The 115343-nt window shown below is 64.5% G+C and carries 100 protein-coding genes and 2 riboswitches; of the genes, 25 read left to right on the top strand and 75 right to left on the bottom strand.

Annotation, left to right across the window (positions count from 1 at the left end):
- Positions 1 to 98 precede the first annotated feature (98 nt).
- On the top strand, positions 99 to 1934 hold the full coding sequence (locus GT590_RS12245; protein WP_009304810.1) for an oleate hydratase: 1836 nt from the start codon (positions 99 to 101) through the stop codon (positions 1932 to 1934).
- 54 nt (positions 1935 to 1988) lie between these two features.
- Here the strand turns inward: GT590_RS12245 and ychF are convergent, their stop codons facing one another.
- Both ychF and GT590_RS12235 read right to left on the bottom strand, forming a co-directional pair.
- Positions 1989 to 3053: a redox-regulated ATPase YchF gene (gene ychF, locus GT590_RS12240; protein WP_009304811.1), complete on the bottom strand. Its 1065-nt coding sequence runs from the start codon at positions 3051 to 3053 to the stop codon at positions 1989 to 1991.
- Between the two features lie 1088 nt (positions 3054 to 4141).
- Positions 4142 to 5524: a sodium-dependent transporter gene (locus GT590_RS12235; protein WP_009304812.1), complete on the bottom strand. Its 1383-nt coding sequence runs from the start codon at positions 5522 to 5524 to the stop codon at positions 4142 to 4144.
- A 514-nt stretch (positions 5525 to 6038) separates the two neighbouring features.
- Between GT590_RS12235 and asnB the strand changes: the two genes are divergently transcribed.
- On the top strand, positions 6039 to 7988 hold the full coding sequence (gene asnB, locus GT590_RS12230; RefSeq protein ID WP_161171132.1) for an asparagine synthase (glutamine-hydrolyzing): 1950 nt from the start codon (positions 6039 to 6041) through the stop codon (positions 7986 to 7988).
- A gap of 35 nt (positions 7989 to 8023) precedes the next feature.
- Here asnB and GT590_RS12225 read toward each other — a convergent pair whose 3' ends face one another.
- From GT590_RS12225 to GT590_RS12085, 29 genes are all read right to left on the bottom strand, one after another.
- Positions 8024 to 8812 (bottom strand): hypothetical protein, encoded by a 789-nt coding sequence (locus GT590_RS12225; RefSeq protein ID WP_114557479.1) that lies wholly within the window; start codon positions 8810 to 8812, stop codon positions 8024 to 8026.
- A gap of 41 nt (positions 8813 to 8853) precedes the next feature.
- On the bottom strand, positions 8854 to 9696 hold the full coding sequence (gene truA, locus GT590_RS12220) for a tRNA pseudouridine(38-40) synthase TruA (protein ID WP_035577328.1): 843 nt from the start codon (positions 9694 to 9696) through the stop codon (positions 8854 to 8856).
- A gap of 195 nt (positions 9697 to 9891) precedes the next feature.
- On the bottom strand, positions 9892 to 13353 hold the full coding sequence (gene dnaE / locus GT590_RS12215; protein ID WP_009304816.1) for a DNA polymerase III subunit alpha: 3462 nt from the start codon (positions 13351 to 13353) through the stop codon (positions 9892 to 9894).
- 160 nt (positions 13354 to 13513) lie between these two features.
- Positions 13514 to 13984 carry a hypothetical protein gene (locus GT590_RS12210; protein WP_009304817.1) on the bottom strand — a complete coding sequence of 157 codons (471 nt, stop codon included), beginning with the start codon at positions 13982 to 13984 and terminating at the stop codon, positions 13514 to 13516.
- 645 nt (positions 13985 to 14629) lie between these two features.
- Entirely contained in the window at positions 14630 to 16843 is a 2214-nt protein-coding gene (locus GT590_RS12205; RefSeq protein ID WP_050784804.1) for an EAL domain-containing protein, read from the bottom strand.
- A 254-nt stretch (positions 16844 to 17097) separates the two neighbouring features.
- Positions 17098 to 17508 (bottom strand): ATP synthase F1 subunit epsilon, encoded by a 411-nt coding sequence (gene atpC / locus GT590_RS12200; RefSeq protein ID WP_009304819.1) that lies wholly within the window; start codon positions 17506 to 17508, stop codon positions 17098 to 17100.
- Positions 17508 to 18947, bottom strand: a complete 1440-nt coding sequence (gene atpD / locus GT590_RS12195; RefSeq protein WP_343085337.1) for a F0F1 ATP synthase subunit beta — start codon at positions 18945 to 18947, stop codon at positions 17508 to 17510. The genes atpC and atpD overlap by 1 nt, the downstream gene beginning before the upstream one ends.
- A gap of 12 nt (positions 18948 to 18959) precedes the next feature.
- Positions 18960 to 19868, bottom strand: coding sequence for an ATP synthase F1 subunit gamma (gene atpG / locus GT590_RS12190; protein WP_009304821.1), 909 nt, complete (start codon positions 19866 to 19868; stop codon positions 18960 to 18962).
- A gap of 12 nt (positions 19869 to 19880) precedes the next feature.
- On the bottom strand, positions 19881 to 21455 hold the full coding sequence (atpA, locus tag GT590_RS12185; RefSeq protein WP_156996442.1) for a F0F1 ATP synthase subunit alpha: 1575 nt from the start codon (positions 21453 to 21455) through the stop codon (positions 19881 to 19883).
- Positions 21449 to 22027 carry an ATP synthase F1 subunit delta gene (gene atpH, locus GT590_RS12180; RefSeq protein ID WP_009304823.1) on the bottom strand — a complete coding sequence of 193 codons (579 nt, stop codon included), beginning with the start codon at positions 22025 to 22027 and terminating at the stop codon, positions 21449 to 21451. The genes atpA and atpH overlap by 7 nt, the downstream gene beginning before the upstream one ends.
- Entirely contained in the window at positions 22017 to 22637 is a 621-nt protein-coding gene (gene atpF, locus GT590_RS12175; RefSeq protein WP_009304824.1) for a F0F1 ATP synthase subunit B, read from the bottom strand. The genes atpH and atpF overlap by 11 nt, the downstream gene beginning before the upstream one ends.
- A 54-nt stretch (positions 22638 to 22691) precedes the next feature.
- Entirely contained in the window at positions 22692 to 22910 is a 219-nt protein-coding gene (gene atpE / locus GT590_RS12170) for an ATP synthase F0 subunit C (RefSeq protein WP_009304825.1), read from the bottom strand.
- A 148-nt stretch (positions 22911 to 23058) separates the two neighbouring features.
- Positions 23059 to 23844: a F0F1 ATP synthase subunit A gene (atpB, locus tag GT590_RS12165; protein WP_009304826.1), complete on the bottom strand. Its 786-nt coding sequence runs from the start codon at positions 23842 to 23844 to the stop codon at positions 23059 to 23061.
- A gap of 19 nt (positions 23845 to 23863) precedes the next feature.
- Positions 23864 to 24145 carry a hypothetical protein gene (locus GT590_RS12160; protein WP_009304827.1) on the bottom strand — a complete coding sequence of 94 codons (282 nt, stop codon included), beginning with the start codon at positions 24143 to 24145 and terminating at the stop codon, positions 23864 to 23866.
- 355 nt (positions 24146 to 24500) lie between these two features.
- Positions 24501 to 24959 carry a cytidine/deoxycytidylate deaminase family protein gene (locus tag GT590_RS12155; protein WP_009304828.1) on the bottom strand — a complete coding sequence of 153 codons (459 nt, stop codon included), beginning with the start codon at positions 24957 to 24959 and terminating at the stop codon, positions 24501 to 24503.
- Between the two features lie 34 nt (positions 24960 to 24993).
- Complete coding sequence (upp, locus tag GT590_RS12150) at positions 24994 to 25629, bottom strand: uracil phosphoribosyltransferase (protein WP_009304829.1); 636 nt, start codon at positions 25627 to 25629, stop codon at positions 24994 to 24996.
- Between the two features lie 36 nt (positions 25630 to 25665).
- The gene (gene glyA, locus GT590_RS12145; protein ID WP_114557480.1) at positions 25666 to 26922 is read right to left on the bottom strand and encodes a serine hydroxymethyltransferase; all 1257 of its coding nucleotides are present in this window, start codon (positions 26920 to 26922) and stop codon (positions 25666 to 25668) included.
- A gap of 73 nt (positions 26923 to 26995) precedes the next feature.
- Positions 26996 to 27436, bottom strand: a complete 441-nt coding sequence (gene rpiB, locus GT590_RS12140; protein ID WP_015760362.1) for a ribose 5-phosphate isomerase B — start codon at positions 27434 to 27436, stop codon at positions 26996 to 26998.
- Between the two features lie 108 nt (positions 27437 to 27544).
- Positions 27545 to 29047, bottom strand: coding sequence for a glycerol kinase GlpK (gene glpK, locus GT590_RS12135; RefSeq protein WP_114557481.1), 1503 nt, complete (start codon positions 29045 to 29047; stop codon positions 27545 to 27547).
- Complete coding sequence (locus tag GT590_RS12130; RefSeq protein ID WP_114557482.1) at positions 29029 to 30003, bottom strand: alpha/beta hydrolase; 975 nt, start codon at positions 30001 to 30003, stop codon at positions 29029 to 29031. Before GT590_RS12130 ends, glpK begins: the two co-directional genes overlap by 19 nt.
- A gap of 472 nt (positions 30004 to 30475) precedes the next feature.
- Complete coding sequence (locus tag GT590_RS12125) at positions 30476 to 31084, bottom strand: L-threonylcarbamoyladenylate synthase (RefSeq protein ID WP_157003600.1); 609 nt, start codon at positions 31082 to 31084, stop codon at positions 30476 to 30478.
- A 75-nt stretch (positions 31085 to 31159) separates the two neighbouring features.
- The gene (locus GT590_RS12120) at positions 31160 to 31867 is read right to left on the bottom strand and encodes an ECF transporter S component (protein WP_161171131.1); all 708 of its coding nucleotides are present in this window, start codon (positions 31865 to 31867) and stop codon (positions 31160 to 31162) included.
- Positions 31864 to 33324: an ABC transporter ATP-binding protein gene (locus GT590_RS12115; protein ID WP_161171130.1), complete on the bottom strand. Its 1461-nt coding sequence runs from the start codon at positions 33322 to 33324 to the stop codon at positions 31864 to 31866. Before GT590_RS12115 ends, GT590_RS12120 begins: the two co-directional genes overlap by 4 nt.
- Positions 33312 to 34187, bottom strand: coding sequence for an energy-coupling factor transporter transmembrane component T (locus tag GT590_RS12110; protein ID WP_117752727.1), 876 nt, complete (start codon positions 34185 to 34187; stop codon positions 33312 to 33314). The genes GT590_RS12115 and GT590_RS12110 overlap by 13 nt, the downstream gene beginning before the upstream one ends.
- A 140-nt stretch (positions 34188 to 34327) precedes the next feature.
- The gene (locus GT590_RS12105) at positions 34328 to 35221 is read right to left on the bottom strand and encodes a DUF4430 domain-containing protein (RefSeq protein WP_139912122.1); all 894 of its coding nucleotides are present in this window, start codon (positions 35219 to 35221) and stop codon (positions 34328 to 34330) included.
- A 12-nt stretch (positions 35222 to 35233) separates the two neighbouring features.
- The gene (locus GT590_RS14830; RefSeq protein ID WP_161171129.1) at positions 35234 to 37273 is read right to left on the bottom strand and encodes a prenyltransferase/squalene oxidase repeat-containing protein; all 2040 of its coding nucleotides are present in this window, start codon (positions 37271 to 37273) and stop codon (positions 35234 to 35236) included.
- Between the two features lie 135 nt (positions 37274 to 37408).
- Positions 37409 to 37553: riboswitch (adenosylcobalamin (AdoCbl) riboswitch) on the bottom strand.
- 99 nt (positions 37554 to 37652) lie between these two features.
- Complete coding sequence (locus tag GT590_RS12095) at positions 37653 to 38846, bottom strand: ABC transporter permease (protein ID WP_009304842.1); 1194 nt, start codon at positions 38844 to 38846, stop codon at positions 37653 to 37655.
- Positions 38843 to 39559, bottom strand: a complete 717-nt coding sequence (locus GT590_RS12090) for an ABC transporter ATP-binding protein (RefSeq protein WP_114557944.1) — start codon at positions 39557 to 39559, stop codon at positions 38843 to 38845. Before GT590_RS12090 ends, GT590_RS12095 begins: the two co-directional genes overlap by 4 nt.
- 4 nt (positions 39560 to 39563) lie before the next feature.
- Positions 39564 to 41042, bottom strand: coding sequence for an efflux RND transporter periplasmic adaptor subunit (locus GT590_RS12085; RefSeq protein WP_114557945.1), 1479 nt, complete (start codon positions 41040 to 41042; stop codon positions 39564 to 39566).
- A 216-nt stretch (positions 41043 to 41258) separates the two neighbouring features.
- On the opposite strand from GT590_RS12085, the gene GT590_RS12080 reads away from it, so the two are divergent.
- Positions 41259 to 41657, top strand: coding sequence for an MGMT family protein (locus GT590_RS12080; protein WP_114551472.1), 399 nt, complete (start codon positions 41259 to 41261; stop codon positions 41655 to 41657).
- On the top strand, positions 41654 to 42178 hold the full coding sequence (locus tag GT590_RS12075) for a cob(I)yrinic acid a,c-diamide adenosyltransferase (RefSeq protein ID WP_229068673.1): 525 nt from the start codon (positions 41654 to 41656) through the stop codon (positions 42176 to 42178). The genes GT590_RS12080 and GT590_RS12075 overlap by 4 nt, the downstream gene beginning before the upstream one ends.
- On the opposite strand, the gene GT590_RS12070 is transcribed toward GT590_RS12075, so the two are convergent.
- From GT590_RS12070 to GT590_RS12040, 7 genes are all read right to left on the bottom strand, one after another.
- Complete coding sequence (locus tag GT590_RS12070) at positions 42175 to 42663, bottom strand: hypothetical protein (RefSeq protein WP_114551471.1); 489 nt, start codon at positions 42661 to 42663, stop codon at positions 42175 to 42177. The two genes, GT590_RS12075 and GT590_RS12070, sit on opposite strands and share 4 nt — an antisense overlap.
- Positions 42664 to 42668: 5 nt before the next feature.
- On the bottom strand, positions 42669 to 43013 hold the full coding sequence (locus GT590_RS12065; RefSeq protein WP_229068675.1) for a hypothetical protein: 345 nt from the start codon (positions 43011 to 43013) through the stop codon (positions 42669 to 42671).
- Positions 43014 to 43210: 197 nt separating this feature from the next.
- Entirely contained in the window at positions 43211 to 44917 is a 1707-nt protein-coding gene (locus GT590_RS12060) for an NAD(P)/FAD-dependent oxidoreductase (protein ID WP_114551470.1), read from the bottom strand.
- Entirely contained in the window at positions 44910 to 46262 is a 1353-nt protein-coding gene (locus GT590_RS12055; protein WP_240129891.1) for an NAD(P)/FAD-dependent oxidoreductase, read from the bottom strand. The genes GT590_RS12060 and GT590_RS12055 overlap by 8 nt, the downstream gene beginning before the upstream one ends.
- A 465-nt stretch (positions 46263 to 46727) precedes the next feature.
- Positions 46728 to 48143, bottom strand: coding sequence for a sodium:alanine symporter family protein (locus GT590_RS12050; RefSeq protein WP_114551484.1), 1416 nt, complete (start codon positions 48141 to 48143; stop codon positions 46728 to 46730).
- Between the two features lie 249 nt (positions 48144 to 48392).
- Positions 48393 to 49841: a sodium:alanine symporter family protein gene (locus GT590_RS12045; protein WP_021410375.1), complete on the bottom strand. Its 1449-nt coding sequence runs from the start codon at positions 49839 to 49841 to the stop codon at positions 48393 to 48395.
- 104 nt (positions 49842 to 49945) lie between these two features.
- Entirely contained in the window at positions 49946 to 50443 is a 498-nt protein-coding gene (locus GT590_RS12040; RefSeq protein ID WP_009304861.1) for an L-2-amino-thiazoline-4-carboxylic acid hydrolase, read from the bottom strand.
- A gap of 197 nt (positions 50444 to 50640) precedes the next feature.
- Positions 50641 to 50817: riboswitch (FMN riboswitch) on the top strand.
- Positions 50818 to 50955: 138 nt separating this feature from the next.
- On the opposite strand from GT590_RS12040, the gene GT590_RS12035 reads away from it, so the two are divergent.
- Genes GT590_RS12035 through GT590_RS12015 form a run of 5 tightly spaced genes read left to right on the top strand, consistent with a single transcriptional unit; the run spans position 50956 to position 54693 of the window.
- Positions 50956 to 51561: an ECF transporter S component gene (locus GT590_RS12035; protein WP_009304862.1), complete on the top strand. Its 606-nt coding sequence runs from the start codon at positions 50956 to 50958 to the stop codon at positions 51559 to 51561.
- 4 nt (positions 51562 to 51565) lie between these two features.
- Entirely contained in the window at positions 51566 to 52387 is an 822-nt protein-coding gene (locus GT590_RS12030; RefSeq protein ID WP_009304863.1) for an energy-coupling factor transporter ATPase, read from the top strand.
- Positions 52363 to 53442: an energy-coupling factor transporter ATPase gene (locus GT590_RS12025; RefSeq protein ID WP_021410378.1), complete on the top strand. Its 1080-nt coding sequence runs from the start codon at positions 52363 to 52365 to the stop codon at positions 53440 to 53442. The genes GT590_RS12030 and GT590_RS12025 overlap by 25 nt, the downstream gene beginning before the upstream one ends.
- On the top strand, positions 53435 to 54229 hold the full coding sequence (locus GT590_RS12020) for an energy-coupling factor transporter transmembrane protein EcfT (protein ID WP_009608820.1): 795 nt from the start codon (positions 53435 to 53437) through the stop codon (positions 54227 to 54229). Before GT590_RS12025 ends, GT590_RS12020 begins: the two co-directional genes overlap by 8 nt.
- A gap of 44 nt (positions 54230 to 54273) precedes the next feature.
- Positions 54274 to 54693 (top strand): pyridoxamine 5'-phosphate oxidase family protein, encoded by a 420-nt coding sequence (locus tag GT590_RS12015; protein ID WP_021410376.1) that lies wholly within the window; start codon positions 54274 to 54276, stop codon positions 54691 to 54693.
- 4 nt (positions 54694 to 54697) lie between these two features.
- Here the strand turns inward: GT590_RS12015 and GT590_RS12010 are convergent, their stop codons facing one another.
- Positions 54698 to 54916, bottom strand: a complete 219-nt coding sequence (locus GT590_RS12010; protein WP_035577304.1) for a helix-turn-helix domain-containing protein — start codon at positions 54914 to 54916, stop codon at positions 54698 to 54700.
- Positions 54917 to 55051: 135 nt separating this feature from the next.
- On the opposite strand from GT590_RS12010, the gene GT590_RS12005 reads away from it, so the two are divergent.
- Complete coding sequence (locus GT590_RS12005; RefSeq protein WP_021410579.1) at positions 55052 to 55246, top strand: hypothetical protein; 195 nt, start codon at positions 55052 to 55054, stop codon at positions 55244 to 55246.
- 13 nt (positions 55247 to 55259) lie between these two features.
- Here the strand turns inward: GT590_RS12005 and GT590_RS12000 are convergent, their stop codons facing one another.
- On the bottom strand, positions 55260 to 55583 hold the full coding sequence (locus GT590_RS12000) for a DUF1292 domain-containing protein (RefSeq protein ID WP_009608865.1): 324 nt from the start codon (positions 55581 to 55583) through the stop codon (positions 55260 to 55262).
- 670 nt (positions 55584 to 56253) lie between these two features.
- Between GT590_RS12000 and GT590_RS11995 the strand changes: the two genes are divergently transcribed.
- Positions 56254 to 57225, top strand: coding sequence for a hypothetical protein (locus tag GT590_RS11995; protein WP_021410585.1), 972 nt, complete (start codon positions 56254 to 56256; stop codon positions 57223 to 57225).
- Positions 57226 to 57322: 97 nt separating this feature from the next.
- On the opposite strand, the gene GT590_RS11990 is transcribed toward GT590_RS11995, so the two are convergent.
- The 3 genes from GT590_RS11990 to GT590_RS14605 form a co-directional block, all read right to left on the bottom strand.
- On the bottom strand, positions 57323 to 57637 hold the full coding sequence (locus GT590_RS11990; protein ID WP_021410598.1) for a cytochrome c3 family protein: 315 nt from the start codon (positions 57635 to 57637) through the stop codon (positions 57323 to 57325).
- A gap of 139 nt (positions 57638 to 57776) precedes the next feature.
- Positions 57777 to 59546 (bottom strand): FAD-binding protein, encoded by a 1770-nt coding sequence (locus GT590_RS11985; RefSeq protein ID WP_021410589.1) that lies wholly within the window; start codon positions 59544 to 59546, stop codon positions 57777 to 57779.
- A gap of 368 nt (positions 59547 to 59914) precedes the next feature.
- Positions 59915 to 60088, bottom strand: a complete 174-nt coding sequence (locus GT590_RS14605; protein WP_229068553.1) for a hypothetical protein — start codon at positions 60086 to 60088, stop codon at positions 59915 to 59917.
- Between GT590_RS14605 and GT590_RS11980 the strand changes: the two genes are divergently transcribed.
- Positions 60075 to 61214 carry a LuxR C-terminal-related transcriptional regulator gene (locus GT590_RS11980; RefSeq protein ID WP_238329097.1) on the top strand — a complete coding sequence of 380 codons (1140 nt, stop codon included), beginning with the start codon at positions 60075 to 60077 and terminating at the stop codon, positions 61212 to 61214. The genes GT590_RS14605 and GT590_RS11980 overlap by 14 nt on opposite strands.
- A 39-nt stretch (positions 61215 to 61253) precedes the next feature.
- Here the strand turns inward: GT590_RS11980 and secD are convergent, their stop codons facing one another.
- Together secD and GT590_RS11970 are read right to left on the bottom strand one after the other, a co-directional pair.
- Entirely contained in the window at positions 61254 to 63950 is a 2697-nt protein-coding gene (gene secD / locus GT590_RS11975) for a protein translocase subunit SecD (protein WP_114557947.1), read from the bottom strand.
- A gap of 201 nt (positions 63951 to 64151) precedes the next feature.
- The gene (locus GT590_RS11970) at positions 64152 to 64694 is read right to left on the bottom strand and encodes a MarR family winged helix-turn-helix transcriptional regulator (RefSeq protein WP_139912133.1); all 543 of its coding nucleotides are present in this window, start codon (positions 64692 to 64694) and stop codon (positions 64152 to 64154) included.
- A gap of 177 nt (positions 64695 to 64871) precedes the next feature.
- On the opposite strand from GT590_RS11970, the gene GT590_RS11965 reads away from it, so the two are divergent.
- From GT590_RS11965 to GT590_RS11955, 3 genes are all read left to right on the top strand, one after another.
- Positions 64872 to 67124, top strand: a complete 2253-nt coding sequence (locus GT590_RS11965) for a Txe/YoeB family addiction module toxin (RefSeq protein WP_114557949.1) — start codon at positions 64872 to 64874, stop codon at positions 67122 to 67124.
- A gap of 92 nt (positions 67125 to 67216) precedes the next feature.
- Positions 67217 to 68038 carry a hypothetical protein gene (locus GT590_RS11960; RefSeq protein ID WP_114557950.1) on the top strand — a complete coding sequence of 274 codons (822 nt, stop codon included), beginning with the start codon at positions 67217 to 67219 and terminating at the stop codon, positions 68036 to 68038.
- Between the two features lie 64 nt (positions 68039 to 68102).
- Positions 68103 to 68750, top strand: a complete 648-nt coding sequence (locus GT590_RS11955) for a putative ABC transporter permease (RefSeq protein ID WP_324249793.1) — start codon at positions 68103 to 68105, stop codon at positions 68748 to 68750.
- Between the two features lie 53 nt (positions 68751 to 68803).
- Here GT590_RS11955 and tgt read toward each other — a convergent pair whose 3' ends face one another.
- Together tgt and GT590_RS11945 are read right to left on the bottom strand one after the other, a co-directional pair.
- Positions 68804 to 69949 carry a tRNA guanosine(34) transglycosylase Tgt gene (gene tgt / locus GT590_RS11950; RefSeq protein ID WP_114557952.1) on the bottom strand — a complete coding sequence of 382 codons (1146 nt, stop codon included), beginning with the start codon at positions 69947 to 69949 and terminating at the stop codon, positions 68804 to 68806.
- 2 nt (positions 69950 to 69951) lie between these two features.
- Complete coding sequence (locus GT590_RS11945) at positions 69952 to 70761, bottom strand: HAD family hydrolase (RefSeq protein ID WP_114557953.1); 810 nt, start codon at positions 70759 to 70761, stop codon at positions 69952 to 69954.
- 79 nt (positions 70762 to 70840) lie between these two features.
- On the opposite strand from GT590_RS11945, the gene GT590_RS11940 reads away from it, so the two are divergent.
- The 4 genes from GT590_RS11940 to queA all read left to right on the top strand — a co-directional run bounded on the left by GT590_RS11940 (position 70841) and on the right by queA (position 73533).
- Positions 70841 to 71641 carry an epoxyqueuosine reductase QueH gene (locus GT590_RS11940; RefSeq protein WP_229068551.1) on the top strand — a complete coding sequence of 267 codons (801 nt, stop codon included), beginning with the start codon at positions 70841 to 70843 and terminating at the stop codon, positions 71639 to 71641.
- Positions 71642 to 71715: 74 nt separating this feature from the next.
- Positions 71716 to 71949 (top strand): antitoxin, encoded by a 234-nt coding sequence (locus GT590_RS11935; RefSeq protein ID WP_114557954.1) that lies wholly within the window; start codon positions 71716 to 71718, stop codon positions 71947 to 71949.
- A 9-nt stretch (positions 71950 to 71958) separates the two neighbouring features.
- Entirely contained in the window at positions 71959 to 72372 is a 414-nt protein-coding gene (locus GT590_RS11930; RefSeq protein ID WP_035586258.1) for a type II toxin-antitoxin system VapC family toxin, read from the top strand.
- 75 nt (positions 72373 to 72447) lie between these two features.
- Positions 72448 to 73533: a tRNA preQ1(34) S-adenosylmethionine ribosyltransferase-isomerase QueA gene (gene queA / locus GT590_RS11925; protein ID WP_114557955.1), complete on the top strand. Its 1086-nt coding sequence runs from the start codon at positions 72448 to 72450 to the stop codon at positions 73531 to 73533.
- A 72-nt stretch (positions 73534 to 73605) separates the two neighbouring features.
- On the opposite strand, the gene GT590_RS11920 is transcribed toward queA, so the two are convergent.
- The 12 genes from GT590_RS11920 to GT590_RS11865 form a co-directional block, all read right to left on the bottom strand.
- Positions 73606 to 74361: a hypothetical protein gene (locus tag GT590_RS11920; protein ID WP_114557956.1), complete on the bottom strand. Its 756-nt coding sequence runs from the start codon at positions 74359 to 74361 to the stop codon at positions 73606 to 73608.
- Positions 74358 to 75071, bottom strand: a complete 714-nt coding sequence (locus GT590_RS11915) for a hypothetical protein (protein ID WP_114557957.1) — start codon at positions 75069 to 75071, stop codon at positions 74358 to 74360. The genes GT590_RS11920 and GT590_RS11915 overlap by 4 nt, the downstream gene beginning before the upstream one ends.
- Positions 75071 to 80578, bottom strand: a complete 5508-nt coding sequence (locus tag GT590_RS11910) for an InlB B-repeat-containing protein (RefSeq protein ID WP_161171128.1) — start codon at positions 80576 to 80578, stop codon at positions 75071 to 75073. The genes GT590_RS11915 and GT590_RS11910 overlap by 1 nt, the downstream gene beginning before the upstream one ends.
- Positions 80575 to 81276 carry a hypothetical protein gene (locus tag GT590_RS11905; protein ID WP_009608818.1) on the bottom strand — a complete coding sequence of 234 codons (702 nt, stop codon included), beginning with the start codon at positions 81274 to 81276 and terminating at the stop codon, positions 80575 to 80577. The genes GT590_RS11910 and GT590_RS11905 overlap by 4 nt, the downstream gene beginning before the upstream one ends.
- 119 nt (positions 81277 to 81395) lie before the next feature.
- The gene (locus GT590_RS11900) at positions 81396 to 82091 is read right to left on the bottom strand and encodes a SipW-dependent-type signal peptide-containing protein (protein WP_114533170.1); all 696 of its coding nucleotides are present in this window, start codon (positions 82089 to 82091) and stop codon (positions 81396 to 81398) included.
- A gap of 66 nt (positions 82092 to 82157) precedes the next feature.
- On the bottom strand, positions 82158 to 82673 hold the full coding sequence (locus GT590_RS11895; protein ID WP_081956906.1) for a signal peptidase I: 516 nt from the start codon (positions 82671 to 82673) through the stop codon (positions 82158 to 82160).
- Between the two features lie 997 nt (positions 82674 to 83670).
- Positions 83671 to 83874, bottom strand: coding sequence for a cold-shock protein (locus GT590_RS11890; RefSeq protein WP_009304886.1), 204 nt, complete (start codon positions 83872 to 83874; stop codon positions 83671 to 83673).
- Positions 83875 to 84047: 173 nt separating this feature from the next.
- On the bottom strand, positions 84048 to 84548 hold the full coding sequence (locus GT590_RS11885) for a hypothetical protein (protein WP_161171127.1): 501 nt from the start codon (positions 84546 to 84548) through the stop codon (positions 84048 to 84050).
- A gap of 43 nt (positions 84549 to 84591) precedes the next feature.
- Complete coding sequence (gene ruvB, locus GT590_RS11880; RefSeq protein WP_114557960.1) at positions 84592 to 85683, bottom strand: Holliday junction branch migration DNA helicase RuvB; 1092 nt, start codon at positions 85681 to 85683, stop codon at positions 84592 to 84594.
- 171 nt (positions 85684 to 85854) lie between these two features.
- Positions 85855 to 86472 (bottom strand): Holliday junction branch migration protein RuvA, encoded by a 618-nt coding sequence (ruvA, locus tag GT590_RS11875; protein ID WP_009608888.1) that lies wholly within the window; start codon positions 86470 to 86472, stop codon positions 85855 to 85857.
- Positions 86469 to 87032: a crossover junction endodeoxyribonuclease RuvC gene (gene ruvC / locus GT590_RS11870; protein WP_035586126.1), complete on the bottom strand. Its 564-nt coding sequence runs from the start codon at positions 87030 to 87032 to the stop codon at positions 86469 to 86471. The genes ruvA and ruvC overlap by 4 nt, the downstream gene beginning before the upstream one ends.
- Before the next feature lie 150 nt (positions 87033 to 87182).
- Positions 87183 to 88097: a LuxR C-terminal-related transcriptional regulator gene (locus tag GT590_RS11865; RefSeq protein WP_009608815.1), complete on the bottom strand. Its 915-nt coding sequence runs from the start codon at positions 88095 to 88097 to the stop codon at positions 87183 to 87185.
- Positions 88098 to 88353: 256 nt separating this feature from the next.
- On the opposite strand from GT590_RS11865, the gene GT590_RS11860 reads away from it, so the two are divergent.
- On the top strand, positions 88354 to 90195 hold the full coding sequence (locus tag GT590_RS11860; RefSeq protein WP_114549840.1) for an amidohydrolase: 1842 nt from the start codon (positions 88354 to 88356) through the stop codon (positions 90193 to 90195).
- A 120-nt stretch (positions 90196 to 90315) separates the two neighbouring features.
- Here the strand turns inward: GT590_RS11860 and GT590_RS11855 are convergent, their stop codons facing one another.
- From GT590_RS11855 to GT590_RS11845, 3 genes are all read right to left on the bottom strand, one after another.
- Positions 90316 to 92394 carry a sulfatase-like hydrolase/transferase gene (locus GT590_RS11855; protein WP_161171126.1) on the bottom strand — a complete coding sequence of 693 codons (2079 nt, stop codon included), beginning with the start codon at positions 92392 to 92394 and terminating at the stop codon, positions 90316 to 90318.
- Entirely contained in the window at positions 92384 to 94375 is a 1992-nt protein-coding gene (locus GT590_RS11850) for a YidC/Oxa1 family membrane protein insertase (RefSeq protein ID WP_009304892.1), read from the bottom strand. Before GT590_RS11850 ends, GT590_RS11855 begins: the two co-directional genes overlap by 11 nt.
- Positions 94376 to 94695: 320 nt before the next feature.
- Entirely contained in the window at positions 94696 to 95496 is an 801-nt protein-coding gene (locus tag GT590_RS11845; RefSeq protein ID WP_009304893.1) for a YebC/PmpR family DNA-binding transcriptional regulator, read from the bottom strand.
- Positions 95497 to 95733: 237 nt separating this feature from the next.
- Here GT590_RS11845 and bfr point away from each other — a divergent pair, with 237 nt between their 5' ends.
- Positions 95734 to 96198 (top strand): bacterioferritin, encoded by a 465-nt coding sequence (gene bfr, locus GT590_RS11840; protein WP_009304894.1) that lies wholly within the window; start codon positions 95734 to 95736, stop codon positions 96196 to 96198.
- Between the two features lie 174 nt (positions 96199 to 96372).
- A complete protein-coding gene (locus GT590_RS11835) occupies positions 96373 to 97548 on the top strand; it encodes a phosphoglycerate dehydrogenase (RefSeq protein WP_021410594.1) in 1176 nt (391 codons plus the stop codon).
- Between the two features lie 121 nt (positions 97549 to 97669).
- Here GT590_RS11835 and rplW read toward each other — a convergent pair whose 3' ends face one another.
- From rplW to GT590_RS11795, 8 genes are all read right to left on the bottom strand, one after another.
- Positions 97670 to 97951 carry a 50S ribosomal protein L23 gene (gene rplW / locus GT590_RS11830; RefSeq protein WP_009304896.1) on the bottom strand — a complete coding sequence of 94 codons (282 nt, stop codon included), beginning with the start codon at positions 97949 to 97951 and terminating at the stop codon, positions 97670 to 97672.
- Complete coding sequence (gene rplD, locus GT590_RS11825; protein WP_161171125.1) at positions 97951 to 98574, bottom strand: 50S ribosomal protein L4; 624 nt, start codon at positions 98572 to 98574, stop codon at positions 97951 to 97953. Before rplD ends, rplW begins: the two co-directional genes overlap by 1 nt.
- A 30-nt stretch (positions 98575 to 98604) precedes the next feature.
- Positions 98605 to 99225, bottom strand: coding sequence for a 50S ribosomal protein L3 (rplC, locus tag GT590_RS11820; protein ID WP_009304898.1), 621 nt, complete (start codon positions 99223 to 99225; stop codon positions 98605 to 98607).
- A gap of 15 nt (positions 99226 to 99240) precedes the next feature.
- A complete protein-coding gene (gene rpsJ, locus GT590_RS11815) occupies positions 99241 to 99549 on the bottom strand; it encodes a 30S ribosomal protein S10 (RefSeq protein ID WP_009304899.1) in 309 nt (102 codons plus the stop codon).
- Between the two features lie 33 nt (positions 99550 to 99582).
- Positions 99583 to 101700 carry an elongation factor G gene (gene fusA / locus GT590_RS11810; protein WP_009304900.1) on the bottom strand — a complete coding sequence of 706 codons (2118 nt, stop codon included), beginning with the start codon at positions 101698 to 101700 and terminating at the stop codon, positions 99583 to 99585.
- A 15-nt stretch (positions 101701 to 101715) separates the two neighbouring features.
- Positions 101716 to 102186: a 30S ribosomal protein S7 gene (gene rpsG, locus GT590_RS11805; RefSeq protein WP_009304901.1), complete on the bottom strand. Its 471-nt coding sequence runs from the start codon at positions 102184 to 102186 to the stop codon at positions 101716 to 101718.
- A gap of 116 nt (positions 102187 to 102302) precedes the next feature.
- On the bottom strand, positions 102303 to 102674 hold the full coding sequence (gene rpsL / locus GT590_RS11800; protein ID WP_009304902.1) for a 30S ribosomal protein S12: 372 nt from the start codon (positions 102672 to 102674) through the stop codon (positions 102303 to 102305).
- A 639-nt stretch (positions 102675 to 103313) separates the two neighbouring features.
- Entirely contained in the window at positions 103314 to 104426 is a 1113-nt protein-coding gene (locus GT590_RS11795; protein ID WP_015760306.1) for a M20/M25/M40 family metallo-hydrolase, read from the bottom strand.
- 163 nt (positions 104427 to 104589) lie between these two features.
- On the opposite strand from GT590_RS11795, the gene GT590_RS11790 reads away from it, so the two are divergent.
- Positions 104590 to 105165 (top strand): nitroreductase family protein, encoded by a 576-nt coding sequence (locus tag GT590_RS11790; protein WP_009304904.1) that lies wholly within the window; start codon positions 104590 to 104592, stop codon positions 105163 to 105165.
- A 36-nt stretch (positions 105166 to 105201) separates the two neighbouring features.
- On the opposite strand, the gene GT590_RS11785 is transcribed toward GT590_RS11790, so the two are convergent.
- Positions 105202 to 105498, bottom strand: coding sequence for a hypothetical protein (locus GT590_RS11785; RefSeq protein WP_009304905.1), 297 nt, complete (start codon positions 105496 to 105498; stop codon positions 105202 to 105204).
- Positions 105499 to 105666: 168 nt separating this feature from the next.
- Here GT590_RS11785 and GT590_RS11780 point away from each other — a divergent pair, with 168 nt between their 5' ends.
- Positions 105667 to 106539, top strand: a complete 873-nt coding sequence (locus tag GT590_RS11780; RefSeq protein WP_015760305.1) for a LysR family transcriptional regulator — start codon at positions 105667 to 105669, stop codon at positions 106537 to 106539.
- On the opposite strand, the gene GT590_RS11775 is transcribed toward GT590_RS11780, so the two are convergent.
- Positions 106528 to 107895 carry a putative manganese-dependent inorganic diphosphatase gene (locus GT590_RS11775; protein ID WP_015760304.1) on the bottom strand — a complete coding sequence of 456 codons (1368 nt, stop codon included), beginning with the start codon at positions 107893 to 107895 and terminating at the stop codon, positions 106528 to 106530. The two genes, GT590_RS11780 and GT590_RS11775, sit on opposite strands and share 12 nt — an antisense overlap.
- Positions 107896 to 108173: 278 nt before the next feature.
- On the opposite strand from GT590_RS11775, the gene sdaAA reads away from it, so the two are divergent.
- The gene (gene sdaAA, locus GT590_RS11770; protein ID WP_015760303.1) at positions 108174 to 109784 is read left to right on the top strand and encodes an L-serine ammonia-lyase, iron-sulfur-dependent, subunit alpha; all 1611 of its coding nucleotides are present in this window, start codon (positions 108174 to 108176) and stop codon (positions 109782 to 109784) included.
- A 77-nt stretch (positions 109785 to 109861) separates the two neighbouring features.
- Here sdaAA and GT590_RS11765 read toward each other — a convergent pair whose 3' ends face one another.
- The 3 genes from GT590_RS11765 to GT590_RS11755 all read right to left on the bottom strand — a co-directional run bounded on the left by GT590_RS11765 (position 109862) and on the right by GT590_RS11755 (position 115211).
- Positions 109862 to 110716, bottom strand: a complete 855-nt coding sequence (locus tag GT590_RS11765; protein ID WP_015760302.1) for a DegV family protein — start codon at positions 110714 to 110716, stop codon at positions 109862 to 109864.
- A gap of 182 nt (positions 110717 to 110898) precedes the next feature.
- Positions 110899 to 113340 carry an ATP-dependent helicase gene (locus GT590_RS11760; RefSeq protein WP_015760301.1) on the bottom strand — a complete coding sequence of 814 codons (2442 nt, stop codon included), beginning with the start codon at positions 113338 to 113340 and terminating at the stop codon, positions 110899 to 110901.
- 107 nt (positions 113341 to 113447) lie between these two features.
- On the bottom strand, positions 113448 to 115211 hold the full coding sequence (locus GT590_RS11755) for a Na/Pi cotransporter family protein (protein WP_015760300.1): 1764 nt from the start codon (positions 115209 to 115211) through the stop codon (positions 113448 to 113450).
- Positions 115212 to 115343 lie beyond the last annotated feature (132 nt).

The following is a 115343-nucleotide window of genomic DNA, read 5'->3' as shown; positions in this document are numbered from 1 at the left end:
CCAAACGAAACCGCATCAGGTCGGTACGCCCTCTTCGCCCTCGGACGCCCCGCATCACAATGGGGGCCGTACCCCCACGTCGAGAGATTGGAGAGCCTGTGTACTATTCCAGCGGAAACTACGAAGCATTCGCCCGCCCGGCAAAGCCGGAGGGCATCGAGGACAAGTCGGCCTACATCGTCGGCACCGGGCTGGCGGGCTTGTCAGCCGCGTGCTACCTGATCAGGGATGCTCAGATGGACGGCTCGCGCGTGCACCTGTTCGAACGCGACGCCGAACCAGGCGGCGCCTGCGACGGGTGGGAGTATCCCCAGCTCGGCTTCACTATGCGCGGCGGTCGCGAGATGGACAACCACTTCGAAGTGATGTGGGACCTGTTCCGATCCATCCCCTCCATCGAGGACGAGAACATGAGCATCCTCGATTACTACTATCAGTTGAACAAGCGCGATCCCAATTATTCCCTGTGCCGCGCAACGGTCAACCGGGGTGAAGACGCCGGCCTCGACAATACATTCAACCTGTCCGACAAGGCGTGCATGGAGATCATGAACCTGTTCTTCACCCCCGAAGAGCAACTCGACGACAAGCCCATAACCGACTATTTTTCCGACGATGTGCTCGATTCCAACTTCTGGCTGTACTGGCGCACCATGTTCGCCTTCGAGAACTGGCACAGCGCGCTCGAGATGAAGCGCTACATCCAGCGTTTCGTCCACCACGTCGGCGGGCTCCCCGACTTCAGCGCACTGCGCTTCACCCGGTACAACCAGTTCGAATCCCTCATCCTGCCCATGGTGAACTACCTGAAAGGCCAGGGCGTGCAGATCCATCTGAACACCGAGGTCGTCGACATCACGTTCTCCAGCACCCCGGAGCGCAAAGTAGCCACCGAGGTGCAGACGATATGCGAAGGGGCCGACAAGACGTTTCACCTCACCGACGACGACCTGCTGTTCATCACCAACGGCAGCTGCGTCGCCAATTCGTCCTTCGGATCGCAAGACGAGCCGGCCCAGTTCAACGCCGTGCTGGAAAAAGGAACCGGGTTCGACCTGTGGCGACGTATCGCACGGCAGGATTCCGCATTCGGGAATCCGGAAAAATTCATCGGCGATCCGGAGAAATCCAACTGGATGAGCGCCACCGTCACGACGCTCGATGAGAAGATCGTTCCCTATATCGAGAGCATTTGCCGTCGCGATCCGTTCTCGGGCGGCGTCGTAACCGGCGGCATCGTTACCGTAAAAGATTCGAACTGGCTTTTAAGCTGGACGTTCAACAGGCAACCCCAGTTCAGAGCCCAGCCCGACGATCAGCTGTGCGGCTGGATATACGGCCTGTTCACCGATGTGCCCGGCAACTACGTGAAGAAAACCCTGCGCGAATGCACCGGCAAGGAAATATGCATGGAGTGGCTGTACCACCTGGGCGTTCCCGAATCGCAGATCGAGGAGCTCGCCGAGAACAGCGCCAACACGGTTCCGTGCATGATGCCCTACATCACGGCATTCTTCATGCCGCGCGCCGCAGGCGACCGACCCGACGTCGTACCTGAAGGCGCGGTGAACTTCGCGTTCATCGGCCAATTCGCGGAAACACCACGCGACACCATTTTCACCACCGAGTATTCCATGCGCACCGGCATGGAAGCCGTCTACACGCTGTGCAACGTCGACCGCGGCGTGCCCGAAGTATGGGGCAGCGCGTTCGACATCCGCGATTTGCTGAACGCCACCACGTTGATCAGGGACGGCAAGCCCATCACCGACATGGAGATGAATCCCCTCGAAAAGCTCGCCCTGCACGAGGGAATCGAGAAGATCAAGGGAACCGACCTCTACGGTCTGCTGGTCGAGTTCGGCGTGATTCCGTCCGATCGCGGCGACGCGCCCGCGCCCGCCACCGGAGCCGTATACCCCGGCATGCATTAGACGTTTCCGTTAAAAACCGAACCCCCTGTTCAAAGGGGGTTCGGAACGAATTCCTTACACGTTGAACTTGAAGTGCATGACGTCGCCGTCCTGGACGACGTACTCCTTGCCTTCCTGACGAAGCTTGCCGGCATCGCGGCAGCCCTTCTCGCCGCCCAGCCCCACGTAGTCTTCGTACGAGGCCGTCTCCGCCTTGATGAAGCCGCGCTCGAAATCGGTGTGGATGACGCCCGCCGCCTGCGGAGCCTTCGCACCGACGGGGATGGTCCAAGCGCGCGTTTCCTGTTCGCCGGTGGTGAAGTACGACTGCAGCCCCAGAAGTTTATACGCCTCGCGCACCAGGCGCGCCAGGCCGCTCTCTTCGAGACCCATGGCCTCCAGGTACTCCTTCGCCTCGGCAGGATCGAGCTCGGCCAGGTCGGCCTCCACCTTCGCGCTGATGGGCACGGGGCGGCAGCCGTCGATCTCGGGCAGATCGGCGTCCAGTTGGTCCTCGTCCACGTTGGCGATGTACAGCATGGGCTTCATCGTCAGCAGGTGCAGATCGTAAATGGCAGCCTGCTCGTCCTCGTCCAGCCCCAACGTGCGGGCGCGGTGCCCCTCGTCCAGGCCCGCGAGCACCTTCTTCGCCACCTCGACCTTCTTGGCGCCGTCCCTGTCGCGCTTCGCCTCTTTTTCCAAGCGCGGCAGGGCCTTCTCGATGGTGGCCATGTCGGCCAGCATGAGCTCGGTCTTGATGGTGTCCACGTCGCTGCTCGGGTCCACCCGGCCCGCCACGTGCACCACGTCGGGGTCGCCGAAGAAGCGCACGACTTCGCAGATGGCGTCCGTCTCGCGGATGTTCGCGAGGAACTGATTGCCCAGGCCCTCGCCCTGGCTGGCGCCGGCCACGAGGCCCGCGATGTCCACGAACTCGATGGTGGCGGGCACGATGCGCGTGGGATGGTCGATGTTCGCCAGCGCGTCCAGGCGCGCGTCGGGCACGGGCACCACGCCCACGTTGGGCTCGATGGTGGCGAACGGGTAGTTGGCCGCGAGGCCGCCCTTGTTCGTGAGGGCCGTGAACAGCGTGGACTTGCCGACGTTCGGCAGACCGACGATACCGATGGATAGCGACATGGAACTTCCTTCTCATACGATGCAGATGTGTCGTCCCATGATAGCAAACTACCTGCGCCCTGCGCGGCCTCCCCTCGCATTCTCCGACGCTTCGGTATCTTTTTCATGCGGAGCACTCGAAGCGCGCCGTCTTGACCGACAGCATGCCGCCCTACGTGCACGGCGGCATACGTCAGCACCCGTCAATGCCGATTTGACGGCGAAATCCCCGCTCTGTGGCAGCAATCGGGCGGTTTGGTAATCCTATCGATTCGCTTTTATTTACGCTTCGAACATCCGACCTGGGAAAACCCCTTCGATCGCGCTCTGCGGGTCCGAGATGCCGCGACCGAGCCCTCGTCGAGATTACCAAACCGTTCGATTTCCGCCGTTCGACTTCGCTTCCGCCGTCATGCCATCTATCGGCGCAAAACCGTTCAGCGCGTCCGTTGCACGGTTTTGCCCGCGATGTTGCACTTCGAGCGCCCTTGGATGCCTCCGCGCCCCAAGACGCGCAACCCGCGACGTTACGCCAGGTCGCGCGAGGTTGGGAGCCGGACAGTCCGAACCGAACGCAACATCCCTGCGAAAACCGATCGCTGCCGCCGTAACGCCGCTTGCAGCGGGATCGCGCCCGAACGAAAACCGGATCCGGTATGCGGCAAAATCAACGGTTTGGCACTACTCGGCATCCCTCGACGCATCTTCCCGAAGGATGCCGAAGCGAAACCCCAGGTCGCATTTCGCCGCCCCCTCGGAATGCCACGCCCGAACGATCCGGCTGTGCCAAACCGTTGAATTTGCAGCACATGACCTTGCAAAAACGCGAAACCGGGCGGCGCGGGGGCCAGGCGTGCAAGGCGCGGACAAGCGAGGTAAGGCGGCCGGAGCTCGGCCAGGCGGAACGGGTTGGTCGAGGCGCGGCCAGGCGGGACGACGCGACCGACGCCTGGTTAGACGAGGCGGCGCGGCCAGGCGAGACGGGGCGGCCGGAGCGGCACAACCGGAACGCACACGAAGCACGAGCCCCATCCGCGCCGCTCGCGCCCGAAACGAAACGGAGCGCCCCGAAGGGCGCTCCGCGCGAATGCCTCGTATGCGCCTGAACGCTAGAAGCTGATGAGCCCGAACGTCTGCGCGACGAACGCAACGAGGATGACCACCACGAGCACCGGCGCCACGTACTTGATGATGACGGTCCAGGCTTTCTCCACCTTGAACTCGCTGGAGATCTTCACCTCGTCGACAATGGCCTTCGGCTTGATGATCCAACCGACGAAGATGCAGGTGAGCAGCGCGACGATAGGCATGATCACCGAGTTGGAGATGAAGTCGAAGAAGTCCAGCAGCGTGGTGCCCTCGCCCATCGGCTCGATGAACGACAAGCCGTTGTAGCCCAGGTTCACGAAGATGCCGGCCACCGCGACCACGCCGATGACGGCGCACAGCGCCTTTTTGCGCGACCAGCCCGCACCGTCCTGCACGATGGAGGTGCAGGTTTCGGTCAGCGAAATGGCGCTGGTCAAAGCTGCGAACAGTACCAGCAGGAAGAACAGGAAGCCCACGACGGTGGCCGCGCCGCCCATGTCGGCGAACACGGTGGGCAGGATGACGAACATGAGCGACGGACCGGAGTTGGCCGCCACGGCCTCGCCCGAGCCCATGGCCACGAACGCGGCCGGCACGATCATGAGGCCGGCGAGGAACGACACGCCGATGTCGAAGCCGCCGATGCGGGCGACGCTCTGCGTGAGGCTGGACTTCTTGTCCAGGTAGGAGCCGTACGTGATCATGATGCCCATGGCCAGCGACAGGCTGTAGAACATCTGCCCGAGCGCGCCGATGACCAGCTCCGGTGAGAACTTGCTGAAGTCGGGCGTGAGGTAGTACAGGGCACCGTCGACGGCGCCGGGCATGGTCAGCGTGTACAGCGCGATGCCTACGGCCATGATGATGAGCGCCGGCATCATGACGAGGTTCGCCTTCTCGATGCCTCCCTTCACGCCCAGCGACACCACGATGAACACGACGGCCATGAACAGGAGCATCCATAAGAAGCTCTCGGTGTTGCTCGAGATGAAGCCCGTGAAGAAGTCGCCGCCGTCGGCCAGCGCCTCCGGGCCGTTGATCAGGTAGGCGGCCGCGTACTTCGTCACCCATCCGCCGATGATGCAGTAGTACGGCGTGATGATGAAGGGCACGGTGGATGCCAGGATGCCGATGAAGGCGTACTTCTTGCCGAACTGCTTGAACGCGCCGATGGCCGACTGCCCCGTCTTGCGACCGAGCGCCGTCTCAAGCAGCAGCAACGATACGCCGAACGTGAACACGAGCACCAGGTAGGTAAGCAAAAACGTGCCGCCGCCGTACTTGGCGGCCAGATAGGGGAAGCGCCACATGTTCCCCAAGCCCACAGCGGATGCCGCCGCAGCCAGAATGAACGCCCACTTGCCCGACCAGGCCGAGCGCGCGTGCGCATGCGTTGAAGCCATCGAAAACCTCCGTTAACGTTCAGTTGGTATTCCCCGGAAAATCCGCTCGCGGAACGCGTCCGCAAAGGATCGGATACGGGCGCCCATCCACGTCGTGCACCTGCGCCGCGATCCAGATGCATCATTATACCGGGAAAACCCTGGTCGCCAACAACGTTTTGCCGAAAGATCCGTTTTGCCAGCAACCGACGCCCGAAGAGGTGCTACGGAAGCGTCCTCCGACGCGCGCACCGCCGCGCGGGAACTGCTTCGCATTCGGACGCCGGTCTCGCCGCTGCCGCACCGAAAGAACGTCCCGGGTCTGCGAACGTGCGCGGCGCTGCATCTTCGCCCGTAAAACACGCCACAGCGCACGAGGCGTGTTTTACGGGCGAAGATGCGTTCCTACGGTGACTACTCGCTGTCAGCTCCCTCCAAATCTGCGGTTTTGGCGAGGGGGCGGGCAGGGCGCTTGGGGGTTGCGGGGCGCTTGGGCTATCATGGTGCGCAGACCAAACGAGAAGGAGAATCATTCATGTGCGGTATCTGCGGATTCACCGGCGCGACCGAAGCCGACGCGCCCACGTTGAAGGCCATGTGCGACATCATGGCGCACCGCGGCCCCGACGGCGAGGGCCAGTACCTTGCCGACGGCGTGGCGCTGGGGCATCGGCGCCTGTCGCTCATCGACCTCGAGAACGGCAGCCAGCCCATGGTGCGCGCCACGGGCGCGCATGACTCCATCGTGACGTCGCCGGCTACGGAAGGCTCCGCCCCCGGATCGTTCACCATCGGCGACTACGCCATCGTGTTCAACGGCGAGATCTACAACTACCGCGACCTGCGAGACGAGCTGGCCGCGGACGGCTGGACGTTCAAGACCGAGTCCGACACCGAGACGCTGCTGGTGTCGTACCTGGCCTGGGGCAAGCTGCTGCTGGACAAGGTGCGCGGCATGTTCGCGTTCGCCATCTGGGACAAGCAGCGCGGCGAGCTGTTCTGCGCGCGCGACTTCTTCGGCATCAAACCGTTTTACTACACCGTGCAGAACGGCGAGGCCGGCCCGCAGTTCATCTTCGCCTCCGAGATCAAATGCATCCTGGAGCACCCCGCCTACGAGCGCGAGCTCAACGAGGAGGCGCTGGAGCAGTACCTGTGCTTCCAGTTCTCGGCGCTGCCCGAGACGTTCTTCAAGGGCATCTACAAGCTGGAGCCCGCGCACTGCATGACCGTGCGCGCCGACGGCACGACGGAAACCGAGCGCTACTGGCGCCCCACGTACGACTTCGACCAGAACCGCAGCCGCGAGGACACCGTGAAGGCCATCGACGCCGCCATGCGCGAAAGCGTGCGCTACCACAACGTGGCCGACGTGGAGGTGGGCTCGTTCTTGTCGTCCGGCATCGATTCCAGCTACATGGCCGCATGCCTGGCGAAGGAGAACCCCGACATCAAGACGTTCACCGTGGGCTTCGCCGAGTACGAAGGCGAGCGCGACGAGATTGCCTGGGCGCGCGAGCTGGCCGACGAGCTGCACATCGAGAACAACTCCAAGCACATCGGCGAAGAGGAGTACTGGGAAAGCCTGCCCCGCGTGCAGTGGCACATGGACGAGCCGTCCGCCGACCCGAGCGCCGTGGCGCTGTACTTCGTCGACCAGGAGGCTGCGAAGAAGGTGAAGGCCGTGCTGTCCGGCGAGGGCGCCGACGAGTTCTTCGGCGGTTACCGCATCTACCAGACGCCGTTCGCCAACGCGAAGCTGTCCTGGGTGCCGAAGGGCCTGCTGCGCGGCGCGTCGAAGGCGGCTCACGCGCTGGGCGTGCGCGGCGCGAACTACCTGGAGCGCGCCAGCGAGACCCCCGAGGACTGGTACTACACCAACGCCAACGGCGTGGCGTTCAGCCCCGAGGAGCGCGCCCGCCTGCTGAAGCGCCCCGTACAGGCGTGCTCGCCGCAAGAGCTGATCGCGCCCGCGTACGCGGAGGTGTCCGACCTCGACGAGACGACCCGCATGCAGTACGTCGACCTCTTCTTCTGGCTGGTAGGCGACATCCTGCTGAAAACCGACAAGATGTCGATGGCCCACTCGCTGGAAAGCCGCGTGCCGTTCCTCGACAAGGAGGTGTTCAACGTCTCGCGCACCATCCCCACCCCGTTCAAGGCGAACGGCGAGCAGACGAAGATCGCCCTGCGCGAGGCGGCCGAGCGCGCCATCCCGAAAGACTGGGCGCAGAAGGAGAAGCTGGGCTTTCCCGTGCCCATGGTGGACTGGCTGCGCCAGGACCGCTACTACAACCAGGTCAAGGAATGGTTCACCGGCGACATCGCGCAACAGTTCTTCAACACCGACGAGCTGGTGCGCCTGCTCGACGAGCACAGGTACAAGATCGACCGCTCGCGCAAGATCTGGATCGTCTACATGTTCCTCATGTGGTACAAGATCTACTTCGTGGACAAGACCGTCCCCAAGAAACCGGCGGCGTAAACGAACGAAGGGCCCTACGGGGCCCTTCGCGTTCGCTAGGCGAGCTTCGACGAGTCAACGGCCACGAGGTGGCCGTGCTCGTCCTCGAAGACGCACAGACCGCCGTCGCGGCTTTCGTACAGGTTGCGAAAACGCGCGAAACGGCGCTGCCGAGGCGGCTTCTCTTTGGGCGCAGCCACGGACTCCGGCTTCGGCTCCGGCTCTGGTCGCGGCTCCTGCTGCGGCTGCGTCGAGGAGGGTTCTTCCGGCTTCGTCGCCTCGACCTGCGCGGCAGGCTCGGCAACGGGCGCAGGATCGACGGGCTCGGGATCGACGGGCAAAGGAGCGGACGGCGAATCGACGCGCGCTACGGCCTCGGCCGCCTCGATGAAGTCGCTTTCGTCGGGATCGTTCTTCGCCACGAGATCGCATTCCGCCTGCACGCCGGCAACCTGGAAATCGGCTTCGCTCGGCTCTTCCACGAAAACCTCCGGCTCGATCGACGGAGCCTCGACGATCGGAGGGCGCCGCCCTTCTCGATCCCCCCGCTCCTCAATGGCGGCCTCGGCAAGCCCGCCCTCCATCACCTCGATGCCCGACGCCATCACACGCGAAGGCGCGGGCGCGGGATCGATGCCCAACCGCGTGTACAGCGAGCGGTTCGTTTGGGCGATGGACACGAGCTCGCGCGCGAGCGCGATGCGCTCGGCCTCTTCGACGCCTTCTTGGAGCTGATTGCCTATTTCGAGCACGCGCGTCCACGAGACGGCGTCCATATCCTCTTTGAGCGATACGATCTTTTCCGCCTCGCGCGCCACGCGCTTTGCCGTTGATGTGCTGAACATGATACGCCGCCTTCGGTTTATCGGAGGCCTATTGTAGCACGTCAGTAGATGACTCGCCAGAATACAAGCCCTTGAGCTGGGGCGTTCTCCCCCGCAACCCGACGATCGCACGCCTCCAGCACCTCGCCCACCCAATCGGCGTCGCGCTGGCCCTTCCCCACCATCACTAGCGTGCCCACGATGGTGCGCACCATGGAGTGCAGAAACGCGTTGCCCACCACCTTGATGGACATGAGGTTCTCGCCCATCACCGTCTCGGGATGGAAGGAAATCTCGCGCACGTTGCGGTGCGTGGGCTTGCCTTCCGCCGAGGCGGCCATGCAGAAGCTCTTGAAATCGTGCTCGCCCAGCAGATACTGCGCACCTGCTTCCATGGCCGTGATATCGAGGCCGCCGGGGACGAACCACGAGAAGTCCTTCATGAAGATGGGGCACGTGCTGTCCACGCACAGGTGGTAGTGATACTCGCGCGCCTGCGCGTCGAAGCGCGCCGAGAAGCCCAGCTTCTTCGGTTCGACCTCGCGCACGGTGATGGCGTCATGCGTGAGCGCGTTGAGAGAACGGCGCAAGCTGGGCAGCGAGCGTCCTGCGATGTCGCGGTCGTCCACGTCGAAGCTGACCACCTGGCCGAGCGCATGCACGCCCGCATCGGTCCGTCCCGCGCACGTGGTTTCCACGTCGCGGCGGAACAGCATGCGCAGGGCATCCTCGAGGTCGCCCTGCACGGTGGTCTGACCCGGCTGACGAGCGAAGCCGCTGAACGGCGCGCCGTTGTACGACAAGGTCAACGCCAGGGTGTGGTCGCGCACGGGTTTATCAGCTGCCGCAGCGGCCGCTGCTTCGCGCTTACGCGCGGTGTTTGGGGTGATGGTTTGCGTATTCATAGCCGACATCATAAACGAACACGCCCCCTCTGCGAAGAGGGGGCGCTATCCGCTTGCCAAATTGTTTAAAAGCGCCGCGAAGCTACGTCGTATCGCGCGTTGCCCACCAAGCGAGTTCCGCACGAGCCGAAGGCCCCTGCGGGGCCTTCGAGCGAGCAGGACTGTTTGAGCGACTGGGCAATGCGCGATACGACGCTACGAAGCCCTCCACACCTGCGAGCCGAACAGATCCTGGATCTCGGAACGCATGACGGGGCTGCGGGAATCCACTGACACGGGCAGTTCGGCGCGGAACTTGCGGCCATCGCTCTGCTGCACGAGCAGAACCACGCCGTCGCGCCCCGGATACGACTTCAAGATGCGGTTGAGCCGCAGCGACTTCGACTGGTCGAAGTCCGAGGACGCAACTTTCAGCTCGAGGTGCGACGGACGCGCATCGGCCTCGTTCAGCTCGATGACCTCCACCTCGAACGCCATGATCTGATTGCCGCGGTCGTTCGCCTCGAACTTGCCCTTCACCTTCACGATGGCGTCTTCCTGGATGGCCTCGGCGTTGTCGTCGTACTTGAAGCAGATGCACTCCACATGACCCGTCGTGTCCTCCAAGGTGAACGTGGCCATCTTCGTGCCGCGCTTCGTCAGCTTCGTCACCACGTTCGAGATCATGCCCACGAACACCGCGGACTTGATCTCCTTCGTGCGCTCGGCCAAGTCTCCCAGCGAGAACTTGGTCATACGCGCGATGGTGCCCTCGTACGGGCGCAGCGGGTGGTCCGAGACGTAGATCTTCATGATCTCCTTCTCGAACGTCAACAGCTGGCGCTTCGGCCACTCCACGCCGTCCGGTTCCGGAACCTCCTCCTCGAAGCCCGAATCGGGATCGTCGCCGAACAGGTCGAACATCGACACCTGACCGCTCTCACGATCCTTCTGGCGCTTCGAGGCGCTTTCCAGCAGCGGCGTCTCGTCAACGAAGTACATGAGCTGCTTGCGCGTGTAGCCCGTCGAGTCGAACGCCCCGCCCTTGATGAGCGCTTCCAGCGTCTTGCGGTTGTAGCATTTCGCGTCCAGGCGGTTCACGAAGTCGTGCAGCGACGTGAACGGCCCGTTCGCCTCGCGCTCCTCGATGATGGCCTCGGCCACGTTCGCGCCCACGCCGCGCACGCCCACCAGGCCGAAGCGCACGCCCTCGTCGGTGGGCGTGAACTCGGCGTTGGACGAGTTGATGTCCGGCGGCAACACGGGAATGCCCGAGTGGTTGCAGCTTGCGATGTAGCGGATCAAACGGTCGGTGTTGCCCATGTAGGACGACAGCACGGCCGCCATGAAGTCGTTCGGGTAGTGCGCCTTCAGGTACGCCGTGCGCATGACCAGGATGGCATAGGCGGCCGAGTGCGATTTGTTGAACGCGTACTTAGCGAATTTCTCCGCGTCTTCCCAGATCTGCTTCGCGATTTCCAGCGGATAGCCGTTCTCCACCGCGCCGGTGTTCCAGTCTTCCTGCAACGCGCGCATGACGTCGAGCTTCTTCTTGCCCATAGCCTTGCGCAGCTTGTCGGCCTTGCCCGCCGAGAAGCCGCTCATAGCCATGGATATCTGCATGATCTGCTCTTGGTAGACCATGGTGCCGTACGTCTCCTCCAGGATGGGGCGGAGGCGCTCGTCGTAGTAGTGGATGGAGGTCTTGCCGCTGGCCACCTTGATGTAGTCCTCGACCATGCCGGATTCCAGCGGGCCCGGACGGTTGAGCGCGATCGAGGCGACGATGTCGGAGAAGCGCGTGGGAGGCAGGCGCGCGAACAGGCTGACGTACAACGCGCCCTCCACCTGGAACAGGCCGTCCATATTGCCGGACTGCATGAGCTTGAAGGCGCCCTCGTCGTCGATGGGGATGTCCTCGGGAATCACCTTCGTGCCGAAGCGCTGCTCGATATTGCGGCACGCGATGGTGAGCACGTCGAGCGTGCGCAGGCCGAGGAAGTCCATTTTCAGCAGACCTAGCTCGGGCGTGTAATGGCCGTCGTACTGGGTGATGATGCCGCCGCCCTTGGTGTCGCGCTTCATGGGCACGTGATCGGCCATGGGGTCGCGGCAGATGATGGTGGCGCACGCGTGCACGCCCTCGCCGCGCACGTGGCCTTCGATGGACAGCGCGGCGTCGATGACGGCCTTCACGTCCTCTTCGGTCTCGTAGGCCTTCTTGAGGTCGGGGTTCGTGGCCAGCGCCTTGTCGATGGTGATGCCCAGCTCGTCGCCGATCATCTTCGTGATCTTGTCGCCGGTGCTGTACGGGTAGTCCAGCACGCGCGCGGCGTCGCGCACGGCGTTCTTGGCCTGCAGGGTGCCGAACGTGATGACCTGCGACACGTGATCCTCGCCGTACACGTCCTTGATGTGGTTGATCACTTCTTCGCGACGGCCCTGCTCGAAGTCGACGTCAATATCGGGCATCTCCACGCGCTCGGGCGACAGGAATCGCTCGAACAGCAGGCCGTTGGACAGCGGGTCAAGCGCGGTGATGTCCATGGCGTACGCCACGATGGCGCCTGCGGCCGAACCGCGGCCCGGACCCACGCCGATGCCCTGGCTGCGCGCCCATTCGATGTACTCCTGCACGATGAGGAAGTACGCCGGGAAGCCCTGCTGGATGATGATGCCCATCTCGTAGTCGGCGCGCTCCTGCGCCTCCTGAGGAACAGGATTGCCGTAGTGCTTGACCAAGCCCTCCTGCACGCGCTTGCGGAAGTAGCTTTCCTCGGTCTCGCCCTCGGGCAACGGGAAACGCGGAAGGATAGAGTCGCGCTCCAGCACCACGTTCACCTTCTCGGCCACTTCCACCGTGGTGTCGCAGGCCTCGGGGAAGTCCTTGAGGGCCTCGCGCATCTCCTCCTCGGTCTTCATGTAGAACTGGTCGTTCTCGAAGCGCATGCGGTTGGCGTCGTTGAACGCCGCGCCCGTGCCGATGCACAGCATGTAGTCCTGGGCGCGCGCGTCCTCGCGCGTGAGATAGTGGAAGTCGTTCGTGGCGATGGTCTTGAGGCCGGCGGCCTTGGCCACGTCGGTCAGCATGTGGTTGAGCTCGGTCTGTGTGAACCCGGCATCGGTGCGGATGCCCTGGTTCTGCAGCTCGATGTAGAAATCGCCCGGTTCGAAGCAGCTGGCGAACTTCTTGGCCCATTCGACCGCCTCGTCTACCTGGCGGTTGTCGAGCAGCTTCGGAATGATGCCGGCGATGCAAGCCGACGAGCCGATGATGCCCTTCCCGTACTTCTGCAGCATGCTGAAGGTGGTGCGCGGCTTATAGTAGAAGTTGTCCACGTGCGACTCGCTGACCAGCTTCACCAGGTTGTGGTAGCCCTCGTTCGTCTTGGCCAGCAGCAGCAGGTGGTACAGCTTCGGCTTCGTGTCCTTGCGCAGCTCTTCGTCGGTGGTGAAGTACACCTCGCAGCCGTAGATGGGCTTCACGCGCTTGCCCGTCTCGGCTTCCACCTTGTCGCACATCTCGCACAGCTGCGGAACGCCCGACATCACGCCGTGATCGGAGATGGCCACCGCGGGCATGTCGAGGTCGGCGGCTCTCTTCACCATGTCGTAGATATGAGTGTGGCCGTCGAGCAGGGAATATTCGGTATGGTTGTGCAGGTGGACGAATGCCATATCTTGTGCCTCTTGTCAGTCATGGATGCGCGTCGTGGTATCGATGACATTCTAACAGCATTCGTCGTAAAGCGCCGTCTTCAAACAGCGAACAAACGATGGTTTTTGCGCGAACGCCGCCCGCAGCAGCAGGCGGCGTTCGCAGCGCTCGATCCGCCGCTTACGAGACGCCCGATATGACGCCGCCGCGTATCTGGCAGCCGACGAGCTTGGACTCGCAGTACACGCTCTCGACGTTGAGCGCCCGCCTGACCTTCTCGATAAGGTCGAGGATGGCCTGCTCGTCGCCGTGGGTGCTGTCGAACACGAGCGTGTCGTTCTGCACGACGGTCCCGTCCTCTTTGGCGAAGCCTCCTTCGGCCTCGTACACGGTATAGCCCGACCCCGCCTCGATGAACAGCGGGATGGCGATATCCTTCGCCTCCTCCATGGTGAGCTCCTGCTTGCCGGTGTCTTTGTCGGTGAGGCCGAAGTACAGGCAGTACACCACTTCCTGCCGATCGGTCACGCCGTTGACGAGCGGCTGCGCAGCATCGTCGGACGCCTTCGAAGCGCAGCCCGCGCACAGCACGGCGGCAAGTGTGCCGGCGCACAGGCACGCGCCCAGCTTCTTCCACGTTCTTGCGTTCATACGAACCCCTTTCGTTTAGGATTCGATCTATTGTAGGACGCACCGCTTCGCTCGCGCGCACCGAGTCGTGCCAAAATCGCGCATAACCTGCCCGATTTCGCACGACTCGCCGAGCGCTCGCGCATCCTTCCCCACCTTGGGCGCAAATCGACTCCCATGACAATATCCGGCGGGATCGGACCCTCGGAAGGCGCAGGGGGATTTCGCCACCAGGGATTTTGCATGCCTTCGCGGCGGTAGGCTTCAAAGGAATTGTCATAGGCATCGATTCGCGCCCAAACCGAAAGACTGCGGGAGCCCGACAGACTCCCGCAGGGCGCCGGTAGAGGCTCGACGGCGGAAACGGCGTCGAGGTAAAAATCGAACGGTTTGGTAATCCCACTGATTCGCTTTGTTTTACGGTTCGAGTATCCGACCTGGGGAAACGTTCCCAATCGCACTCGGCGGACTCGAAGCGCCGCAGCCGGGCTCCGCCAGGATTACCAAACCGTTCGATTTTTACCTCGACGCGTGCATTTCGCCGTCAAGCCGGTGTCGGCGGGTGCTGGGGTCGTTCGAGCCCTTAGCCTCGAGCAGACGACAGAAATCCCCGATTGCGCGAAGATCGACGCGCGCCGCCCTCGCATCGCGGCTCCGCAGGGTTCCCTATTCCCCTTCGCCCTCCGTCAGATAGCGCTCGGCTTCGTCCAGATCGATGTACATGCCCTGGGTGACGGGCCGCCCGTCGATGCCCGGAAGATTGCATTGCCGATACAGCACGCGTGCGACGGAGCCGTCGCGCCTGATGAAACGATAGGAGAACGGCTCCGACTCGCCGGTCTCTATCATCTCGACGCTCTTCTTGTACAGATGGTCGAGATCGTCGGGATGCACGATCATTCGAAGGTTGGCTCCAACCTCTCCGTAAAACTGCTCCTTCGTGTAGCCGAGGATGTCGAACATAGCTTGATTCATATAAGTTATCAGCATGTCGCCCGACAAATCGTAGCGAATGATGCCCACGGGCACGACCCCGTAGAATTGATCGAGCGCGGGGCCTTCGTCCAACCGCTCCATATCCATTGCCGCCATCTGCAAGGATCTATGCGAATGCCCCGAACGGTTGACTCGGTCGATCTTCATCTTGGTCAGAAGGACGCCGGCATCAGTTGCCAAACACGACGCACCGAAGTAGAAGACGCCCTGGTAGTCCACGTCTCCGGTGAACACCGCTTCGCCGCTCACCGCGACGAGGTCGCCGGACAGCTCGTTCACCGTGATGGCCTTGTACGCGATGGAGAGCTCCCGGCCGCTCATCGCGCGCTCGAGATGCGCGCGCACCGCGTCGATGCCCGAGAAGCAGCCCTCCTCGAACCGATCCTGCCACTGCACGTCGTCGAAGCAGCAGTCTGCGAACGCATCGAGATCCTGCCTTACGAAGGCATGATCGAACAAGCGCACGATGAACGACCGCGCATCCTCTTTGCGCAGCGGCGAGCGCTTCTGGGGCTCGTGCGCCAGGGCGCGTTCCAGCAAGCCGCCGAACGAAGCCTCGTCGACCGGGCGGCTGAAGAAGAAGCCTTGGGCAATGTCGCACCCGATGCCTTTCACGAACTCGACCTGCTCGGCGGTTTCGATGCCCTCGCAAACCACGACCAGACCCAGCACCTTGGCGATGTTCGCCATCGAGTACACCACGGTCGCGTTGCGGAAGTCGGAAAGGTCGCGCTGGAAGAACAGCTGGTCGATCTTCACTTCGTCGATGGGCAGGTTCTGCAGCATGCCCAGCGACGAGTACCCGCTGCCGAAATCATCCATGGCCACGCTGAAACCGTGCTCGTGCAGCCGCTTCACTTGGCCGATCACGGTGTCGAAATCCTCGACGAACGCGCTTTCCGTGATTTCCGCGCACAGATACGACGGAGGGACGGCGTAGCGGTCGACGATGCCTTTCAACGTGTCGGCGAACGAGTCGTCCAAGAAATGCAAGCGCGAGAAGTTGCAGTTCAGCGGCACGATGACCGCGCCCTTGTCGAGACGGTCGCGCAGGAAGCGGCAGCACTGCTCGAATATGGCCAGATCGAGGTCGACGATGGCGCCGCTGCGCTCGAGCGGCGGGATGAACACGGCGGGGCTGACCAGGCCGCGCGACGGATGCCGCCAGCGCGCGAGCGCTTCGGCCCCCACGATCCGGCCGTTCGAGGGCCTGAACAGGGGCTGGAAGAAGGCTTCGAACTCCCCGCGTTCGAGCGCATCGCCGATCTCGACGGACAGCTCCATCGAAAGCCGCATATCCTCCCGCAGACGCGCGAATTCCGCATCGTCGGTCTCGAACGCGTAGCGGCGGCTCCGGCCGAGCTGCTTCGCCTTGCGCAGCGCCACCTCGGCTTGATGGATGAGGGCCGCCGGCGTCAAGGCAGCTTCCCCGTCCCACGACACGACGCCCGCGCCGGCGGTCAGGCTGACGGACGTGGATTCCCCGGAAGGCCCTTCCCCGTCGATGGTCAGGCGCACGGAGAGCAGATCGCTCGTGAGGCCGTCCAGGACGTCCCGGTCGGCGCCGTCGACGATGGCGAGGTACTCCTCGCTGCCCACGCGTCCCACCATCTCGACGCCGGTCGAGAGGCTCGTCTGCAGATAGCGTCCGAACCGGGCTATGATCGCGTCGCCCACCGCATAGCCGTACGCGTCGTTGAACGACCTGAAATTGTCGATATCGATGACGATGAGGCTGAACGGACGACCCTTCTGGGCAAGGCACCGCTCGATACGACGCTCCAAGCTCGTACGATCCGGCAGCCCCGTCAGCGCGTCATAGCCGTCTTCCTCGCCCTCGATCTGCACGCATCCGGAGGATTCAAAGGACTTCCGACGACTCACGAGCGCTCTCCTTCATCTTTGCGCCGCAGCCCGTCGGCGCACAACGATTTCCCCCTTATCATACCACTCTCGAATCCGAACCTCTCGCATTGTCCGAGACCATCCCTCTTCGGGACGCCAACGCCTCGAAAACATAGCCGGAAAAAAGGAAGAGCCCCGTGCGGGGGCTCTTCCACATCTTGCTCGTCAACCGCAGCGCATCGGCCGTTGCGTTGCCAAGCGACCGAAGCCGCGCGTCTTCGAACGCGTCCGCCTTAAGCCGCTTTGGCGACCCTCAGCTGAACGTCGCACCACGCCTTATCGGCTGCGAGCGTCGTCTTGCGAGCCTCCTCTTCGGAGAGTCCGGACAGCTGCTCCTCGATGCCGGCCAGCTGCTCGCGCACCTGCTCGACATCGATGTCGGCCGCAGGCAGCGCACGATCGGCCAAGATGATGACCTTGTCGTCCGTCACCTCGACGTAACCGCCCTGCAAAGCGTAATGCACGGTCTCGGAGGCGCCGACCGCCTTCACGCGCGCCTCGCCGTCAGCAAGCACCGACACGAGCGGAGCATGGCCTTTCAGAAAGCCCATCTCGCCTTCGACGCCGGGCACGACGACGAGCTCGACCTCATCAGAGACCAGCTTCGCCACCGGCGTCACGATGTCGCATATGAACCCAGCCATTACGAGGCCTTCTTCATCTCTTCGTACGCAGCGTACACGTCTTCGATGGAGCCCTTCATGCGGAAGCACTGCTCGGGGATCTCGTCGCACTCGCCGTCGAGGATGGCGGCGAAGGAGCGGATGGTGTCCTCAAGCTTCACGTACTTGCCCGGCAGGCCCGTGAACTGCTCGGCCACGTGGAAGCACTGGCCGAAGAACTGCTGCGCCTTGCGGGCACGGTTCACGATCTTCTTCTGATCCTCGGACAGCTCGTCCATGCCGAGGATGGCGATGATGTCCTGAAGGTCCTTGTAGTTCTGCAGCAGCTCCTGGATGCCCACGGCCACGCGATAGTGCTCCTCGCCGACGATCTGCGGGTCGAGCGCGCGGGAGGTGGACTCCAGCGGGTCGACTGCCGGGTAGATGCCCAGCTCGGAGATCGAACGGGACAGAACCGTCTTCGCGTCGAGGTGCGTGAACGTCGTGGCCGGCGCAGGGTCGGTCAGGTCGTCGGCGGGCACGTACACGGCCTGCACGGACGTGATGGAGCCGGTGGACGTCGACGTGATGCGCTCCTGCAAGTCGCCCATCTCGGTTGCCAGCGTCGGCTGGTAACCCACGGCAGAGGGCATGCGGCCCAGCAGAGCGGACACCTCGGAGCCGGCCTGCGTGAAGCGGAAGATGTTGTCCACGAACAGAAGCACGTCCTGGCCCTGATCGCGGAAGTACTCCGCCTCGGTGAGGCCCGCGAGACCCACGCGCAGACGCGCTCCCGGAGGCTCGTTCATCTGACCGTACACGAGGCAGGTCTTGTTGATGACGCCCGAGTCGCTCATCTCCAGGTAGAGGTCGGTACCCTCGCGGGTACGCTCGCCCACGCCCGTGAACACCGACGTGCCGCCGTGCTCCTGGGCCAGGTTGTTGATGAGCTCCTGGATGATAACCGTCTTGCCCACGCCGGCGCCGCCGAACAGACCCGTCTTGCCGCCCTTGACGAAGGGCTCGACGAGGTCGATGGCCTTGATGCCGGTCTCGAAGATCTCGGTGGTAGTGGACAGCTCGTCGTAGTCCGGAGCCGGACGGTGGATGGGCATGTAGCCCTTCACCTCGGGCATCGGCTTCTCGTCGACGGGCTCGCCCATGACGTTCCAGATGCGGCCCAGGGTCTCGGGACCCACGGGCATCATGATCGGGTTGCCCGTGTCGACGACCTCGAGGCCGCGGACGAGACCGTCCGTCGAGCTCATGGCCACCGAGCGGACAAGGTTGCCCGGCAGGTGCGTCTCGACCTCGAGCACGAGGTGCAAGTCGCCCGCCAGGGTCTTGGCATCAACCGTCAGCGCGTTGTAAATCGCCGGCAGCTGATCAGGGGGAAATTCGACGTCAACGACAGGGCCGACGATACGCACGATGCGACCGGTAGCGCCCTTGCTGGCCTCGAGCTCCTCCTTCGTAAGCATTTGTTCAGCCATTTAATCCTCCAAAGCCGCTGCGCCACCGACGATCTCGGAAATCTCCGTCGTGATAGCGCCCTGGCGTACGCGGTTATACAATCTAGTCAACGTTTCGAGCACTTCGGTAGCGTTGTCCGTAGCCGACATCATGGCGTTGCGGCGCGCGCCCTGCTCGGCAGCGGCCGAGTCGATGAGCGCATGGTACAGCGTCGTGCGCACATACGCCGGCAGCAAGCGGTCGAGTACGGCCTCGGCGCTGGGCTCGAAGATCACGTCGCCCTCGAGCTTCGCCTCGCCCGCTTCCTGTTGCACGCCTTCGGCGGCCAGCTCGGCATCGAGCGCAGCCGTGTCCACGGGCAGCACGAGCTCCGTGCGCAGCACCTGCTCGGCAGCGTTCTTCGAGTGGTTGTACACGACAAACACCTCGTCGATCGTGCCGTTCTCGTATCCGTCGATGGCGTACGCCGCGACGGACGCGGCCTCCTCCACCGTCGGATCGGCAGAAAGGTCCGTGAACCCGAGCACCGGCTCCACCTTGCGGTAGGTGAAGTACCCGACGGCCTTCTTACCGCAGGCGACGACCTGGACGGACGCGCCTGCGGCCTGCTTTTCCTTCATGAGACGCTCGACGTGCCGCAGCACGTTGCTGTTGAAACCGCCGGCAAGGCCGCGGTCCGACACAACCACGACGAACAGCACGTTCTTCACTTCGTCGTGCTTGCGCAACAGCGCGTTATCGGAGCCACCTACACGCTTGGCAACGTTGGCCAACATTTCGACCATGGATTCGGAGTACGGCGTCGCAGCCGCCACGCGCTCTCCAGCGCGGCGGATCTTCGCGGCCGCCACCATCTCCATGGTGCGCGTGATCTGCTTCGTCGAAGAGACGGAGCCGATACGCCTTTCTATGTCGTGAAGGTTGGGCATAGTCTACCTGCCTTAAGAAGCCGAGGGCGAGAACTGCAGCTTGAAAGCTTCAATAGCGGCGTTCAGGTCGGTTTCGATTTCATCGGTAAACTTCTGCGCCTTCTCGAGGGCCTCGACGATCTCCGGCTTGGAAGCGTGGATGAAGTCGAGGAACTCGCCGCGGAAGCGGACGACGTCGGACACCGGGATGTCGTCGAGGTAGCCATGAGCACCTGCGTAGATGGACATAGCCTGGTCCATGACGGGCATCGGCACGTAACGACCCTGCTTCAGCAGCTCGGTCATGTGGGCGCCGCGGTTCAGCTGGTCCTGGGTCGACTTGTCCAAGTCGCTGCCGAACTGCGTGAACGCCTGCAGCTCGCGATAGGACGCGAGATCGAGGCGCAGCGTGCCGGCAACCTGCTTCATGGCCTTGACCTGCGCGGAGCCGCCGACGCGCGACACCGAGATGCCGACGTTGACCGCAGGGCGCTGACCCTGGAAGAACAGGTCGGTGGACAGGAAGATCTGGCCGTCCGTGATGGAGATGACGTTGGTCGGGATGTAGGCGGACACGTCGCCGGCCTGCGTCTCGATCATGGGCAGCGCCGTGAGCGAGCCCGCGCCGTACTCGTCGGACATCTTGACCGCGCGTTCCAGCAAGCGGGAGTGCAGGTAGAAGATGTCGCCCGGGTACGCTTCGCGTCCCGGCGGGCGGCGCAGCGTCAGCGACATCTGGCGGTACGCCACGGCCTGCTTGGACAGGTCGTCGTAGATGCACAGCACGTGGCGGCCCGGGTTGTCGGCCGTGGCCGGCTGGCCGTTCTCGCCGTTGTACATGAAGTACTCGCCGATGGCGGCGCCCGCCATGGGGGCGATGTACTGCAGCGGAGCGGAGTCGGACGCGGAGGCGTTCACGATGATCGTGTACTCCATCGCGCCGTGCTTCTCCAGCGTCTCCACCAGGCCGGCGACCGTGGACGCCTTCTGGCCGATGGCGACGTAGATGCAGATCATGTCCTTGCCCTTTTGGTTGATGATGGCATCAACCGCAATGGACGTCTTGCCGGTCTGGCGGTCGCCGATGATCAGCTCGCGCTGGCCGCGGCCGATGGGGATCATCGAGTCGATGGCCAGGATGCCGGTCTGCATCGGCTCCTCGACGGGCTGGCGCTGGATGACGCCGGGGGCCTTGAACTCCACCGGGCGCATGCCTTCGGCCTTGATGGGGCCCTTGCCGTCGATCGGCATGCCGAGCGGGTTCACCACGCGGCCGAGCATCTCTTTGCCCGAGGGGATCTCCACGATACGACCGGTGGTCTTCACCTGGTCGTTTTCCTTGATTGCGGTGACGTCACCAAGCAGCACGGCGCCGACTTCGTCCTCTTCGAGGTTCTGGGCCATACCGTAGACGGTCTGGCCGTTGGAACCCACGAACTCGAGGAGCTCGCCCGCCATGGCGTCCTTGAGGCCGTCGACGCGCGCGATACCGTCGCCGATCTGGATGACGGTTCCGACTTCGCGAGATTCGACGCTCGTATTGAGCGCATCGAGCTGCTTGCGCAGTGCCTCGTCAATAGACTGTGCGGTGATTTCAGTCACTAGCATTCACCTCCATCTGTTGATAGTTTGAGCACGTTGCGAGCGCTTTCCAACTGCGACAGGACGCTGGCGTCGATTCGCTTGCCGTTGGCACTCATCAATATGCCGCCGAGCAGGGACTTGTCGATATGCTCGCGCAACACGACGTTCGTTCCCAGGTCGGCCTCAGCTTTCTTCGTAATGACCTCGCGCAGACGATCGTCCAGTTCGACGACGGTCGTGACGTCGACGACGGTGACGTTCAGCTTGCGTTCGAGCTGTTCTCCATAGCTGGCCCATACGCGCGACAGCAACGCGAAGTCCTCGCGCTCGGCCATGACGGCCAGAACGTCGACGAGGACGGGATTGCTGGATGCGAACAGGTTGCGCACCAGCTGACCCCTCTGCTCGGGCGTATAGGAGCTGTCCTCCAAGGCGTCGGAGAGATCCATGTTCGAACGCGCGATGCGCAGGATGCGCTCGGCCTGGTCGCGGACCTCGAGCACGGCGTCTTGACCGCCTGCTTCGTATGCGCCGTCCAGAAGCACGGACGCATACGTCGCGACCTTCTCCTTGAGAATTTGGCGGTTAGTTGGCATTGAAACTGCCCGCCTCGTTCACGTAGCGCTCGATGATCTTGCGGTGCTCGGCATCGTTGAGATCCTCGCCGATCAGGCGAGACGCAACGGAGACGGACAGGTCGGCAACCGAGCCCTGCAGCTCGGAGATGGCGGCCTTCTTCTCCGCTTCGATGGCGTTGTGCGCCTTCTCGATCATCGCGGTGGCCTCGGACTGCGCCTTATCGGTGATGTCGGCCTTCACGGCCTCGCCCGTCTTCTTCGCGTCTGCGACGATCTGGGCGGCCTGGGCTTTGGCATCCTCCAGCTGGCGTTTGTATTCCTCAAGCACGCGCTCGCTTTCGACGCGAGCCTGCTCGGACTTCTCAAGGGAATCCTTGATGGTCATCTCGCGCTTCTCCAGCATGGCCTCGAACTTCGGCCAACCGAACTTGGCCAGAACGATCCAGAGCAGGATGAAGATCACGAGCATGGGGATGAACTCCGCCATGTCGGGCAAGATGGCGCTCAGGCCGCCCGATGACTCTTCTTCAGCCGCGAACGCGAGCGCAGGGAAAGCAAACGTCATGCCGGCGCCGGCAAGCGCGGCAAGCCCGATGCGGGCCGATGTTTCTTTCGCTTTAGCTTTCACGTACGTTACCTCCTATGTAAGCCTTATACGGCACGGTATCCGAATGAGGCTTAGTTACACGATGAAGGTAAGCACGAAGCCGATGAGGCCCAGAGCCTCGGCGAGAGCAGCACCGATGATGAAGTTCGTGAACAGACGACCCTGCAGTTCGGGCTGGCGAGCGGTGGCGACGCAGCAGCCGTAGCAGGCGATGCCGATGCCCAGGCCGGGGCCGATGGTCGACAGGCCGTAGCCCACGAGCTTCAGAGCCGCAAGAGCGAGTGTAATTTCCACAGTTTCCTCCTTTTACCGTTCTCGGGCTTCTCCCGAGAACCATGGACACCTTCTATGTCAACCAGCCGTGGAATAGCCGGTCAAACACCAAACGTTGCCGCGCGCAGGCGCGTGCGCCCTCCCCTTTCGGAAAGGATGCGGGGTCGACCTAGTGGTCGGACGTGGCCAGACCGATGTACACCGCGCTGAGGATGGTGAACACGTAGGCCTGCAGGAACGCAACCAGCACCTCGAGAGCGTACATGGCGAACAGGAACAGCATCCACGCGATGGAGATGCTTCCCACGCCGACGCCCGCGCCCTGGATGGCGGAGCCGATGAACACGCTGGTGAGCAGCGCGAAAATGCCGAGCACCATATGGCCGGCGAACATGTTTCCGTAGAGTCGAACGGCCAGCGTGAGCACGCGCAGCACGGTGGAGAACAGCTCGAGGAACCACACGATGGGAACCATGACCAGCGGCAGGCCCGACGGCGCGAACGACTTGAGGTAGCCGCCCAGACCCTTGGCCTTGATGCCCCAGAAGATGAAGTAGATGAACGAGATGGCCGCGAGCGCCCAGGTGATGCTGATGGACCCCGTGGGGGTCTTGCAGCCGGGGATGAGACCCACGAAGTTGCTGATCAGGATGAAGAAGAACAGCGTGGCCAAGAACGGCAGGTGCTTCTTGTAGCCGTGGCCGATGGCGCTTTCGCCCATGTCCTTCTTCACGAACTCGTAGCCGTACTCCACCATGTTGGTGAACTTGTTCGTGGGGATGATCGTGAGGCGCTTGCTGGCCGCAAGCACGACGACGAGCGTGATGAGGAAGCAGATGAGCATCCACAGCACGTACTGCGTCATGCCGAACGATCCCGACCCGAACACGAAGGCGGAATCGAAAGAATGCTGCAGGTGAGGTACCTGTTCCGCTAGGGATTCAAGAGGATTCACGTGTCTTTACCTTTCCATCTTACTTCCGCACTAGATTGCTGACGCCGAACCCGATAGCCGCGACGGAAAGAGCCACGACCTCGGCAAGAACGAAGGGCAGGACGAACTCGCGCGCGAGGAGCGCGCAGGCGATGGCGGTTACGAAGAGCACAGCGACCGAGAGCAGCACACCTAGAAGAAGGGCACCGGCGTGCCCCAGGTTGCTGGTGTCGGTCACTCGTCTCGTCATACGCAAGCCGGCGAACAGCGGAGCGAACCCCGCAGCGCCCGCGAGCGCCCCCAGAACGATTGCTACTGCCATGTCCCACTTTCTTCTTGACCGTCGAGCGCACAAGTACGCATCCTACCAAGCCGACTCGTATGATAACGGAACTTCACGTTCGGCTGACGGCAGGGTTACAAAAACTTACAAAATTTGGGTGAGTGGAAGAATAAACCGGCCAAAAAACTGCATAAAGCGCGGGGGAACGGTAAGCGAAACCGTATATTCTCCAAGCGGAAAAGGACAGGAATGAGACAGGTGGCGGGGCTAGTGGCTCATTTTACGTCAGGAGGGCGTGTCAGGGGGACGGGTGATTTGACACACCCGAACCCAGGTATGTCAAATCACCCGTCCCCCTGACACGCCTGTCCCCTATCCCATTCCCCTATCTCGTTTACAGGTCGAACACGCGCAGCTTCATGCCGGCTTCCTCGAGCATGGACATGGCCAGCTCGTCCGGGTACGGGTTCTGGTAGACGATCTCGTCGATGCCGGCGTTGATGAGCATCTTGGCGCACACGATGCACGGCTGCGTGTTGACGTAGATGGACGCCCCCGTGATGTTGATGCCGTAGCGCGCCGCCTGGATGATGGCGTTCTGCTCGGCATGCAGGCCGCGGCAGATCTCGTGGCGCTGGCCGCTGGGCACGCCGAGCTGCTGACGCAGGCAGCCGGTCTCGGCGCAATGGCGCATGCCGGTAGGCACGCCGTTGTAGCCGGTGGCCAGTATGCGGCGGTCCTTCACGATGACGGCCCCTACGGCGCGGCGCATGCACGTGGTGCGCGTGGCGACCTCGTTCGCCAGCGTCATGAAGTACTCGTCCCAGCTGGGGCGATGGTCGAGTGGTTCCATCGCTGCTCCTCCCCTCAAGCCTGCGGCTTTTCTGTTACTTGGTGCCGAAAATCCTGTCGCCGGCGTCGCCGAGGCCGGGGACTATGTAGGCATGTTCGTTCAGGCATTCGTCGATGGCGCAGGTGTAGATCTGCACGTCCGGGTCGGCGGACAGCACGGCCTCGATGCCGACGGGCGCCGCCACGAGCACGACGAGCTTGATGTTCTTCACGCCGAGCTTTCGCAGATAGTGGATGGCCGCCGTGGCCGAACCGCCCGTGGCCAGCATCGGGTCCACCACCAGCACGTCGCGCTGGGAGATGCTGTCGGGGAGCTTCGCGTAGTACTCGTGCGGCTCATGGGTTTCGGGGTCGCGGTACATGCCGAGGTGTCCGACGAACGTGGAGGGCATGAGCTCCTGCAGCCCCTCAACCATGCCGAGGCCCGCGCGCAGGATGGGGACGATGACCATCTTCTTGCCGGCCACCTGCTTGCACGCAGCCTTGCAGATGGGCGTTTCAACCTCGACGTCCTCAAGCGCCAGATCGCGCGTGGCCTCGTAGCCCTCGAACATGGCAAGCTCGCGCACGAGGGCGCGGAAGTCCTTCGACGACGTGTTCTTGTTGCGCAGCTTGGACAGCTTGTGCTGGACCATCGGGTGGTCGACGACGGTGACGCGGTCGTAGTGCATGGGATAAGCCTTCTTTCTTGCGATCCGGTTCGGGAACTAGTAATCGAGCTCGGGATACAAAGGGTGCGCGGCCAGGAGGGCGTCCACCTTCGCGCGCACGTCGGCGAGCTTCGCCTCGCTCTCGGCGTTGAACACCGTGGCGGCGATGAGTTGGCCCACCTCGTAGAAGTCGTCGGCCGTGAAGCCGCGCGTGGTGGCCGCAGCGCTGCCCACGCGGATGCCGCTCGTGACGAACGGGCTGCGCGGCTCGTTGGGGATGGAGTTCTTGTTCACCGTGAGGCCCACGCTCTCCAACAGCTTTTCGGCATCCTTGCCGGTGACGTCGGCCGGCGTGAGGTCCACGAGGCACAGGTGGTTGTCGGTGCCGCCGGACACGAGGCGCAGGCCTCCGTCCATCATGCCCTGCCCCAGCGTGCGCGCGTTCTCCACCACGTGGTCGATGTACTCTTTGTAGGCAGGTTGCGCCGCCTCGCCGAACGCCACGGCCTTGCCGGCGATGACGTGCATGAGCGGGCCGCCCTGCGAGCCGGGGAACACGGCCTTGTCGATGCGCTTGGCGATGTCCTCGTCGTTGGACAGGATGAAGCCGCCGCGCGGGCCGCGCAGGGTCTTGTGGCTGGTGGACGTCACCACGTCGGCGTGCGGCACGGGGCTGGGGTGCGCGCCTGCGGCCACGAGGCCGGCGATGTGGGCCATGTCCACCATGAAGTACGCGCCCACCTCGCGCGCGATGGCGGCCATGCGCTCGAAGTCGATGATGCGCGGATAGGCGCTGGCGCCGCCCACGATGAGCTTGGGGCGCACTTCCTTGGCGATACGCTCCACCTCGTCGTAGTCGATGGTCTCGGTCTGGGCGTCCACGCCGTAGCTGGCGAAGTCGTAGTGGCGGCCGCTGAAGTTCACCGGCGAGCCGTGCGTGAGATGGCCGCCCTCGGCCAGGCTCATGCCCAGCACCGTGTCGCCCAGCTCGATGAGCGCCTCGTACGCGCCCAGGTTCGCGTTCGCGCCGCAGTGGGGCTGCACGTTGGCGAAGTTCGAGCCGAACAGCTGGCAGGCGCGCTCGCGCGCGAGGTCCTCCACGAGGTCGACCTTCTCGCAGCCGCCGTAGTAGCGCTTGCGGGGGTAGCCCTCGGCGTACTTGTTCGTGAGCACGCTGCCCACGGCCTCCATGACGGCAGGCGACGTGAAGTTCTCCGAGGCGATGAGCTCCACGGAATCGCGCTCGCGCGCAAGCTCCTGGCGCATGGCATCGGCGACGGCGGGATCGGTCTGGGATACGTACTGGAGGGCCATGGTGTTCCTTTCGATGAGGGCGAGGCGAAGCGATCATGCTAGCACAGCGCGATCCGCGCTGCGCGCGTGCGGGCTATTCGTTTTCGAGAGCGGCGATCTTCTCGACGCGACCTGCATGACGACCGCCGCCGAAGGAGGTGGAGACGAAAGCGTCGAGGATCTCGCGGTTCACGGACTCGTCGACGAAGCGACCCGAGACGGCTACGACGTTCGCGTCGTTGTGCTCGCGCGCGAGGGCGGCGAACAGCGGGCTGGTGACGTTGGCGGCGCGGATCCCGTCGATCTTGTTGGCGGCCACGGCCATGCCGATGCCCGTGCCGCACACGAGCACGCCGCGCTCGGCCATGCCGTCGACCACATCGTGCGCCACGCGCGCCGCATAATCGGGATAGTCGACGCGGTCGTCGCAGTCTGGGCCGCGGTCGATCACGTCGTGGCCCTTGGAGGCCAGGTAGCCGACCAGCGCCTGCTTCTGCTCGAAGCCCGCATGGTCGCTTGCAATGCTGATCTTCATGTGAGGTTCCCTTCCTCTTCTCTTTCGTCACGTGACGGCTGGCGCCGCACGGGATCCTTCCCTAAAGGACTGGCTTTGCGTCGCAACTTCGCTCCTTCGGCGCTCCACTCAGGATGACAGGGCGTCCGACATCGTGCGCTTCACGGCGCGAGCCCAGCCTTCCAGCAGCTTCGCGTGGCGCTCGTCCTCCATGCCCGGCTCGTACACGTCGTCCGAAGAGCGCAGGGCACACAGGGCTTCCGCGTCCTTCCAGAACCCGGTGGCGAGCCCTGCGAGGAACGCGGCGCCGAGCGCGGTCGTCTCGGCATTCTGCGGGCGGCGCAGCGGCGTGCGCAAGATATCGCTTTGGAACTGCATGAGAAAATCGTTCGCGGACGCGCCGCCGTCCACGTTGAGCACGCTCAAGCGCACCCCCGCGTCGGCCTCCATGGCCACCGCGAGGTCGTGCACCTGGTAGGCCAGCGATTCCAGCGCGGCGCGCACGATGTGAGCCCGGCCGGTTCCGCGCGTGAGCCCGTAGATGGCGCCGCGCGCATCGGCGTCCCAATAGGGTGCGCCCAAGCCGGTGAACGCGGGCACCACGTACACGCCGTCGGTGCTGTTCACGCTGCGGGCGATGGCCGAAGTCTCGGCTACGTCGTCGATGATGCCCATGTCGTCGCGCAGCCACTGCATGAGCGCGCCGGCCATGAACACGCTGCCCTCGAGCGCGTACTCGGGGCCGGCACCCGGACCCGAGGCGGCGATGGTGGTGATGAGGTTGTTCGTGGAGCGGCACGCTTCGCCGCCGGTGTGCATGAGCAGGAAGCAGCCGGTGCCGTACGTGTTCTTCGCCTGGCCCGGCTGGAAGCAGCACTGTCCGAACAGGGCCGCCTGCTGGTCGCCCGCCACGCCGCAGATGGGCACGTTCGGCACGATGCCCGCGGAAGCCGTGCGGCCGAACTCCCCCGACGAAGGGAGCACCTCGGGAAGCAGGGACTCCGGGATGTCGAACAGGTCGAGCAGCCACGGATCCCAGCGCAGCTCGTGGATGTTGTACAGCATGGTGCGGCTGGCGTTCGTCACGTCGGTGGCGTGTACCTTGCCCTGGGTGAGCGTCCAGATGAGCCACGTGTCGACGGTGCCGAAGGCCAGCTTGCCGGCTTCGGCGTCTTCGCGCGCGCCTTCCACGTGGTCGAGGATCCACTTGATCTTGCTGGCGGAGAAGTAGGCGTCGGGCACGAGGCCCGTCTTGTCGGCGATGATGCGCGCCGTCTGCGGGTCGGCCGTCAGCTCGTCGATGATGGGGGCCGTGCGGCGGCACTGCCACACGATGGCGTTCATCACGGGCTCCCCCGTTTCGCGGTTCCACACCACGGTGGTCTCGCGCTGGTTCGTGATGCCGATGCTGTCGATGTCCTTTGCGCCCAGGTTGTGCGCCACCAGAAGCTCGGTAAGCGCGCCCAGCTGCGACGACAGGATGTCGCGCGGGTCGTGCTCCACCCAGCCGGGCTGGGGGTAGACTTGCGGGAACGGGTTCTGCACCGCATCGACGACGCATCCGTTCGCGTCGACGAGCATGGCGCGCGACGAGGTGGTACCCTGGTCGAGCGCTACGACGTACTTTGGCATGCATGCTCCTCAATCCAACCGACCACCTCAGTATAAACCTGAGCCCGCCCCGGTTCGTTGAGGATTTCGTGGCGCATGCCCTCGTACAGCTTCACCTCCACATCCTGCACACCGGCGCGGCGCAACAGGTTGGCCGCCGCACGCACGCCCTTGCCGCACGCGCCCACCGGGTCCTCGGCGCCGGCGACGAACAGCACGGGCAATCCCTTCGGCACCTTCGCCGCGCACGACGGCGACACCACCTCGCCCGTGAGGTCGGTGAGCGTGGCGTAGCCGCCGACGGAGAACATGGCGCCGCACAGCTCGTCGGCGATGTAGGCGTCCACGACGGCCGGATCGGTGCAGACCCAGTCGTGCGGCGTGCGCGGGTTCTCGATCTGCTTGGCGAACGCGCCCACGCCCATGTTGTCCAAAAGCTTGCTGCGGTAGTCGGCGCCCTTCGTCTTCGCGAGGAAGCGCGCCAGCGCGTTGCCCGCCTTCGACAGGACGAGGGGCTGTTGGCCCGTGCCGCAGATGACGGCCGCCGCCACGTCCTCGCCGTGGCGCGCCAGGTAGGCGCGCGTGACGAAGCTTCCCATGGAATGGCCGAACATGATGTAAGGGGTTTGGCGGGAGTAGCGGGCGGTGACGGTCTTGCGCAGTTCGTGGACGTCCTCGATGAGCGTCTCCTTGCCGTCAACGGGCAGGCAGCCAAGCTCGTCTGCGCTGGCCACGCTCTTGCCGTGGCCGATGTGATCGGCGGCGCACACCACGAAGCCCTGTTCCACGAGGAAGCGCGCGAACTCGTCGTAGCGGCCCACATGCTCCACCATGCCGTGGACGATCTGAATGACGCCGCGCGGCGCGACACGACGGCTGCCCCTCGTGCGCTCGGGCTCCCACACGAGGCCTTTGATGGTGGACGTTCCGTCATGAGACAAAAAGCCGATCGGCGCGACTGCGACCGTTGTATCCATATTGATCCCCTCCCCAGGAGTTTTGCCCTATTATACCCGCACGCGAACCGCAAGCGCGGAAGCGTTACGCGAATGACGATGCGCGCACTCGGACGCACGGACGGGACCGCTCAGCACGTCATGGCGGCCGTGGCAAAAGGAGACGTCCTGAGCGGAAAGCGCGGGCCGCGCCGAGAGGACTCCTTGCAGGGGCTCGTGATGCCGAAAACGCTCCGTGTCGGTAAAAACGGGGCGGTTTGGTAATCTCCAATGCGCCCTGCGCCACCGATTCGCGAGCATGAGTTCGGACGACTCGGCATCTTCCCAGGTGAGAGAATGAAGTCAGCTATCCCACTATTTGTATATGATTACCAAACCGCCGCGTTTTCGCCGGAAGACCTCGATTCAGACGTCATCCGAAATGCGGCAAGCTCGCGAAGAGCCCTTCCGAAAAACAAGGGCGCGCGCAACCGCCGAACGATCGATCCGCGCGTTAGGCCAGCGCCCGGATATGCGCTTCGGTGACGGCGCCCGCGCGCACGATGCGCGGAGGGTCGACGGTGCAGTCGACGACCGTGGAGGCGATGCCGCTTTTGTCGCCGTCGCGGTCATCAGCCATGACCACGCCGACGCGAGCGGCGAGGCGGGGGTCGAGGGCGTCGAAGGAGCCGGGCGCTTGCAGACCCGAGATGTTCGCGGACGTGGTGGCCAGCGGGCAGCCGACCGCCTCGATGAGCTCAAGGGCCGTATCGTTGTCGGGCATGCGCAGGCCGATGGAGCCCGCCGCCGAGCGGAAAGCGGCGGGCACGGCGTCGCTCGCTTCCACGATGAGCGTAAGAGGTCCCGGCCAGTACGCTCGTGCCAGACGTCGGGCCAGGTCGGGCACATGCGCTCCGTAGCGGTCGAGGTCGTCGGCGCCGCCCACGAGCCAGGAGACGGGCTTGCCGCGGTCGCGCTCCTTCAGATCGTAGAGCGCCTCGGGGCTCGCCGCCGCCTCGACGGAAACGCCCAGGCCGTACACCGTCTCGGTGGGAAAGATGACCGCCTCGCCGCGCTTGAGGGCGGCGACGGCTTCGAGCTTCGAGCTGGACAGTGGCGGCATGGGAGCTCCCTTCTTCGATGATCGGGAGGCATTGTAGCACGCGCCCGGCCGCCTCGCCGCAATCGGCGGCATCCGTCAGATCAGCGCGTACTTCCTCTTGATGCGCTCGAGCTTTTTCCGCCAGGGAACGTAGAGCGCCGCGAGGAACACGACGGTGGCCACGCCATGCGTCGCGTCGAACGGCAGCGCGGCGCCGAACGCGACGAGCGCGGCCGGCCAGGAGAACGGCTGCACGAAGCCGATGACGTACCACCCGTTCAGCAGCAGGCCGTACAGCAGGGCCGACAGGAACCCGTAAGCGTACAGCACGGGCAGCCGGTCGAGCCAGCCACGGTCGGCCAGGACGCCGGCCAGGTAGCCTACGAGGCCCCAAGCGTACATCTGCCACGGCGTCCACGGCCCTTGGCCGAAGAAGAAGTTGGACACGAGCGCCGCGAGCGCGCCCACCAGAAAGCCGCTGCGGCGGCCGAACACGGCTCCCGCGAGGATGCAGATGGCCGACACCGGCTTGAAGTCGGGAACGGGAGCGAACAGCATGCGACCCGCCGCCGCAAGAGCCGCCAACACCACGGTCGGCATGATCTGGCGCAACGCCGGGCGCGAGGCCTCGAAGCTGGCGAAGAACACGCCCACCGCCGCGAAGGCCACGACCACGGTGAGCAGCGCGCCCTGCTCCACCTGGAAGTACGCGCACACGCCCAGCACGAGAGGCACGGCGGCGAGCGCCGGCACCTCGAGCAGCGCGAGGAGGCGCGCCGCCGCGCGGGAAGACGGGCGCGTCACGAGCGTTCCTCGCGCCACAGCCGGGAGAACGCATCCTCGGTCGGGCGGTAGAACAGGTTGCCCGCGAAGAACGCGGCGGCCGGCTCGGTGCACACGGCCTCCCCGTCGAACAGCATGGTGGCGGCATCGGCGACGAGCGCGGCGAACGTCAGGTCGTGCGTGGCGAGGACGACGGTCGCCCCGGCCTGCGCGAGATCGCGCAGGGTGCGGGCGACCAGCAGCTTCGACGGCGCGTCGAGCCCCTTCGTCGGCTCGTCGAGCAGCAGCAGGTCGGGATCGGTCAGCAGCAGCTTCGCGAACGCGAGCAACTGCTGCTGGCCGCCCGACAGATCATAAGGATGGTTGGAGGCGCGCGCGTCCAGGCCGAAACGCGCAAGAGCGCCATCGATCGCGGCGTCGTCGTAGCCGCAGTTCGCCTGCCACTCGCGCAGCTCGTCGGCCACCGTATCGCATACGAAGAGGGCCTTCGGATCCTGCGGGAGCAGCGCCTGGCGCGCGGCCAGGCGGTTCTCAACGCGGCCGCGCTCCGGCTTGACGACCCCGGCGATGGCGCGCAGCAGAGTGGACTTGCCGCAACCGTTGCCGCCTACGACGGCGTGGATGCTGCCGGCAGCGACGCGCAGGTCGCAGCCGCGCAGAACCCAGTCGGCATCGCGCGCGTAGCGCAGATGGATGTCGCGCAACGAGACGGCGTATGCGGCTTCATCATCCTGAGCGGAGGCGGGCGCCACCGGGACGGATTCGGAACGACGGAGGGCCGACACCCCGGCGCGCGGTTCGGGATGGCGGATCAGCGTGCCCTCTCGCAGCTCCACCATGTCCGTCGCGTACTCGGCCATCGCCTCGGGGGCGTGGGTGGCCACGACGACGGTGATGCCCAGCTCGCGGTTCACGCGAAACAGAGCGTGCAGGAAGTTCTTCTCGGCCACGGGATCGAGCTGGGCGGTGGGCTCGTCAAGCAGCAGCAGGCGCGGCTGCATCGCCAGCGTGCCGGCCAACGTGGTCATCTGCTTCTGGCCGCCCGACAGCTCGGCGACGGAGCGGCGGAACCACGGCTCGATGCCGAAGAAGTGAGCGACCTCGGCCACGCGGCGGCGCATCTCGTCCTGCTCCACGCCGAGGTTCTCCAGCCCGAACGCCAGCTCGTGCCACACGCTGTCGCACACGATCTGGTTCTCGGGACTCTGCGCTACGTAACCCACCGTCGCGGCGGCCTCGCGCGCATCCAGCTTTTCCACGGATCGTCCGAACACCTGCAGCGAGCCCGCGCGCTCCCCTGCTGGCGCGATGGCCGGCTTGCAGCTACCGAGCAGCGTGGTCTTGCCGCTGCCCGTGGCGCCCACCAAAAGCTGGAACGCGCCCTCCTCCACCGCCCAATCGAGCGGGCCGATGCCGGCCGTCGACTCAGGGTAGCGAAACGAGAAACCGCGCGCCTCGATCGCCTTCACGCTCGCCATCTCAGATGCTCCTTCGCGGTGATCGCAAGCGGCAGGCACGCGAACAGCGCGTACGGCAGATAGTTCCACCAAGGCGCGAGCCCGCCGATCGTCGGATAGAAACGGAATTGCGCGCATGCCGCCCAGGCGGCGGCTGCGGCCAGCAACGCGAGCGCGCCGCCGAAGACGAGCGCCGCAGCGTCGAAGCGACGGAACCGGTAGCGCGCGTACGTGGTGCGCCGCGCGGCGGCCCCCCAGCCGCGCGCCTTCATGGCGCCGGCCGTCTCGAGCGAGTCTTCCATGCCCCAGCCCATGAGCACCGAAGTCCTCCGCAGGTAGCCGCGCATGACAGCGAGCTTCCCTGCGGGCTCCTCGGCAGGGCGCGCCGCCGTGCACGCGCGCTCCACGTCGGCGATGCCGTTGCCGCGCCGCACGAACTGCGGCACGAGGCGCGCCGTCATCGACAGCATGAGGCCTATCGTGGGCGCGACGCCGCCGAACAGCGTCATGACCTTGTCGGACGTGAGCACCTGGGAGGCGTTCGAGAACAGCACGATCACGCTGATCAGCATGACGCCCATGCATGCGCCGTACACGAAGCTCTCCAGGTAGAACGCGCGCAGCCCGAGGCGGAACAGCTCGGTGGAGCCGGACGCCGAGAACAGCGGGTTCGCCAGCGCGACGACGGCGACGAGGGGCAGCTGCCAGAGAAGCGAGCGACCCGTCGCCCGCCAACCGCGCAGCACCGCGCTGTAGGAGAGCACGCTTGCAAGCGAGATGGCCAAGTAGACCGGCTGCATCGCCGTCATGCTGAGCGCGAACATGACGGCGAAGTAGCCGAACGCCACGACGGGATGGAACAGGTCGAACGCCGTGCGCTTCATACGAGGCGCGCCCCTAGGCGTGCACCGTTTGGAAGATCGAGATCACCACGAGCACGGCGAAGAAGATCGCCAATGCAGCCATGATCTTGGCCACTTTCAGATTGCTGAACACGGCGCCTCGCTTTCCTCGACCCGCACATCTACAGGTCGTTGCCCAAATCGCAGGTGTATATCCACGTAATGTTTTCTCCACCGCTTAGGATATACGAACCGCACCCGTATCCGGGCGACGATCCGTTGACGAAATACAGCCAGCCGCTGCCGGGACCGCAAGCGAATTCCGCAAGGCCGCCGATGGAGCTGACGTAGCCGCTCGACCCGCCCACCGACGCTCCGGTAGCGCAGAGGGCATCGTAGACGGATGCGCCCTGGTTGAGGGTGACCGTGCCGCCGCCCAAGGATGAGGGGTAGCCATTGGACGCGGCGCGGGAGCTGTCGATGTATACCGTCACCGTAACGGTGCTGGGAGCCGAGGGAGCCGGGGCCGGCTCGGGCGCAGGCGCCGGAGCCGGTGCAGCAGCGCCCTCCGACGCGGAAAGCTCAGTGCCCGATGGCGCCTCGCCGGCCGTCGAAGCGACCGAGCCGTCGGCATCCGCCGCGTTCTCGCCATCGACGGCGGCACCCGCTTCCCCGTCAGTGCCCTCCGAAGCCTCTTCGGCGGCATCCTTGCGATCGGCCTCGTCGTCCTTCGACGCGTCGTCCCTGTTAGAGGGCGCATCCGTGACGACGCTGGGCATCGGCACCGGATCGGACGGCGCAGGGTCGCCGAGCCATCCGGTGGCGAAGCCCATGCTCGCCACGACGGCGCACAGGGCCACCGCAGCGGCAACGACGCCGGTGGCGAGCAGCGCCTTGCGAGGTCGGCGAGACGAGGGCGCGGACGCCGCCGTTGCGGATGCCCCGCCCACCGAGGCCCCCTCCTCGCCGCGAGGCGCGGAGGGGGCGATGCGGTTGTCGGGCGCTTCGGCCCGCTCACACGGCTCGAGCGTTTCGACGCCCGAGCAGCCGGTCTTCTCGTTCGAATCTTCGCTCATGCCGCCGTGATCCTATCGACGCAACGAGAGCTCGTCGGAAACGCGCATGCGCCGCGTGGCGGCGATACCCGCCGCGAGCGCGCCGAGCGCGAGCACCGCGGTACCGGCCGCGAACGGCGCAGAGCCGTCTCCGGTTTTGGCAAGCGCCTTCTTGTCGACCACAGGCTTGTCAGCAGGAGCGGGAGCGCTCTCCTCTTCCTGCTTCTCGGCGGGCAGCCCCGCCTGGCCGAGCTTAGCCTGCGTGTAGATGTTGTACGCGGCACCGGTGTTCTTGAGACCCTGGTAAGCCACCAGCGCCCGGAAGCCCTGCTCAGTTGCGAGATCGTTCGCCGCACCGTTGTAGATGAACCCGGACAAATCGGATGTGGCCTGCGAAAGCAGCGCGCTCAACGGCGTCGCGCCGCTTTCAGTGACCATGGACGCCGCCGGATCCGCACCCAAGGCGCACAGGGCGACCACGACACAGGACGTCGAGCTGACGTTGATGGGACCATCGACAGCGTCCCCGGATGCACGGAAACCGCCGTCCTCGTGCTGCATCGCGCGCAGCGCCTCGAGTCCTTTGTCGACTGCCGCTTTAACGGAGGCGTCGGAAACGCGAGAGGCAAGGGCGGTTATCACCATGGCCGTCGTATCGGGGTCGTCACCCTCGGCGGCCCCTTTCCAGGTCCAGCCTCCGGAAGCTTGCTGCGCGCTCAGAAGCTTGGCTACGAGTTCAGCTTCGGTTTCAAGGGCGTTCGCGGGCACGTCGTACGCGCCGCTTTCATAGGAGAGCAGAGCAAATGCCTGGCCGTTCACGTAGGTCGTCGAAATATCGGACGTTGCCATCGTCTGCACAAGCGCTGCCGCTTCCTCCGTTTTGCCGACGGCCGTGAGCGCCAAAATGAAGCGCTGCAAGTTGGTGGTTTCCGGGGAACCGTTCACAGCTTTCGCATTCGCCACGAGAGTCGTCACGTCGATTGAAGACGCACGTCCGGCAGCTGCGAGTTCAAGGGCTTTCCATTCCTCGGACGTGCCCGCATAGGAACCGGCAATGGTGCCGAACAGCGTGTTGTACGCAGCACTGTCTACTAAGACGGCCTCGTTGGTCGGCTCATCAGGTTCGGGCTCGGGCTTGGGATCAGGCTTGATCGCCCCCGCCAAAGGGTCGTTAACGGTGTAGATCGCGAGTTGGGGGATTTCCTCGTCGTAGGCGAACGTCGCGTCGGACGTGTAGATGTACTGGTAGCGGCCGTTCTCCTGCAGCTTCGCCGTCAGCTGGGCGCTGGCGTAGTTCGCGCTGTCGCCGTCGAACATCGTCGCCCAGTAGGCCCACGATCCGTTGGGCTGCTCGACCGACTTGTTGCCTCGGAACGTCGGGGAACCGTAGGAGTCGAAGTACGCCTTGTCGTTCCCCTCGGTCTCCTCCGCGCTGGCCGCGGCGGTGAAGCCCGCCTTCGCCAGCAGGTCGGCAACCGTGTCGTCGGAGGTCATGCCGTCGACGCGGGCGTTGTACAGGACGCCATCCGCAGGGTCGGACGTGTCCACGATGGTGAGCTGCACTGGAAATCCGGAAACCTCGTCGTAGGCGAACGTCGCGTCGGACGTGTAGATGTACTGGTAGCGGCCGTTCTCCTGCAGCTTCGCCGTCAGCTGGGCGCTGGCGTAGTTCGCGCTGTCGCCGTCGAACATCGTCGCCCAGTAGGCCCACGACCCGTTGGGCTGCTCGACCGACTTGTTGCCTCGGAACGTCGGGGAACCGTAGGAGTCGAAGTACGCCTTGTCGTTCCCCTCGGTCTCCTCCGCGCTGGCCGCGGCGGTGAAGCCCGCCTTCGCCAGCAGGTCGGCAACCGTGTCGTCGGAGGTCATGCCGTCGACGCGGGCGTTGTACAGGACGCCATCCGCAGGGTCGGACGTGTCCACGATGGTGAGCGCCACCGAGAACGCCCCCGCACCCTCGCCTTCTTCGGCCCAGGCTGCGCCGGGCATGAGGCCCAGGCAGAGTGCGGCGGCCAGCAGGAGGGCCCAGGCCCGCTGCATGATTCCCGCACGTTTGATCGTTTGTTCCTTCACCGTCTTCCTTCTCCTTTCATCGGTCGCTTCGCAGAAGAGAGACAGCAAAACAAAAGGCTGCGCGACCCCGTGTTTGGCGGGGGCCGCGCAGCCCGTATTCGCTACGCAGACAAGCCGAGGGCGCTCGGGCCCGACGGGTAGCGCTCGCGGTAACTCGCCGCTTGCGCACACACGCTTCTCGGTCGGTATTCTGGCTGATCGGCAAGACCGAAACACAGTGGCGGTACCGTGCGGGATTCTCACCCGGCTTCCCACGATCCGAGACGTCTTCTTCATGCTTGATGCATTCTACCATCTCTTAGGTCGGCGAACGACGCGAAAGGGGCGGCAACCTCCGAGCTTGCCGCCCGCCGGCCGCCTGGCGGCCGGCGGCGTGCGCTTACTGGTAGCGCAGGGACTCCACCGGGTCGAGCTTGGCGGCGCGGCGAGCCGGGTAGTAGCCGAACACGACGCCGATAAGCACGCACACGGCCACGGCGCCGAACACCACGCCCGGCGCGAGCACCGGCGTGACGGTCATGCCCGCCTGCACCGCCCCGATCACCTGGCCCAGCCCGAACGCCGCCAGGAAGCCGAATAGGATGCCGAACGCGCCGCCCGCCACGCACAGCATGATAGCCTCGAGCAAGAACTGCTTCGTGATGTCGCGACGACGCGCCCCGAGCGACTTGCGCAGGCCGATCTCGCGGATGCGCTCGGTGACGTTGGTCAGCATCATGTTCATGATGCCGATGCCGCCCACGAACAGCGAGATGGACGCGACCGAGCCCATGAGCAGCGAGAACGACGTCATCATCGTTTCCATCTGCTTGATGACGGCGTCGAGCGACGACACGTACACGTTCTCGGGCTCCAGATTGAAGTACTGCGCCACAAAGGTCTGCGTCGTCTCGACGAGCCGATCCATGTCGGTGCCCTCGCGCGCGAAGCCGACGATCTGTTGGATGCCGCTCGCATTGCCGATGCGCGTCTCCACCGTGGTGTAAGGCGCGTAGAACGTCCCTCCGCCGCCCATGAAGGACGAGGTTTCCAACACGCCGATCACCGTGTAGTCGTCGTTGCCCAGGCGCACCGTCTTCCCCACCGCCTCGGTGTCGGGGACGCCGAGCATCTGCACGGTCATCTCACCGCCGCCCATCACCACGAGGCGCGCGGCGTTCTGCTCCTCGCTCTCGGTGAAGAAGCGGCCCTCCTTAAGCTTCGTCCCGTTCGCCGTGAAGTAATCGGGACGCGCGCCGATGACCGTGGCGTGGTTTTTCTGGCCGTCGGCCATCGTGATCTCGGCCGATGCGTACGAGGCACCTGTGATGACCTCGTATTCCGGCATCCCCTGCTCCAGCTTGTCCAGGTCGTCGAACGTGATGCCCTGCGGCGAGTAGGCGCTGATGGACACCTGGCGCGCTTGGGACAGCCCCATCTCGCCCATGAGCATGTTCTGCACGCCCGCGATGAGCGAGGTCATGGCGATGACGGCCGCGATGCCGATGACGATACCGAGTATGGTGAGGAACGAACGGCCCTTGTTCGCGGACAGCGCGTGCCAGGTCTCGTAGAACAGATCGCCTATCTTCATGGGCGCGCCCCTTCCCGACCGGCGGCGCACGGCTGCGGGCCCTCGTACAGTCGCCCGTCGCGGATGTGCACCACGCGGTCGGCGTGGGCAGCCACGTCGGGCTCGTGCGTGATGAGTACGATGGTCTTGCCCGCGTCGCGCAGGCGCTTGAACGTGTTCAGCACCATGTCGCCCGTGGCCGTGTCGAGGTTGCCGGTGGGCTCGTCGGCCAGGATGAGCGCCGGATCGTTCACGAGGGCGCGGGCGATAGCGACGCGCTGCATCTGGCCGCCCGACAGCTCGTTGCTGCGATGGTCGTACAGCCGCTCGTCCAGCGACACGCTGCGTAGCGCCGCGTGCGCCCGCAGCTCGCGCTCCTTGCGCGGGCAGGCCGTGTAGATGAGCGGCAGCACCACGTTGCGCAGCACGGTGGCGCGCGGAAGCAGGTTGAACGACTGGAACACGAAACCCAGGCGCGTGGCGCGGATCTCGGCCAGCTCGTCCTCGCGATAGTCGGCAACGTCGATACCCTCCAGCAGGTAACGGCCGCGCGTGGGCGTGTCGAGGCAGCCAAGCAGGTTCATGAGCGTCGACTTGCCCGATCCCGAGGGTCCCATGATGGCTAGGAACTCGCCTTGCGCCACCGACAGCGTCACGCCGCGCAGGGCATGGGTGTAGCCTGAAGCGCTCTCGTAGATGCGATGCAGGTCGACGGCTTCCACGACGTATCCCATAGCGCTACCCCACCGCAACGGCGGCGGAATCGGCCGAGGCAGCGCCATCGACCGCCATGCCCATGCCGTCCGGCGCGCCGCCCATGCCGCCGCTCACGACCACTTCGTCGCCGGCTTTCAACCGGCCCTTCACGACGGACGTAAGACCGTCGGACGCGACCACCTCGACTTCGCGCATCTCCGTTCCCTGCGTCTCAGGATCGGTGAGCACCATGACGAAACTGCCGTCCGCACCATCGGACTGCACGGCCGAGATGGGCACCTTGAGCGCGTTCTCGATGGTGGTCGTGGTGATGGTGGCCTTGGCGGTCATGCCGGGCTTGAGGCGCGGGTCGGGCTCGGCGATGAGCAGCTTCACCGCGTACGTGACCGCGCCGCCCATGCCGCCGTACATGGCACCACCTGCCGCGTCGCCGGAGCCGGCCGATGTGGTGGCGATGCTGACCACAGTGGCGGGCAGCGTGAGGTCGGGGGCCGCGGTGAACGCGACCTCGGCGGTTTGGTCGGCGGTGATCTTGAGGATGTCGATCTCGTTCACGTTGATGGAGACGGTCATCTGCGACAGATCGGCGATCTGCACCGGCGAGGCGGCTGCATTCGCCGTCGCGCCCAGCGCCTTGCCGGGCTCGATGTTAACCGCGACGACGCTTCCCGCGATGGACGCCGTGACGGTGCGCTTGGCGGCGCGCGCGACGGCCTCGTCATAGGCGCTCTGGGCGTTCTGCAGCGCCAGGTTCGCGCTGCTGAGCGCCAGCTCGGCGTTGCGAATGGCGGAATCGGCGCCGGCCTCGTCGAAGGAGGCGCCCGACGCGTCGGAAGCCGGTGTTGCCGCGCCCGCTTCCTTGGCGGCTGCGGCGGCGGCCTGCGCCTGCTCCTGAGCCCGAGCCGCCTCCTGTTGGCCGGCGGACTTGGCATGGTAGGCATCGTTCACAGCGTTCTGAGCTTGGGCGACGCCGTTTTTGGCCTCTTCGATGCCCTGGGCAGCCTGCTTCACGGCCTTGTCCAGATCGTCGTTGACCACCGTGAACAGCGTCTGGCCCTCGGCCACCGCATCGCCTTCGGCTACCAGCACCTCGCCCACGATACCGTCAACCTCGGACGTGGCGCTCACCGAGGCGACGGGCTGCAGGTTGCCGGAAGCCGACACCGTTTCGACGAACGTGCCCTGCTCGACGAAGGCCGTCTGCGGCGCCATATTCTCCAGCGCCTTGGCCGCCTGATCGGCGGAATACCAGGCGAACGCGCCGCCCGCCACGGCGAGCACCGCCACCGCGGACACGATGCCCACGACGATCTTGCGTTTGCGCTGCTTCTTGCGCTTCGCCTTGAGATCGTTGAACGCCCGCATGTCGGCGAGCGCCTCGGCGTCGACGAGATCGGTTGGCCTTGGAAAGCTCCCAATTGCATCGAAGGCGCTCGACTGAGCGCTCAAAGGCTCGGCGCCATCCGAGCCCCCCGGACGACGGTTGCTGATCGGACCCATCTACTACCTCCCGTGCGAAAGAAGCGGGGGCGGTTCTCGAGGAACAGCCGTGCCTCAATCATAAGGGGGATCGTAGGAAAAGGGAACCCGCAATCGTCTGTTCGTTTCGTGCTCGCGCCAGACAAGCGTCAACGGCGGCGCGCAAGGCTCACGCGCCGTACAAGGTTGCCGTATACTGAAGCGAAACCACGGGCGGAAGCGAGGAGCGAAGAAGGCATGGGAGATTTCTCCGACAGGGTGTTCAAGGTGGTGCGGCGCATACCGCGCGGGAAGGTGGCCACGTACGGGCAAGTGGGGCGGCTCATCGGAGCGCCGCGGTCGGCGCGCTACGTGGGATATGCGCTGCGCGCGAACCCCGAGCCGGGCGCCGAGGTCAACAGCATCCCCTGCCACCGCGTGGTGTTCAAGGACGGGGGCCTGTGCAAGGGGTTCGCCTTCGGAGGCCCCGAGGTTCAGCGCGAGATGCTGGAAGCGGAAGGGGTCGCGTTCGCCGACGATGCGCACGTGGACATGGGCGCCTGCCTGTGGGACGGCCGCATGGACGACGCCGACGACCCGACGCTGCCCATGGCGCCGCCCGAGGACTTCGATTGGGAACGGGAGCTGGGAGCATGACGATGGAGCAGGGATACGTGCAGGTGTACACCGGCGACGGCAAGGGCAAGACCACGGCTGCCGTCGGATTGGCGATGCGGGCCGCTGCTGCTAACCTGCGCGTGTGCTTCTGCCAGTTCATGAAGTGCGGCCCCACCGGCGAACTCGACGCGTTTCGCCTGTTCGGCGATCTCATTGCGTGCGAACAGTTCGGAACGGGCGACGAGTTGAGCGCACCCGATGCGACGGCGGACGCGCAGGCGGCGAAGCGGGGCCTGGCCGTCGCGCGCAACATGATGCTGAGCGGCGCGTACGACGTGGTGGTGCTCGACGAGGCGAACGTCGCCGACAGCCTGGGCTATTTCGGGCCCGACGCGCTGGTGGACCTCGTGCTCGAACGGCCCGAGAACGTTGAGCTCGTCGTCACGGGCCGCGGAGCAAGCGACACGCTCACAGCCGTCGCCGACCTCGTCACCGAGATGCGCGAAGTGAAGCACTACTACGAGGAGGGCGTCCTCGCCCGCCGCGGCATCGAGTTCTAGCAGCGAAGGTCGAGCAACGAGCAATTGCGCGCATGGTTGAAGTTTATGCAAGCCGGATTGATCATCTGAGCTGCGCAAGCTAACGACCCATCCGCAGTAACAAGCACCTGGTCCGCATCGACAAGCGCCAACAGCGCGCAGTCGGCGACGCCGAGAAAAGAATACTCGCTTCGTCGAATCGCGATCAAGCTTTCGACGTAACGCTCTTCGATCCGCTTGAGATGCCCCGATTCGAGCAGCGCCGCCAAGGCTCGGGCCTCCGGTTCGTTCCTGCCGTGGCCGTTGCGCCCGCACAATAGGTTCGAACACTCAGTAACCACATTGGGCGTGACAAGGAGTTCTTTGAAACCGGAAAGCATCTTGCACAGCATGCGAAAATCATCTGCACGATAATCTTTCACGAACTTTTTCCGTCCAAGACTTCGTTGATCGCAGGAACCGGCAAGAAGCAAGAGCAGTATATTGGCGTCCAGTATCGCTTTCATATCGACTACTCGTACGAAATGACGCTGCCATCCTCATTGGATATCGTCACCGTTTTGAACGTTCGAGCCCCTTGGAGAGGCGTGCGCTCCCAAACCGACGACAACGGAGGGATGGCGTCGATCCCGCCGCGATCGAAGTCCCGAACGAAGCCGACTCCTATCTCCCAATGGTTACGCGCATCATCGAAACGCGTTGATTCGATTGCGAATCCCGACTTGGAAAGAAACTCCGACAGACTCTTCGGGTTCATAACGGTCTCGATATCCGCCGTGTAAGCCGCTGCCTTCTTCGCAGCCTCTTTCACATCCATCGCTTGCCCCTCTCGATCCAAAAGAACACTCGATCCCATGACGGCCTCCCTCACTATAGCATCCTCAGCGCACCTGCTCCACGTTCTTAGTATAGAGGGCCCGTCTCACGTTTCGATGGCGCAGATCTAGCGAAAAGCACCACGGAACCTTATGCGGATCCGACGCGAATCCAACGCGGTTTCCACGAAAGCAGCCTTCGTTTCCAACGCGGATTCGACAGGATTCCAACGCGGATCTAGCGCGATTCGAACGCGTCCGCGAGGACGCGGGCCACGCGCAGGCCGTCGCAGGCGGCGCTCATGATGCCGCCGGCATAGCCCGCGCCCTCGCCGCAGGGGTAGAGGCCGCTTTCGGGCGCGTCGTCGGGCGCGCCTTCCACCCGCGCTTGCAGCGCGTCGTCGCGCACGATGCGCACGGGGCTCGAGCTGCGCGTCTCCACGCCGGTCATCACCGCGTCCTCGTCCGCGAACCCGTGCAGCCGACGATCGAGCAGGGGCAGGGCTTCGGCGATGGCGTCGGCCGCGAATCCAGGCAGGCACTGTCGCAGGTCGCACCAGGCCACACCGCGCGCGTACGTCGGCCGTACCTTCGCGCTCGCGCCGCCGGCGCGTCCGGCCAGGAAATCCCCCACCGTCTGCGCCGGAGCCTGGTACGCGGCGCCGCCTGCGACGATGACCGCGCGATACGCCGCCTGCTCCATGCGCCGCTGCAGCTCGACGCCCGCCAGAGGATGGTCGCTCCCGAAGTCCTCAGGTCCCACGCCCACGAGCAGCGCCGCGTTCGCGTTCGATCCGTCGCGCGCGAAACGGCTCATGCCGTTCACCACGACGCCGCCCTCCTCGCTGGCGGCGCACACCACCTCGCCGCCGGGGCACATGCAGAACGTGTAGACGCCGCGCCCGCTCGGCAGGTGCGCGGACAGCTTGTAGTCGGCGGCCCCCAGCGCCGGATGCGCGGCGGCGTCGCCGTACTGCGCCCGGTTCACCGCCTCCTGGGAATGCTCGATGCGCACGCCCACCGAGAACGGCTTCTGCTCCATCGTCACGCCCGCCGCGTGCACGGCCTCAAACGTATCGCGCGCCGAATGCCCGCAGGCCAGAACCACGCGCCGCGCCGCCATCCGCTCCGCCGCGCCCGTGCGCCCGTCGAGCACGTCGACGTCCGCCACCGCGCCGCCCGCGAAACGCACGCCCGCAAACTGCACATGGAAGCGCACCTCGCCGCCCGCGTCCCCGATCTGGCGGCGCATCGTGCGCACCACGTCCACCAGCAGATCGGTGCCGATATGCGGCTTCGCCTGCCAAAGGATCTCCTCGGGCGCGCCGGCGTCCACGAACCAGCGCAGCACGTGGCGCGCCATCGGGTTCTTGATGTTCGTGGTCAGCTTTCCGTCCGAGAACGTGCCCGCGCCGCCCTCGCCGAACTGGATGTTCGTCTGCGGGTTCAGGTCACCGCCCGTCGCGAACGCATCCACCGCGGCCAGGCGCTCGTCCACGTCGCCGCCGCGCTCGAGCACGAGCGGCCGCAGCCCGGCCCGCGCCAGGTAGAGCGCGCAGAACAGCCCGGCAGGCCCCGCGCCCACCACGATCGGGCGCGGCTCGCCGGCTTTCGCGGCCTTCGCAGCTAGCGAGGGAACGTCGAGCGGCTCGTACGGCTCGTGGCGTTTCACGTGCGTTCCCACGATCGCCCCAGCGCCGCCGCGCGCGATGGCGGCCGCAAGCGCTCGCTCTTCGGTGGCCTCGTCGAGCGGCTCCACGCCGAGCGTCGCCACGAAATGGACGTCGCGCTTCTTGCGCGCGTCCACGCTGCGCTTCGTGATGCGCACCGTGCGCACGTCGCCTTCCGCCACCCCCAGCGCCGCGGCCGCCGCCGCGCGCACGAGCGCCCCGCCCTCGGGCAGCCCCGCGTCAAGCGGCAACTTCACGTTCGAAACCTCAAGCATGATCGACCACCTCCTTCATCAGGCGCTCGGCGGCAGCGCGACCCGCCAGCATGCCGCTAGCCCACGCCCAATGCAGGTTGTAGCCGCCGCAGGGCGCGTCCACGTCCAGCGCCTCGCCCACCACGTGCAGGCCCGGCATCGTGCGCGATGCGCACGAGCGCGGATCGAACGCCTCCACCGCGAATCCGCCGCGCCGCACCTGGCACTGTCGCGGCTCGCCGACGCCTCGGACCTCGAGCGCGAGTCCTTTGAGCGCTGCCGTGAGCGGCGCGGCATCGCGCTTCCCGAACGACCCTTCGGCGCGCAGCCCGGCCGCCTTCAGCACGCCACGACCCACCGCCGGCAGCACCATGCCGCGCAGCACGTCGTCGCCCGTGCACGATCCAGCGCGCGCGAACAGGCGCGATCGGCGCTCCAGCAGCAGCTGCTCGAGCATCGGTGCGTCCATCCGCGGCAGCAGGTCGATGCGCAGCATGTCGCCCGCCTCGGCGAACCTCGACAGGTTGAACACCGCGATGCCCGACACGCCGTAGTCACGGAACAGCACCTCGCCCTCCTCGCGCGCCTTGGCATCGCCGTCGGGCGACATGAGCGAGATCGCGCAGCGCACGCGGATGTTGTTGAGCGCCTTCACCAGGCGGGAGTCGGTGCGCAGCGGCCCCAGCACCGGGCGCGGCTCCGTCGCCTCGAAGCCCTCGGGCAGCAAGCCGCGCGCCGTGCGACCTCCCGTGGCCACGATGACCGTCTCCGCATGGCGCACCGCTCCGCCGGCGAAACGAACATGAAAGCGATCGCCCGCATGGGACGGCGGATCGATGCGCACCGCCTCGCAGCCGCACAGCTCGCGAACGCCCGCGTCCCGCGCGCCCGCGCGCAGCACGTCCAGCACGCTGGCAGCCTTGTTCGCCAGCGGGTACAGACGGCCTTCGCCCTCTTCGCGCCACACGAGCCCCAAGCCTGCGAAGAACGCGTGCACCGGATCGGGGCAGACGGCATCGGAGGAAAGGGCCGCGTCCGTTGAGCGGACGGCTTTCTCGCGTCCGGGCTCTTCGCATCCGTCCGCATGCCCGCCCTGAGCGCGCAGCTGGGCCAGCGCCGCGCCGACGAATCCGGCGTTTCGGTAGAGCCCCGCATCGACACGGGCGTTCGAGAAGTTGCACCGCCCGTTTCCCGTGGCCAAGATGGAGCGGCCCACGCGCTCGTCGGCCTCGCACACCGTCACCTCGACGGCGTGCGCACCGCCGTCCGCGCCCACGCGCACGCCGTGAGCACGCAGCGCGTCGGTCGCAGCCACCGCCGCCGCGAGACCCGCCGCGCCGCCGCCTATGATCATCAGTTTCTTCATGTCCGCCATGATACCGCATCGCATGCGCGTTGGGAGCAAATCGAGGGCCATGGCAATCGGAACGGCCTCGCCCGCCCTGAAATGTCAGATCGAGAAAATCCCACCTGGGGTTTTCTCGGAAGAACGGAGGATGAGCGCGCGTTTCAGGCCGCAGAATTGTCATGGCATTCGATTTGCGCTCACGACATCCGCAGCCCCCTTCGCCCTTCTATGCCGTAGGCGAAGGCCGATTCTGCGATCTCGCGCGCACGCGCATGGCACAAAGCGAACGCTAGGCTTCATTCTGTGCCAACGACAGGCCGGCCAGACCGCACGCTGGAAGAGCCCCGAACGCCGGACAGGCCACACGCCGGTATCGCCCCGAACGCGGCCAGACCACACGCCGGTATCGCGCCTCGAACGCGAAAGGGCCCCGGCATCTTTCGACACCGGGGCCCTCGCCGTCGCGCTATCCGCGCGCAGGCGCTACTTCGATTCCAACACCGGAATGGGCGTCTCGTCCGTCTCCTCGAGGTTCTTGTCCCACACGTAGTGCTTCGTCTCGCGCGCGATCAAGCCCGACAGCAGCAGCACCACGATGATGTTCGGAACGGCCATCAGGGCGTTCGTGATGTCCGAGATGGTCCACACCAAATCGCCGATGCCGATGGCGCCCAAGAACGCCACGACGACGTACAGCACCTGGTAGGGACGGATGGCGCGCTTGCCGAACAGGTACGTGACGCAGCGGTTGCCGTAGTACGACCAGCCCAGGATGGTGGTGTAGGCGAACAGGATCATGCCGATGACCAGAATGGGCGTGCCGATGTAGGGAATGGAGGCGAACGCCGCGCTGGTGAGGTCGGCGCCGGCCGAGATCTGGCCGCTCTCCATGATGCCGGGGTTCGCGATCATCGTGGACACCAGCACGATGCCCGTGAGCGCGCAGATGACCACGGTGTCCCAGAACGTGCCCGTCATGGACACGAGCGCCTGGCGCGCCGGGTTGCGCGTGGAAGCCGCGGACGCCACGATGGGCGCCGAGCCCAGGCCCGACTCGTTGGAGAACAGGCCGCGCGCGCAGCCGAACTGAAGCGCCATCATGAGGCCGGAGCCCACGGCGCCGCCGAACGCGGCCCTCGGCGTGAAGGCGCACTCGAAGATCAGGCAGATGGCAGGCCACACGAACTCCCAGTTCATGCCGATGATGACGATGCAGCCCCACGCGTAGGCGATGGCCATGAACGGCACGAGCTTCTCGCACACCTTCGAGATGATCTTGATGCCTCCGAAGATGACCAGGGACACCATGATAACGATGGCCAGGCCGATGCCCCAGGTGGGCACGCCGGGCGCGTTCGACGTGATGATGCCGGTCATGGCACTGGACTGCACCGCCGAGCCGATGCCGAACGAGGCGACGGCCGCGAACAGCGCGAACGCGCCCGCTCCCAAGAGGCCCCACCACGGCGCCTTGCCGTCCTTCTCGAACGCGCGGCGCCACGCGTACATCGCGCCGCCCAGCATGTTGCCGTTGTGATCCTTTACGCGGTACTTCACGGCGGCGAACGTTTCGGAGTACTTCGTGGCCATGCCGAACACGCCGGTCAGCCACATCCACAGCACCGCGCCCGGGCCGCCGGCCAAAATGGCGGTGCCCACGCCCACGATGTTGCCGGTGCCGATGGTGGCCGACAGCGCCGTGGTCAGCGCGCCGAACTGGCTGATGTCACCCGGCGCGTCCGGATCCTTCGTCACCGACAGCTTGATAGCCGTGGGCAGCTTGCGCTGGATGAACCCGGTGCGAAACGTCAGGAACAGGTGCGATCCCAGCAAAAGCACGATCATCGGCGGACCCCACACGAAGGCGTCGATGTCGCCGATGAACTGGATGATATCCATGCACATCCCCTCTCTTCTCTTGTACAACGAATCCCCTTGCGAGAGAAAGAGCCTGCGCCGAAGCAGATTCCGGACGCCTCCGGCACACGACGAAGCCGTTTCGGCAGAGGTACTTTCGCACGCTAAAGTAGTCGGATTATAGCGACGCGGCGCTTTACGGTTCGTCAACAAAGGGAAAATCGTCCGCGAGCGGCATCGATAGGCATGCAAAACGACCGCCCCCGAGAAGATCGGCGAGGAAGGACCCGGCTACTTCCCTTCCAGCTGCGGGATGGGCGCGTCATCGGGCTCGTCAAGGTTGCCGTCGTAGACATAGTGGCGCGTCTCGCGCGCGATCATGCCGCTGAGCAGCAGCACGACCACGATGTTGGGAATGGCCATCAGCGCGTTGCCGATGTCCGAGATCGTCCACACTATGTCGCCCACGCCGATGGCGCCGAGGAAAGCCACGGCCACGTAGACCACCTGGTAGGGGCGGATGGCGTAGCGGCCGAACAGATACGTGATGCACCGGTTTCCATAGTACGACCAGCCCAGGATGGTGGTGTAGCTGAACGCCACCATGCCCAGCACCAGGATGGGCGTGCCGATGTAGGGGATCTTCGAGAACGCCTCGCTGGCCAGCATCGCGCCGGAGTAGACGGTGGGATTCGCCAGGATGTCGGAGGCGATATCGGGGTTCGCCAGCATCGTGGACACCAGCACGATGCCCGTGAGCGCGCAGATGACCACGGTGGACCAGAAGGTGCCGGTCATCGCCACAAGCGCCTGCTGCGCCGGGTTGCGCGTGGAAGCCGCGGACGCCACGATGGGCGCCGAGCCCAGACCCGACTCGTTGGAGAACAATCCGCGCGCGCAGCCGAACTGCAGCGCCATCATGATGCCGGAGCCCACGGCGCCACCGAACGCGGCCTTCGAAGTGAACGCGCATTCCAGGATAAGGCCCAGCGCGTCGCCGACCAGCGCCCAATTGAACGCGAGGATGACGAGGCAGCCGCCCGCATAGGCCACGGCCATGATGGGGACGAGGCGCTCGCACACCTTCGAGATGGACTGCACGCCGCCGAAGATGACCACCGACACCAGCACCACGATGATCACGCCGACGATCCACGCGGGCACGTCCACGTTCGAGGTGATGATGCCGGACATGGCCGACGCCTGCACGGCCGAACCGGTTCCAATGGCCGCGATGGCCGCGAACGCGGCGAACGCCACAGCGCCGAGCTTCGCCCACCAGGGGGTATGCCCGCCGGGGCTGGGATCGCGCTTGCCCTCGGCGTTGCGCCTGAACGCGCGCTCCCAAATGTACATGGCACCGCCCAGCATGGCGCCGTTGTGGTCGCGCACGCGGTACTTCACGGCCGCGTACACCTCGGCGTACTTCGTCGCGATGCCGAACACGCCGGTGATCCACATCCAGAACACCGCGCCCGGCCCGCCCGCGAGAATGGCCGTGGCCACGCCCACGATGGAGCCGGTGCCGATGGTGGCCGCCAGCGCCGTGGCCAGCGCGCCGAAGTGGCTGATGTCGCCTTTGCCCTCCGGGTCGCTCGATAGCGACAGCTTGATGGCCTGCGGCAGCTTGCGCTGGATGAACCCCGTCTTGAAGGTGAAGAACAGATGCGACCCCAGCAGAAGCGCGATCATCGCGGGGCCCCATACGAATGCGTCGATGGTGTTGAGTAGCTCGAACATAATTCCGCTATTCTACCCCGGAGTTCGCCCGATCAGGAAAAACAACGCCTGCCGTCCACAAACGGTTACCCTCTCGCGCGCGACGACGCTTTTGACGGCTCGCTTCAGCGATGGTAGATGAGGTGGCAGACGTCGTCGCCGCGGGCGATGGTCTTGGGGAGGTCGAGCTCGCAGCCGTAGGCCTCGCCGATGCCGCGGTCGCCGCACATGGCCCAGTCGCAAAGGTTGGAAATCTCCTCGTCGGTGCAGCCCTGCTTCTGCCACGCCTTCACGAGCGGACAGTAGTGGAACTCCAGCTCGAAGCGGTCGTCCTGCACGTCTTTGACGTCCATCTCGAACACCATCTGCGCCGGCTTGCCGAACAGGCCTTTCTTGAGGCTTTTCAGGCTGTTCGTGCCGCCGCCTTTCGCCACCAGCTCGGCGCCCTGGAACAGCCCGCAGCGTTTCACCGCCGCCGGAGCGAACGCGGCCGGGTCGGCGCCCGCCTTCGCCGCCTCGTCGGTGAGCAGGTACAGCCACAGCGCTCGATGCTCCAACAGCTCGCGAATGGCTTTGATGAGCGGGTTCTTGATGCGCGGCTCGTTGACCACTTTGCTTGCCATGACGTCTCCCCTTTCCGGCGCTTCCCTCTTCGTCGCAACGATTATACGGCATGCGAGGAGTTCGCACGAGGCGCGCGGGCGCGAAGCTCCGCCTCGGCACTTTCGGCCGCCCAACCCACAAAACCTGCGCATTGTCCCCCTGCTTTGCGCTGCACGGTTGCCATACGGCAACAAGGCGGCTACAATGCAGCGCATGGATTCTGTTTCAGGGCGAGGTGCAATTCCTCACTGGCGGTAATCCGGCCGTCGGCGAAACGCCGAGCGAGCCGGGAGTCCGCGACCCTGCGAACGCCTCCCGATAGGGAACGCGGTTGCAGGCTGATTCCGGTGCGATTCCGGAACCAACGGTATAGTCCGGATGGAAGAGGCAGAGATCCGCGTCGCCCGCGCCCCGCGTGCATCGGCGCGGACCCCAAGAAGCCTGTATGGAAGGAATTCATACGGGCTCGTTTTCTCTTTAGGCCGGAAAACCTGACCCGAACGTCACGGCCTGCAAAGAGAAAGGGGTTGCCATGACCGGCAACGCACCGGGCACGAACGCCCAGGACACGTACGAATTCACCAACACCAACAAGTGGGACACCCGCCAGCTCGTCACCATGGCGCTCATGTGCGCGATCGGCGTGCTGCTGTCGTTCGTGGAATTCCCGCTGCTACCAGGCGTCACATGGCTCAAATACGACGCCTCGGCCATGCCCGCCATGGTGTGCGGCTTCGCCTTCGGGCCCGCCGCCGGCCTCGCGGTGGGCATCGTGGGGGCCGTCATCCACGGCATCCTCATGGCGGATTTCTCGGGCGCCATCATGAACATCCTCGTGGTCACCGGCTTCATCCTGCCCGCCGCGCTCGTGTACCGCCGCTCGCGCACGTTCAAAAGCGGCGTCGTCGGCCTCGTGCTGAGCGCCGTCGCCGCCACCGTCATGGCCATCCTAGGCAACCTCGTGATCACGCCGATGTGGCTGGGCGTGCCGCTGGACGCGGTGGTGGCCATGATCCTGCCCATCCTCACGCCGTTCAACCTCGCGAAGGCGGGCATCAACGCGGTGCTCACACTCATCGTGTACAAGAGCATCTCCAATCTGATCACGCCCAAGAAGAAGCAGGTGAAGGGACGCTAGCCGCATGATCGAGTTCAAGGGAACAGGCTTCACGTACGACGGCGAGCGCTTCGTGCTGGACGGCGTGGACGCACGCATCGAGCGGGGCGAATTCGTGTGCATCCTGGGCGGCAACGGATCGGGCAAGTCGACGCTGGCCAAGCACGTCAACGCGCTGCTCGTGCCGGACGAGGGCAGCGTCACCGTGCTCGACCGCGACACGCGCGACGAGCGCTCCACCTACTTCATCCGCAGCAACGCCGGCATGGTGTTCCAGAACCCCGACGACCAGCTGGTGGCAAGCCTCATCGAAAACGACGTGGCCTTCGGCCCCGAGAACCTGGGCGTGCCCACCGACCAGCTGCGCCAGCGCGTGGCCGACGCGCTGGCCGACGTGGGGCTGCAGGGCTTCGACAAGCGCGAGACCGCGGCGCTGTCGGGCGGGCAGAAGCAACGCGTGGCCATCGCCGGCGTGCTGGCCATGGAGCCCGCCATCCTCATCCTGGACGAGGCCACGGCCATGCTGGACCCGCGCGGGCGCAAGGGTCTCATGCGCGTGTGCCGCGAGCTGCATGACCGCGGCATGACCGTGGTCATGATCACGCACTTCATGGAGGAGGCCGCGCAGGCCGACCGCGTCATCGTGCTGGAAGACGGCCACGTAGCCTGCGACGGCGCGCCTCAGGACGTGCTCGTACAGGCCGAGCTGCTGGAACGGCTGAACCTCGACCTGCCGTTCGCCGCCGAGCTTTCGCTGGAGCTGCAGCGGCGCGGCGTGCCCGTGGGCATGCACATCGAGACGACCACGTTGAAGGAGGAGCTGTGCCGATTGCTTTCGAAGGCGTAAGCTACTCGTACGCCGACCCCGCCCGCCAGGAGAAGCGGAAGTCGCGCGTGAAGCGCCGCCGCGAGGCGGGCGTGATCGAAGATCCCCCTTCTCTTGAACACGGAAAACCCGCCTGGGGCGCCGACCCCGACGCCGTCTGGGCGCTGCGCGACATCACGTTCGAGCTGGACGACGGCGAGTTCCTCGGCATCGCCGGGCATACGGGAAGCGGCAAGAGCACCCTCATCCAGCACATGAACGGCCTCGTGCATCCTACGCGCGGGCGCGTGCTGCTGGACGGGCAGGATCTGGCCGACAAGCGCGCGGCGCAGGCCTGCCGCGGCAAGGTGGGGCTCGTGTTCCAGTATCCCGAGTACCAGCTGTTCGCCGCCACCGTGCGCGAGGACGTGGCGTTCGGCCCCCGCAACCTGGGGCTTCCCGCCGACGAGGTTGATCGCCGCGTGGAAGCCGCTCTGGAAAGCGTGCGCCTCGACATCGCCGAGCTGGGCGACAAGAGCCCCTTCGAGCTGTCGGGCGGCCAGCAGCGCCGCGTGGCGTTCGCGGGCGTGCTGGCCATGGAGCCGCGCGTCCTCGTGCTGGACGAGCCGGTGGCCGGGCTCGACCCCGTGGCGCGCGAGGAGTTCCTCGACCTCATCGCCCAGCTGCATGCGGGCGGGCTGACCGTGGTCATGGTGTCGCACAGCATGGACGACCTCGCCCGCCTGTCCGACCGCGTGCTCGTGCTGAACGAGGGCCGGCAGTTCGCGTTCGGCTCGCCGGCCGAGGTGTTCGCGCACGGCGACGAGCTGCGCGCCATCGGCCTGGACGTCCCCGCCCCCCAGAAGCTCGCATCCGAGCTGCGCGAAGCCGGCGTGAACCTGCCCCGCGACCTCTACGACGTCGAAACCCTCGCCAACGACCTCGCAGCCGCCTTCAATTCCCAAGCGGAGACGGACACCGGCAAGGGCGGTTCCGTTCGGAGCGGCGAAGCGAAGGCTGCGCAGCTTCTGAGCGAAGCCGCTCCGGACGGAACCGCCCGCCCCGCAGGTGGGCGTTCGGAGCGTCATCATGCCTGACATCGCCGTCATCGGACGCTACTGGCCGGGCACGAGCCCGCTGCACCGCATGGACGCGCGCGCGAAGCTGCTGCTGGCGCTCGCGCTGATGGCCGTGGTGTTCGTCGCGCAGTCGTTTTGGGGGCTGGCGGTATGCGCAGCTTTCGTGTTCGGATTCTTCAAGCTGGCGGGCATTCCGTTGCGCTCGGCGTTCAAGTCCATCGCGCCGCTCGCGTTCATCGTGGTGGTCACCGCGCTGCTCAACGTGTTCTTCGTGCAGGGCGGCGCCGTGTTGTTCGAGTGGTGGATCATCCGCATCAGCGAGGCGGGCCTGTGGCAGGCGGCCTTCATCGCCTGCCGTTTGCTGCTGCTCTTGCTGGGCATGAGCCTGCTCACCTTGACCACCGCAACGCTCGACATAACCGACGCGTTCGAGTACCTGCTGCGCCCCTTTCGCCGCATCGGCGTGCCGGCGCACGAGCTTTCCATGATGATGGGAATCGCGTTGCGCTTCCTTCCCCAGTTCACCTTCGAGCTGCAAACCGTGTACCGCGCGCAGATCAGCCGCGGCGCCACTTTCTCGAAGGGACGCCTGCGCATGCTGGCATCGCTCATGGTGCCGCTGTTCACCAGCGCGTTCCGCCATGCGGAAACGCTGTCGTCGGCCATGGACGCGCGCTGCTATCACGGCGGCATCGGCCGCACGCGCCTGCATCCGCTAACGTTCACGCGCCTCGATCGCAACGGCACCCTCGTCATCGTCGCGATGCTGGCCTGCGTGATCGCAACCAATTTCATCCCTTGGTAAGATCGACCCGAAACCGCCCCATCTCCCAACCGAAAGGAACTCCCATGAACGGAACGAACACCATCGTCGACTACCTGACCAGCGTCCCGGCCTGGTACCTGGCAACGTGCGAGGGCGACCAGCCGCACGTGCGCCCCTTCAGCTTCGCCGCCGTGCAGGACGGGCGCATCTGGTTCTGCACCGCCACCACGAAAGACGTGTACCGCGAGCTGGAGGCCAACCCGAAGTTCGAGCTGACCGCCTGGAAGCCGGGCAGCGGCTGGGTTATCATGCGAGGCAAGGCCGTCCTCAAGGACGAGGCGAACGAGGACGTGCGTCGCGCGGGATACGAGCATATGACGGGGCTCGGCGAAAGCTACGAGGGACCGGGCGACGAAACGCTCACGTTCTTCACCGTGAGCGAACCCGAGGCATGGCTGTGCGACATCGACGGCAGCTGGAATCCCGTCGATCTCGAACGCTAGGGGTTCACAGCCCGTCGAAGAGCCGACCGACGGTAGTGTCGAGGCCTCCCGCGATGCGTTCGAGCATGTCGACCGTGGGGTTCGCCTTCCCGCTTTCGATATCGATGAGGTACTTGCGGCTAACGCCCACCATGAGGGCAAAGGAAGTTTGCGACACGTTAGCTTCCGAGCGGAGCCTCGCGATATTGGTTCCGAGCTGAGTTTTTAGTGAAGTGTTCTCCATGCCGGTTAAAGGCTAGTCCCGGCGGGAGGAAAAGTCGTAAACTATAGTTTACAGACCGTCAATAAAACAAGAGGTTTGTGCTATGAGTTTATCGAGAGGGTCATTGCTTGAGAGCAAGATCGCCGGAGGTCGCACATGAGCGGAACCGAGTACGAAGAACTGATGGACACGATCAGACGAACGGCGGCGCGCATTTTCGAATACGCCGAGACAGAAGAGGAAGTATGCCGCCTGGAGCAGGCGATCAACCACGAGATCATGTACGTGGCAGCCATCGCCCAATCCGAGCGGGTCAAGCCCCCCAGCGGCTGGGACCCGCTCGGCCGATAGCGATGCGCGCAGCCTACGCCGAGAAATCGTAGAGGTCCTTCGTGGCGGTGCGGAAGTCCTCGTAGACTTCGGCCGCCACGGCTTCATCCTCGACGATCTCGAAAGCCGAAGGCTGGCCGTCTTCGTCGAGCTCGGTCACTTCAAGCAGCACCACTTCTCCGGACGAGCCCACGGGCTCGTCCTCTGTTACCGGGAAGAAGAAGCCGTAGCTGCGATCGTTATGCAAGATGAGGCCGAGAAACTCGAGCTCCGTCCGATCACCGCTCTCATCCTCGAACACGAGGGTGATGCCCTCCTCGGTCGGCGGGCAGAAATTGGGGGCGCTTCCTTCGCGCATCGTGTGCTCCTTACCTCTCGCATGGTCGTTGGCGTTAGGGTACCACAAGCGCCACGCCGCGCGTATCCAAAGAACCCGACGACAGAGAAGCGTTAGACCCGCCCTGCCGGCCTCGCGCACGGGACGAGCGCCGGAAAGCCGAGACCCGCGAGACGGCCCAACCGCCTGCAATCCCGACACCGCCCCGCACCGCGGCAGGCCCCTGCATCCAGCGACAAGCTGCCCGATCCCTCCATGCGCTACGTAGGTCACCCAGCTCTCCGCCCGTTACGCAGGTGGCTCATCCTCCTCTTATTCGTTACGCAGGTCACCCATCCCCCTGTCTCTGCTTCCTCTTTATATAACCGTAATCATCATGGACAAAAATACGATCCTTTCAGTACTTTCAATGCGAGCATCTGGAAGACGAGCTTACTCCACCTGGGCTTATAGACGATCTTTGCTGCACAGTGCCCCTCATCAAGGCGAAAAAACACTGAATGGAGGTGGTTTTTGTCCATGATCGTTTTCATGATAGTATATGAACATGGCAATCGTCCTCTCACATACCACCGCAGCCGAATGCTGGCTTTCGGGACGTTTCGATGTCTCGCTCGGCGGGCCTTCGATCGCCCGTTGGCATCGACCGGCCGGATCGACCCAGGTCGAAACCGTTGCCACCAGGTTCGCGATGGATCGCCTCGACATCGCATACGCAGAGATGTTCGCATTCGGCGGCTCTCGAACGAGCGACGCCTTCGCATGCAGGGCGAGCGCGCGCGACGTCCAAGCGCTGCGATCGGACGTACTCGCTTTCGCATCCGATCCCGTGCACGTGCTCGTGCCCGGCAGAAGCGCCGCGCATGCCATGCGCGGCGCTACGTGCCACGTGCGCTCCGCCGCATTGCCCAACGGATCCCTCGTGCGCGCGCTTGGCAATCTGCTGATCTGCTCCCCTGAGCTGTGCTTCCTGCAGATGGCATCCACCATGCCGTTTCACCGGCTGGTGAAGCTGGGATTCGAACTGTGCGCGCTGTACACGCTTCAACCGGACGGCGCGGCGGGATACGGACGACCCTTCCCTCCAACCACCGTTCGAGCGATGGAACGCTACCTGGAACGATGCACGGGAATGCATGGAGCTGCAACAGCGCGCAAGGCGCTGCGCCACGTCGCGGTCGCTTCCGGCTCGCCCATGGAAACGGCGCTCGCCATTGTTCTGTGCCTCCCCCTGCGCCTTGGAGGCTACGGGCTGCCGCTTCCGCGCATGAACTATCGCATCGAGGCTCGACGCAGCGATCAGAGCACGTCGGACAAGCGCTACTACCTGTGCGACTTGTTCTGGCCCGAGGCGAACGTCGCCATCGAGTATGACAGCGACCTGGAGCACACCGGCCCCGCCCGAATCGCCGAAGACGCTCAGAGGCGTAACGACCTGACCTCGCTGGGTATCACGACGATCACCGCCACGCGCGGACAGGTCATGGATGCCGAGAAGCTCAGCCGCATCGCTCATCAGGTTGGAGCAATGCTGAACGTGCGCATCAGGGACGAACGAGGATGGAATCCTCGCGAACGGGCACAGCTCCTCCGCTCGCTCGTCACCGAGCACGACCTGAAAGCAAGCTGGACGAAAGCACGCCGCATCTCCGTTTCGAACTAAGCCCTTCATGCAAAAGAGCGGCCCCGGGGATCCGGGGCCGCTACTCGCGCCAGGCGCTTAGGGAGGGAAAAGGCGCCCGCGCTTCGGAGAGGGAGAATTACTTCGTCAGGCTGTGAAGGGGGCCGGAACCACGCTCGGCACTCTGCCAGCCTTCGGGCAACGGCGCGTCATGGCACTCGTTGCAGGTCAGGGTCGAAGTGCCCTCTACCGAGTGGCAGGTGATGCAATCGCCGGCGGCGAGGTGCGCCTTGTGGGGGTTGAACCCCTCGATGCCAGCATAATCGTCGTTCGCGGCGTTGATGGTCTCGCGAGAATGGCAGCTCAGACACAGCTTGTTGGGATACTCGTCGACATCGTCGAGCTGACCAGCGATATGAACGGCCTTCAACGAACCCGTCGGATACGATGTCACATCGGCGCCTCCCTCCGCGTCGCTCGAAGACTGAGAGGGCGCACACCCTCCGAGAGCCGTCGCCAACGCAACCATGGCCAACACAGCGCACAACTTCGTCGCTAAGCTCTTACTCTTCACGTCAAGCACCTCGACTCTCCTAGATGTTCGCATGGATGTAGTCCAGGCCGAGTATGTCTTTGACGGCGAGCCAGGCGAAGCACTGCCCATGGCCGATGCCGGATCCCATGACGTTCGGCGGATACACGTTGCCGTAGAACGAGCCAGCCGTGTTGCCTGCAGCGTACAGGCCGGGGATGGGTCGCCCTTCCTTGTCGAGGACGCGGCAGCGCTCGTCGTTCTTCAAGCCGCCGCGCGTCGAGGTCATCGACGAGCAGTGCTTGGAAGCGTAGAACGGCGGGGTGTCGATGGCGTTCATCCACAGCGGGTCCTTGTAGAAGTCGAGGTCCTCGCCCGCCTCGCACAGCTCGTTGTAGCGCTCGAACGTGGCCATGAAGATGTCCTTGTCGAAGCCGCAATGCTCGCACAGCTCCTCGATGGTATCGAACTTGAACGTGATGCCGTTCTCCACGTTCTTGTCCACTTCCTCCTGGGTGTTGGAGGCGGTATAGTCCTCCACCATGTACCCGCCCTCGGGGAACTTCTCCTTCCAAGCGCTGTCCCAGATGCTCCACGCGCAGCCGTCGGGCGTGCAGGTGAGCTTCGGGATGGAAGGCGACTGGAACGGCAGGTTCTCGGCCATGAGGCGACGGCCCGCGCCGTCCACCATCAGCACCGGCAGGTTGGCGACGCCGGCGTAGAAGTGCGTGCCGTCGAACGTGGTGGGCAGCGTGCCGTCCATCATGACGGCCGCGAACGGCCACAGATCGCCGCAGGCGAACTCGTCCATGTCGGCGCCGATCCAGATGCCCATCTTCTGGCCGTCGCCCGTGTCGTTCGTATTGATGTTGTAGCGGACGATCTTGCTGAGCGATACGTTGTAGTGCGCCATCATCTCGCGATCGGCAGCCATGTCGCCCGTGGTCAGCAGCACGCCCTTCGCAGCGTTGTACCGCACGTACTCGTCGGACTCGTTCTTGGCGATGACCCCCGTGCATCGGCCGCTCTCGTCGCGCACGAGCTGCACCGCAGGAGAATCGTAGTGGAACGTGGCGCCCTTCTCGGTGGCATAGGCCTCCATCACGCCGGTCCAGTCGACGGGGTTGCCCGTGGCGAAGAAGCCTCCGTCTTCCTGCGCGAAGAAGATCATCTGAGCGAAAGCCTGCCACAGGGGGCTTGCGCCCGGCATGCCCACGCCGTCGTTCGTGATCTTGTAGTCGAGCGAAGCGGCCGGAATCAGCTGGTAGCCCTTTTCGTTGAATATCTTCTCGAGCCAGTTGACGTAAGGGCCCGAGTTGTCGAACCACAGCCCGTAGGACGACATCCTGCCCTGCACGCCGTTGGTGATAGCCCACGTGGACGTCACGAACTCCTTGCGGTCGGTGGTCAGGCCCAGCTTGGTCTGCACGTCAGAGTTGAATCCGGCGGTGCACAGGCGGAACAGACCGTACGTGCTGCCCTTCTCCACCACGTGCACGTTCGCGCCGTTCTCCGCCGCCAGCATGGCCGCGGGCAGGCCGCAGATGCCCGCGCCGCAGATGACGATGTCGCACTCGACGGTTTCGACGATGTCGCTGTCGGGAATGGGGTCGGGCGGCGTGAGGAACGACGGCTGGCCCGACGCCGCAGGCGCCTTCGCAGCCGAGTCCGGGGCAGATGCCACTTCTTCGGCAGGTGTTTTGGTCTCGGCATCCGATGAGCCGCTGCATCCGGCAAGTCCGAGCGCTGCGCCTGCGCCTACCATCGCAGCGCCGGTGAGGAATCCGCGTCGGGATATGCCCTGATCCAGTATGCGTGCTTGTTCTTGCATGATGTCCCCTTTCTTTAGTCTCCTTGAGACCGACCCGCTTGCCCGAAGCGTTCGGCCTGGCAAAAACTTACTCGTCCATCGGCGGGTTAAGAAATCGGTAATCTTGCAATACAAGGGGCATTTCGATGACCGCAGTCGATAACCCTCGATAACCCTCGAAAGGGTTAGTGCTTTAGCCCTGGCTGATTCATCCGAGATGGGGTACTGTCTTAAGATAGCTTCTGGAGGGGAGTGGACATGGGGAATGAACGGGGCTCGGACGCTGTCGCAAAGTTGCGAAGCGCCCTTGCAAACACGCGAGAGAAAATCGTGTCGGACGGGCTGTTCGTCGGCACGTCCTGCGCCATTGCGCTCGTGTCGTACACACACTACACCCCGGTGCTAGCCCACACCTCGCCCGAAGCGCTGTCGTTCTCCGACGTTGCATGCTTGTTCGGCGCGTTGACCTCGCTCGTGTTGCTCGCATTCTCGAGGCACGACCGACCCGTGTTCGCCCAGCCGACGGTCATCTGGATTTCCAGCGCCTGCGTGCTGGTCAGCATTCTCGCGTTCGCCTTGTTCCCTGCATTGGCATATATGTCTCCCCTTCTCGTCTCATTGGTAGGAGGCGGCTTATTCGGTGTCTACCTTTCCGTCATGGCCGTGTGCTGGCTGTGGGTGTACGCTCATCACAGCGCGGCTGTCGTCATCTGGAACATCGCGTTCTCCGCCCTTGTCGGCGCGATCATGCTGTGGTTCATCGTAGGAATGGACACGCCGCGCGTGGCATGCAGCCTCGCAGCCTTGCTGTGCATTGGCGCCTACTCGCTGACGAAGCGCATGCGCCTTCTGCAAGGATCTCTCCTTGATCAATCTTCCCTCGATTCGGACAGACACACGCCCGCCCACATCATCGTCGCCACGTTCCTGTTCAGCTACGCCTTCATGGTGTCGCTTTCCTTCGCCGGGCTCGAACACTTTTCCCTGGCATTCTCAGCGATCGTCATCCTCATACCTTTCTTGCTAGTCAGCGTGCTGATGATTTCTTTCAAGCGACTTACCGTGCTGTCGCTGCTCAACGTTGCCGTGCCCATTATCGTGACGGCAACGCTATCGGCATCGTTTTTGGACCTCAATCCGGTGATCACATTCGATCTCGCCCTCATCGGCATCTTGCTATTCTTGGCTTATGCGGTGGTGTTCCTGTGCGCCATCACCGAGAAGACCGACTCGCATGCGTACCGAGCGTTCTCTTTGTTGATGCTGAGCTATTTCGGAGGATGCATCGTCGGCAGAGCCGTTTCCGCATGGGCAATGTTCGGTACAATGCGCGCGCACGACATTGTCGTGCTGACATCGGTCCTCGCTGTGCTCATGGCCATGCTCTTATGCGTTCGCAACGGATTCATGCCGAAGCAGCTGATCGCCTTGTTCGATCCTGGTCATATGAGCGAGAAAAACGGATTGACCGACGAGCAAGCCGTGCGTCTGGAGCAGGTTTCCGTTCGGTGCAATCTCGGAAAACGCGAGCGCGAAGTACTTGGACTTTTGCTGCAGCAGAAAACCGCCAGCGAGATCGCTACCGAGATGACCATTGCCAACGGCACGGCAAAATCCCATATCCGACACGTGTATAAAAAGCTCGGCATCCACAGCCGCGAGGAATTGTTCGACCTGTTTGAACGGTAGAGATCGAAAACGGCCCCGGGGATCCGGGGCCGTTCGGCTTTACTTCTTGTCGGGGCGCTTCTTGCGCTTGGCCTTCGGGGGCTTCGGCGCGGCCTTCGCGGCGGTGGCGCCGTGCGGCTCCTCGGCCCGAAGCTTCTCGGGCGCCAGCGCGGCGGACGCAGGCGCGACCGTGGCCTTCACGGCCTTCTTGCCGGAAAGCGTCGCCGCCATCGCGTTCGGGTTGCCGAACTCGAACCGGCCGACCTCGGGCCCGAACTTCTTCACCAGCTTCTGGTAGCAGGGCTCGCGCGTCTTCCACATCGCGTACAAAGGCGACGCCACCGCGATGGACGAGTACGAGCCGCACACGAGGCCGATTACCATGGCGAACGCGAAGTCCTTCAGCGTCTCGCCGCCGAACAGCAGCATGGCCAGCACCGGGATCAGCGAGGTGAGCGTCGTGTTGATGGTACGCACCAGCACCTGGTTGATGGAGTGGTTCGCCATCGTCATGAACGTGCACTTGATGTCGTCGGACTGCATGTTGTCGTTGATGCGGTGGAACACGACCACCGTGTCGTACAGCGAGTACCCCAGGATGGTGAGCAGCGCGGCGATGGTGTTCGGGTTCACCTCGCGGCCCACCAGCGCGTACACGCCCATGACCAGCACCAGGTCGTGCAGCAGCGCCACGATGGCAGTGACGCCCATCTTGTACTCGAAGCGGATGGCGATGTAGATGATGATGAGCACGATGGACACGAGGAACGCGATGAGCGACGACTGGATGACGCTGGCGCCCCAGTCCGGGCCGATGGTGGTCACCTCGAAGCTGTCGGTGGACAGCCCCAGCTTGTCCGCCACCTGGTTCGCGCGCTGCGTGGCCTCTTCGGCGCTCGTGGTGGTGGTGCGCACGAGGAAGCCCTGGTCGCCGTCGGCGGTGGTCGTCTGCACCACGGCGTCGGGCTCGCCGGCGTCGTTGAACGCGGTGCGCATCTGCTCGGTGCTCACGTCGCCCGTGTTATGGAACGACACCGACGTGCCGCCTACGAACTCGATGCCGAAGTTCAGCCCTTTCACGCCCACGATGGCCAGCGACACGCACACCAGCACCGCGGCCACGCCCAAGAACACGCGGCGGTGGCCCAGGAAGTTGATGTCGTGCTTGATGAACTTGCCCTGCGGCTTGCGCGCGGCACGCGCAGCGGCCTCGCCCGCGGCGCCCTCGGCGCGCTGGGCGGCCTCCTCGGACTCGGCGGCGTTGATGGCCTCGCCGGCCTCGGCCGCGGCGGTGCTGGTGCCCTCGGCGGCGGCCAGCGCCGCGTAGTCCTTCGACGCGGCCAGGCTGTCCTTGATGCCCCAGAAGCCCGGATGCCGCGCGATCACCTTCGGCGCCAGCAGGCGGATGAGCGGTGCCTTGAACAGCAGCATCATGGCGATGTCACAGGCGATGCCCAGCGCCAGCGTCAGGCCGAAGCCCTTGACCGACGCGCTGGCCAGGAAGAACAGCGACAGCGCCGACACGAGCGTGACGAGGTCGGCGTCGATGGAGGTGACGATGGCGTGCTTCACGCCCGTCACGGACGCGGCGCGCACGCTGCGGCCCATGCGGATCTCCTCGCGGAAGCGTTCCATGGTGAGAATGGACGAGTCGGCCGCCATGCCGATGGTCAGCACGATGCCCGCGATGCCCGCAAGCGAGAGGCTGAACAGGCCGAACGACGACAACGTGGCCAGGATGCCCAGGTACAGCACCGCGAACACGATCATTGCCGCCGCGGTGATGAGGCCCAGGCCGCGGTAGAAGAACAGCAGGTACAGCATGACCACCGCAAGGCCGATGAGCGCCACCAGCACGCCGGACGCCAGCGCATCCTGGCCGAGCGTCGGGCCCACGGTCTGGCTCTGGGCGTATTCGAAGCTGACGGGCAGCGAACCGCTTTCCAGCACGGTCTGCATCGCCTTGGCCTCGTCGAGCGAGTACCCGCCCGTGATCTGCACGTTGCCGTCGGGGATTTCGGACTGGACGGCGGGGGCGGACTGCACCTCGTTGTCCAGGATGATGACGATCTTGCCCTTCGTGGGCGCAAGCTCCTTCGTGGCGTCCGCGAACGCCTTGGCGCCTTCCGCGTCCAGCGTGATGTTCACGGCGTAGTCGGTGGACGTCTCGGAGGGCTTGCCGATGTCCACCTTCGTGATGTCCGCGCCGGTGACGATGGGCGTGTAGGTGCCGTCCTCCACCTTGAGGTGCTGCGTCTCGCCCGTGGGCAGCGTCAGCACGCCCAGGTCGTCGGACACGTGGCCCTCGCCGGAAGCCTGGCCGCTCTCGATCTTCTGCTTCGCGTCCTCGTCGGTGAACGAGTCTAGGCGCGCGAACTCCAGCTTGCCGGTTTTGCCGATGGTGTTCAGCGCGTCCTCGGTGTTCGTGAGGCCGGGGATCTGCACGAGGATCTGGTCGGTGCCCTGCACCTGCACCACGGCCTCCGAGGCGCCCAGCGCGTTGACGCGGCTCTCGATGATGGCGCGCGACTTCTCCATGTCGTCGTTGGTCACGTCGGCGCCGTCCGTCGACTTCGCCGTGAGCACCACCGACAGGCCGCCCTGGATGTCGAGGCCCTGGTTGATCTTCTCTTGCGGCGGCATGAACATGAAGACCGATCCCAACACCAGCAGGGTCGTGATGATGAGCAGCCAGATGTTGCGCCGGTCGGTGGACCGCGCGGGTTTCTTCTTCGTCGTCTTCTGCGTTGCCGCCATGTGACGTTCTCCCTTGTACGCTTATGTACGCTTGTCGTGCATGCTTGGACGCGCGAAGCCGAGGGCTTCTGCGCATTAACTGTCCTATTGTGCCACAACCGAGGAGAACGGGAAAGGAAGGGTGTTGAAAAGATCAGGGAAAAGCCCGGCGACTGCGCGCGAATTAGAAACGCAGGTTGCGCGCAGGCGCCGGGATGGTTCTCAGCCTTCGTCCAGCTCGTCGAGGCCGCGGCCGAACGCCTCGGCATACGCGTCAACCGAGCGGGTCGCGGCCTTGATGTCCTCGACGTCGGTGCCCTGCAGAGCCTCGGACTCCAACCGATGGAGGCTCGCGAACACCTGCTCGCAGAACCGGGTTCCCTCGTCGGTGAGCGAGATCGTCTTCGCGCGGGCATCCACGGGCGAGACTGCCTCCTGCGTGTAGCCCTTCATCTTCAATCCCGCGAGGATGGAGCCCACGGTCTGCTTGGGAAGCCACAGGGTCTTGCTGACCAGCTGCTGGCTGCACGCGCCCTTCGCGTAGTACAAGACCAGCAGCACCAGCAGCGAGTTCAAGTTGAGCTTGTGCTGCTTCGCGAACCGCTCGTACTGCGCCATGCTCTTCAAGAGAGACCGGTTCAGCTCCAAGGTGGGCATGAGGTAGTCTTCGGTCAGGCCTTCGCCGTACAGCGCCTGCAGGACCTCCATGAACTCATCCCGGGAGGCTGCAGCCTCCCCCTTCCGCCCCGAGTCCTTCTTCGGCATCACACACCTCCTGGATACGTGAACTTTGGCACCCAATATAGCTCACTTTCCTCGATCCGCAATCAAGCAGAGCCCGAAAATCCCAAAATTAGACTGATTTCAGATTATTTTCTAGACTTCGGCACCTTAGCACGTTAGAATATAGTCCGAATTCAGTCTATTAGAGAAAGGAATGCCATGTCCGACCTTGTGCACATGAGCCCGGCGACGCTTTCGAAAGGACGTTTATGGGCGGCTCTCGTGGTGATATTGTTCGGCCAATTCATCGTTTCGATCGATCTGACGGTGCTCAACATCGCGCTGCCGGATCTGACGAAGGACTTGAACCCCACATCCGATCAGCTTCTGTGGATCGTCGACGTGTATTCTCTCGTGCTGGCGGGCTTGCTGGTGGCGACGAGCTCGCTTTCCGACCGTTTCGGCAGGAAGCGCACGCTGCTCGCCGGCTTCTTTCTGTTCGGCGTGGGATCACTGCTGGTTCTATTCGCCAACAGCCCCGAATTCGTCATCGCCATCCGCGCGTTTCTAGGCGTGGGCGGCGCGCTGATCATGCCCGTCACCGTGTCGATGATCCGCAGCATCTTTCAAGATGCGAAGGAGCGCGCGTTCGCCGTCGCGGCGTGGTCGGCCATCGGAGCGCTCGGCATGGCCACCGGGCCGCTCATCGGAGGCTTTCTGCTCGAGCACTTCAATTGGCATGCGGCTTTCCTCGTCAACGTGCCGCTCATGGCGATCGCGCTGGGCGCAGGCATCTTCGTTCTGCCGGAAGTGCGCTTGAAGAAGCCGGGCTCGTTCGACATCCTCGCCTCCCTCATCTTCCTCGCCGGCATGGTGCTGTTCCTGTGGGGCATCAAGCACCTCGCCGCCGAACTCGCGTTCGACACCCAGGGGGTAGCCGCGGTCGCAGCCGGCGTGGTGCTGCTGGGCCTGTTCATCTACCGGTGCCTGCACGCCAAGACGCCGGTCGTCGACCTGTCGCTCTTCCGCAGCAAGCCCTTCACGGCGGGCATCATCGCCACCGCGGGCTGCATGTTCGCCATGGCGACCCTGCTCTACATGCTTTCCCAATGGCTGCAGCTGGTTAACGGCGACGGCACGCTCGAAGCGGGCGTGAAGCTGGTGCCCATGGCCATCGCCAGCCTTCTCGCGAGCGCCGTGGCCACGCCGCTCGCCATGCGGCTGAAGCCGCGCAACGTGGTGGCCGGCGGCCTGATACTGGCTGCAGCCGCCATGATGATGCTCATGTTCTTCAAGGACGACTTGGAGCTGCTGCCCGTCATGATCTCCACCACGCTGGTCGGCGTGGGAACGGGCGCGCTGGCCATCGGAGCGTCGCTCATCATGTGCGAGACCCCCGTCGAGAAGGCATCGAGCGCGGGCAGCCTGCAAGAGGTGTCCTACGACCTGGGCAACGTGCTGGGCGTGGCCATCCTGGGCAGCCTCGCCTCCATCATCTACCGCAGCGGGCTTCCCACCGGCGAGCTGCGCGCAATGGGCCTGGACGGCAGGACCATCGACGCCGCCGAGCAGTCGCTTTCCGCCACATCGGTCATCGCGCACGAGCTGGGCTTGCCCCAACTGCTTCAAAAGGGCATCGAGGCGTTCAACGACTCCGTCGTCATCACGTGCTTCGTCGGCGGCGTCATCATCCTCGTGGTGGCCGTCGTGGTGCGGGCGCTCATCCCCCGCGACGTGAAGATCACCGAAGACGACGAGGCTCCAGGCGACGGCGATGCCCCGTTGTTGGGAGACGGCGATCCGTCGACGACCGGCGACGGCTCTCCGTCGGAAGAAGGCGAAGCCCCCTCGCTCGGCGAAGGCGATGCTCCTTCGCACGACGGAGGCGCCCCGTCGAACGAAAGCGAAGCCCCGTTGCACGAAGCACGCAACCTCCTGGGCACCGGCGACGCCCCCTCCGCCGTGAAAACGGTGAGCGTGTTCGTGGACGAGGACACGCTGCGCGAGATGAAAGCCGTCTGCAGCCAATTCGGCATCGGAACGGATGCGGCTTTCAGGATCTTCGCCAACAAGGTGGCACGCGAGCGCCGCATCCCCTTCAAGCTGTCCGTCGACCCTCTGTGCTGCGAAGAGTACCTGAACAGCCTGCGCCGCTGCATGCGCGCGATCGACGAGGGCAACGGCGTGCAGGAGTTCCGGAAGATGGTGCGCATATGGGCGCCCCAGGCATGGAACGACTACACCCGGATGAAGAGCGAGGACATCGAGAGCCGCAAGCGCGTCAAGGCGCTGATCAGGGACATCGAGAAGAACGGGGCCTCCGAAGGCGTCGGCAAGCCCGAGCAGCTGCAAGGTGACCTGTCGAGCCTCTGGTCGCGGCGCATCGACAAGCGCAACAGGCTGGTCTACCGCATCGCGGAAGGCAACGTCGAGATCATATCCTGCAAAACCCACGTCGCCGACCGCGTATGAACCGAACCCGCAACGGCCGCCGCACTCTTCCCGGAGGCGGCGGCCGGCCACACCTCAAAGCCTCTGAACCCGCAAGAAAGGAACGATGGATTATGAAGAAGAAAGCGTCCCTGATCGCGCTCTGCGCGCTGAGCCTGACCGCAGCGTTCGCCCTCGCCGGATGCGGGGCGAGCCTCGATCGGGAGATCGCCGTGCAGGGCATGACGATGAAGGTTCCCTCGAACTGGGTTGAGAGCTCCGATGCGGAAGCCTCGAGCCTCGACCCGTCCCGTCTCGAAGCCCCCAGCGCGGCTTCGGCAATCGCCTCCGCCCCGAATGCTGAAACGACGAACGCGCCCCTCCCGGACGCCGAGACGGCTGGCGTCGAAGCCGCGGATGCAAGCGAGGGCGCGAACGTCGAAGCCGAAGCAGCCGGCGCTGCCGCACTCGCTGCCGCGGATGCCGAAAGCCCCGAAGCCGGCAATGGCGAAGCCGCTGCAACAGCTGTCGAGGTCGGGCAACCCGCGAGCCAGACGATCCCCGATGCGCCGAGCGGCGTCAAAACGGGTGGAACCGTCATGTACCGCGACGTCGACGAGGACAACGACGACGAGTACAACGCCATATCCGTTACGCACCTTCCGCTGACGAGCTGCGCGGCCAAGACCGCCCAAGAGGCCATCGCGCTCAAGCAGCTGCAGGCCGAGAAGGAGTTCGGCGCGATCAACTGGGATATCGACAAGGAGAAGTCGAGCGTGATCGACGGATCCCAAGTCACGAAGTACGAGTACAGCTTCGAGAAGGAGATCGATCACGTGACTAAGAAATACGAGTACAAGACCATCTACGTCTTCAACTCCAGCATGTGCTACGAGATCTCCGTGTACGGCAACGCCGCCTCCGTCGACGACGTCGTGAACAGCATAGAGTTCTAATCCACCGCCTCGGCAAGGAGCACCATGGAAGCAACCGCGACGAACAGCCGGATCAAATCCCTCCATCCCCTCAACATGCAGCTTCTGTTCTGGCTGTTCGTCGTCGCCTCCATCGCAGGGCTCGCAATCGAGACGGCTTTTCACGCCGTCGTCTTCGGGGGCTACGAAAGCCGTCCGGGCCTCGTGTGGGGACCGTTCTCCCCCCATCTACGGCACGGGGGCCGTCATGCTCACCATAGTCGCCGCTCGGTTCTCCGATCTGAGCACCCCAGCGATGTTCTTAGTGTCGGCGTTGATCGGTTCGGCCGTCGAACTGGCCACCGGCTGGCTCATGGAGATTCTCTTCGGCGCCGTCGCATGGGACTACAGCCATCTCCCCGGCAGCTTCGGCAGAAGCCTGAACCTGGGGTTCACCCTTTTGTGGGGCGCTCTCGGGCTCGCTTGGACGCATTGCGCCATGCCTCTGATCTACCGCATCTCGCAGAGAGTGGATTGGAAAAGCACGGCCGTTCGGATCCTCAGCGCAGTTGGCACGGCGTTCATGGTCTTCAACATCGCCGTCACCCTCCAGGTGCTCGCGCGCGAGAGCGCCCGGGCAGACGACCTCCCTCCCGCCAACTCGATCGAACGGTGCATCGACGAGCACTTTCCTTCTTCCTGGGTTCAGAAACGATTCGAGAATATGAGCATCAACGGCTTGCGATCGCGCTGAGCGCTCTCTCACGAACGCTGCGGCGCAGTCGATCCTGCGACGAGCGAACGGCGCTAGTAGTCCTTCGCCGCGGAGCTTGCCATCCACTGCTCGTAGAACTCCTCGTACGCGTCGGCCAGCACGGCCTCGCGGGCGCGGCGCATGAGGTCGATGAGGTAGTGCAGGTTGTGGATGGACAACAGGATGCCGCCCAGCATCTCGTTCTGCTTCACGAGGTGGCGGATGTAGGCGCGGCTGTGGTTTTGGCACGTCGGGCAGGTGCACGCGGGATCGAGCGGGCCGAAGTCGCGCGTGAACTTCGCGTTGCGCATGTTCATGCGACCGGTCGACGAGAACGCCGTGCCCATGCGGGCCGTGCGCGTGGGAAGCACGCAGTCGAACATGTCCACGCCCTCGCGCACCGCGCGCACCAGCGTGGTGGGGTTGCCCACGCCCATCAGGTAGCGCGGACGATCCTCGGGGCACGCGCGGGCAACCTCGCCCAGCGTCTGGAACATCACCTCGTGATCCTCGCCCACCGAGTAGCCGCCGATGCCGAAGCCGCCGAAGCGGCGCCCGCCTGCGGCCACGCTCTCGTCCTCGATCTCGCGCAGGCGGCGGACGGACTCAAGCCGCAGATCCAGCTCCATGCCGCCCTGCACGATGCCGAACAGCGTCTGGTCGGGACGCTTGTGCGCGGCCAGGCAGCGGCGCGCCCAGTTGGCCGACAGGTCCACGGCCTTCGCCACGAACGCCTTCTCGGACGGGTACGGCGTGCACTGGTCCAGCTGCATGGCGATGTCGGCGCCCAGCTGCTCCTGGATGGCCATGTTGCTCTCGGGCGTCCAACGCACCTTCGTGCCGTCGTAGATGGAGCGGAACGTGAGGCCCTCGTCGTCCAGCTTGAGCGTGTCGGCCAGGCTGAACACCTGGAAGCCGCCCGAGTCGGTGAGCATGGGGCCGTCGTAGTTCATGAAGCGGTGCACGCCGCCGGCTTCGGCCACCACGTCGGCGCCGGGGCGCAACGACAGGTGGTACGTGTTGGCCAGCACCACCTGGCTGTCCAGGTCGCGCAACTGGCCCGCGGTGACGCCCTTCACCGTGGCGCTGGTGCCCACCGGCATGAACATGGGCGTTTGGAACGTTCCGTGCGCGGTCTCGTAGGACAGCGCACGGGCATGCCCGCTGGTCGCTTGGATCTCGCAGTCGAACAGCGCCATGGCTAGCCCTCCTTCACGCAGGACAGCGCCGCCTCGCGCGCGGCGGCCGGCACCGCGCCGGCTTCGACGCCCTGCGCGGGGTCGGCGCACGGGGGCAGCAACTCGGCCCAGGCCGCGAACTCCTCCATGGTACCGCGCTTCACGGAGCCCAGATCGAAGCCCTCGGTCGGATCGAGCAGATGGTCGGTCACGAGGAATGCGTCGGCGCCCAGCCCTTGGATGGCCAGGTCCTCCACTGTGTTGTTGCCCACCATGAGCACGTCGTCGCCGGAAAGGCCGCACGCCGCCACGTTCTCGGCGTAGTAGGCCAGCTTCGGCTTCACGCTGGTGGAGTTCTCGAACGACGTGATGCGCGCGAACTTCGACGCATCCACCCCGGCCCAGGCCAGGCGCCACTCCACGGCGCGGCGCGGGAACATGGGCATGGTGGCCAGCACCAGCGGGTAGCCTTTCGCCGCCAGCGTCTCGATGGCGCGCGCGGCCGCGGGGTTGGGCTGGAAGCCCTCACCGATAGCGCCGAACTCGTGCTCGTAGAACTCGGTCAGCAGCTCCTCCCACGCGGCCGCGTCGGCATCGGCATGCCGGAAGAACGCCTCCCAGTACGCCTCGTGGTTCGTGCGGCCGTCGTCGTGCGACGCCATGGCGCCGATGCCCGCCTTGAGCCCGGCCGAGAACGCCTTCGCGTCCAGCCCCTGCCGGGCGACGAACCCGGCGATGGCCTCGAAATAAGCGCCCAGGAACTCGTCCAGCTCCATGGGCAGCAGCGTGCCGTCCAAGTCGAAGAAGATTGCGCGATACGTGCGAGGTGCCATGCGTCGATCCTTTGGTCGGGTGAATTGGTTGCTCAGGCATGGTAGTATACGTCACGTTGCGAAGGAGCGTGCAAACCCGATGAAAATACTGCTTCATGCCTGCTGCGGACCGTGCTCGTTGGAACCGGTGCGCCTGCTGCGCGCCGCCGGGCACGACCCGACCATAGCCTATATGAACTCGAACATCGCGCCCGCCGACGAGTACGCGCACCGCCTGTCCACGCTGCGCGCCTGGGCCGCCGGCGAGCAGCTGAACGTGCTGGAAGGCGCCTACGACCCCGCCGCCTGGGAAGCCTGCGCCGGACGCGTCGGCGAGGCGGCGAACGACCCCGCCCGCCGCAAGGCGCGCTGCCGCGCGTGCTACCGCCTGCGCTTCGAAGAGGCCGCCGCGCTGGCAGCCGAGCAGGGGTTCGACGCGCTGGGCACCACGTTGTCGGTGAGCCCCTACCAGTACACCGACGTCATCCGCGAGGAGCTGGAGCGCGCCGCCGCGGCCGCGGGCGTGCAGCCGCTGTTCGAGGACTACCGCCCCTTCTACGACGAGGCCACGCACCGCAGCCGCGAGCTGGGCATGTACCGGCAGAACTACTGCGGCTGCCGCTTCTCGGACGCCGAGGCCGCCGCCGAGCGCGCCGAGCGCAAGGCGCAGCGCGCCGCCCAACGCGAGGCGGAAGCGGCAGCCCACGCCGAGGAGCGCGCCGCCGCCGAGGCCGAACGCCGGGCGAAGAAGGCCGAACGCGCCGCCTACGACGCCAAGCAGGCCCGCAAGCGCGCCGTGCTGAAGGCCCTGCGCGAACAAGAGCGCGACGGGAAGCAGGCTTCGCACGCCGGCGCAGATGGCGCGGCAAGGTCGGCTCAGCGTCACAACACGCGCCCGTAGCGCCTTGCGTGCAGCGCATCTAGCAAGTATACTTACAAGTATATTTGCCGCGCACGTCAAGAAGGGAGCGCGCCATGCCTCAACTTTCCCTGTACATGGACGAGCCCACGATGGAAGGCTTGCGCCGGGATGCCGCACGCGAGGGGAAGACGCTCTCGAAGTTCGTGGCGGGCGTGCTGCGCGACCGCGATACGAACGGCCTGTGGCCGCATGGGTTCTTCGACCTGTACGGCGTCTGCGATGACGACACGTTCGTCGAACCGCCGGAGATTCCCTGGGAATTCGACGCGCCTCGAAAAACGCTGTAGGTGAACGCCGTGTATCTTCTCGACTCCAATATCTGCATCGACTTCATGCGCGGAGAACTTCCCTACGCCTACGACATGATGCGCAACAGCAGCCCGAAGCTCTTCAAGATTCCCGCCATCGTGGAAGGCGAACTGAGGCTCGGCATCGAAAAAAGCAAGCAGCCGGAAAAAGCCCGGTGGCTCGTCGACGAATTCACGCTGCCGTTCGAAGTGGTGCCGTTCGATTCGAAATGCGCGCATACCTATGCGCGCATACGCGGCGAACTCGAGATGACGGGTAAGAAGATCGGGCCGAACGACCTCATCATCGCCGCCACGGCGCTGGCGAACAACGCGGTGCTCGTCACGAACAATGTGGACGAATTCAAGCGCGTGCCGGGGCTGTCCCTCGAATGCTGGTACGAGATGGAGTGGGACGGATAAGCGTCCGTCGGCTTGTATCAAGGTCTATAATAAGTGGTTCGCACGCCTATACCGCAACGCACGAAGGACGCACGCATGAAGACTTCCGATTTCGACTACGACCTGCCCGCCGAGTTGATCGCGCAGGAACCCGCCGCCGAGCGCGACGGCTGCCGCCTGCTGGTCATGGACCGCGACACCGGCCAGCTGGAAGACCGCATCTTCCGCGACATCGCCGACTACCTGCGTCCGAACGACCTGCTGGTGGCGAACGAGACGCGCGTCATGCCCGCGCGCCTGCTGGGCGCGAAGCGCGGCACGGGCGGCTCGGCCGAGGTGTTCCTGCTGCGCGAAGTGCACGACCGCGAGCCGCGCACGAACCGAAGCGCGCTGTGGGAGGTGCTGGTGCGCCCAGGCAAGCGCCTGAAGCCGGGCACGGGCGCCGTGGTGGACTTCGCCGACGCGCAGGGCGACGTGGCGCTGTCCGCGGAAATCGTCGACTGGGCCGACGGCGCGCAGAAGGGCGAGCGCCTCGCGCGCCTGACCACGACGCTGCCCTCCCTCGACGAGGCGCTGCACGCGGTGGGCCACACGCCGCTTCCGCCCTACATCAAGAACTACGCCGGCGACGAGGAATTGTACCAGACCGTGTACTCGCGCCGCGAAAGCTCGGCCGCCGCGCCCACGGCCGGCCTGCACTTCACGCCCACCCTCATCGAGCGCCTGCGCGACCAGGGCGTGCGCTGGGAAACCGTGGAGCTGGAAGTGGGCCTGGACACCTTCCGCATCGTGGACGAGGACGACCCCGAGCAGCACGTCATCCACACCGAGTACTACACCGTGCCGCAGCGCACGGTGGACGCCATCGCCGAGACGCGCGAGCGCGGCGGGCGCGTGGTGGCCGTGGGCACCACCAGCGTGCGCAGCTTGGAAAGCGCCTGGAACCCCGAAACGGGCGCCGTCACCGCGCGCGACCGCGAGACGACGTCGCTGTACCTGCTGCCCGGCTCGCAGTTCCATGTGGTGGATGCCCTGGTCACGAACTTCCACGTGCCACGTTCCACGCTCATGATGCTGGTGTCTGCGTTCTCATCGCGCGAGCACATCATGGCCGCTTACGAGCACGCCATCGAAGAGCGCTACCGCCTGCTCTCGTTCGGCGACGCCATGTTCATCTGCTAGACGCGCCGCCAGGCGGAAGGCGGCAAGCGGAAGCCACAGAAGAAGGGCGCTCGGGAAAGAGAAGGCGCAGCCCTACCGGGAACCGCAGCGGGAACGGACGAACACCGCTGCCAGCACGGCGGCCGCGCCGACGGCCGCCGCCAACGCCGCAAGGGCATAGGGGAAATCGCCGGTTTTGGTGAGCGTCGAAACGTCGGCTTCCACGGTTCCCGCGCCGCCCGAACTACCGGAGCCGCCCTCGCCCTCCGAGCCCTCGGAACCGCCCGCTCCCGCAGAGCCGCCCTCGTCCTGGGCGATGAGCGTCCAGTGAACATGGTTCTCCAAGCCCGCCGCCTCGTTGCCCAAGGTCACGGGCACCACCACGTCCAGCGTGAAGTCCGCCGACCGGCCGCCCGAAAGCTCGGCCATCTTGACGGGAAGCGCCCCTTCGCGAAGCAGCTCCCCTATCTCGCCGTCGTAGAGCGTCCGACCGTCCACACTCATGACCACGCGCACCGGCCCTATCACGTCGGCGATGGCACGGTCGCACGAGGGGCGCAGGTACAGCGCGACGGGCGTGCGCGCGTTCTCCACCCGCACCGCCACGGTGTGCGACGACGAATCACCCGGCACCAGGTTCTCCAGCGTGTCGAACAAGCTGCCTCCATCGGCGTTGCGCACAGAGAACTCGCGCGCGGCGCTGTCGTACACCACGGTGGGCGGCCCCGCGGGCGCGGCATAGGCTGCAGCCGGCCGAGCGAGCGCCGGCATTGCAAGCGCCACCGCCGCCGCGAGCGCGACTATGGCGAGCGTCAGAGCGCCGCGTCCCGAGCATCTGCACGTCATCATGCGGCACCTCCCTTGCTTGAAACCGTCAGCGTGCCGTCGGCCGCAACGCCTGTGACGGCACCGCCCCGGTCGAGCCCCCACGCCTCCTTGACCGCGTCGACCGGATCGGCCTGCACGGCCTGGACGTCGATCTCGACGACCAGATGGCGATCATCCGTAGGCGAAGAGTTGGACAAGGCCGTGCACGTGTCGATCAAATTCGCGGTCTTGTCGACGACAGCCCCTCCGGTAGCCTCGCTTTCGGGAGCGAGGGGCTTCGGCCAGTAGTACAGGCCGTCTGTCCCCTGAATCCAAGGGGTGGCGTCAGGATGTGCGACGGCGCCCCAAACCATCGTGTAGTCCTTACCAAGCTCCGGAACGTCGCCCAACACGACGGCGGAACCGTCGGCCTGGCTCCCGGTCTCCCAGCGAACCGACACCGAGGCTCGCAGGTACGCCTTCACGTTCCCCTTGTTGGTCGCGTACACGTTCTCCTTCACCGTGTACGGCGAGTCGAACGTTTCGTTCACGCCCGGCGTGACGTTCGCCGCCTTGAACATGTTGAAAAGGCCCGACTCCGTGTGAAACCACGCCAGCGCGCCTGCGCAGCACAGCATGGCCGCAAGGCACGCGGCAACCACCGCCGCACGCTTGCGTCCCGGGCGCTTGCGCGGCAGATCGAATGCCGCGGCCCGACGCTCGGCCGGCTTCGCATGCTTTCCCCTGCCCATTACGAATTCGCCCCCTTCCCGAACTCGTTGATCGCGCGAGCCGAGTCATCCAGCCACGCGTCGTTTTCCAGCGCGTTCTCGCACACCACGGCCGAACCGCCCTGAGAACGCGAGACCACCACGCGCGCGCCGTCGGCACCGGAAGGGACGGTCACGCCGTTCACCTGGTACGATTGTCCATAGCGCCACGCCCAAGACTTGTCCTCCCTCACGAAGTATTCGCCCTGGCCCAACTGCAACTGCACGCTGGCCGCGTAGATCCCGTCCTTGTCCGGCTTGTCGGGGCACTTGACCGAAACCGAGCGGGTCTGCAGGGCCCCGTCCTTGAGGTTGGTCACCGTGAACAGGAACGTCTCCCCTGCCGCCTCCTTGGCAGCGGTCTTCTTCGTGATGGTGAGCAGCTTGATGTCGCCGAACACGAACAAGGCGTCGCCGTTGTTTTGGGTGGTGTACGAAGTGCCGTCCACCGTGCACACCGAAGTGTTGGCAGCGCTCACCACCTGGAAGTCCCGGAAGTCGCCGCTCGTGCCGACATGCGATGCCAACACGTTGCCCGTGGCTCTGTCGTCGTACAGAGCGACCTGCTTGCCCAACGCCGCAGACGCATCGCGGTCGGCCGGAAGCGGATTGCCCGGTTGATATGTCGGCTCGCTCGAAGGCTTGTAGGAGCGCTTCTCCACGTGAACCGTCAGGTGCTTCTGGTCGTAGTAGTTGCCCTGCCCGAAGTACGCCTGGATGGGATAGGTCTGCTTCTCGGCGTTCGGCGTCGCGGCCGACCCCTCCGCCGTAGGCGCGCCCGAAGTTTCCAAAGCGCTCACGTCTATCGCCCAGGTCAGCTGGTCGGTCATGGCAACATCTTGCGCATCGGTGGCCTTCACCTGCCAGGTCACGGGATACAGGTCCATGTCCCCCGTGATCGGCTTGTCAAAGAATTCGTCCCAAGGAACCATGACGCCGTTGTTGTCCCACTGCCAGTTGCTGAACGCCTCGCGCCCGTCCGCGTTCGCAGCAGCGTCAAGGGCCACGGCGATATTGTGGTACGCCTCCACGTCGATCGGCACCTGCTGCGTCGGAGTCGTCCCTCCGGAGCCGGCAGTCGTTCCCCCGCCAGAATCGGGAGCCGTCTCCGTCCCGACGGGAACTTCGTGCACGAACGTGCGCTCGTTGCCCTTCACGTTGGCGGTGTATATCACGTTGCCCTGCGTGTCATGGTAGCGAACCTCGTGCACCTTCACGTACACCGCCGTGTACAGGATACCGTCGAACGGCCTGCTGCCCCTCAGCACGAAGTTGCTGTTGTCGGTCACGGTCGTACCTTGGTTGCTGTCGTCAACATAGCCCGTCGCCCAGTGGTCGAACTGGTAGCCGGGGAAGTCCTTCGCCTCCGCGACGAGGGTGACCGAGTCAATCGAGCCCAAACGGCTCAGCGAGCGGTAGTTCTCAGGTTTTTCGCCCGCGGCCTCAATCTCCTTGTCGATGTTCGAGTTCACGCTCACCGTAGCCGCGCGATACACCGGCCACAGCTCCATCGACCGATGCACGATCGTGCTCGAAGACACCATCGCAGTACCCTCGCTCCAAATCGCGTACTGCCCCGTCGCCGGACGCGTCGCCGTCCAGCCCACGAACACGTGGATTCCAGCATTCGCTGTATCGATGTTAGCGATGTCGAACGTCGGATCAGGCCCCTTCCCCAGCTGCTGACCGTTGTTGCGCACCACGGTTTCGGTGACTCCGTCGTTCACGTGGTACACCACCACCAACGGCTCGTAGTTCGCGACGAACCTGTACGAGGGGCCCGACTCGATGGTGTAGCTCAAAGGGTTCGCAGTTGCGTCGGCAGCGACCCCGGCGGGAATCGTCTCGGTATGCGTCTGCCCCTGGAACGTCTTCTCGATCGTCCACGACTTCAGCAGATACGTCGCCTGACCGTCCGCTACCACTGGCGTTGCGTTGTTTTCGGCCGTCAGGGAGAGGTCGATGGTCTGGTCGTCTTTCACGGTCACGCTTACGTTGTCCGTTGCAGAGGTAGTGCCACCTTGCCCGGTATCGCGCGTATACGTGTTGTACGGCAGATTGAAGCTGGCCGCCGCACCCCCATCGGCTACTGTCGGCGCGGCCGGGATGTTCACGCCAGCGCCGGAGGGCACGCCCGCCTGCGCGATGTTCGTAGTGACGGTCACGTCGTACTTCACATACACCGGATACAGGTCCATAGGCCGCGTGCAAACCGCATCGGCAGCCAGCAGGTAGGGAACCGCCTTAGAAGCCTGCGAGGTGCAGTACTGGTCACCCGTCACGTCGAAAACGTAGTCCCATTCATGCTGGGTCATCTCATCCGCAGCGATGGCAGACTTGTCAATCCACCCCAAGAACCGATACCCGTCACGCTGCATCTCAGCATCCGTGGGAGAAGCGGCAGAAGTGAACGACACCCCAGTTGACGAACCCGCTTTCGGATAGTCGTATGCATTAGAGAAGTCTTGATCTAGCAGAACCCGCTCTTCGTAACGGCGCTCAACAACCCACTCGCCCCCATCGGCCTTCGACACGCCCTCGAACTTGACGTTTGCAGCGTAGTGAGCCTGAAAGTAATAGGCGCGAGCAGTGGAATAAGAGGATCCTTTCGGTTGAAACGCCTTATCTTGACTCGGCTCTTTCCATTCACCCCACTGATGGGAATCGTTCGTCCCTTCTCCTGTCCAGAATCTAAACACATAGCTCTCATTTGACACCGTATCAACCCTGATGCCTCCAACGGTGCTTCCGGTCAATAATGGATTTCCCGTCAGCTCAACGGAACCCGCCCCAGGAAAGTCAATACCAACTCCAAACGCAAAGCCGGTTGATGTGCCGTCGAGCTTCATTTTCGAAGCAACTCTTTCAGGATTACGTATCACACCGGTAAATTTAGCTCCTATTGCAGGGTTAGCATCGGGGTTGTACGACGCCCAATACTCGAACTTCTCTTTGTAATACGCGGGTGGAGGCAACTCCACGAAAGCGCTTTCGTATCGTTGCCATCTCTCAGCATGAAGTGTGGGGTTCTTAAAATCGCCAGCATCTTGCGCATCTGAGGCGACGTAGTAATCAACCCGGTACTCGAAGCGGGCTATGTAGGTTTGCTGTTGGGTGAGGTCGGTGTCGGCGGGGATGGTGTAGCTGGAATCGGAGCTCACGCGCACCTCAACGCCGTCCACGTTCTTGTACCATCCCAGGAACCGATAGCCGTCGGGAAGCGCCCCGCCGTTGCTCAGCTCGGTGCCCTGAACATCTTTCACGAACACCTGATACGACGTGGTTCCGTCGGGGTTCGACACCGGCTTCGCACCTGTCGATCCCACGCCGTCGCGCACTGTAACATTGTCCTGGTTGGTATAACCCTCGATCTCGGTGACGATGTTGCTTGCATAGTCGCTGTAGATCGGGTACAGATCCATGGGTTTGTCCACCGGATCGCCCGCTTCGTAGAAAGCGCCGCTGGCCTTGATGCCGGCAAGTTCCGAGGACATGACACTGGCATAACCCTTGAGAACCCCGCCTTCGTTTTTCGCAGTCGTCGTCCAACCGACGAAGGTCGAGCTATTGGAGGGCTTCGCCGGACTCGGCGACGGCAGCAAGTCGAAGTAGTCGTACCAGTCGTCGCCGATAGTCGAATCCACCGCGCCGGTGTCTTTGTTGATCACGTTGCCGGCCACGTCGTGGAACAGCACCTGCGCTTGGTGATGCGCGATGAACAGGTCGTTGTCCTCGAGTTGCTTCACGTCGGGAGTGTTCGCCGGCGTGTAGTCGATAACGTTCGACACCAACTTGTCTGCCGTCACCATCGGCTTGAAGTACGCGGGATCCTCGGCCACCTCGTTCACCGTGACCTTGGACTCGCGATACCATCCCGCAAAGCGATAACCCTGGTTCTCCTTGCTAGCCGCTACACCCTCATCCTTCGGGTTCGTCGTCGCACTCAGCTTCACCGTATTGTCCGCAGCAAGAACGCCCTGCACGGCGAACTTCCAGGCGTTGTCAGTCATCTGCTCCTGTATCGGCGAAAGCCCGGTCGTCCCGATGCTCACGCTGGCCGCGCCTGGGAAATCGAACGTCGCCTTGATGGACGACCCGTGCACGGGAATGCCCAAGTCATAATCTATGACCCACTTGTTGATATGGCTGGCGGAATATGCGCTGCTGCGCTCGATGCCGCCCGCGAAGTCGTAGCCGCACCCCTCCCAGAAATCGCGGTCGACGTACACGTCATCGTCCAACGGCCCGAACGACGGCCCCGTCGCGGCGTCATTCAACGCGGGGATCTTCTTGTTCGTACCCTCCTCTGCGCTTGCAGAAGGCTTGAAGTACGACTCGCTTACCGACAGGCCATCGGCCCTCCTCGCAAGGCCGGCCAGATACACGTTGTACTCGATGATGGGAATGACGATCAGCGCGTTATACTGCTTCGAGCTCAGGTTGCCGGCGTAATGGGAGCGCTCGATGCTGCAGTTGCTGTCGTACGCCGACGCCGTCAGGCCGCCGACGCTCACCGTGGCGCCCGCGCCGACGCTCACGTACGTGCCGCAGTAGGCGTAGCAGTCCGCCGTAGAGAAGCAGTCGATCATCTGGGCGCCGTTCGAAAGCTGCCCCGTCACGCCGCCCGCGTACACGGTGAAGCCGCCCAGGGCGCCCACCGCCTTGTCGTAGCTGTTCTTGACGCTTGCATGCTGGTAGGTCACGGCGCCATCGGCCGCAACCTCGCGAATCGGCGTCACACGCGAATACTCGATGACGGTTCCGCTTGCTGCACCTACCAACGCGCCCATGTACAGCCCTTCGCCGCCCAGCGCGGCGACGGCGGACGTCGAGTTCGACACGCACCTGCCGCCGCGCACCTCGCAGTTGTAGATGACGCCTCCGTTCGTCTCGCCGGCGAGGATGCCGCCCAGCACGCCGGCGTTGGTGATCAGGCTGACGGCGTTGTTGGCGGGCGTGATGCTGGATGTGCAGCTGATAAGGGTGACGTTCTCGATGCGCGTGCTGTCCGCGCGGCCCACCAACACGCCGCCGCGGAAGTCCGCGCCGATTTTGGCATCTTTCAGCGTGAGATTCTTGATGGTGGCACCGTCGGTGCTGGCGAACAGGCCGGTGTTCGCCTTCGGAGTCCACAAATCGCGGTTGTATTCCAAACCTGTGATGGTGTGGCCCCGGCCGTCGAACGCACCCTTGAACGGCAGGTCGATGGTGCCGAAGATCAGACCGCCGTTCTGTTTCGCAACCTCGAGGTCGGCTTCGTTCAGAGTCAGGTCGTTATCCAAAACAATATTGATGCTCTGGCCGGCGGTCGTATGCGTCAGATTGACCGCGTACACCAAGTCGGCCACGCTGGTGATATGGTACGTATTATCGACCCAATCGGCATGCGCCTTGTCGGGTGCGACGAAGGGCACCGCGGTCGCGGCCAAAGCAAGCGCCAGCACCATGCGCAGCGCTTTCTGCCATATCGAAACCCGAGTATTCATCATGCCGGCCATCCTTCAGCAGTCAGGGAACTGGTTGCGTTGTGCTCGCTTTGCACGCCGTCGGCCTTGATCACCAGCTTCAGCTGGTCGATGCCGGCCAGCGCGCCCGCCTCCACCTCGAACGAGTCGATCAGCACGGGCGTGGTTTGGTCGGGTTCCAGCGCGACGGCCAGGTAGTACCGGCCGTCCTGCCCCCGCTGCCACGCGGACGCGTCGCCGAAGTCGTACGTCACGGCGTGGTCGAGCGACAGCGCGTCGCCGTTGGGCCGCACGCCTTCCACGCTCAGCATCACGCGCACGAACATCGGATGCGTGCCGAGGTTCTGCACACGCACGATGCGGCTCACGGCGCCGGAGCCGGGGTTGATACGGTCGTCCACAAGCGCCGGAACCTCGTTTCCCGAGGCGTCCAACATGGTTTCGACCACCTCGATGTCGGGCGCGCCGAACGAGAAGGGGTGATGCGCGTCGAACAGCTCGACGTTGAACGCCTGGGTCGCCAAAACCGCGGCAGCGAACAACAGCGTCAGCGCCGCAGCGACCGCGGCGAAGCGCTGCGCGCGGGAGGCCTTCGCACGGGCCTCCGGTGCAGAGGGCTGGCCGGTCGAGCTCGAGCGGAGCTCGTCGGGCGGCGCAGCCTCGCGCGCGGCATCGTCGGGCGATGCGGCGCTGGCGATGTTGTGATGTGCGTGTTCAGTCATAGGGATCCAGGTCCTTGGGTAAACGGGTGCGGATGCGCCCATCCCGGCGCCCGAGGGAGCGCCGGGATGGGCAAAGGGCAGCTCAAAGGCTGAGCATGCGCAAGTTGCGACGCTGGAAGCTACTGCTTCATTTTGATCTCAGCCGCCCAAGCCTTGGCAGCAGCGTCGAGATCGGTCGTAGACTCGCTGTTGTTCGATTTGGCTGCAACATATGCATACACCTCAACCGTTTTGTTGGTGTCGTTCGCCACAAACGTATCGCTCGTCATAATGCTTTTGAACAGGGGGGTTTTCGTCCAAGCATCGGCAGCAGGGGTACCAGTCGGTTTAAGCTCGGTGAGACCAGCTCCATTCTGGTAGTTGGAGGCATAGGCGAACAGACCGCCCGTGTACTGGTCTTGCGATCCCGAAACCAAAGTTGCTTCAACCGCTTCCCAACCCTGCTCGATCGTGAAGTATGCACCTTCCGGCAGATTGTTCTTCACGTACACGTACACATAGGCAGACTCGCTGTCCTTGCCGATGCCCACGTACGGATCCTTAGCCACGCTCGCACCCGGAGCGATCGCAGACTGGTCAACCCAGCTGGGCTCATAGATATTCCCGCTCACCTTCGTTGTGTCACTGGGAAGGTTTTCAGAGGGCTTATCCGGCTTCGTCGTCGGATCGGTGATGTTGCCCACCTTGAACGTGTTCGTCAGACTGCTTTGCGCGCTGAACCAGGCTAGGGTTCCGCCGATGCCGGCCACCACCAAACAGGCCGCCAGGGCAACCAACACCACACGGCGCTTTCTACGTTTTACTTCCGCTTCCATGAAGCGCTCCTCTCTCTCGTTCGTTTCTTGCGTCCGCTTGCAGGGGCGCACGCTGTCGCTCAATGCTCAGGCGCATCGGCTGTGCTTGCCACCACCCCCTCGGTGCGATGCCGCTTGGCCGCTATCGAGGGCGGCAAGCTTCCCGGCAGCAATCGATGCTATGATGAAAACGGCGATAGCCGTCCCTGCAATCACAAGACCCAGCGGAGAAGTGAGGAATTTGTTGATGTAGCCCAGATACGGGATGCACGCCACGGGTTTGCCCACGAGGTTCTCGTACGGCACCGGCGCGGCGTCGGGGGAAATGGACCCGTCGCTGGCGATGTTGGCGATGCCCTGCGTGCGGAACGCACGGGATTCGGCATCGATCTGATACACCTGATGGGTCACCAGCGTGCCCGAGGGCAGGCTGAACGTGATGGCGTCGCCCACTTCGACGTCAAGCGGATCGACCGCTTTGACGTACACCAGCGAGCCAACGGGATATTCGGGCTCCATGCTGCCCGAGAGAACGGCGTACGGGGTCAGTCCTACGAGGCGCACGCCCGCAAACGCAACCAGAAGCACCGCCGCTGCTGCAATTAGCAGACTAGTGAGCCCCCCCCCCGCGACAAAGTTTGCGATGCGAAATCGTAGTCATGTGCTCCCCCGTTATGCAGACGCAGCGCCCTATATGGCGTGTGAGCGTGCTGTGCATATGTGTTGCTTGTCGATTGTCGACCGAACGATGCGTGAAAAGCGCACTCCCTCGCTATTTCCGACCGTCGACCGTTTTCCCGATACCCTCTTTTCTTTTATTTAAGCACCATGCACGCGTTTTGTTAATACCTTTTTGGTAATTATTTCTTAAATGATACATATTAACTATCAAATAGCAAGAAACTCTATGGCCTCTGGGGTTTCACACGAACCCGCAAGCCCGTCTCGTAAAGCGCTCGACTCCTTTGCTGCTCCCGCCTACTCAACGGGAACGGATCAGCCCCATCATGACTTCGATTCGACACGTACGAATGTTTTCACGTGAAACATTCAGACCCTCCGCCCCCCGCCCACAGCATGCCAAACAACTTGCGACGCAACGAAGACGCAAAATCCAATACCCAAAAGTCAGTCAGCCTGGATAAGAGTGAATCGGGCAGCGTGCCGGCGTGAGAGCCCGAGGATCAAAGGCCCCAACCGAGTTCGCACCATAATCAGTATACTTTCGACACGTCCGGGTTCGCGTCGATAGCAGTAAGCCGGCCTCGCCTCCTTCGTCTTAGAAGACGGAGTCGGCCGGCGTAGCGCGCTGCTTTTAACTGCTACACCGCATGGCACACCATCCGAACGTCGAACATCTCACCAAAGAGAACCGCATTATCATCGCAGCACTGAGGCATCGCAAAATCAACAGCGTCGCGAACGCCGCAAGGCTGGCAACCCTCGGGACGGAGTTTACGCATTTTTACGCCTAAAAGAGGGTTTTCGGCTCATCGGCCCGCGACCCAAGCCCCGCAAAGAGACACTGCCGAACCGATACGCATTAAAAAATGACCCCGCACTTTGCGGGGTCATTTCAGCATTCTATATGTTAGTCTGCTTATGCCTTCGTCACGTTGCTTGCCTGAAGCTTGCCGTTCTGACCGGTCGTGACGTCGAACTGCACCGCAGCACCTTCGTCAAGCGTCTTGAAGCCGTCCATCTTGATCTCAGAGAAATGCACGAAGAGGTCTTCGCCATCCTTCTGAGAGATGAAGCCGTAGCCCTTTTCCGGGTTGAACCACTTAACAGTACCTTCCGCCATTTTAAATCCTCTTTCCTCTCCTCGTCCCCGAGGAGGTAACACTGTGTGCTGCATGGCCGCAACACTCGCCCTCACCTCGAGGGCACATGCTTACTATACGCTATGCGGCAACAAAAAAGCTCGGGATTCTCTTTTTCGCCCGTATTTTACCGATCCGTTGATCGAGCGGGCTCCTACCGGTCGGAATCGAGGGGCGCCTCGATCGTGTTCGCCGGGATGACGGGCTCGGTGCCGTAGCCTAGCACGTCCATGGTGGACTCGGCGTCTTTCGCCAGCGCGGCATCGGCCTCATCCAAAAGGGTGGCTAGCTCTTCGGGCGTGTCGGGCAGATCGAGATCGTACGCCTCGGCCAAGGCGCGAGCCTGCTCGGCGCGCAGGGCGGACAGATCGCCCTCGCCCGCCTCTGCCAGATAACCCGAGGCCAGAAGCAGGCTCCGGGCGATGTACTCGGACACGCGCGGGTCGACGCCCGACACCTGCATGACGCTGGCTATCGACTCGGGCGACAGCGACAGCAGCGTGGCGCCGTCGATGTCGGTGGCGTCGCCTATGGCGTGCTCCAGCATGTTGGCGGCATCGCGCGGATCGCGATCCTCCACCGATCGCGCCCAGCTGCGGCGGATGGCCTCCGCGAATTGCAGGAGGATGCGCATCAGGTAATCCTGTTCGAGCATGGAAGCTCCCTTCGTAAGCCCGGGACGCCCCGGACGGTCGTGATCACGAGGACGGCGGAACCGGAATCCCCAGATGGTCGTAGGCCCGCTCGGTGCAGATGCGGCCCTTCGGCGTGCGCACCAGCAGGCCCTGCTGCATGAGGTAAGGCTCGTAGACGTCTTCCAGCGTGTCGGTGTCCTCCGACAGGGCAGACGCCAGCGTGGTCAGCCCCACGGGGCGGCCGCCGAACTGCACGGCCAGAAGCTCGAGGATGCGGTTGTCCATCATGTCCAAGCCCAACGCGTCGACTTCGAAGAAGCTGAGCGCTTGGGCGGCCACGTCCTCGTCGATGATGCCGTCCCCGCGCACCTGCGCCCAATCGCGCACGCGCTTGAGCAGGCGGTTCGCCAGACGCGGGGTGCCGCGGCTACGGCGCGCGATCTCCAGCGCCCCGTCCTCCTCGATTGCGACGTCCAGGATGGAGGCGGAACGGCACACGATGGAGGCCAGCTCGTCGGGCGAGTAGTACTGCAGACGGAACACGATGCCGAAACGGTCGCGCAAAGGACCGGTCAGCAAACCGGTGCGCGTTGTGGCGCCGACGAGGGTGAAGCGCGGCAAGTCGAGGCGGATGGAGCGCGCCGCCGGGCCCTTCCCCACCACGATGTCGAGGGCGAAGTCCTCGAGCGCAGGGTACAGCACCTCTTCGACCATGCGGTTCAGGCGATGGATCTCGTCGATGAACAGGACATCGCCCTCCTCGAGGTTCGTGAGGATGGCCGCCAGATCGCCCGTGCGCTCGATGGCGGGGCCGCTCGTCGTCTTGATGTTCGCGCCCAGCTCGTTGGCGACGACCGTGGCCAGCGTGGTCTTGCCGAGGCCCGGAGGTCCTGAGAACAAGATATGATCCACCACGTCGCCGCGCGCCTGAGCCGCCTCGATGAGGATGGCGAGCGACTCCTTGATCTTCGTCTGCCCCAGGTAGTCGCCCAGGCGCTTAGGGCGCAGACTGCGATCGAGCGCGAGATCGTCCTCAGTGAGCGTCGGCGCCACCGCGCGCGAGCGTGCGTCGACGGGCGACGAGCCGCCATCCCGCCCCGCTCCGGCGCCCGCCTCGAACACGAGCCCTTCTATTTGAATGCCGTTGTCAGCCATAGCCGCCTTTTCATCTTTCTCGCCAGTCTAACATTGTCCCCCTCGCCGGTCCGACAATGTCAGCGAGGCTTTTCGCGGTGCCCGAGATTGACGTGAAAGCCCGACGAAGCGTACTTCGTACGCGAGGAGGGCTTGGAGCGCCAAGATCGGGTGCTGCGGAAAGCCGCAGCGTCAAGCCGTTCCGCCGGTCGGCAGACCGGCGGAACCTAATCGCTTCAGCGCATATTGTAGCAGCACGCCCTCGGACGCGCCTTCGGGGGCGCCCTTGAGGGCGACGTCGGCCTCTTCGGACGTGAAGCCCATCGACAGCAGCGCCTCGCGCGTGCCGGCAAGATTCGCAGCCGACGCCGCTGCGGGCGCCGCCCCGTCGAACAGGCTTGCCAGCCCCTCGTCGAACGAGCCCTTCAGCTCCAGGATGATGCGCGAGGCCGTCTTCTTCCCTACGCCGGGGATGCGCTGCACCGCCGCCACGTCCTGCGCCTGCACGGCGGCCACAAGACCCGCGGGCGAGAACGCCGACAGCGCGGCAAGCGCCACCTTCGGCCCCACGCCGCCCACGCCGATGAGCCGCTCGAACAGAGCCTTCTCCTCCAGCGCGAGAAATCCGTACAGCGCCAGCGCATCGTCGCGCACCTGCAAGAACGTGTGCACCTCAACCGGTGCCCCCGCTTCGGGCAGCTTCGACAGGCTGGCCTGGGACATGCCCACGGCATAGCCCACGCCGTTCACTTCGATGTAGGCGGTCGTGGCGGTCTTCCCCGCCAGCGTCCCCTTGAGAAACGCGATCATAGCCTGTCCTTTCCGACGGGTACGTTGCAAACGGGCGCGTCGTACGCCATGCATGCCGCGCCCGTGCGGCGCGCGAAACCCTCATGAGTGGTATAGCAGATGGCGGCGGCCAACGCGTCGGCGGCATGGTCGGGTCGCGGGACGTCCTCGAGGGCAAGCAGCTGGCGCACCATGTACTGCACCTGGTCCTTCTCGGCCGAGCCGGTTCCCACCACCGCCAGCTTGATCTGGCTGGGCGAGAATTCCAGCACCTCGAGGTCGCATTCGGCGCATGCCACGAGCGCAGCGCCCCGCGCCTGCCCCGTGGCGAACGCGCTTTGCACGTTCACGCCGAACCACACGGTCTCGATTCCCGCGCACGTCGGCTGGAACCGCGCGATGACCGCAGCCATCTGCTCGTGGATCTTCCGCAGACGCTGAGCCAGCGGCAGCTCCTTCGGCGTGGACACGCACCCGTATGCCGTGCACGCCAGGCGCGGCCCGCGCTGCTCCACGATGCCCCAGCCGGTGTTGGCCAGGCCGGGATCGATCCCCAAGATGGTTCGTTCGATGCGCGTCATCGGTTCCTTTTCGTCGTCATGCCGAGGGTTTGCCTCAGTTGCAAACGTTTGTTCGTTACCATCCTAGCACAAAGCCCGGGAACAACCCGCGGAAGACGCGCTTTTTTCACACCCTCGTCAGAGACCGACGACGGAAGCGGCGCGGCGCGATCAACTCCGATGATCAAGGGAGGCGGCGAGCTCGCATTCGAGAAACGCGGGCAGATCCGCACGCCCCTTAATGCCCAATTTCGCGTAGATGTTGTGCGCGTGCGTTTTCACCGTTCCGACCGAGATGTACGCCTGCGAGCTGATCTGCTGGTTGCTCAACCCCTCCACCAGCATTTCAAGCATCTCCTCCTCGCGCTTGGTGAGATCGTAGCGCTTGGCAACAAAAGGCACCACGGCTGGAACCGATGCCTCGCGGAGTTTGCGGGCGTACGCAACCAGGTAAAGACAGGCGAACACGAAATTAATTCCACCAGACAATTCGACGAACACGTTGCGCGGGCTCTCCCATCCAGCCGCGAACGAGCCTATCGACCACGCCAAATAACCAACCGAGCAAAACGCGAACGACGCCACGAGCGCAACGACGGCCTTCGAGTCCAGCACGCGACCCCCTACATCGCCCTTGCGCAACCCTCGAATACCGATGCCCATGATATAAAGCTGCAGCACGCCGATGCACAAGTTCTCGGCGAATTCCTCTACCACGGCTTCCGACAACGACCCGGCAACCGCGAGATACGTGCAACATAAAATCCACAACGCACTTTCCCGCGCCGCCGGCGGCTGGTCGAAGATAAAGCCCGCAATGAACCTGAACGTCAGCAGAATACCGAGATGCAGGTAACCGTACAAAAACGGCGACGATCCGGGAAAAGCGCTGAACAGCAGCTGGAAATCGGGCACGAAATCGAACAGGTACATGAGCACGATGTCAGCCGTGCACAATCCGAACAAGATAGCGAGCCAAAGATGGAGAGGGCTTCTGTTCCGCACGAACAACGCAGCGAACACGATACAGAGCGCCGCGTTCGCCATGGTCATACCCATATCGTAGAAGAACAGCAAGTAAACCATCGCACCCCTTTCCCCTGCGGCGGATTATAGCACGCGCGAATTCCCGCTCGGGAGCGCGCCCTTCCGCAAAACAAGCACCCTCGCCCTCCACCAGCATGTTTGCTACAAGGTAGAGAAAAATAAACCCTCTTTCGAGCAGGCATCCATCTTCGCGTTGATTGTCGCAGGCCCCCTTCGGCCATAACGTCGGGCAAGGTGCCGTCGGCACAAGGGATCCGGCAAGCGTATCGTCGAACAAGGGAAGGAAGGGATCGTCATGACGCATAGCACGAACCAGGGACTGGGACGGCAAAGCGCGCTCACGCGCCGTTCGTTCGTAGCGGGAGCATCGGTGCTTGCAGCAGGGATGCTGCTGGGAGGACCGTTCGGATGCAGCGCGCCCGCAGAAGAAGGGGCGGCGGACACGAGCATCGAAGCCGAAGCGCAGGCAACCGGCAAGGCGGCCGACCTCGTATTCAAGAACGGCCACGTGCAGACGCTCGTAAACGAAGGAGACGTAGCGCAGGCCGTCGCCGTGCGCGGCGGCGACATCGTGTACGTAGGAGACGATGCCGGCATCGAGGCGTTCGTAGGCGACGCGACCAAGGTCATCGACCTCGGCGGCAAGTTCTTGTGCCCGGGCTTCATGGACGGCCACCTGCACGGCCCACAGCCTTATTACGAAGAACTGTTCCAAATCGCCATCCCCGAAGGCACCATGGACAACGAGGAGTATCTGCGCATCATCCGCGAGTTCGTGGAAGCGCATCCCGACGACGAAGTGTACTACGGCGGACCGTTCATGCAGAACGCCTATCTGCAACCCGACGGATCGAACCCGGGCCCGCAGAAAGAGGACCTCGACGCCATCTGCTCCGACAAGCCCATCATGATCCGCGACGTATCGCACCATTCCTATTGGGTGAACAGCAAGGCGCTGGAAATCGCCGGAATCACGGCCGACACGCCCGACCCCGACGGAGGCTCCATCGTGCACAACGCCGCTGGCCAGCCAAGCGGTCTGCTGACCGACGCAGCGAAAGGCCTTGTCACGTCCAAGATCGAAGTTCCCTACTCGACCGAGAACATGGCGAAAGCCTACGAAGCGTTCCAGGAGTACTGTCATTCGCTGGGCATCACCGGCCTCACGAACATCAACCTGTCGGGCATCGAGCTCATCCACGCCGAGGCGCTCCACAACATGGACGCACGGGGCGATCTGCATCTGCGCCAGCGCTTCCTCGTGTGGGGACAGCCGGGCATGGGCTACGAAGGCATCAAGAAGAAGCTCGATGCCGTAGCCGCCTACGATTCCGACATGTTCCAAACCGGCACGGTGAAGATCGTCTACGACGGCGTGACCGAAGGCGCAACGGCCGTTATGCTGGAGCCGTACCTGCCCGCAGCCGGCAAGGGAGAAGGCTGGACCGCCACAAGCGACTGGTCCACAGAAGAGCTCGACCAGGTGGTAGCCGATCTCGACAAGAACGGGTACCAGGCGCATATTCACGCCATCGGCGACGGAGCCGTGCGCGCCTCGCTCGACGCCTACGAGCGCGCCGAAGCGGCGAACGGCAAGCGTGACGCGCGTCACACGATGGTGCACGTATGCGCCATCACTCCCGAGGACATCAAACGCTGCGCGGATCTCAAAGCGATCAGCAACCTGCAGTTCCTGTGGATGTACAACGACCCTCTGTGTCAACTGGAAGCCGCATTTATCGGCAAGGAGCGCGCGTTCGACATGTACCCGGCTAAGGACATGCTGGAAGCAGGCTGCCTCATCAGCGGCGGCAGCGACGGAGCCGTGACCGCCTACGATCCCCTGCTTGAAATCGAAGTGGGCATCACGCGCAACAGCCCCTTCCCCGTCGAAGAGGACGAAGACCACTACCGGTGGAAGGAGCAAGGACTGACCGCCTACCAGATGCTCGAGATGTACACGAAGAACGTGGCGTACGAGAACTTCATGGACGACATCGTGGGCACAATCGAAACAGGCAAGAAGGCAGACCTCGTCGTGATCGATCGCAACATCCTCGACGTCGACCCCAAGCAGATCTCGGAGGCGAAGGTGGTCTGCACCGTCTCGAACGGCGATATCGTGTACGAGGGGTAACCAGTCTCCCGCATGAGAAAGCCGCCGCAAGCTTCGTGCTTGCGGCGGCTTCGCGTTCACCAGCTCGAAAGATCTGCGAAAGCGACAATCATCCCTGCACCTCGCAGCCATCGTCGCCGATCAGCCGATGGGCCATCTCACTCCCGTTTCGCGCCAATCGTCCCAGTTCATCGCATCGCCGTCGATCTCCCACTGGATGATAGACGTGTACACGTGCTCGGGACCCACCACCGACGAGGCGTTGTAGTAGCGGGGGCGCGGGGCGTCGGGCACGTCGAACACGCTCATCCCGCCGTACGCGGAGGCATCGCCCCCGGCGGCCTCGAGCAGCGTCGCCGCGAGATCGACGTGTCCCGTCGGCACCGAAGAGCGCTTCACGGGCTCGTCCGAGCCGCCCGGCTGCGTCGAGGGCTTCACCAGCATGATAGGGCTGGTCGCACGCACTATGTCTTCGGCGATGTACCACTCGCCATGGTCGGCGGTCACCACGATGGTGGCCTCGTCGTACAAGCCCAACCGCTTGAGCTCCTCCAGGTACGCGCTCACGATGTGGAGAGATCCGAGGCCTTGCTCGATGGCGCCGGTTCCGTCCTCCACCGTCTCGGCATTGCGGTTCAGCGTGTACGGCGGATGGGGGCCCGCCAGGTGAATGACGCGGAAGTTCCCCTTCTCGCCCAGGTCGGCAGCGCTCAGCCCCTGCTCTTTGAGGGTTGCGTAGTATCGCGCGTCGTTCATGGTCCACAGCGCGTTCACGGCGCTCTCGGCACCGCTGCCCAACGCAGCGCTGTTCACCTCGTCGGTGTAGAACCAGAACGGCGGCTTCAGCGCCCAGGGCAGATCGCGGTACAGCGAACACTTCACCAGCATCGCAACCGCCGACGGGTAGTCCAGCTGGTTCTCGCGAAGCTTGATGTTCTCCACCCGCTCGGACAGGGAGCCGATGGCATCGTTGATGTCGGTGGCGTACAGGCGCGTCTCGTACCCCTGCGCGTTGATGTCGTCGATCAGGCCGTGCTGCTCGTACCAGTCGATGATCAACGACGTGGAGAAGCCCTCATCGCCTTCGTCGAGGGACTGCCCCGTCAGAATCGAGGCCATGGCGTAGCGCGTGGGGATCATCGAGCCTGTGGAGTTGTCGAACCAGGTGAACCCGGTGAACTCGTCGAGGCAGCCGGGCTCTTCCTCCAGGCCCTCCTCCAAAAACAGCGTGTCGTACGTATCAAGTACGAACATGATTATGTTGCCGTTCGACGAAACCTCCGAGACGCCGTCGGTGGTGACGGAGTGCCTCGCCGCGACAGGGGGTAGGCCGTCGGGCGCCGGCGCGGTGAGCAGGACTCCCAGGCTCACCGATTGCGCGACGACGCCCACCAGGCACAGCGCGGCGGCCGTGCCCTTGAACGCCAGCGACTTCCTCAGCGACAGGAACACCGCCGACCCGATGAGGACGATCCACACGACGGCGCTCACCACGGTGGCCGTGGTGTAGTCGTCCCAAACCACCTGCGTGCCGTCGGCTGCGGGAAGCGATCCGTTCAGGAACAGGGCCTGCACAAAGCCGGCCACGCCCACGGCCGCCACAACCGCGAAGCACACGTTGAACGCCCTTCCCCGCAACAGCGACAACGCTAAGGCTAGCACGACAGTGCCCGCGAGCCCGACGACGGCGAAGGGAACCCAGACGTCCGTCACCGTGAAAAGCAGGCTGTTAACGCTGCTGGCGACGATTTCCAGCGGAGCCACCACTGCGAAAGTGTAGACCAGCATCAGCGAAGCCACCAGCGAGAACAGGAAGCGCGCACGCCAGCACAGCGTCTCAGGCTTGTTCGACGCTTGCTTGGCCTTCATCCTGCGCGCTTCCGATTCCGCCCTATCGAGGCGGTCTCGGTAATCGAACGCAAGCGGATCGAGCGCGTGTACCGCGCCTTCAACCTGTTTTCCCTCGTTCTCGTCGATGCGCAGAATATGCAGAAGATGTCTGCGCATGCGGCGCCAAACGACGCCGAGCACAGCCGAAAGCGCCACCGCGACGCCCGCCAGCGCCTGTATGGTGTAGGTCATGACCGAAGGGTCGACGTAGGCGTAGGCCGGCGAGGCGAAACCCAGCGTCAAAACCAGAGCGATGACAAGGGGGAACGCGACGTCGGACGCCACAAGGCCGATGCGCGCAGCGAAGCGCGGCAGGCTGCTATCCCGCATGACGCACCTCCTCGTCGATCCAGCCGGCTACGCCAGCCCTATCCAGCCGGGATGCTCCGGACGCCTCGACGGCCCGGTCGCCCTGCTTCGCCAGCATGCGGTCAAGCAGATATGCGCCGGCGATCTCGCCCCCGCGACCCTTATGGTAGATCATGCGCGAACGCACCTCCTCGATACGGTTCCGCCAGGCTTCGGGGCGGGCAACCATGTCCTCCACGACATCGCCCAACCGCGGCAGCTCCTCCATGGCCAGCGACGCGCCGATTTGATTGCGGATGGCCAGATCGGCGGGCTCGATGCCCAGCTCTTCCCAATCGGGGTTGGTCACCTTCATGGGCGTGTCCACGAACACGCACGGCTTCATCGTGGTGAAGGAGAACTCGCAGGCGATGGAGGACCAGTCGGTGACCAGCACGTCGGCATCGTAGACCGAATCGGACGTGCTGAAGTCCTGCTCGAAGTAGATGTCGTCGCGCGACCACGACGCGTAGCGCTGCTGCAGCGACTCCCACCGGGCGTGATAGCGCTTGGTGTACTCGGGATGCGGACGCACGATCACGCTGAACCCGCGTCCCAGCAAGGGCTCGAGCACCTCGTCGGCGCACAGGTCGAGCAGGCAGTCCTCCTGCCACGACGGAGCGACGAGCACGACGGGACGACGCGACCCGGCGCCCTCGGCAGCTTTCGCGGCCTTGCGCGACTCGTAGGCCGCGATCTGCCGATCGAGCAGGTCGTAGCCGCATTCCACGAGATTGCGACGAGGGATATCCCGCATCTCCCCGGCCCGTTCGAGCTCCGCCTTCTGATGCGGGCCCACGCACAGAACGGTGTCGTAGTGGTCGAAAGCCTCCTTCGTGCACACCAAGTGCGTGGACGTCATATGATGGAACGCGTACACGTACTCGATGTCTTTGCGAATATACGAACGCTTGATGTAGAAATTCTCCAGATCGTCCAGCGTCATCACGGCAACGTCGCAATCGAGTTTCATCATGAGCGTGATCAGGCGCTTGTCGCCGATGTAGTACGGCATGAGGCGGGGATTTGCCTCATGCAGCTTGAACACCTGGTCGTTGGGATCGCTGGTAACGTAGTGAACGCACGCATCGGAGTTCGCCAGCAGCCATTCGACGGCGCCCTGAAAGTACTTGTAGAAGCCGCTGCGCTCGGAGTAGAACACGATATGCTTGCCGACCACGCTCATGAAGCGCCTGTAGTCCTCCTTCTCGCGCTTCGCCAGCGGATCGCGCTTGTACCAAGGCGTTTTACGCGCCGTGAAAGCGTTGAGCTCGTCCAGCTCCACACGACTTGCAGCGAGTTCGGCATAGTCGATATACTTCGCTGGCCGCATGATCAGGTTGCACAGGGCCTGTACAACGATGGCCATCAGGTTCGAGCATATCCAGTAGAAGGCCATGCCGGCGGCCACGTACACGCCCAGGACGAGGGACAACACGATGGACAGCCCGTTGGTGGTGTTCTTCTCCATCTTCGACTGCTCGCGCTGCAGCGGGTTGATCCTGTTCTGCGCGAAGCCCATCACCACCGCGGACAAACCGGCCAGAAGCGGCATGATCCAAGAAAGCCCTCCGTCTTCAATCGGCACCATGCCCAAGAACTCGGTTCCCGGAGCGCCGTGGTCGGTGATGCCGTGAATCACTTCCACCAGCCCGAACAGCACGAGAATCTGCGCCGCCAACGGAATGAGCGACAGCAGAGGATGATAGTGGTGCTTCTTGTTCAGCAAGGTCTGCTTCTCGCCGATGGTTTCGGCGTCGCCGAAGTACTTCACTTTGATGCGGTTGAGCTCCGGCATGATCTTGACCATGACGATGCTGTTCCACTGGCACCAAAGCGACAGCGGCATGAGAACGATCTTGATGATCACGGTGAACAGCAAAATAGCCATCCACCAGCTTCCTGTCAGATCGTAGCAAGGCTGAACGATGTACGAGAAAAGACGAGCGAGTGCTTCTAGCATATCCGTAATCCTGAATCCCCTTCGCGCGAAAAGCGCGGCAATTGATAATCAAGCAAGCAACCAGCTATTATACACAACGGCGGCAGCGAAGAACGGAAGACCGCAGGCTGGGCAGGCGAGACTCGGAGCCCACGGTCGCATGCCGCGCCGTTGTCGCTCGAAAGCCGCGGAATCGAGGCCGAAAACGCGGCTTTCGAGCGACAAGGCGTCGGCGATACCGGACGCTCCGGCGCTTACGCCCTTCGTCCAACCCCGCATGAGAAAGCCGCCGCAAGCTTCGTGCTTGCGGCGGCTTCGCGTTCGCTTGGTTTCGAGAGAGCCTATTCGTCCAGAGCTTCTGCAATCTCGTCAGTGATATCCATGACGTGGTAGACGTTCTGGAGGTCTTCCAGCTCTTCGAGGCGGTCGACAAGGCGCATGACCTTCTTCGCATCGGACACGCTCACCGTCGCGGGCGTAGTGGGCACCATGGTCATTTCGGCGCCCTTCGTGACGACGTCGGCTTCCTCGAGCGCCTTCTTCACGGCCATGAGATCGGTGGGCGACGTGTAGACGATCCACTCGTCCTCGGCGTCCTCGTAATCGTCGCCGCCGGCCTCGGCCACAGCGAGCATGAACTCTTCCTCGTCGGCGGCGGCGCCGTTCGGCTTCACGGGGTTCTTCTTGTCGCCGGTCTCGACCTCTTTGGGAACCATGATCTGGCCTTTGCGCTCGAACTGGAACGCAACGGAGCCGGACGTGCCCAGGTTGCCGCCCGCATGGCTGAAGGCCGCGCGCACGTCGGCGGCGGTGCGGTTGCGGTTGTCGGTCAGAGCCTCGCACAGCACGGCGACGCCGGCCGGACCGTAGCCCTCGTACACGACGGTCTCGTAGTTAGCGGAGTCCTTGCCGGAGCCGAACGCCTTGTCGATGGCGACTTTGATCTTATCTTTCGGCAGGGAGTAGCCCTTGGCCTTTTCGATGGCGGCCGCAAGCGATGCGTTGTTGTCGGGATTCGGGTCGCCGCCTTCTTTCGCAGCCACCGTGATGTTGCGCGACAGCTTGGAGAACAAGGCCGAGCGCTTCGCATCCTGCGCCGCCTTGCGATGTTTCGTTGTAGCCCACTTTGAATGCCCAGACATATACGTCCCTTCCAACATAGCAATACCAGCCGATTATTCTAGCACACCTGTCAAATCCCCGATAACCCTTCGCACGGTCTTCAAAAACCAGAACGACAGGTTTCGAGAAGAACACGGGACGGATGCGAGTCGGTAAGCAAGCGAACAAGCCGGTCCCTTGTCCGTACAATGCTGAGGTCGAGGATCTTACAAAGGGCGGATCCTCCCTATCATCGTGCGTATGGAAGGAGCACTGCCATGAAGGGAAACCAAGAACTTGTCGACGCGCTGAACGGTCTGCTTGCCAGCGAGCTGACCTCCATCAACCAGTACATGGTACATGCCGAGATGGCCGAGGACTGGGGCTACACCCGCCTGAGCGAGAATTTCAAGAAGCGCTCGATCACCGAGATGAAGCATGCCGAGCGCCTCATCGAGCGCATCCTGTTCCTGGAGGGCACGCCCATCGTATCCCACCTCAACGACATGCACATCGGCGCGGAGATCCCCCAGCAGGTGAACAACGACCACGCCTTGGAGCTCGATGCGATCAGGCAGTACAACGAGGCCATCGTGCTGGCCGGCCAGGTGCTGGACTATGCCACGCGCGACATCCTCGAAGCCATCCTTCGCGACGAGGACACGCACCTCGACGAGCTGGAAGAGCTGCAGGATCAGATCGAGCAGATGACGCTGCCCACCTTCCTTTCCACGCAGAACTAGCACCGAACGGCGACGCGAGGACGAAGCGGGTTCGCACTTTACCGAGATAAAGCGCGAACCCGCTGAACGGTGGTTGACAACGGGTTGCGACCTGCGCACTATAGGAGGATGCAGCAAGAAACGGCGACGAGCCGCGCGTCATCGGTGACGTCTGCCATCCTCGAAGGAGACCTCATGCGCAACATCCACTGCCTCAACAACATCTCGGCGTACGGCACCGACCTGCTCACCGACGACTACCAGCTCGTCGACGACCTCACCCAGGCGGAAGGCGTGCTCGTCCGCAGTGCCGCCCTGCACGACACCGCGTTCCCCGAAAGCCTCCAGGCCATTGCCCGCGCGGGCGCCGGCGTGAACAACATCCCGCTCGACCGTTGCGCCGAAGAGGGCATCGTGGTGTTCAACACCCCCGGCGCGAACGCGAACGCCGTGAAGGAGATCGTGGTGTGCGGCCTCATGTTGGGCAGCCGCGACATCGCCGGCGGCATCGCCTGGTGCCGCCACAACGCCGCCGACGAGAACATCGCGAAAGCCGCCGAGAAGGCGAAGAAGGCGTTCGCCGGACGCGAGGTGAAGGGAAAGAAGCTGGGTGTCATAGGCCTGGGCGCCATCGGGGCGGAAGTCGCAAACATCGCCATCGATCTGGGCATGGACGTGTACGGGTACGATCCGTACGTGTCGGTGGGCGCAGCATGGCGCATCTCGAGCGCCGTCCATCACGTGACGAACCTCGACGACATTTTCCGCACCTGCGACTACATGACCATCCACGTGCCGGCCATGGAGGGCACTATCGGCATGATCGACGAACGCGCCTGCTCGCTCATGAAAGACGGCGCCGTGTTCCTGAACTTCTCGCGCGACACGCTCGTGGACAACGCTGCCATGGCCGCCGCGCTGGACTCCGGCAAGGTGCATGCCTACATCACCGACTTCGCCACGCCCGAGGTCATGAAGATGGAGCGCGCCATCGTGCTGCCCCACCTGGGCGCCTCTACCGCCGAGGCCGAGGACAACTGCGCGATGATGGCCGTGCGGGAGCTCATGGACTACCTGGAGAACGGCAATATCGCGAACTCCGTGAACTACCCCGCCTGCGACATGGGTCCCGTGCCCGACGGCCTGCGCCGCGTGGCCGTGCTGCACGCGAACGTCCCGAACGCCATCGCTCGCATCACGAACGTGTTCGGCGATGCCGGCGTGAACATCGAGAACATGATGAACAAGGCCCGCGGCGAGAACGCCTACACGATGCTCGACCTGGACGCCGGCACTCCGGGGCATCCCGATGACGCCATCGAGCGCCTGAGCGCCATCGAGGGCGTCCGCCGCGTCCGCGTGGTGAAGTAACGACTCCAAGGCGATACGGCACGTCAAAGAAGGCGTCGCGGTTCGCTTTTCGCACCCTCCTCCAACAAAAAAGGCGCCCCCGCGATTGCAGGGGCGCCGAGGCAGCACGTGGAAACGTCGCTTACGCGAACAGCTCGATGGTGTCGCCTTCCTTGAGCGTGACCATGGCCTTCTTCCAGGTGCGGGTCTTGCCCAGCTGGTAGCGAACGCGCTTCGGCTTCGGCTTCACGTTGAGCGTGTTCACCTTGACCACCGTCACATCGAAGATGGCTTCGATGGCCTGGCGGATCTCAACCTTGTTGGCGTCCTTGGCCACCTCGAAGGTAAAGGTGTTGCCCTCCATCTGGTCGTAGCTGTGCTCCGTGATGACGGGGCGGATGATGACCTCGCGGGGATCCTTCATTATGCAAGCACCTCCTCGATGCGCTTCAGGGCGTCGGCCGTGAACACGAGAGCCTTGTTGTCGATCAGCTCGTAGGTGTTCGCCGCGGACACGGGCAGGATGTTCACCGTGGGGATGTTGCGGAACGACAGATAGGTGTTCACGTCCTCGTCGTCGATGACGAGGGTGGTGCGACGCTCCAAGCCGAGGGCCTTGAGCGCGGCCACAGCCGCCTTCGTCGAGGGCTTCTCGAAGTTGAACGCGTCGACCACGAACAGCTCGCCGTCGGCCAGCTTGGCGGACAGCGCGGAGCGCATGGCCAGCTTGACCTCCTTGTTGTTCACGCGGAACGCGTAGGAACGCGGATGCGGGCCGAACACGGTACCGCCGCCGGCCCACTGAGGGGCGCGGATGGTGCCCTGACGGGCACGGCCGGTGCCCTTCTGGCGCCACGGCTTCTTGCCGCCGCCGCGCACCTGGCCGCGCGTCTTCGTGTCATGCGTGCCCTGGCGCCAAGACGCGCGCGGCGCGCGCACGACCTGGTGCATGACGGGCACGTTCGGCTCGATGCCGAACACGGAAGCGGCGAGGTCGGCGGTGCCGGCCTTCTTCCCGCTCGCGTCTTTGATCTCGATAGTCGTCATGATATACAAGCTCCTTATAGGTTACTTCAACTACGCCATGCGGACGCGAACGACGCCGTTCTTGCCGCCGGGGATGGCGCCCTTGACGAGGATGAGGTTCTGCTCCTCGTCGATGCGGACGACTTCCAGGTTCTTCACGGTCACGGTGTCGACGCCCATGTGGCCCGGGAGCTTGAGCCCCTTGAACACGCGGGACGGCGTGGCGCACTGGCCCACCGAACCGGGAGCGCGATGGAAGTGCGCGCCGTGGCCGCCCGGGCCGCCGCGGAAGCCGTAGCGCTTCATGACGCCGGCGAAGCCCTTGCCCTTGGACGTGCCGGTCACGTCGACCTTCTTCGTCTCAGCGAAGGCGGCCACCGTCTGCTGGTCGCCCACCTTGTACTCGCCGGCGTTCTCGACGCGCACCTCGCGCAGGTAGCGCGTAGGAGCCGTGCCCTGCTTGGCGAAGTGACCCGCCATGGGCTTGTTGACCTTCTTCTCCTTGATGGCGCCGAAGCCCAGCTGCACGGCCTCGTAGCCGTCGCTGTCCTTCGTCTTGACCTGGCAGATCGTGTTCGGCTCGGCCTGGATCACCGTCACGGGCACGACACGGTCGTCCTCGTTGAAGATCTGGGTCATGCCGATTTTCTTACCATAGATGGCGTTGATCATATCGCACATCCCCCTTTACAGCTTGATCTCGATGTCGACGCCGGCAGGGAGATCGAGGCGCATCAGGGAATCGACCGTGTTCGGGGTCGGTTCCAGGATGTCGATGAGGCGCTTGTGCGTGCGCATCTCGAACTGCTCGCGCGAATCCTTGTCGACGTGCGGGCCCTTGACGACGCAGTACAGGTTGCGCTCCGTCGGCAGCGGGATAGGACCGGACACCTTGGCACCCGTCTTCTGCGCGGTATCGACGATGAGCTTCGTGGACTGGTCCACGATCTCATGATCGTACCCCTTCAAGCGGATGCGAATCTTTTGATTAGCCACTTACTTTACCTCCGTTATGCTCGCGCGCACGCCCTAGGCGTTGCCGCCGGCCTTGCTGATAATTTCCTCCGCCACGTTCTTCGGCACTGCCTCGTACGAATCGAACTGCATCGTGTACGAAGCGCGGCCCTGCGTCGTCGAACGCAGGTCGGTGGCGTAACCGAACATCTCGGACAGCGGAACCTTCGCCTTGATGGTCTTGGCGTTGCCGCGATCGCCCATGCCCTGGATCTGGCCGCGACGGCTGGACAGGTTGCCCATGACGTCGCCCATGTACTCCTCGGGCGTCTCGACCTCGACGGCCATCATCGGCTCGAGAATGACCGGAGCGGCCTTCTTGAGCGCAGCCTTGACCGCCATCGAACCGGCGACCTTGAACGCCGCCTCGGAGGAGTCGACGTCGTGGTACGAACCGTCGATAAGCTCGATCTTGATGTCCACGACCGGGTAGCCCGCAAGCACGCCCGAGTTGATGGCTTCCTGGATGCCCTTGTCGATCGGGGTGATGTACTCCTTGGGGATCACGCCGCCCACGATCTTGTTCTCGAACTCGTAGCCCTTGCCGGCTTCCTGCGGGATCAGGTTGATGACCGCATGGCCGTACTGGCCGCGACCGCCGGACTGGCGCACGAACTTGCCCTCGACGTTGCGAGCTTCCTGCGTGGCCGTCTCGCGGTAGGCGACCTGAGGCTTGCCCACGTTCGCCTCGACCTTGAACTCGCGCAGCAGGCGGTCGACGATGATCTCGAGGTGCAGCTCGCCCATGCCGGCGATGATGGTCTGGCCGGTCTCCTGGTTGGTGGACACGCGGAACGTCGGGTCCTCCTCGGCCAGCTTCTGCAGCGCGATGCCCATCTTGTCCTGCTCGGCCTTCGTCTTCGGCTCGACGGCGATGTCGATGACCGGCTCGGCGAACTCCATGGACTCGAGGATGATCGGATGATCAGCGTCGCACAGCGTGTCGCCGGTCGACGTGTCCTTCAAGCCCACGACGGCGACGATGTCGCCCGCGGCGCAGCCGTCGATATCGACGCGCTGGTTCGAGTGCATCTGCAGCAAACGGCCGATGCGCTCCTTCTTGCCCTTCGAGGCGTTGGACACGTAGGAGCCGGAATCGAGCTGGCCCGAGTACACGCGGAGGTAGGTGAGCTTGCCCACGAACGGATCCGTCATGATCTTGAAGGCCAGAGCGGAGAACGGCGCCTTCACGTCGGAGGGACGCTCGTCTTCCTCGCCCGTGTCCGGGTTCGTGCCCTTGATGGCCGGCACGTCGATCGGGGACGGCATGTAGTCGACCACGGCGTCGAGGAGCTCCTGCACGCCCTTGTTCTTGTAGGACGAGCCCACGAACACGGGGTGGATCTGGCAGGCGATGGTGCCCTTGCGGATGGCGGCCTTCAGCTCGTCAACCGTCACCTCTTCCTCCATGAGGACCTTCTCCATGAGAGCGTCGTCGCAGTCGGCGGCGGCTTCCACCAGCTCCTGGTGGCGCAGCTCGGCCTCTTCGGCGAACTCGGCCGGGATGGCGTCCATGGCCTCGGGGTAGGTCATGCCCTTGTCGTCGGCCTTGAAGTCCCACGCGGTCATGGTGACCAGGTCGATGACGCCCCAGAAGTTGTCCTCGGCGCCCATGGGCATCTGCGCGGCGACAGCCGGCGCGCCCAGGCGATCCTTCATGGTCTCGATCGCATGGAAGAAGTCGGCGCCCACGCGGTCGTACTTGTTGATGTAGGCGATGCGGGGCACGCCGTAGCGGCTTGCCTGGCGCCACACCGTCTCGGACTGCGGCTGCACGCCGGCGACGGCGTCGAACACCGCGACAGCGCCGTCGAGCACGCGAAGCGAACGCTCGACCTCGGCCGTGAAGTCCACGTGGCCGGGAGTGTCGATAATCTGGAAACGGTACTCTTTGCCGTTGTCAGCTCCGCCGGGGTACTTCCAGAAGCACGTGGTGGCAGCGGCGGTGATGGTCACGCCGCGTTCCTGCTCCTGCACCATCCAGTCCATCGTCGCGGCGCCGTCGTGCACCTCGCCGATCTTGTGGGTCTTGCCCGTGTAGTAGAGGATGCGCTCGGTGGTCGTCGTCTTGCCCGCGTCGATGTGGGCCATGATGCCGATGTTGCGCGTATCCTTCAGTTCGATTTTCGCCATGAGTCGAATCCTCCCTTAGAAGCGGTAGTGCGAGAACGCACGGTTCGACTCGGCCATCTTGTACAGGTCTTCACGCTTCTTCACTGACGCGCCGGTGTTCTCGGCGGCATCCATGATCTCGGCGGCGAGGCGCTCCTTCATCGTGTGCTCCTTGCGCTTGCGCGAGAAGTCGACGATCCAGCGAATGGCGAGCGTGGTAGCACGACGGGAGTTGACCTCCATCGGCACCTGGTAGGTGGCGCCGCCGACACGCTTCGGCTTGACTTCGAGCGTGGGGCGGACGTTGTCCATTGCCTTCTTGAAGACGGCCAGCGGATCGCCGCCGGTCTTCTCCTCGACGATGGCGAACGCACCGTAGACGATGTTCTCGGCGGTGGCCTTCTTGCCGTCAAGCAGGATCTTGTTGATCAGCTGCGTGACGAGACGGTTGTTGTACTGGGCGTCCGGCTGTACTTCGCGGCGGACTGCTGCTGCACGACGCGGCATGTGTTCTCCTTCTAGGTCCTGCGCGCTTCGGAACGGCTTTCTCTCCGTTCATTAGGCCGCCCGCCTGCCCCCTTTGGGCTCGGTCGGTTGCTGCGGCCCGCGCGTCTTAGCGGGTGTTACTTCGGGCGCTTGGCACCGTAGCGGCTGCGAGCCTGCTTGCGGTTGTCCACGGCGGCGCAGTCGAGCGCGGCGCGGATGACCTTGTAGCGCACACCGGGGAGGTCCTTCACGCGGCCGCCGCGCAGCAGCACCATGGAGTGCTCCTGGAGGTTATGGCCGACGCCCGGGATGTAGGCGGTCACTTCCATGCCGTTGACGAGGCGCACGCGGCAAACCTTGCGCAGAGCCGAGTTCGGCTTCTTCGGCGTGGTCGTGAACACGCGGGTGCACACGCCGCGCTTCTGCGGGTTGCCCTTCAGGGCAGGCGTCTTGCTCTTGTCGACTGCCTTCTTGCGGCCCTTGCGGACCAGCTGGTTGATGGTAGGCAAAGCTTCTCTCCTTTTACCTCTTGCTTGTCCGAGACGTCTACATACTCTATAGACGCTCGCTTGAACACCGTTTCCAAGTGCGTTCAGCTGATGCGCACACGAAAACGCTCGCCTCCTCGGAGACGCGAAGGTGAACTCTACCATCGCCCCTCAGGGTTGTCAAACGCCACGCATCCGGGAGTATCTATACCTCTTGACAACCGTTATCGCAGGTGAAACCCACACTGGTGACGAATCCGTGGCGAAAAGTCCACCGTTTCTCAAAAATACTTCGAACCCGTCGGCAGCGTATCGCCGCCATCCCCGTCGACTTTCGCGGCTTGGAGCAGCGCGAGCATGTCCGGAACGTCCAGGCACGCCACCGGTGCGCTCCGGGCAAGCCGTTTGTCGGAGGTGACCAGGTAGTCGGCCTGGATGCGCTGGGCGGCGGCGAGCACAGGGCCGTGCAGTACAGCGCCGCATCGAGCGCGGCGGCTTCCTGCACGATCCGAACCGCGTCGCCGCGCGACCGGCGTCGATCGGCGAAAAAGCGCTCCCAGATGCGCGAACCCTCTTCGGCCGCCTTCATCTTGCGGCGGCGCTCGGCTTACGCGGCATCGCCTTCGGAAGCCCGCATGAGACGCGCCCGTCGCGCGCGGCCTACTGCGCGCCTTCGGCGATGAGAGCCTCCACGAGGCGGGCAGCGCCCTCCAGGTCGTCCACGGCGATGTGCTCGTCGACGGAATGGAAGGCGGCCATGCCCACGCCCAACGTGACGGGACGCACCCCGCGGGCGGCGAGCACGTTGGCATCGGAGCCGCCGCCGGAGCGATGGAACCGCGGCTCGAGGCCGGCCGCTCGGGAGGCGCGGACGATGGCCTGCACGAGTTCGTCCTCCTCGTCGAACAGCACGGCGTCGTAGCTCTTCGTCCACTCGATGCTCACCGCGCCTCCGAAGCGCGCGGCGGCGGCCTCCAGCGCCTCGGTCATGGCCGCTTTCTGAGCCTCGGCGCGCTCGGCGTACAGCGAGCGGCACTCCCCCGCCAGCGCGCACGTGTCCGGCACGACGTTCGTCGCGCCGCCGCCCTCGATGAACCCGACGTTCGCCGTGGTGGCCTCGTCGAGCCGGCCGAGCGGCATGGACGAGACGGCCGCGGCGGCCATGGCGATGGCCGACACGCCCTCTTCGGGGCACACGCCCGCATGCGCGGCGCGTCCCGAGAACGTCGCGTTGAGCGACCAATGGCACGGGGCGCCCGTGATGATGGTGCCCGGAGCGCCGTCGGCGTCCAACACGTAGCAAGGCGCGCCCGCGGGCAGCAGGCCGTCGGCCAGCGCGCTCGAACCCAGCAGATGCTGCTCCTCGCAGGTGGTGAGCAGCACGGTGACGTCGGGTCGAGGCGAGCCGGACTCGACGGCCGAGCGCACGCCCTCGAAGATGGCGGCCACGCCGGCCTTGTCGTCGGCCGACAGGATGGTGTCGCCCGCCGAGCGCACGACCCCGTCCACGACGACGGGCTCGATGCCCGCGCACGGCTGCACGGTGTCCATATGCGCCGAGAACACCACGTGCCCCGTCCGCGTTCCCGGAAGACGAGCGACGAGGTTGCCGGTATCCGAGCCGACACGTTCGGCGGAATCGTCGAAGCTCACCTCGAACCCGAGCCCGCGCAGCTCGTCGGCGCATCGGGCCGCCATCGGGGCCTCGTGAAACGACGGGCTCTCGATGCGGACGAGCTCGCAGAACAGATCGAGCAGACGGCTCTCTTGCATGGACGTTCCTTCTTTCTCTCCTTCAGCCGCCAAGCTTGAACGCTCGGCAACGACGATGGGTTCGGTTACCGAAAGCCATTATAATCAGCAACAGCACCGTGCGCGCGAGAACCCGGGCAACGGGGCCGCGCGCTCCGTACCGCGAAATCGAGGGAGGTTCCGAGTGCAGGACATCATCAAAGCCTGTCGAAGCTATCGACGATTCGATGAAAGCGACCGCATCGACCGCAAGCTGCTCACCGCCTGGGTGGACGCCGCGCGACTGGTCGCTTCGAGCGGCAACGCGCAGCCGCTGCGCTACGCCATCGTCAGCGACGAGCGCGCCTGCGAGCGCGTGTTCTCGTGCTGCGCATGGGCGAAGGCCCTGCCCGACTGGCCGGGACCCGTGCCGGGCGAACGCCCGAGCGCCTACGTCGTGGTATGCCGCGACAACGATCGCACATTGGCCGACACCTTCACCGCGTGGGACGAGGGAATAGCCGCGCAAACCATCATGCTGCAGGCCGTCGAAGCCGGGTTCGGGGGCTGCATCATCGCGTCGTTCAAAAAGAGGAGCATGGCCGAAGCGCTGGGCGTCGACGCGGACCGCTTCCAGCCCGACCTCGTGTTGGCGTTAGGCAAACCCGTCGAAGACGTGCGCATCGTCGACCTTCCGGCAGGCGGCGCCACCGAGTATTGGCGCGACGAGGCGGGCGTGCACTACGTGCCCAAACGCGCGCTGTCGAGCGTGCTGCTGTAGCCCGCACCCGACGCACGCCGTCCGGGCATCGCGCGCCTACGCTTCAGCCGCCTCGTACGCGATCTCGCGCTGCGCGTCGAGGCGGCGGTTGCGAAAGTACACGATCCAGTTGACGCCGATGCAGGCGAGGTTGATCAAGTACACCGCCAAAACCCAGTTCACCGAACCGGATGCGAACTTCGCGGCGATGCCGGCCATGTAACCTGTCGTGATCAGGGCGATAAACTGCCAGCTGGAGCCAGCCGCCGTTGCCGCTTTGAAATTCTTGTACGCGTTGAGCGGCCACGACAAGCCGAAGCACACGAGCATGGCCGCTTCCAAGAGCTCTGACACGAGCCCACCATCTCCTTACCGCGCCGGATCGTTCTGCGATCGTCGGCCTCGCTTTCCTGCAACAGGCACCACCCTACGCGCTCGCCCCAGCGTTGTCCAATATAAATTTCATCTCCAATGATATGATAGATGTTATAGGATGAGCGGATAACGATCGGAAGGCTCCCGATGGAACTGCAGCAGCTCAGGTACTTCGACGAAGTGGCGCGCACCCAGCATGTGACGAACAGCGCGAAGAAGCTCAACGTGGCCCAACCCGCCCTCACCCAGTCGATCCGCAGGCTCGAACGCGAGCTGGGCGTGACCCTGTTCGAACGCGTGGGACGCAACGTGCGGCTGACCGCGTGCGGCGACGCGCTTCAGAAGCGCGTCGCGCCGCTGCTGGCGGCCCTCGACGAGCTGCCCGAGGAGCTTGCCGTGGTAGCCGGGCAACAGCGGGCCGCCGTCCATCTTGCCATCGAATCGGCCTCGGGGCTGGCGGTGGACGCCATCGCGGCCTACCGCTTGGCGCATCCCGACGCACGTTTCGTGGTGACGCAGGAAGCCTCCTCCCGACGTTGGGACCTGCGGGTCCGCACCGTGCGCGCAGAGAGCGCGGACCCCCGCGCTCGCCGTTTCTTCGAACGCATCGGCATCGCCGTGCCCGCCGAGCGCGCCTCGCAGGAACCCCTGCCGCTGTCCGACCTCGCCGACGAGCCGTTCATCTGCCTCGCCGGAAGCCGCACGTTTCGCGCGGTATGCGACGAAGCGTGCGCGCATGCCGGGTTCGTGCCGCGCGTGGCGTTCGAAAGCGACAGCCCCGCCGTGGTGAAGAACATGATCGGCTTGGGGCTGGGCGTGGGCTTTTGGCCCGAACGCAGCTGGGGAGGCCTCGACGACAGCAGCGCGCGCCTGGCGAGCATAGCCGACGCGCCGTTCGCCCGCACCATCGAGATCGCCCCGACAAGCGGCCCCCTTAGCAAAGAAGCCGCGGCGTTCCACGGCTTCCTCGTCTCGTTTTTCGAAGAACGCTGGCGCGAACCCTCGCCCCTATGCTCCTAGGATCTTCGCCGCCACCTGCTTCTTCCTGCTGAGGATGCCGGGCATCCAGGTGCCGCCTTCGCCCGTGCAATGGATGCCGAACACGCGGTTGACGATGCGGCGGTTGCCCTCGCACATGAACTGGCTGCCCTCGGCCACGATATCGGTGACCAGCAGCAGCACGAACTCGTAGCCGTGGTCGTCGCGCAGACGGCGCATATGCTCGCGGATCTCCTCTTCGCGTTTCATGACGGCGGGAAGATCCACCGTCTCGTGCTGCGCGATGAGAACGGTGGCGTCGCCGATCTGGAACTCCTTGGCGTCGGCGCCGACGAGCTTGTCGACGGGCATGTCGTCCTCGCCGCCGCGGCACTTGAACACGGCAAGGCCGAATTCGGTGGGATCGACGCCCGCGATGCCGGCGAGGTAGGCTACCTGCTCGTGATCGGTCGGCGTGGCGGTGGGCGACTTGAGGATGACGGTGTCTGTCATCACGGCCGACAGCAGCACGCGCGCGATGGCCGGAGGCATCTCCACGTTGTGGCGGCGGAACTCCATCGTGACGATGGTCGCCGTGGAGCCCACGGGAAGGTTGAGGAACTGGATGGGGTTGGCAGTCATCACGTCGGCGATGCGATGATGGTCGACGATCTCGACGACCTCGGCCTCCTCGATGCCGTTGGCGGCCTGGCGCGTCTCGTTGTGGTCCACGAGCACCACCTTGCGCTTCGGGCGCACGGCCACGTCCGAGCGCGTGACGATGCCGATGGCGAGGCCGTCGTCGTTCAGCACGACGGCCTCGCGCAACGCGCTGGCCATGAGGTCTTCGATAGCCTCCTTGAGCAGGCCCTCCTTGTCGAGGATGAGCACATCGGTCTCGGTGATCTCGTCCACCTTCTGACCGAGCGAGGCGATGAGGTCGCCGGCGACCGCCATCTCGTTCGCCCCTCCGTCCTCGAGGGCGTCGGTGGCGGCGATGTAGCGCTCGGCGATCATGCGCGTGGTGATGAGTCCACGGTAGGTGCCGTCGTCGTTCGTCACCACGAGCGCGCGCACGTTGTACTGGCGCAGCAGGCGACCCGCTTCGAGCAGCGTGGCGTTATGGCTGATGGATATAGGGCTCGGCGTCATCACGTCTCCGACGCGCGCATGCACGTGACCCACGATCTCGGGCGCGGGGATACCGCTCTCTTCCAGAACCCAGGCGCTCTCCGGAGGCAACGGCCCCAAGCGGGCGGGAACGTACGTCTGGAACGGCTCCCCCTCGCCGGCCGCACGGCGCGCCAGCTCGTTCTTCAGGTAGGCGTAGCCCACTGCCGAGGAGATGGAATCGTTGTCCGGGTTCTTGTGGCCCACGACGATGATCGGTGCCGACATTGCTGTACTCCTTACCCGGGGATGCCGCACGCACGCCGCATCCCGCTCGCTTAGCTTGTCATGAGGGTGTTCGCCGCCGCATACCGAGCCGCGCGGCGCCGAGAGCCACAGTATAGCGGCACCAGCGAAGCGAACGGCGGCCGATCAGCCTTTTCGAGCGCAAACGTCACGAAAGAGCCAGAAAGAGCGCACGAGACGGCTGCGACAGTCCGTGATACCATAGGCGCGCACCATCCCCGCGCCCGCCCCCTTCCCTACCCGTCAATCGAGGAGCATCTATGAAAACTCTCGGCCTCTCCGACGTCATCGGCCCCATCATGGTGGGTCCTTCGAGCTCGCACACGGCGGGCGCGCTGCGTATCGCCTACATGGCTCGACGGCTGTGCCTGGCCGAGCCGAAGACGGTGGAGTTCAGGCTGCTGGGGTCGTTCGCGCACACGCTGACCGGGCACGGAACCGACAAGGCCCTCGTGGCGGGCATGCTGGGGCTGGCCGCCGACGACCTGCGCATCCGCGACTCGTTTCAGCTTGCGGGGGATGCGGGACTCGCGTTCTCGTTCGTCACGCTTCCCGACGCGGAATACGACCATCCCAACACCATCGACATGCACATCGTGGACGCCGCGGGCAACGCGATGAGCGTGCGCGGCGAGAGCATCGGAGGCGGAGCGGCCGTCATCCGCAAGATCGACGACATCGACGTGCGCATCACCGGCGAGAGCACGAGCATCGTCGTGCGCCAGCGCGACGAGACCGGCGTGCTGGCGCACATCGCGCAGAGCATCAGCGACGAAGGCGTGAACATCGCCACCACGCGCATGTACCGCGAGCGCAAAGGCGACATCGCCTACACCGTGCTGGAAACCGACCAAGAGGTGGACGGCGCCGCGAAGGCCGCCATCGAGGACCACCCCGCCATCCTGGACGTGCGCGTCATTCCCGGCGACGCGCGCCCCGGCTGCGGGTCCGTTGACGCGCCCGACGCGGAGGAGGCGCTGCAGCGGTTCGCCGAGGCGGACTTCGGCACCGGAGCCGCGCTTCTGGCATGGTGCGAAAAGCACGGCACGACGCTATCGGAGGCGTTTCTCGCCCGCGAGGCGGCGCTGGCCGAGAGCTTGGGGTACGCCGACCGCTCCCTCGCGTATTTGCACGAGACGCTGGACGTGATGAAATGCGCCGCGCAGCGCCCCATCGACGAAGCGCTGCCTTCCATGGGCGGCCTCATAGGCGGCGAAGCGCGCAAGCTGGCCGATCTGCGCGAGCGCGACGGCGAGCTGTGCGACGACCAGCTGTCGTGCGCCATCGCCTACGCGATGGCGGTGCTGGAGACGAACGCGTCGATGGGTCGCATCGTGGCCGCGCCCACGGCTGGATCGTCTGGCGTGCTGCCCGGCGTGCTGCTGGCGCTGCAGCGCACGCGCGGGCTGTCGGATGGCGATCTTGCGCGCGGCCTGGCGGCGGCCGCCGCCATCGGGTACCTCATCACGCGCAACGCCACGGTATCGGGCGCGGAAGGCGGCTGCCAGGCCGAGATCGGCTCGGCCGCCGCGATGGCCGCGGCGGCGTCGGTTGAGCTCATGGGCGGCGCGCCCGCCCAATGCCTCGACGCGGCCAGCAACGCGCTGACCAACATGATGGGCCTCGTATGCGACCCCATCGCGGGTCTTGTCGAGGAACCTTGCCAGAAGCGCAACGCTGCCGGCGCCGCCGTCGCGCTGGTCAGCGCGCAGATCGCACTCGCAGGCATCGGCAACCTGGTCGACTTCGACCAGACGGTGGAGGCTATGCGAAAAGTGGGTCGAACCTTGCCGTTCGAACTGCGCGAAAGCGCTCTCGGGGGCATAGCCGCCGCGCCGACGGCCTGCGCCTACTGCCCGGGGTGCAACTAGCGCGCCGGCCGAGACTCGGCGGGCGAACAACCGGAACGGGCATCTGCACCGAGGGGCCCGCATCCCGGGCCCCTCGGTTAATCCAAATCGAGATCGGGATAAGCTCCCAGGTCGACAGCTTGTATGGCAAGGCAGCCGGGGCCGCCCTGCGTGATGAACGCGGGGCCCAGGTCGAAGACGCCGTGGCGGCATCCCGGAAAGCGCTCGGACAGCATACCGGACGCCTCGTCGGCCTGCACGCGGTTGTCTGCATGGCTCACGCCCAGGAAGAAGCCATCGCCCACGCCCCGAGCCTCCAGGTCGTCGGCGATGGCGTTAACGGCTTTCGCGAACGAGCGCGCCACCTTCATCTTCTCGAGGCGCGTACCGTCGTCGGTCTGCTTCATGACGGGAAACGCCTTCACGAGATGAGCGAACGTCGCCGCGAGCGGCGTGAGGCGCCCGCCGCGGCGCAGGTAGTCGAAATCTTCGGGAATGAGGTAGGAGTGAGCGGTAGCGATCTGGGCATGCAGCGTCTCGAGGACGGCCCTTGCGTCCGCCCCCTGTTCGGCCAGCCGCACCGCCGTGCAGGCCAACACCCGATGGGGCACGCACAGCGTGCGCGTGTTCACCACATGCACGCGATCGGGACGGCGCGCCTGCTTGACGAGGCCGCACGCCACCTCGTAGGCGCCCGACAGCCCGTCGGCCATGGCGAGGTGAATCACCTCTTCGTCGGTGTCGTAAGCCTTCAGGGTGAGCGCCGGAGGAGGCGATGCGCTCTGCGGCAGCGCGCCCGCGCGTACCTTCGCCAAGAACTCCTCGGCCGACACGTCCTCGTATTCGAGCCAGCTTTGGCCGTCGATGGTCACGACGAGCGGAAGCACGGCCATGCCGCGCCGCGCGCCCTCCTCCACCGAGAACATAACGGAAGAGTCGGTAACGATCTTCATGGTGAACCTCTTTCTCTCGCCAGCCGGACGAAGAGCGCGGGGTTGCAGATCGGTGGCGACCGCACGTCATCGACGCGTCTATCATGCGGTATAGCGCACCGCGTTGCAAGAGCCTGGGCGAAAGAAGAAGCCGAAACGCCTAAAAACGACGAGGCCGCACCGTTTCCGATGCGGGCCTCGCGCTAGCCGATCTTGACGATGGGCGCGTAATCTTTGAGAAGCTTCTTCGTTTGACCGGTTTTGGAGAACTTCACGAACAGCGTGTCGCCGTCCACCTTCGTCACCTTGCCGCGGCCGAACGTCTTGTGGTCCACGGTGTCGCCCGTGGAGAACGTCATCTTCGCGGCGGCCTTCTTCTCGGCGCCCGGGCGCACGTAGGAACCGCCCACGCGCGCGGCGCGCTCGTCGCTGCGGCCGGACGAACCCGACGCGCTGGAGCGGCCGAACACGCGGCCGCCGCCCGCCTCGGTGCCGCTGCCGGCGATGCCCTTGCGGCTGCCGCGCTTCTCCCAGCCCGTGCCGCTGAAGCCCGCCGAGCCGAGGCCCGTGGTCTGGCGCAGCTCGGAGGGGATCTCCTGGATGAAGCGCGAGATGGGGTTCGACGATGTCTGGCCGAAGATCTGGCGCGCGTAGGCGCAGGTGAGGAACAGCTTCTTGCGGGCGCGCGTGATGGCCACGTACGCCAGCCTGCGCTCCTCCTCGATGCCGGCCGCATCGCCCACGCTGTTCATGTGGGGGAACAGCGTCTCCTCCATGCCGGCCACGAACACGCAGTCGAACTCGAGGCCTTTCGACGAGTGCACGGTCATCATGGTGACGGCGTGGCCGTCCTCGGCCACCGTGTCGAGGTCGGTGCGCAGGCGCACCCACTCGATGAAATCGGCCAGCGAGTCGCCGCGCAGGACGCGCACGGGGCTTTCCTCGGCCGGAGCCGCAAGCTCGTTCGCGCCCGCGAAGGCGTAGAACGAACCCGCGAGGGCGTCGGCGGACGAGGGGACGGGGGCGAGCGCGGGGGCGTCGGCCGGCTCGGCCGTGGGCGCCTCGTACAGCGCGTCCTCGTCCTCGTGGGTTTCGGTGAACTCGTCGACGACGCCGAGGAACTCCTGGATGTTCTCGATGCGGCCGCGCGCCTCGTCGGTGTTCTCGGCCTGCAGCGCGCCGATGAGGCCGCTCTTGTCGATGATCGTCTCGATGACCTTGCGCAAATCGCCGCCGTAGGTGCGCGCCTCGTTGACGAGGCCCACGAACTCCCCGATGGCCTGGCGCGCCGACGCGCGCAGCTCCGGATCGACGATGGCCAGCTCGGCGCCCTCCATGAACGTCATGCCCATCTCGCGGGCGAACTGCTCGATGCGCTCGATGGTGGTCTTGCCGATGCCGCGCCTCGGCACGTTGATGACGCGCTTCGCGGCGATGTCGTCGGCCGGGTTCACGACGAGCGTGAGGTAGGCCATGACGTCGCGGATCTCGGCGCGGTCGAAGAAGCGCGTGCCGCCGACGATGCGGTACGGCACGCCAGCGCGCAGCAGCATGTCTTCCAGCATGCGGCTCTGCGCGTTCGTGCGGTAGAACACGGCCACCTGATTGTACGACAGCCCCGCCGCGCGCTGCTTCTCGATCTCGCCGGCGATCCAGCGGCCTTCGTCGCGCTCGTCGGCGGCCATGTACACCTGGATCTTGTCGCCGTCCTCGGCGCTGGTGAACAGCTTCTTCGCCTTGCGGTGCTGGTTGTTCGCGATGACGGCGTTCGCAGCCGCCAGAACGTTGCCCACGCTGCGGTAGTTCTGCTCGAGCTTCACGGTGTGCGCCGTCGGGTAGTCCTGCTCGAACTCAAGGATGTTGCGCAGGTCGGCGCCGCGCCACGAGTAGATGGACTGGTCATCGTCGCCCACCACCATGATGTTCTTGTGCCCCTCGGCCAAAAGCCCCGTGATGGAGTACTGGGCGTGGTTCGTGTCCTGGTACTCGTCCACCATGATGTAGCGGAAGCGCTGCTGGTAGGCCGACCGCACGTCTTCGTGGTTCTTCAGCAGCAGGTAGGCGTATAGCAGAAGGTCGTCGAAGTCGAAGGCGTTCGCGGCTTTGAGGCGCTCCTGCAAGCGGGAGTACACGCGCGAAGCCACCTTCCCCACCGGGTCGCCCGCTTCCTTCTCGAAGGCGCTCGGCACGACGAGCTCGTTCTTCGCCGTGGAGATGCGGTTCATGAGGGCGTTCACAGGGAAGCGCTTTGGGTCGATGTCCAGCTCGGCCATGATCTCCTTGTACAGGCGCTTCTGGTCGTCGGTGTCGTAGATGGTGAAGTTGCGCGTGAATCCCAGCTTCTCGGCGTCGGAGCGCAGCATGCGCACGCACATGCTGTGGAACGTCGACACCCACATGCCGCGGCAGCGAGGGCCCACCAGGCCGTTCAGGCGCTCGCGCATCTCGGCGGCCGCCTTGTTCGTGAACGTGATGGCGAGGATCTCCCACGGAGCCACGTCGTGGTTCTCGATGAGGTTCGCGATACGGTACGTGAGCACGCGCGTCTTGCCCGAGCCGGCGCCGGCGAGCACGAGCAGCGGCCCGTCGACGGTGACGACCGCCTCGCGCTGCGGCCCGTTCAAGCTGTCGATATCGATTGACATATGAGCAGTCTCCTGACGGATGGAGGTGAAACAAAGCTTTCGTATTCTACCGCTTTTCCCCTCCGGCAACTGGCAAACGCGCGCAATCTGCGCAAGCGCAGGGGCCGCTACGCAAGCGCCTCCGCCAGCTCGTCGACAGGCGCTTCGGAACGCTTCGCGACCGGCGGCGCTCCCCCGTCATGCGAACCGGGACGGTCGGCGCCCAGCGCGTCGCCCCACATGGACAGCTCGGCGCCGTGCTCCACGAGGTTCGAGCACTCGTTGCCCGCGCGCTCCAGGCACAGCAGCAGCTGGTTGTACACCGCCTTGTTCTCAGGCGCGCACTGCCGGCTGCCCACGCGGCGGAAGTGGGCCTTGCGCGCCCGGCTCTGCCGCTTGACGATCTGGCGGCGACGCTCGTCGAGCACCTGCTCGGAGGCGGTGCCTCCGTCGCTCAGGAACCGCAGCACCGCGTCGTACATGTCCGCCACCATCGCGGCGCTTTCGGCCAGCTCCTCGCGCGCCTCGTCCGAGAAGGGCTTCTTCGACGAGAGGCGCTCGCCGTACAGCGCGGCCGCTTCGCCGCAGCGCGAGCCGATGCGGCCCGCCGCGTCCACGATGAACATGAGGTCGGATATCTCCGCAGCCTGCCGCTCGGACGTCGCGCCGGCGCTCAGCAGCTCCACCGCGTAATTCGCAAGCTCGCTTTCCGCGGCTTCCACCTGCGCGCAATCGGCTTGGAGCGCCTTGAGCGCGGCGGCGTCCCGGTTCGCGATGGCCTCGGGCAGCGCAGCCAGCATGGCGCGCACCTTGTCGCAGTACTTCTGCAGCTCCTCGCCGAACATCCTGATGGCGAACACCGGCTGACCGAGGATCTTGTCGTCAAGGACGACGAGCGCGCCCGGCGCCGCCTCGCCCGCCTTGCCCGGCACGAGAAACGTCACGATCTTCACCATAGCCCCGATGAACGGCAGCCATAGAAGCGTGCAGACGATGTTGAACGTGGTGTGCGCGTTCGCGATCTGGCGCGCGATGACGTCCAGCTCGGGGCCGGGCGTGAGAAGCTGCACGAACTGCGCGATAAGCGGCACGAACCAGATGAACACGAACGCGCCCGTGACGTTGAACACGCTATGCGCCACGGCGGTGCGCTTCGCGTCGCGAGACTGCCCGATACAGGCCAGGAGCGCCGTGATGGTGGTGCCGATGTTGTCGCCGAGCAGGATGGGGATGGATCCCTGGAGGCCCAGCACGCTGGTCACGCCGTCGGGGCCGGGCTGCGAGGCGAAGCTCTGCAGCACCGCGATGGTGGCGCTGGAGCTTTGCACGACCAGCGTCATCACGGTGCCCGCCGCAACGCCGAGCGCGGGGATATCCTTCACCTGGTCGATCATCGCCAGGAACACCTCGCTTTGCGCGAGCGGCTTCATGACCGCGCCCATGGTGTCGATGCCCACGAACAGCAGGCCGAACGCGAACACGGTCTGGCCGATGTTCTTGACGCGCTCGTCCTTCGCCGCGAACCACACGATGAAGCCGACGAACACGATGAGCCAGATGTAGTCGCTGAGCTTGAACGCCATGAGCTGCGCGGTCATGGTGGTGCCGATGTTGGCGCCGAATATGACGGCGATGGCCTGGCGCAGCGTCATGAGGCGCGCGCTGACGAAGCCGATGGCCATGACCGTGGTGGCGCTGGAGCTTTGCAGCACGGCGGTGGCCACCGCGCCCGCCAGCACGCCCAGCACCGGGTTCGAGGTGAGCATGGACAGGATCGACTTCATCTTGGCGCCGGCGGCCTTCTGCAGGCTCTCGGACATCATGTTCATGCCGAACAGGAACACGGCCAGTCCGCCGAGCAGGCCGAACACGGTTTCCATCGGAGCGTTCACGCGGGACTCCCCTTCGCATCGTCGGTTGCAAGCGCTCATGCACGCGAGTCGAAAGGATACCGGGCAGACGGTAAGGCCCCGGTCAAGGGAAGGTAAAGTTCGGGTAAAGTTTTTACAAACGGGGCGGGGGGG

It is taken from the genome of Eggerthella sp. BIOML-A1 (assembly GCF_009875595.1).
GTDB classification, from domain to species: Bacteria; Actinomycetota; Coriobacteriia; order Coriobacteriales; family Eggerthellaceae; genus Eggerthella; species Eggerthella lenta.
Note: the sequence above shows the minus strand (reverse complement) of the source record. Positions and strands in the feature narration are given on the sequence as shown.

Excerpts from the sequence above, each read along its gene's own strand:
- ychF (WP_009304811.1), bottom strand. The coding sequence starts at position 3,053 with ATGTCGCTATCCATCGGTATCGTCGGTCTGCCGAACGTCGGCAAGTCC.
- GT590_RS12235 (WP_009304812.1), bottom strand. The coding sequence starts at position 5,524 with ATGGCTTCAACGCATGCGCACGCGCGCTCGGCCTGGTCGGGCAAGTGG.
- asnB (WP_161171132.1), top strand. The coding sequence starts at position 6,039 with ATGTGCGGTATCTGCGGATTCACCGGCGCGACCGAAGCCGACGCGCCC.
- GT590_RS12225 (WP_114557479.1), bottom strand. The coding sequence starts at position 8,812 with ATGTTCAGCACATCAACGGCAAAGCGCGTGGCGCGCGAGGCGGAAAAG.
- truA (WP_035577328.1), bottom strand. The coding sequence starts at position 9,696 with ATGAATACGCAAACCATCACCCCAAACACCGCGCGTAAGCGCGAAGCA.
- dnaE (WP_009304816.1), bottom strand. The coding sequence starts at position 13,353 with ATGGCATTCGTCCACCTGCACAACCATACCGAATATTCCCTGCTCGAC.
- GT590_RS12210 (WP_009304817.1), bottom strand. The coding sequence starts at position 13,984 with ATGAACGCAAGAACGTGGAAGAAGCTGGGCGCGTGCCTGTGCGCCGGC.
- atpC (WP_009304819.1), bottom strand. The coding sequence starts at position 17,508 with ATGGCTGGGTTCATATGCGACATCGTGACGCCGGTGGCGAAGCTGGTC.
- atpD (WP_343085337.1), bottom strand. The coding sequence starts at position 18,947 with ATGCTTACGAAGGAGGAGCTCGAGGCCAGCAAGGGCGCTACCGGTCGC.
- atpG (WP_009304821.1), bottom strand. The coding sequence starts at position 19,868 with ATGCCCAACCTTCACGACATAGAAAGGCGTATCGGCTCCGTCTCTTCG.
- atpA (WP_156996442.1), bottom strand. The coding sequence starts at position 21,455 with ATGCTAGTGACTGAAATCACCGCACAGTCTATTGACGAGGCACTGCGC.
- atpH (WP_009304823.1), bottom strand. The coding sequence starts at position 22,027 with ATGCCAACTAACCGCCAAATTCTCAAGGAGAAGGTCGCGACGTATGCG.
- GT590_RS12160 (WP_009304827.1), bottom strand. The coding sequence starts at position 24,145 with ATGGCAGTAGCAATCGTTCTGGGGGCGCTCGCGGGCGCTGCGGGGTTC.
- GT590_RS12155 (WP_009304828.1), bottom strand. The coding sequence starts at position 24,959 with ATGGAACCACTCGACCATCGCCCCAGCTGGGACGAGTACTTCATGACG.
- upp (WP_009304829.1), bottom strand. The coding sequence starts at position 25,629 with ATGCACTACGACCGCGTCACCGTCGTCGACCACCCGATGGTCCAGCAC.
- glyA (WP_114557480.1), bottom strand. The coding sequence starts at position 26,922 with ATGGCCCTCCAGTACGTATCCCAGACCGATCCCGCCGTCGCCGATGCC.
- rpiB (WP_015760362.1), bottom strand. The coding sequence starts at position 27,436 with ATGAAGATCAGCATTGCAAGCGACCATGCGGGCTTCGAGCAGAAGCAG.
- glpK (WP_114557481.1), bottom strand. The coding sequence starts at position 29,047 with ATGCCAAAGTACGTCGTAGCGCTCGACCAGGGTACCACCTCGTCGCGC.
- GT590_RS12130 (WP_114557482.1), bottom strand. The coding sequence starts at position 30,003 with ATGGATACAACGGTCGCAGTCGCGCCGATCGGCTTTTTGTCTCATGAC.
- GT590_RS12125 (WP_157003600.1), bottom strand. The coding sequence starts at position 31,084 with ATGCCGCCACTGTCCAGCTCGAAGCTCGAAGCCGTCGCCGCCCTCAAG.
- GT590_RS12115 (WP_161171130.1), bottom strand. The coding sequence starts at position 33,324 with ATGGCGAGCGTGAAGGCGATCGAGGCGCGCGGTTTCTCGTTTCGCTAC.
- GT590_RS12110 (WP_117752727.1), bottom strand. The coding sequence starts at position 34,187 with ATGAAGCGCACGGCGTTCGACCTGTTCCATCCCGTCGTGGCGTTCGGC.
- GT590_RS12105 (WP_139912122.1), bottom strand. The coding sequence starts at position 35,221 with ATGAGCGAAGATTCGAACGAGAAGACCGGCTGCTCGGGCGTCGAAACG.
- GT590_RS12095 (WP_009304842.1), bottom strand. The coding sequence starts at position 38,846 with ATGAAGATAGGCGATCTGTTCTACGAGACCTGGCACGCGCTGTCCGCG.
- GT590_RS12090 (WP_114557944.1), bottom strand. The coding sequence starts at position 39,559 with ATGGGATACGTCGTGGAAGCCGTCGACCTGCATCGCATCTACGAGAGC.
- GT590_RS12085 (WP_114557945.1), bottom strand. The coding sequence starts at position 41,042 with ATGGGTCCGATCAGCAACCGTCGTCCGGGGGGCTCGGATGGCGCCGAG.
- GT590_RS12080 (WP_114551472.1), top strand. The coding sequence starts at position 41,259 with ATGGGAGATTTCTCCGACAGGGTGTTCAAGGTGGTGCGGCGCATACCG.
- GT590_RS12075 (WP_229068673.1), top strand. The coding sequence starts at position 41,654 with ATGACGATGGAGCAGGGATACGTGCAGGTGTACACCGGCGACGGCAAG.
- GT590_RS12070 (WP_114551471.1), bottom strand. The coding sequence starts at position 42,663 with ATGAAAGCGATACTGGACGCCAATATACTGCTCTTGCTTCTTGCCGGT.
- GT590_RS12065 (WP_229068675.1), bottom strand. The coding sequence starts at position 43,013 with ATGGGATCGAGTGTTCTTTTGGATCGAGAGGGGCAAGCGATGGATGTG.
- GT590_RS12060 (WP_114551470.1), bottom strand. The coding sequence starts at position 44,917 with ATGCTTGAGGTTTCGAACGTGAAGTTGCCGCTTGACGCGGGGCTGCCC.
- GT590_RS12055 (WP_240129891.1), bottom strand. The coding sequence starts at position 46,262 with ATGAAGAAACTGATGATCATAGGCGGCGGCGCGGCGGGTCTCGCGGCG.
- GT590_RS12050 (WP_114551484.1), bottom strand. The coding sequence starts at position 48,143 with ATGGATATCATCCAGTTCATCGGCGACATCGACGCCTTCGTGTGGGGT.
- GT590_RS12045 (WP_021410375.1), bottom strand. The coding sequence starts at position 49,841 with ATGTTCGAGCTACTCAACACCATCGACGCATTCGTATGGGGCCCCGCG.
- GT590_RS12040 (WP_009304861.1), bottom strand. The coding sequence starts at position 50,443 with ATGGCAAGCAAAGTGGTCAACGAGCCGCGCATCAAGAACCCGCTCATC.
- GT590_RS12035 (WP_009304862.1), top strand. The coding sequence starts at position 50,956 with ATGACCGGCAACGCACCGGGCACGAACGCCCAGGACACGTACGAATTC.
- GT590_RS12030 (WP_009304863.1), top strand. The coding sequence starts at position 51,566 with ATGATCGAGTTCAAGGGAACAGGCTTCACGTACGACGGCGAGCGCTTC.
- GT590_RS12020 (WP_009608820.1), top strand. The coding sequence starts at position 53,435 with ATGCCTGACATCGCCGTCATCGGACGCTACTGGCCGGGCACGAGCCCG.
- GT590_RS12015 (WP_021410376.1), top strand. The coding sequence starts at position 54,274 with ATGAACGGAACGAACACCATCGTCGACTACCTGACCAGCGTCCCGGCC.
- GT590_RS12010 (WP_035577304.1), bottom strand. The coding sequence starts at position 54,916 with ATGGAGAACACTTCACTAAAAACTCAGCTCGGAACCAATATCGCGAGG.
- GT590_RS12005 (WP_021410579.1), top strand. The coding sequence starts at position 55,052 with ATGAGCGGAACCGAGTACGAAGAACTGATGGACACGATCAGACGAACG.
- GT590_RS12000 (WP_009608865.1), bottom strand. The coding sequence starts at position 55,583 with ATGCGCGAAGGAAGCGCCCCCAATTTCTGCCCGCCGACCGAGGAGGGC.
- GT590_RS11995 (WP_021410585.1), top strand. The coding sequence starts at position 56,254 with ATGGATCGCCTCGACATCGCATACGCAGAGATGTTCGCATTCGGCGGC.
- GT590_RS11985 (WP_021410589.1), bottom strand. The coding sequence starts at position 59,546 with ATGCAAGAACAAGCACGCATACTGGATCAGGGCATATCCCGACGCGGA.
- GT590_RS14605 (WP_229068553.1), bottom strand. The coding sequence starts at position 60,088 with ATGCTGACCAGCACGCAGGCGCTGGAAATCCAGATGACCGTCGGCTGG.
- secD (WP_114557947.1), bottom strand. The coding sequence starts at position 63,950 with ATGGCGGCAACGCAGAAGACGACGAAGAAGAAACCCGCGCGGTCCACC.
- GT590_RS11970 (WP_139912133.1), bottom strand. The coding sequence starts at position 64,694 with ATGCCGAAGAAGGACTCGGGGCGGAAGGGGGAGGCTGCAGCCTCCCGG.
- GT590_RS11965 (WP_114557949.1), top strand. The coding sequence starts at position 64,872 with ATGTCCGACCTTGTGCACATGAGCCCGGCGACGCTTTCGAAAGGACGT.
- GT590_RS11960 (WP_114557950.1), top strand. The coding sequence starts at position 67,217 with ATGAAGAAGAAAGCGTCCCTGATCGCGCTCTGCGCGCTGAGCCTGACC.
- tgt (WP_114557952.1), bottom strand. The coding sequence starts at position 69,949 with ATGGCGCTGTTCGACTGCGAGATCCAAGCGACCAGCGGGCATGCCCGT.
- GT590_RS11945 (WP_114557953.1), bottom strand. The coding sequence starts at position 70,761 with ATGGCACCTCGCACGTATCGCGCAATCTTCTTCGACTTGGACGGCACG.
- GT590_RS11940 (WP_229068551.1), top strand. The coding sequence starts at position 70,841 with ATGAAAATACTGCTTCATGCCTGCTGCGGACCGTGCTCGTTGGAACCG.
- GT590_RS11935 (WP_114557954.1), top strand. The coding sequence starts at position 71,716 with ATGCCTCAACTTTCCCTGTACATGGACGAGCCCACGATGGAAGGCTTG.
- queA (WP_114557955.1), top strand. The coding sequence starts at position 72,448 with ATGAAGACTTCCGATTTCGACTACGACCTGCCCGCCGAGTTGATCGCG.
- GT590_RS11920 (WP_114557956.1), bottom strand. The coding sequence starts at position 74,361 with ATGATGACGTGCAGATGCTCGGGACGCGGCGCTCTGACGCTCGCCATA.
- GT590_RS11915 (WP_114557957.1), bottom strand. The coding sequence starts at position 75,071 with ATGGGCAGGGGAAAGCATGCGAAGCCGGCCGAGCGTCGGGCCGCGGCA.
- GT590_RS11910 (WP_161171128.1), bottom strand. The coding sequence starts at position 80,578 with ATGATGAATACTCGGGTTTCGATATGGCAGAAAGCGCTGCGCATGGTG.
- GT590_RS11905 (WP_009608818.1), bottom strand. The coding sequence starts at position 81,276 with ATGACTGAACACGCACATCACAACATCGCCAGCGCCGCATCGCCCGAC.
- GT590_RS11900 (WP_114533170.1), bottom strand. The coding sequence starts at position 82,091 with ATGGAAGCGGAAGTAAAACGTAGAAAGCGCCGTGTGGTGTTGGTTGCC.
- GT590_RS11890 (WP_009304886.1), bottom strand. The coding sequence starts at position 83,874 with ATGGCGGAAGGTACTGTTAAGTGGTTCAACCCGGAAAAGGGCTACGGC.
- GT590_RS11885 (WP_161171127.1), bottom strand. The coding sequence starts at position 84,548 with ATGCTCGAACAGGATTACCTGATGCGCATCCTCCTGCAATTCGCGGAG.
- ruvB (WP_114557960.1), bottom strand. The coding sequence starts at position 85,683 with ATGGCTGACAACGGCATTCAAATAGAAGGGCTCGTGTTCGAGGCGGGC.
- ruvA (WP_009608888.1), bottom strand. The coding sequence starts at position 86,472 with ATGATCGCGTTTCTCAAGGGGACGCTGGCGGGGAAGACCGCCACGACC.
- ruvC (WP_035586126.1), bottom strand. The coding sequence starts at position 87,032 with ATGACGCGCATCGAACGAACCATCTTGGGGATCGATCCCGGCCTGGCC.
- GT590_RS11865 (WP_009608815.1), bottom strand. The coding sequence starts at position 88,097 with ATGGTTTACTTGCTGTTCTTCTACGATATGGGTATGACCATGGCGAAC.
- GT590_RS11860 (WP_114549840.1), top strand. The coding sequence starts at position 88,354 with ATGACGCATAGCACGAACCAGGGACTGGGACGGCAAAGCGCGCTCACG.
- GT590_RS11855 (WP_161171126.1), bottom strand. The coding sequence starts at position 92,394 with ATGCGGGATAGCAGCCTGCCGCGCTTCGCTGCGCGCATCGGCCTTGTG.
- GT590_RS11850 (WP_009304892.1), bottom strand. The coding sequence starts at position 94,375 with ATGCTAGAAGCACTCGCTCGTCTTTTCTCGTACATCGTTCAGCCTTGC.
- GT590_RS11845 (WP_009304893.1), bottom strand. The coding sequence starts at position 95,496 with ATGTCTGGGCATTCAAAGTGGGCTACAACGAAACATCGCAAGGCGGCG.
- bfr (WP_009304894.1), top strand. The coding sequence starts at position 95,734 with ATGAAGGGAAACCAAGAACTTGTCGACGCGCTGAACGGTCTGCTTGCC.
- GT590_RS11835 (WP_021410594.1), top strand. The coding sequence starts at position 96,373 with ATGCGCAACATCCACTGCCTCAACAACATCTCGGCGTACGGCACCGAC.
- rplW (WP_009304896.1), bottom strand. The coding sequence starts at position 97,951 with ATGAAGGATCCCCGCGAGGTCATCATCCGCCCCGTCATCACGGAGCAC.
- rplD (WP_161171125.1), bottom strand. The coding sequence starts at position 98,574 with ATGACGACTATCGAGATCAAAGACGCGAGCGGGAAGAAGGCCGGCACC.
- rplC (WP_009304898.1), bottom strand. The coding sequence starts at position 99,225 with ATGATCAACGCCATCTATGGTAAGAAAATCGGCATGACCCAGATCTTC.
- fusA (WP_009304900.1), bottom strand. The coding sequence starts at position 101,700 with ATGGCGAAAATCGAACTGAAGGATACGCGCAACATCGGCATCATGGCC.
- rpsG (WP_009304901.1), bottom strand. The coding sequence starts at position 102,186 with ATGCCGCGTCGTGCAGCAGCAGTCCGCCGCGAAGTACAGCCGGACGCC.
- GT590_RS11795 (WP_015760306.1), bottom strand. The coding sequence starts at position 104,426 with ATGCAAGAGAGCCGTCTGCTCGATCTGTTCTGCGAGCTCGTCCGCATC.
- GT590_RS11780 (WP_015760305.1), top strand. The coding sequence starts at position 105,667 with ATGGAACTGCAGCAGCTCAGGTACTTCGACGAAGTGGCGCGCACCCAG.
- GT590_RS11775 (WP_015760304.1), bottom strand. The coding sequence starts at position 107,895 with ATGTCGGCACCGATCATCGTCGTGGGCCACAAGAACCCGGACAACGAT.
- sdaAA (WP_015760303.1), top strand. The coding sequence starts at position 108,174 with ATGAAAACTCTCGGCCTCTCCGACGTCATCGGCCCCATCATGGTGGGT.
- GT590_RS11765 (WP_015760302.1), bottom strand. The coding sequence starts at position 110,716 with ATGAAGATCGTTACCGACTCTTCCGTTATGTTCTCGGTGGAGGAGGGC.
- GT590_RS11760 (WP_015760301.1), bottom strand. The coding sequence starts at position 113,340 with ATGTCAATCGATATCGACAGCTTGAACGGGCCGCAGCGCGAGGCGGTC.